Annotated in this window: 87 protein-coding genes; 62 read left to right on the top strand and 25 right to left on the bottom strand. The window is 64.4% G+C overall.

All coding sequences use genetic code 11. The features are described from left to right. The 6 genes from AOP73_RS00625 to lysA form a co-directional block, all read left to right on the top strand. The coding region (locus AOP73_RS00625; RefSeq protein WP_061962732.1) for a sulfatase family protein at window positions 1-1436 on the top strand (1436 nt) is incomplete at its 5' end. Beyond that, window positions 1433-1804 carry a YidH family protein gene (locus AOP73_RS00620; protein WP_061962731.1) on the top strand — a complete coding sequence of 124 codons (372 nt, stop codon included), beginning with the start codon at window positions 1433-1435 and terminating at the stop codon, window positions 1802-1804. The genes AOP73_RS00625 and AOP73_RS00620, both read left to right, overlap by 4 nt. Before the next feature lie 42 nt (window positions 1805-1846). Beyond that, the gene (locus AOP73_RS00615; protein WP_061962730.1) at window positions 1847-2197 is read left to right on the top strand and encodes a YidH family protein; all 351 of its coding nucleotides are present in this window, start codon (window positions 1847-1849) and stop codon (window positions 2195-2197) included. Window positions 2198-2236: 39 nt separating this feature from the next. Then, entirely contained in the window at window positions 2237-3001 is a 765-nt protein-coding gene (locus AOP73_RS00610; protein ID WP_084626456.1) for an MBL fold metallo-hydrolase, read from the top strand. Between the two features lie 75 nt (window positions 3002-3076). Next, window positions 3077-4750 (top strand): arginine--tRNA ligase, encoded by a 1674-nt coding sequence (gene argS, locus AOP73_RS00605; protein WP_061962729.1) that lies wholly within the window; start codon window positions 3077-3079, stop codon window positions 4748-4750. A gap of 2 nt (window positions 4751-4752) precedes the next feature. Further along, a complete protein-coding gene (gene lysA / locus AOP73_RS00600) occupies window positions 4753-6090 on the top strand; it encodes a diaminopimelate decarboxylase (RefSeq protein WP_061962728.1) in 1338 nt (445 codons plus the stop codon). 53 nt (window positions 6091-6143) lie between these two features. On the opposite strand, the gene AOP73_RS00595 is transcribed toward lysA, so the two are convergent. Continuing rightward, on the bottom strand, window positions 6144-6695 hold the full coding sequence (locus tag AOP73_RS00595) for an arsenate-mycothiol transferase ArsC (RefSeq protein ID WP_160295410.1): 552 nt from the start codon (window positions 6693-6695) through the stop codon (window positions 6144-6146). 125 nt (window positions 6696-6820) lie between these two features. On the opposite strand from AOP73_RS00595, the gene AOP73_RS00590 reads away from it, so the two are divergent. The 5 genes from AOP73_RS00590 to thrB all read left to right on the top strand — a co-directional run bounded on the left by AOP73_RS00590 (window position 6821) and on the right by thrB (window position 10769). After that, a complete protein-coding gene (locus AOP73_RS00590) occupies window positions 6821-7015 on the top strand; it encodes a hypothetical protein (RefSeq protein ID WP_061962726.1) in 195 nt (64 codons plus the stop codon). A 91-nt stretch (window positions 7016-7106) separates the two neighbouring features. Further along, on the top strand, window positions 7107-7328 hold the full coding sequence (locus tag AOP73_RS00585) for a hypothetical protein (RefSeq protein ID WP_061962725.1): 222 nt from the start codon (window positions 7107-7109) through the stop codon (window positions 7326-7328). A 161-nt stretch (window positions 7329-7489) separates the two neighbouring features. Further along, window positions 7490-8782 (top strand): homoserine dehydrogenase, encoded by a 1293-nt coding sequence (locus AOP73_RS00580; protein WP_084626455.1) that lies wholly within the window; start codon window positions 7490-7492, stop codon window positions 8780-8782. Beyond that, window positions 8782-9840: a threonine synthase gene (gene thrC / locus AOP73_RS00575; protein WP_061962724.1), complete on the top strand. Its 1059-nt coding sequence runs from the start codon at window positions 8782-8784 to the stop codon at window positions 9838-9840. Before AOP73_RS00580 ends, thrC begins: the two co-directional genes overlap by 1 nt. Before the next feature lie 29 nt (window positions 9841-9869). Next, window positions 9870-10769, top strand: coding sequence for a homoserine kinase (thrB, locus tag AOP73_RS00570; protein WP_369345506.1), 900 nt, complete (start codon window positions 9870-9872; stop codon window positions 10767-10769). Window positions 10770-10892: 123 nt separating this feature from the next. Here thrB and AOP73_RS00565 read toward each other — a convergent pair whose 3' ends face one another. Then, complete coding sequence (locus AOP73_RS00565) at window positions 10893-11810, bottom strand: DUF559 domain-containing protein (protein ID WP_061962722.1); 918 nt, start codon at window positions 11808-11810, stop codon at window positions 10893-10895. 218 nt (window positions 11811-12028) lie between these two features. Between AOP73_RS00565 and AOP73_RS00560 the strand changes: the two genes are divergently transcribed. The 4 genes from AOP73_RS00560 to AOP73_RS00545 are packed head-to-tail and all read left to right on the top strand — an operon-like array spanning window position 12029 to window position 16983. Then, window positions 12029-12622, top strand: a complete 594-nt coding sequence (locus AOP73_RS00560) for a GNAT family N-acetyltransferase (RefSeq protein ID WP_061962721.1) — start codon at window positions 12029-12031, stop codon at window positions 12620-12622. Window positions 12623-12646: 24 nt separating this feature from the next. Further along, window positions 12647-13246: a TetR/AcrR family transcriptional regulator gene (locus AOP73_RS00555; protein WP_061962720.1), complete on the top strand. Its 600-nt coding sequence runs from the start codon at window positions 12647-12649 to the stop codon at window positions 13244-13246. 3 nt (window positions 13247-13249) lie between these two features. After that, window positions 13250-14983: an ABC transporter ATP-binding protein gene (locus AOP73_RS00550; RefSeq protein WP_061962719.1), complete on the top strand. Its 1734-nt coding sequence runs from the start codon at window positions 13250-13252 to the stop codon at window positions 14981-14983. Further along, window positions 14980-16983 carry an ABC transporter ATP-binding protein gene (locus AOP73_RS00545; RefSeq protein ID WP_084626454.1) on the top strand — a complete coding sequence of 668 codons (2004 nt, stop codon included), beginning with the start codon at window positions 14980-14982 and terminating at the stop codon, window positions 16981-16983. Before AOP73_RS00550 ends, AOP73_RS00545 begins: the two co-directional genes overlap by 4 nt. Before the next feature lie 171 nt (window positions 16984-17154). On the opposite strand, the gene AOP73_RS00540 is transcribed toward AOP73_RS00545, so the two are convergent. Both AOP73_RS00540 and AOP73_RS00535 read right to left on the bottom strand, forming a co-directional pair. After that, on the bottom strand, window positions 17155-18213 hold the full coding sequence (locus AOP73_RS00540; protein WP_061962718.1) for an ABC transporter permease: 1059 nt from the start codon (window positions 18211-18213) through the stop codon (window positions 17155-17157). Next, entirely contained in the window at window positions 18210-19730 is a 1521-nt protein-coding gene (locus AOP73_RS00535; protein WP_201774480.1) for a sugar ABC transporter ATP-binding protein, read from the bottom strand. Before AOP73_RS00535 ends, AOP73_RS00540 begins: the two co-directional genes overlap by 4 nt. Before the next feature lie 305 nt (window positions 19731-20035). Between AOP73_RS00535 and AOP73_RS00530 the strand changes: the two genes are divergently transcribed. The 3 genes from AOP73_RS00530 (at window position 20036) to AOP73_RS00520 (ending at window position 23407) form a co-directional block, all read left to right on the top strand. Beyond that, a complete protein-coding gene (locus tag AOP73_RS00530) occupies window positions 20036-21103 on the top strand; it encodes a substrate-binding domain-containing protein (protein ID WP_061962717.1) in 1068 nt (355 codons plus the stop codon). 82 nt (window positions 21104-21185) lie between these two features. Beyond that, window positions 21186-22355: a Gfo/Idh/MocA family protein gene (locus AOP73_RS00525; protein ID WP_236683469.1), complete on the top strand. Its 1170-nt coding sequence runs from the start codon at window positions 21186-21188 to the stop codon at window positions 22353-22355. Window positions 22356-22402: 47 nt separating this feature from the next. Continuing rightward, window positions 22403-23407 (top strand): sugar phosphate isomerase/epimerase family protein, encoded by a 1005-nt coding sequence (locus tag AOP73_RS00520; RefSeq protein WP_061962716.1) that lies wholly within the window; start codon window positions 22403-22405, stop codon window positions 23405-23407. A gap of 139 nt (window positions 23408-23546) precedes the next feature. Here the strand turns inward: AOP73_RS00520 and AOP73_RS12125 are convergent, their stop codons facing one another. Continuing rightward, complete coding sequence (locus AOP73_RS12125) at window positions 23547-25034, bottom strand: cellulase family glycosylhydrolase (protein WP_084626453.1); 1488 nt, start codon at window positions 25032-25034, stop codon at window positions 23547-23549. Between the two features lie 381 nt (window positions 25035-25415). Here AOP73_RS12125 and AOP73_RS00510 point away from each other — a divergent pair, with 381 nt between their 5' ends. Beyond that, window positions 25416-26108, top strand: a complete 693-nt coding sequence (locus AOP73_RS00510) for a ThuA domain-containing protein (RefSeq protein WP_061962715.1) — start codon at window positions 25416-25418, stop codon at window positions 26106-26108. A gap of 23 nt (window positions 26109-26131) precedes the next feature. Here AOP73_RS00510 and AOP73_RS00505 read toward each other — a convergent pair whose 3' ends face one another. The 5 genes from AOP73_RS00505 to AOP73_RS00485 all read right to left on the bottom strand — a co-directional run bounded on the left by AOP73_RS00505 (window position 26132) and on the right by AOP73_RS00485 (window position 30165). Continuing rightward, the gene (locus AOP73_RS00505) at window positions 26132-27322 is read right to left on the bottom strand and encodes an ROK family transcriptional regulator (RefSeq protein ID WP_061962714.1); all 1191 of its coding nucleotides are present in this window, start codon (window positions 27320-27322) and stop codon (window positions 26132-26134) included. Between the two features lie 174 nt (window positions 27323-27496). Beyond that, window positions 27497-28258, bottom strand: coding sequence for a trimeric intracellular cation channel family protein (locus AOP73_RS00500; protein WP_061962713.1), 762 nt, complete (start codon window positions 28256-28258; stop codon window positions 27497-27499). A 49-nt stretch (window positions 28259-28307) separates the two neighbouring features. Then, window positions 28308-29351 (bottom strand): TIGR00341 family protein, encoded by a 1044-nt coding sequence (locus AOP73_RS00495; protein ID WP_061962712.1) that lies wholly within the window; start codon window positions 29349-29351, stop codon window positions 28308-28310. Further along, entirely contained in the window at window positions 29348-29719 is a 372-nt protein-coding gene (locus tag AOP73_RS00490) for an SHOCT domain-containing protein (protein WP_061962711.1), read from the bottom strand. Before AOP73_RS00490 ends, AOP73_RS00495 begins: the two co-directional genes overlap by 4 nt. 2 nt (window positions 29720-29721) lie before the next feature. After that, a complete protein-coding gene (locus tag AOP73_RS00485) occupies window positions 29722-30165 on the bottom strand; it encodes a DUF6325 family protein (protein WP_061962710.1) in 444 nt (147 codons plus the stop codon). Between the two features lie 322 nt (window positions 30166-30487). On the opposite strand from AOP73_RS00485, the gene rho reads away from it, so the two are divergent. Next, the gene (gene rho, locus AOP73_RS00480) at window positions 30488-32428 is read left to right on the top strand and encodes a transcription termination factor Rho (RefSeq protein WP_201774479.1); all 1941 of its coding nucleotides are present in this window, start codon (window positions 30488-30490) and stop codon (window positions 32426-32428) included. A gap of 135 nt (window positions 32429-32563) precedes the next feature. On the opposite strand, the gene AOP73_RS11960 is transcribed toward rho, so the two are convergent. Next, entirely contained in the window at window positions 32564-32926 is a 363-nt protein-coding gene (locus tag AOP73_RS11960; RefSeq protein WP_061962709.1) for an endonuclease domain-containing protein, read from the bottom strand. A 921-nt stretch (window positions 32927-33847) separates the two neighbouring features. Between AOP73_RS11960 and rpmE the strand changes: the two genes are divergently transcribed. From rpmE to AOP73_RS00385, 19 genes are all read left to right on the top strand, one after another. Further along, a complete protein-coding gene (rpmE, locus tag AOP73_RS00470) occupies window positions 33848-34054 on the top strand; it encodes a 50S ribosomal protein L31 (protein ID WP_061962708.1) in 207 nt (68 codons plus the stop codon). A gap of 18 nt (window positions 34055-34072) precedes the next feature. Next, entirely contained in the window at window positions 34073-35158 is a 1086-nt protein-coding gene (gene prfA / locus AOP73_RS00465; RefSeq protein ID WP_061962707.1) for a peptide chain release factor 1, read from the top strand. Between the two features lie 4 nt (window positions 35159-35162). Continuing rightward, a complete protein-coding gene (gene prmC / locus AOP73_RS00460) occupies window positions 35163-36053 on the top strand; it encodes a peptide chain release factor N(5)-glutamine methyltransferase (RefSeq protein ID WP_236683468.1) in 891 nt (296 codons plus the stop codon). Window positions 36054-36068: 15 nt separating this feature from the next. After that, window positions 36069-36752, top strand: a complete 684-nt coding sequence (locus tag AOP73_RS00455; RefSeq protein ID WP_084626685.1) for an L-threonylcarbamoyladenylate synthase — start codon at window positions 36069-36071, stop codon at window positions 36750-36752. After that, window positions 36749-37966 (top strand): MraY family glycosyltransferase, encoded by a 1218-nt coding sequence (locus AOP73_RS00450; protein ID WP_084626450.1) that lies wholly within the window; start codon window positions 36749-36751, stop codon window positions 37964-37966. The genes AOP73_RS00455 and AOP73_RS00450 overlap by 4 nt, the downstream gene beginning before the upstream one ends. Then, on the top strand, window positions 37963-38430 hold the full coding sequence (locus AOP73_RS00445) for a Cg1360 family ATP-synthase-associated protein (protein WP_061962704.1): 468 nt from the start codon (window positions 37963-37965) through the stop codon (window positions 38428-38430). The genes AOP73_RS00450 and AOP73_RS00445 overlap by 4 nt, the downstream gene beginning before the upstream one ends. An 89-nt stretch (window positions 38431-38519) precedes the next feature. Then, window positions 38520-39392, top strand: coding sequence for a F0F1 ATP synthase subunit A (atpB, locus tag AOP73_RS00440; RefSeq protein WP_439645222.1), 873 nt, complete (start codon window positions 38520-38522; stop codon window positions 39390-39392). A 50-nt stretch (window positions 39393-39442) separates the two neighbouring features. Beyond that, the gene (locus AOP73_RS00435) at window positions 39443-39673 is read left to right on the top strand and encodes an ATP synthase F0 subunit C (RefSeq protein ID WP_061962703.1); all 231 of its coding nucleotides are present in this window, start codon (window positions 39443-39445) and stop codon (window positions 39671-39673) included. After that, entirely contained in the window at window positions 39673-40230 is a 558-nt protein-coding gene (locus AOP73_RS00430; protein ID WP_061962702.1) for a F0F1 ATP synthase subunit B, read from the top strand. Before AOP73_RS00435 ends, AOP73_RS00430 begins: the two co-directional genes overlap by 1 nt. Window positions 40231-40235: 5 nt before the next feature. Further along, complete coding sequence (locus AOP73_RS00425) at window positions 40236-41048, top strand: F0F1 ATP synthase subunit delta (RefSeq protein WP_061962701.1); 813 nt, start codon at window positions 40236-40238, stop codon at window positions 41046-41048. A 45-nt stretch (window positions 41049-41093) separates the two neighbouring features. Continuing rightward, complete coding sequence (gene atpA / locus AOP73_RS00420) at window positions 41094-42725, top strand: F0F1 ATP synthase subunit alpha (RefSeq protein WP_061962700.1); 1632 nt, start codon at window positions 41094-41096, stop codon at window positions 42723-42725. Between the two features lie 3 nt (window positions 42726-42728). Then, on the top strand, window positions 42729-43622 hold the full coding sequence (locus AOP73_RS00415; protein ID WP_061962699.1) for a F0F1 ATP synthase subunit gamma: 894 nt from the start codon (window positions 42729-42731) through the stop codon (window positions 43620-43622). A gap of 17 nt (window positions 43623-43639) precedes the next feature. Continuing rightward, window positions 43640-45190, top strand: a complete 1551-nt coding sequence (gene atpD / locus AOP73_RS00410) for a F0F1 ATP synthase subunit beta (RefSeq protein WP_084626449.1) — start codon at window positions 43640-43642, stop codon at window positions 45188-45190. A 3-nt stretch (window positions 45191-45193) separates the two neighbouring features. Next, window positions 45194-45463, top strand: a complete 270-nt coding sequence (locus AOP73_RS00405) for a F0F1 ATP synthase subunit epsilon (RefSeq protein WP_061962698.1) — start codon at window positions 45194-45196, stop codon at window positions 45461-45463. Window positions 45464-45466: 3 nt separating this feature from the next. Beyond that, window positions 45467-46162 (top strand): endonuclease NucS, encoded by a 696-nt coding sequence (gene nucS, locus AOP73_RS00400; RefSeq protein ID WP_061962697.1) that lies wholly within the window; start codon window positions 45467-45469, stop codon window positions 46160-46162. 66 nt (window positions 46163-46228) lie between these two features. After that, the gene (locus AOP73_RS00395; RefSeq protein ID WP_061962696.1) at window positions 46229-47695 is read left to right on the top strand and encodes a glycoside hydrolase family 1 protein; all 1467 of its coding nucleotides are present in this window, start codon (window positions 46229-46231) and stop codon (window positions 47693-47695) included. Between the two features lie 78 nt (window positions 47696-47773). After that, on the top strand, window positions 47774-48082 hold the full coding sequence (locus AOP73_RS11665; RefSeq protein ID WP_084626448.1) for an Rv1322 family protein: 309 nt from the start codon (window positions 47774-47776) through the stop codon (window positions 48080-48082). A gap of 28 nt (window positions 48083-48110) precedes the next feature. Next, on the top strand, window positions 48111-48818 hold the full coding sequence (locus AOP73_RS00390) for an alpha/beta hydrolase (protein ID WP_061964691.1): 708 nt from the start codon (window positions 48111-48113) through the stop codon (window positions 48816-48818). Further along, window positions 48815-49570 (top strand): alpha/beta fold hydrolase, encoded by a 756-nt coding sequence (locus AOP73_RS00385; RefSeq protein WP_061962695.1) that lies wholly within the window; start codon window positions 48815-48817, stop codon window positions 49568-49570. Before AOP73_RS00390 ends, AOP73_RS00385 begins: the two co-directional genes overlap by 4 nt. A gap of 37 nt (window positions 49571-49607) precedes the next feature. Here AOP73_RS00385 and AOP73_RS00380 read toward each other — a convergent pair whose 3' ends face one another. Together AOP73_RS00380 and AOP73_RS00375 are read right to left on the bottom strand one after the other, a co-directional pair. Beyond that, on the bottom strand, window positions 49608-50030 hold the full coding sequence (locus AOP73_RS00380; protein ID WP_061962694.1) for a hypothetical protein: 423 nt from the start codon (window positions 50028-50030) through the stop codon (window positions 49608-49610). A 7-nt stretch (window positions 50031-50037) separates the two neighbouring features. Further along, window positions 50038-52773 (bottom strand): apolipoprotein A-IV repeat region-like domain-containing protein, encoded by a 2736-nt coding sequence (locus tag AOP73_RS00375; RefSeq protein WP_061962693.1) that lies wholly within the window; start codon window positions 52771-52773, stop codon window positions 50038-50040. A 128-nt stretch (window positions 52774-52901) separates the two neighbouring features. Between AOP73_RS00375 and AOP73_RS00370 the strand changes: the two genes are divergently transcribed. Genes AOP73_RS00370 through AOP73_RS00360 form a run of 3 tightly spaced genes read left to right on the top strand, consistent with a single transcriptional unit; the run spans window position 52902 to window position 55980 of the window. Continuing rightward, complete coding sequence (locus tag AOP73_RS00370; RefSeq protein ID WP_152650489.1) at window positions 52902-54077, top strand: hypothetical protein; 1176 nt, start codon at window positions 52902-52904, stop codon at window positions 54075-54077. Beyond that, window positions 54074-55063 carry a DUF8094 domain-containing protein gene (locus AOP73_RS00365; RefSeq protein WP_152650488.1) on the top strand — a complete coding sequence of 330 codons (990 nt, stop codon included), beginning with the start codon at window positions 54074-54076 and terminating at the stop codon, window positions 55061-55063. Before AOP73_RS00370 ends, AOP73_RS00365 begins: the two co-directional genes overlap by 4 nt. Next, window positions 55063-55980, top strand: a complete 918-nt coding sequence (locus tag AOP73_RS00360; protein ID WP_061962690.1) for a tetratricopeptide repeat protein — start codon at window positions 55063-55065, stop codon at window positions 55978-55980. The genes AOP73_RS00365 and AOP73_RS00360 overlap by 1 nt, the downstream gene beginning before the upstream one ends. A gap of 121 nt (window positions 55981-56101) precedes the next feature. Here AOP73_RS00360 and glgB read toward each other — a convergent pair whose 3' ends face one another. From glgB to AOP73_RS00340, 4 genes are all read right to left on the bottom strand, one after another. Beyond that, on the bottom strand, window positions 56102-58270 hold the full coding sequence (gene glgB, locus AOP73_RS00355) for a 1,4-alpha-glucan branching protein GlgB (protein WP_061962689.1): 2169 nt from the start codon (window positions 58268-58270) through the stop codon (window positions 56102-56104). Further along, window positions 58263-59948, bottom strand: a complete 1686-nt coding sequence (gene treS / locus AOP73_RS00350; protein WP_061962688.1) for a maltose alpha-D-glucosyltransferase — start codon at window positions 59946-59948, stop codon at window positions 58263-58265. The genes glgB and treS overlap by 8 nt, the downstream gene beginning before the upstream one ends. Window positions 59949-59951: 3 nt before the next feature. Beyond that, on the bottom strand, window positions 59952-61946 hold the full coding sequence (locus AOP73_RS00345; RefSeq protein WP_152650487.1) for an alpha-1,4-glucan--maltose-1-phosphate maltosyltransferase: 1995 nt from the start codon (window positions 61944-61946) through the stop codon (window positions 59952-59954). Window positions 61947-62013: 67 nt separating this feature from the next. Beyond that, complete coding sequence (locus tag AOP73_RS00340) at window positions 62014-63030, bottom strand: LacI family DNA-binding transcriptional regulator (RefSeq protein ID WP_061962686.1); 1017 nt, start codon at window positions 63028-63030, stop codon at window positions 62014-62016. Window positions 63031-63230: 200 nt separating this feature from the next. On the opposite strand from AOP73_RS00340, the gene AOP73_RS00335 reads away from it, so the two are divergent. From AOP73_RS00335 to AOP73_RS11660, 6 genes are all read left to right on the top strand, one after another. After that, on the top strand, window positions 63231-65264 hold the full coding sequence (locus AOP73_RS00335) for a beta-galactosidase (protein WP_061962685.1): 2034 nt from the start codon (window positions 63231-63233) through the stop codon (window positions 65262-65264). Between the two features lie 153 nt (window positions 65265-65417). Then, window positions 65418-66692, top strand: a complete 1275-nt coding sequence (locus AOP73_RS00330; protein ID WP_061962684.1) for a sugar ABC transporter substrate-binding protein — start codon at window positions 65418-65420, stop codon at window positions 66690-66692. 95 nt (window positions 66693-66787) lie between these two features. Then, a complete protein-coding gene (locus AOP73_RS00325) occupies window positions 66788-68401 on the top strand; it encodes an ABC transporter permease subunit (RefSeq protein ID WP_061962683.1) in 1614 nt (537 codons plus the stop codon). A 2-nt stretch (window positions 68402-68403) separates the two neighbouring features. After that, on the top strand, window positions 68404-69291 hold the full coding sequence (locus AOP73_RS00320; RefSeq protein ID WP_061962682.1) for a sugar ABC transporter permease: 888 nt from the start codon (window positions 68404-68406) through the stop codon (window positions 69289-69291). A 50-nt stretch (window positions 69292-69341) separates the two neighbouring features. Then, window positions 69342-71249, top strand: coding sequence for a glycosyl hydrolase 53 family protein (locus AOP73_RS00315; RefSeq protein ID WP_236683467.1), 1908 nt, complete (start codon window positions 69342-69344; stop codon window positions 71247-71249). 109 nt (window positions 71250-71358) lie between these two features. Then, window positions 71359-75051 carry a glycosyl hydrolase 53 family protein gene (locus tag AOP73_RS11660; protein WP_152650486.1) on the top strand — a complete coding sequence of 1231 codons (3693 nt, stop codon included), beginning with the start codon at window positions 71359-71361 and terminating at the stop codon, window positions 75049-75051. 50 nt (window positions 75052-75101) lie between these two features. On the opposite strand, the gene glgX is transcribed toward AOP73_RS11660, so the two are convergent. Beyond that, window positions 75102-77243 carry a glycogen debranching protein GlgX gene (gene glgX / locus AOP73_RS00305; RefSeq protein ID WP_061962680.1) on the bottom strand — a complete coding sequence of 714 codons (2142 nt, stop codon included), beginning with the start codon at window positions 77241-77243 and terminating at the stop codon, window positions 75102-75104. Window positions 77244-77335: 92 nt separating this feature from the next. Between glgX and AOP73_RS00300 the strand changes: the two genes are divergently transcribed. Beyond that, window positions 77336-77989 (top strand): hypothetical protein, encoded by a 654-nt coding sequence (locus AOP73_RS00300; protein ID WP_236683466.1) that lies wholly within the window; start codon window positions 77336-77338, stop codon window positions 77987-77989. Here the strand turns inward: AOP73_RS00300 and gad are convergent. Both gad and AOP73_RS00290 read right to left on the bottom strand, forming a co-directional pair. Further along, window positions 77979-79376, bottom strand: coding sequence for a glutamate decarboxylase (gad, locus tag AOP73_RS00295; RefSeq protein ID WP_061962679.1), 1398 nt, complete (start codon window positions 79374-79376; stop codon window positions 77979-77981). The genes AOP73_RS00300 and gad overlap by 11 nt on opposite strands. A 126-nt stretch (window positions 79377-79502) precedes the next feature. Beyond that, window positions 79503-80189, bottom strand: coding sequence for a DUF5701 family protein (locus AOP73_RS00290; RefSeq protein ID WP_061962678.1), 687 nt, complete (start codon window positions 80187-80189; stop codon window positions 79503-79505). A 117-nt stretch (window positions 80190-80306) separates the two neighbouring features. Between AOP73_RS00290 and AOP73_RS00285 the strand changes: the two genes are divergently transcribed. Beyond that, complete coding sequence (locus AOP73_RS00285) at window positions 80307-81095, top strand: electron transfer flavoprotein subunit beta/FixA family protein (protein ID WP_061962677.1); 789 nt, start codon at window positions 80307-80309, stop codon at window positions 81093-81095. Further along, on the top strand, window positions 81092-82054 hold the full coding sequence (locus AOP73_RS00280; RefSeq protein WP_061962676.1) for an electron transfer flavoprotein subunit alpha/FixB family protein: 963 nt from the start codon (window positions 81092-81094) through the stop codon (window positions 82052-82054). The genes AOP73_RS00285 and AOP73_RS00280 overlap by 4 nt, the downstream gene beginning before the upstream one ends. Window positions 82055-82084: 30 nt before the next feature. Here the strand turns inward: AOP73_RS00280 and AOP73_RS00275 are convergent, their stop codons facing one another. Beyond that, a complete protein-coding gene (locus tag AOP73_RS00275; protein WP_061962675.1) occupies window positions 82085-82975 on the bottom strand; it encodes a bile acid:sodium symporter family protein in 891 nt (296 codons plus the stop codon). Between the two features lie 85 nt (window positions 82976-83060). Between AOP73_RS00275 and AOP73_RS00270 the strand changes: the two genes are divergently transcribed. From AOP73_RS00270 to mnmA, 6 genes are all read left to right on the top strand, one after another. After that, entirely contained in the window at window positions 83061-84419 is a 1359-nt protein-coding gene (locus AOP73_RS00270; RefSeq protein WP_061962674.1) for a sulfatase-like hydrolase/transferase, read from the top strand. 172 nt (window positions 84420-84591) lie between these two features. Further along, window positions 84592-87375, top strand: a complete 2784-nt coding sequence (locus AOP73_RS00265; RefSeq protein WP_084626443.1) for an ExeM/NucH family extracellular endonuclease — start codon at window positions 84592-84594, stop codon at window positions 87373-87375. Between the two features lie 89 nt (window positions 87376-87464). Next, window positions 87465-88661, top strand: coding sequence for a cysteine desulfurase family protein (locus AOP73_RS00260; RefSeq protein WP_061962673.1), 1197 nt, complete (start codon window positions 87465-87467; stop codon window positions 88659-88661). Window positions 88662-88665: 4 nt separating this feature from the next. Further along, window positions 88666-89250: an NAD(P)H-binding protein gene (locus AOP73_RS00255; protein WP_061962672.1), complete on the top strand. Its 585-nt coding sequence runs from the start codon at window positions 88666-88668 to the stop codon at window positions 89248-89250. A 40-nt stretch (window positions 89251-89290) separates the two neighbouring features. Then, window positions 89291-90019, top strand: a complete 729-nt coding sequence (locus tag AOP73_RS00250; RefSeq protein ID WP_061962671.1) for a tyrosine-protein phosphatase — start codon at window positions 89291-89293, stop codon at window positions 90017-90019. 146 nt (window positions 90020-90165) lie between these two features. Further along, window positions 90166-91266 (top strand): tRNA 2-thiouridine(34) synthase MnmA, encoded by a 1101-nt coding sequence (gene mnmA, locus AOP73_RS00245; RefSeq protein ID WP_061964688.1) that lies wholly within the window; start codon window positions 90166-90168, stop codon window positions 91264-91266. On the opposite strand, the gene AOP73_RS00240 is transcribed toward mnmA, so the two are convergent. The 3 genes from AOP73_RS00240 to AOP73_RS00230 are packed head-to-tail and all read right to left on the bottom strand — an operon-like array spanning window position 91263 to window position 93117. Continuing rightward, window positions 91263-92018, bottom strand: coding sequence for a hypothetical protein (locus AOP73_RS00240; protein WP_061962670.1), 756 nt, complete (start codon window positions 92016-92018; stop codon window positions 91263-91265). The genes mnmA and AOP73_RS00240 overlap by 4 nt on opposite strands. Next, window positions 92015-92893, bottom strand: coding sequence for an ABC transporter ATP-binding protein (locus tag AOP73_RS00235; protein WP_061962669.1), 879 nt, complete (start codon window positions 92891-92893; stop codon window positions 92015-92017). Before AOP73_RS00235 ends, AOP73_RS00240 begins: the two co-directional genes overlap by 4 nt. After that, window positions 92890-93117 (bottom strand): PLDc N-terminal domain-containing protein, encoded by a 228-nt coding sequence (locus AOP73_RS00230; RefSeq protein WP_201774478.1) that lies wholly within the window; start codon window positions 93115-93117, stop codon window positions 92890-92892. The genes AOP73_RS00235 and AOP73_RS00230 overlap by 4 nt, the downstream gene beginning before the upstream one ends. A 116-nt stretch (window positions 93118-93233) precedes the next feature. Here AOP73_RS00230 and mgrA point away from each other — a divergent pair, with 116 nt between their 5' ends. From mgrA to AOP73_RS00205, 5 genes are all read left to right on the top strand, one after another. Then, window positions 93234-94274, top strand: coding sequence for an L-glyceraldehyde 3-phosphate reductase (gene mgrA / locus AOP73_RS00225; protein ID WP_061962667.1), 1041 nt, complete (start codon window positions 93234-93236; stop codon window positions 94272-94274). A gap of 358 nt (window positions 94275-94632) precedes the next feature. After that, window positions 94633-95985 (top strand): ABC transporter substrate-binding protein, encoded by a 1353-nt coding sequence (locus AOP73_RS00220; protein ID WP_236683465.1) that lies wholly within the window; start codon window positions 94633-94635, stop codon window positions 95983-95985. A gap of 86 nt (window positions 95986-96071) precedes the next feature. Beyond that, window positions 96072-97031, top strand: coding sequence for a carbohydrate ABC transporter permease (locus tag AOP73_RS00215; RefSeq protein WP_061962665.1), 960 nt, complete (start codon window positions 96072-96074; stop codon window positions 97029-97031). Continuing rightward, window positions 97031-97882, top strand: coding sequence for a carbohydrate ABC transporter permease (locus tag AOP73_RS00210; protein WP_061962664.1), 852 nt, complete (start codon window positions 97031-97033; stop codon window positions 97880-97882). Before AOP73_RS00215 ends, AOP73_RS00210 begins: the two co-directional genes overlap by 1 nt. Before the next feature lie 156 nt (window positions 97883-98038). Continuing rightward, window positions 98039-99016: a LacI family DNA-binding transcriptional regulator gene (locus AOP73_RS00205; protein WP_061964686.1), complete on the top strand. Its 978-nt coding sequence runs from the start codon at window positions 98039-98041 to the stop codon at window positions 99014-99016. 132 nt (window positions 99017-99148) lie between these two features. Here AOP73_RS00205 and AOP73_RS12255 read toward each other — a convergent pair whose 3' ends face one another. Then, entirely contained in the window at window positions 99149-99301 is a 153-nt protein-coding gene (locus AOP73_RS12255) for an LPXTG cell wall anchor domain-containing protein (RefSeq protein ID WP_369345521.1), read from the bottom strand. Window positions 99302-99321: the final 20 nt, after the last annotated feature.

The raw sequence follows: 99321 nt of genomic DNA, 5'->3' as shown, positions 1-99321 counted from the left end.
CCATGCACATGCGCACGCGTGCGGTCCCGCCGGACGAGGTGGGCCTGCTCGCGCAGTACTTCCGCGAGGCCGGCTATTACACCGCCAACTCTTTCTTCACGGACTTCCAGATGGAGATCCCACCCACGGCCTACGACGACCTGTCTGGGGGTGCCCACTGGCGCAACCGCCCAGACAAGGATCAGCCGTTCTTCATGGCGCACCATGGATTCGTCACGCACGAGTCGCAGATCTACCTCGACGACGAGGCGTTCTTCAAGGCAACGTCGCACGTGGCGGACGAGGACCGGCACGACCCGGACTCGATCACGCTTCCTCCCTATTACCCGGACACCGAGGTATTCCGAAAGTCCTGGGCACGCTACCTCGACCTCATTACTGAGATGGACCATGAGGTAGGCACCTTCCTCGAGCAGCTCGAAGAGGACGGTCTCGCCGACAACACCATCGTGGTGTTCTGGTCAGATCATGGCCTCGGCATGCCGCGCGCCAAGCGTTGGGCCACGGAATCTGGCCTGCGCGAGCCGCTCATCATGCGCTGGCCAGGCAAGCTTGAGGCCGGTACCTCGCGTCCCGAGGTCATGCAGATGATCGACCTCGCACCCACCATGCTGCGTGCCGCGGGAATTGAGATCCCCGCGCACATGCACGGCACGCCGCTCTTTGACGACGAGGGCACCGATCTTCCGGCAGCTCGCTACGCCTTTGGTGGCCGTGACCGCATGGACGAGCAACTCGACACCGTCCGCACCGTGCGCGACGAGCAGTTCCGCTATGTGCGCCACCTGCACCCCGACCGTCCACATATGACGCACTGCGATTACCCGGACAAGCTGGCGACCTGGGGTGAAATGCGCCGCCTCACGTTCGAGGAAGCGGGGCAGTTGGGCGAGGGCGAAGTGCCCGACAAACTTACGCCGTTGCAGCGCTCCTACGTCAGCTCGGCCAAGGAGCCCGAGGAGCTGTACAACATCCGCAACGACCCGCACGAGACCGTCAACCTGGCCACCGATCCCGCGCACGCAGAGACACTCGACCGCCTGCGCGGCGCCCTTGACGAGTGGAGCGCCACCTATCCCGATCTGGGCCTCATGCCCGAGGACGAGCTGATCGAGATGTGGCGCCCGGGGGGCAAGCGCCAACTCACCGCAGAGCCGGTCGTGTCCGTCGAAGACGGTGTGCTCACGGCGACGTGCGAGACGCCCGGCGCGACAGTTGGCTGGACCACGGAGCCGCCACGCGAGCCACTGCCCAAGCCCACCAACTTCATGGAGATGATGGCCCAGGCTCAGATCAAGGGGCGCGCGTGGAACCTGTTGACGGCGCCAGTCGAGCTGGAGGGCCGTGGCCAGGTCTACGTCGGTGCCTTCCGCATCGGCTTCGAGCCAAGCCCAGAGGTGACGTTGGGCGCAGACCAGGGCACACTGGTCTCATGAGCGACGAGCAAGGGCGGAAGCGGTTCCCACCACGGGTGTATTCGATGGGCGACGAGCCGGACCCCCGGTTCAGCCTCGCCAACGAACGTACCTTCCTGGCGTGGACCCGCACCGCCCTTGCTCTGTTCGCCACCGGCGTGGCGCTGGAGGCACTGGCCGTGCCGATCAACCCGGTGCTGCGGCTGGTCGCCGCCAGCCTGTTCGTAGGTCTCGGCCTCCTCGCCACCGCTCAGGCCTGGTTCGGTTGGGCGCGCACCGAGCAGTCACTGCGTCAGGGCCGGGCCCTGCCGGGACCGATGACTGGCCCAGTGCTCTCCGTTGGAATCGCGATCGGTGTCGTACTGATCGGTGCCGGGCTGCTGTGGTGACGTGCGACGTCCAGAGACTGCCGTGCGCATAGTGGTGCCGGCATGACCGAGGGATACGTCGACAAGCCCTTCGACGAGGGGCTGCAGCCTGAGCGCACGCTACTGGCGTGGCGGCGCACCGCACTGTCCTTTGGGCTCGCCTGCGCCGCATCCATCAAGGTGCTTGCCGGGAACGGCGGCGTCGTTGTTCTCGCCCTGGGCGTGATCGGCATGGCGCTCGCCGTCGCGACCTACGTGACGTCCGCGCGGAGGTACCGCCGCGCACACGCGGAACTCGTCGCGACGGGAACACTGCAACCGTCGGGCCCGCCGGCGGCGGTACTCACGCTCTCCGTCCTCGCGCTCGGCATCGCCTGCGTGATCTACCTCGTGACGGACGCGCTCGCACGCTAGCGGTATCGCCGGGCGAGATGAGCGCGCAACAATGGCTTCATGAGTCACCCCATTTCCTTCACCCTTATCGGTGGTCCCACCGTCGTATTCGACTATGCGGGGCTGCGCTTTCTCACCGACCCCACGTTCGATGCGCCCGGCCCGAGCGGAAACCTCACCAAGTTAACCGGTCCCGCCGTCCCCAGCGACAGCATCGGCCGGGTGGACGTCGTGCTGCTTTCTCATGACGAACACGAGGACAACCTGGATGTGTCCGGCCGCGCGATGCTTTCCGACGCTGGCTTGGTCCTCACGACGCCCGAGGGCGGCGAGCGGCTTGATCTCGCGCACGGCATGGCTCGGTGGGATTCGCTCTCCGTCGAGGGAGCCGATGCCACGGTCACCATCACCGCCGTCGCGGCACGGCACGGCACGAGTGCCGTCAAGCACCTGGCGGGACAGGTCACCGGTTTTGTGTTGGAAGCCGATGGCTGGCCCACCGTCTACGTCTCGGGCGACAATGCGTCGGTGGCGAAGGCCCGACAGGTCTCCGAACGCTTTCCCGACGTCGCCGTCGCCGTACTGTTCGCCGGGGGAGCGAAGGCTGCCAGCATCGGCGACGTGCTGTTGACGCTCGATGCGGAGCGCGCTGCCCAGGTGGCCGGAATGTGGCCCGCGGCCAGCATCGTCCCCGTGCACATCGACGACTGGGCGCACTTCACCGAGCCGCGCGAGGTGTTCCTCGACAACTTCGCACGGTTCGGAGACGGTGCCCGCCTGGCGGTCATCGAGCGCGGCGTACCCCGCGAGGTTGTGCCCCAGTAGCAAGCCGGATGCTCGCACGCGAGCTCGAACCGAGGGCGCACACGCGGGCGCGAGTGACGCGGATAGACTGACCGGGTGACTCCAGAAGAACTCTCCGAGACCATCCGTGCCGCCATTCTCAGCGGAATTGACGACAGCGACTTCCAACTGTCGCCCTTTGACGTACCCGAGGTGCGTGTGGACCGCCCGCGCCAGCGCGAGCACGGTGACTGGGCCACGAACATCGCGATGCAGCTCGCCAAGCAGGCGGGCACCAACCCGCGTGAGTTTGCTGAGACCCTGTGCGAGCGTCTCGCAGACGCGGATGGCATCGATTCGGCTGAGGTCGCGGGCCCCGGCTTCATCAACATTCGCCTGGGCGCTGGAGCTGCAGGAGAGTTGGCCAAGGGCATCGTCGACTACGGCGAGGGTTACGGAAGCGGCGAGTCGCTGACCGGCAAGACCGTCAACATCGAGTTCGTGTCAGCGAACCCCACGGGCCCCATCCACCTAGGTGGAACGCGCTGGGCGGCCGTAGGAGACTCGATCGCTCGCCTGCTCGAGTTCCACGGTGCCGACGTGGTGCGTGAGTACTACTTCAACGACCACGGCGGTCAGATCGACAACTTCGCCAAGTCGTTGCTCGCAGTCGTGCTGGGGGAGGACACCCCGGAGAACGGCTATGCCGGTCAGTACATCCAAGACATCGCGAACGAGGTCATGCTCGAGGCCGCCGCGGCTGGCGACGACGACCCCATTGAGTTGCCGCGCGACGAGGCTCAGGAGTTTTTCCGCGACCGGGGCGTGCGCCTCATGTTCGCGCAGATCAAGCAGTCACTGCATGACTTTGGCGTGGACTTCGATGTCTACTTCCACGAGGATTCTCTGCACAAGTCTGGCGCCGTGACCAAGGCGTTGGATCACCTGAAGACCACCGGATCGCTTTATGAGGCGGATGGCGCGTGGTGGTTACGCTCCACCGACTATGGCGACGACAAGGACCGCGTGGTCATCAAGTCCGACGGCAAGCCCGCCTACATCGCCGGCGACCTCGCGTACTTCAGCGACAAGCGCCACCGCGGTGCCGACCTCTGCATCTACCTGCTAGGCGCGGATCACCACGGCTACATCGCGCGCCTGAAGGCCGCGGCCGCTGCGTTCGGAGACGATGCCGAGACCGTCGAGGTCATCATCGGCCAGATGGTCAACCTCGTGAAGGACGGCGCCCCCGTGCGCATGTCCAAGCGCGCCGGCACGGTGGTGACCATGGAGGACCTGGTCGACGTGGTCGGAGTAGACGCGGCGCGCTACGCGCTCGCCCGCTCGAGCGCCGACTCGACCATCGACATCGACCTGGACCTGCTCGCATCCAAGTCCAACGCAAACCCCATCTTCTACGTCCAGTACGCCCACGCTCGTACGGCTGGCGTGGCTCGCAACGCCGCCGAGTACGGCATCTCGCGGGACAAGGCGTTCGACCCGAGCCTGCTGACGCACGAGGCCGAGGCAAAACTGTTGGGCATCTTGGGCGAGTTCCCCCGCATCGTGGCGCAGGCCGTCGAGTTCCGTGAGCAGCACCGGGTGGCCCGCTACCTCGAGGACGTCGCCTCGGCGTTCCACGGTTGGTACGACCGCACCCGCGTGACTCCGCTGGGCGACGAGGAGGTCACCGACCTCAACCACACGCGCCTATGGCTGAACGACGCGACCGGTGTTGTGCTGCGCAATGGCCTGAAACTGCTGGGTGTGAGCGCCCCGGAGAGGATGTAGCGATGGCTTCCGTCTGGTCCTCGTCCGTCAAGCGCACGTCCGACGGCGCGATCTCCGTGGGCGGCGTTGACGTACGCGAGCTCGCTGCCGAGCACGGCACGCCGCTCTATGTCGTAGATGAGGCTGACATGCGTGCCCGTGCCGCGGCCTTTCGCGACCACTTCGCGGCCGCGTTTGGGCGCAAGGGAGCCGAGGTGGACGTGTACTACGCGAGCAAGGCGTTCCTGTGCTCACAGGTCGCCCGGTGGATGCGCGAGGAGGATCTGTGCGTCGATGTCGCGTCTCTGGGGGAGCTCGAGATTGCGCTCCGCGGGGGCGTTGCGCCGCAGCACATTGGCTTGCACGGCAACAACAAGTCCGATGCGGAGTTGCGCCGCGCGCTCGAGGTGGGCGTGGGGCGCATCATCGTCGACTCGTTCACTGAGATCGAGGTGCTGGAGGCTCTCGCCGCCGAACTGTCCGTCGTAGCGCCCGTCATGGTGCGCGTGACCACCGGCGTACACGCGGGTGGACACGAGTACATCGCCACGAGCCACGAGGACCAGAAGTTTGGCTTGTCACTCGCGAGCGGTGCCGCGTACGAGGCGCTTGTCGCGTGTCACGACGCCGCAAACCTCAACCTCCTTGGCATACACACGCACATTGGCAGCCAGATCCTGTCGCTTGCAGCGTTCCAGGAGAGCGCGGAGCGCATGCTCGGCCTCCGTGGTGCCTTCACCGCCGATACCGGTGCCGAACTTCCCGAGGTGGACCTAGGCGGCGGCTACGCGATCGCGTACACCGAGACCGGCGAGGCCCTCGAGACCCGTGACGCGGCTTACGGCATCGCCGATGCAGTGGAGGCCGCCGTCGCCAAGGTGGGCGGCACGTGGCCTCGCTTCAGCATCGAGCCCGGCCGGGCGATCGCCGGCCCAGCCGGTATGACGCTATACACGGTCGGGGTCGTGAAGCAGGTGCAGCTCGAGGACGGCGGTGGACGACAGTATGTCGCGGTCGATGGCGGAATGAGCGACAACATGCGCACCATTACCTACCAGGCTGAGTACACGGCCACAGTGGCCTCGCGGCTCTCGGATGCCGAGTCGGCGCTGAGCCGTGTGGTCGGCAAACACTGCGAGTCCGGCGACGTGGTGGTGCGGGATGTCCAGTTGCCTCACGACGTTGCGCGCGGAGACCTGCTGGCGGTTCCGGCCACCGGTGCGTACGGCCGCTCGATGGCCAACAATTACAACGCCGCATTGCGTCCGGCCGTGGTTTCCGTACGGGACGGTCAGTCAACGGTGCTGATCCGCCGCGATACCCTCGACGACCTCCTGCGCTGGGACGTCGCGGCCGAGTAACCCGGTCCGCCTTCGCTCGTCATGCCCAGCGCGTGGCGTTCGCCACGGGGCGCCTAGTCGGACAGCCGCGCCCAAGTAGCGATCTCGGCCAGGGCATCGGCGATCTCGCCGTAGACCCGGTCGTATGTGACCTGGTCTCGCGACCACGGATCGTCCAGGCTGCGCAGGGGCGCGCCCTCGCGGTCGTGCTCGGCGCGTAGGACGGCTGCGGCGTTCGTCAGCCGCGCTCCCGCTGTCTCGCCGTCGGGTGCCGGCGCTCGCGATGCGAGTTCGGCGACCTGCTTGAGTCCGAACACGTGGTCCGGAACGGTGCCGAGTTCATCCTCGATCCAGCGGCGGTGAGATTCGGTGGCCACGAGAACCAGATTGGCGCGTGCAATGAGGCCCTCGTCGAGCTGCGTAGGCCGGTGGCGAGGAATGGTGAGCCCGGCGGCGGAAGCGGACCTTCGCATCGGCGGCGGGACGTCCATACCAATTTCCGCGTACGTTCCAGCGGAGCTGACCTGGGCCGCCTCGCCCCAGTCGCGCGCGGCGAGGTAGTGCATGGCGGGGGAGCGGCAGATGTTGCCGGTACAGACCATCAGAACGCGCGCGGGGGTTGTCATCAGCCCACCGTAGATGACGAGTCGTCCCCAATGTGACTTCTCAGCCGACGCGCGGCCGTGCACAAAGTTATATTGAGAGAGCGTCATGGCGGCGCGGCTCAAGGCGAGTGAGAGGCAGGCGACACGTGTCTATCTTCAAACATCATGACAAGGACGAGCCCAACAACGACGAGGCCGACAAGCCGCGCCGGAATGCGGACAACGATGCCGCCCTCGAGGAGTACTTTGACGGCACCGAGGATCCCATCCAGCGTGAGCATGATGAGGCAGAGGCCGCCGAAGCACGCGCCGAGATTCCGCCCAAGCCCCCGGGAATCTAAGAAATTCTGAGAAGGGCGGAATACTTCCGTGACCTATTCGTTACCAATAGTGAAGGCCCGCACAACGACGTCGTGAAAAGGAGTGGTTCCAATGACTGGTTCAGAGAACGTCCCCGCAACTGAGCATGAGAAGACTGCAGCCCTGCACGAGATCGCTGAAGAGGTAGTGAAGGAGCGCGAGGAGCGCGGCCATTCAGTACTTGACGGCGAGAAGGTCGTGAGCAATGAGTCCGACTACTCGGAGGGCAATGAGGACGCCACGCTCGCGGAAGACGTCCAGAGCATCCCGCCTGCCCGTCCTGGCGGCAACTGACAAGTTTGTGAGGTCACCGCCTTCCATGGCTCGACCTCACGCATGACCCCCACGGCCCCGGTGTATCCCTCAGCACGCCGGGGTCGTGGGCCTCTCTATGTGTGGACGAGGGTGAGGCGGGCGACTCCCACCCTGCCCCGTACAACCGCTAAGGTGTAGCCGTGCCTCAACAGACTGCTGACCCCGTGAAAATCGCCATCCTTGGATGCGGAACCGTGGGCACCCAGGTGATCCGGCTGCTCACCGAGCAGGCCGAGGACATGGCCGCCCGAGTGGGCGCACCTGTTCAGATCAGTGGTGTGTATGTCCGCGACACCTCGGTCGAGCGCGACCCAGTGGTGCCGCGTGACCTGCTCACCTCGGACCTCGCCGCGCTCATCGCTTCGTCCGACATCGTGGTCGAGTTGATGGGCGGTATCGAACCCGCGCGAACCGCGATCATGGACGCACTGGGCGCCGGCAAGGCCGTCGTCACCGCGAACAAGGCTTTGCTCGCCCAGAAGGGTGCCGAGCTTTACGAGGCCGCCGATGCGGCTAACACGGACCTGTATTTCGAGGCCGCCGTCGCGGGTGCCATCCCGTTGGTGCGTCCCGTACGTGAGTCTCTCGCGGGTGACCGCGTGCAACGCATCCTCGGCATCGTGAATGGCACCACGAACTACGTGCTCGACGAGATGACGACCAAGGGTCTTCCGTACGACGAGGTCGTCGCGGAGGCGCAGCGGCTGGGCTACGCCGAGGCGGACCCCACGGCAGACGTCGAGGGCCACGATGCCGCGGCCAAGGCCGCGATCCTCGCGTCTCTCGCATTCCACCAGCGGGTATCGCTCGACGACGTGTTCTGCGAGGGCATCAGTTCTGTGACGGCGGCGGATGTGGCCGCGGCCACCGAGTCAGGCCACGTCATCAAGCTGCTCGCGATCGCCGAGAGCGCTGACGATGGTGTGACGGTTCGCGTGCACCCAGCACTGGTCCCGCTGACTCACCCACTCGCCGGCGTGCGCGGCGCGTTCAACGCTGTGTTCATCGAGGCGGAGTCAGCCGGCGAACTCATGTTTTACGGACAGGGAGCGGGAGGGGCGCCCACGGCATCGGCCGTAATGGGCGACGTAGTCTCCGTGGCGCGCCACATCGCTGGTGGCGGCAAGGGCCCCCGCGAGTCGAACTACGCGGATTTGCCCGTGCTGCCAATCTCGGCCGCACTCACCCGTTTCCAGCTGCGACTCAATGTTGCGGACCGGCCCGGCGTGCTCGCCGCCGTGTCCGCGATTCTCGCAGGCAAGGGCATCTCAATCGAGACAGTCCGCCAGAGCGCGGGGGCCGAGGGCACCGCCGAACTAGTGATTTCGACGCATCGCGCGCCAGAGAAGGACCTTGACCAGATGGTCTCGGACCTGCGCGCCAACGACGCGGTCAACGCAGTACTGTCTGTGCTGCGAATTGAGGGAGAGTAATGGCGCACGTTTGGAACGGAATTATCCGTGAGTACATGGACCGGATGCCGTTTGATGAGGGCGACCGCGTCATCTCGCTTGGCGAGGGTGGCACGCCGCTCATCCATGCGTCGACCATCTCCTCGATGGTGGGCGCCGAGGTCTACGTCAAGTACGAGGGCATGAACCCCACCGGCTCCTTCAAGGACCGCGGCATGACGTCCGCCATCACGCAGGTCGTCAAGGACGGCGACCACACGGTGGTGTGCGCGTCGACCGGTAACACCAGTGCTTCGGCCGCGGCCTATGCAGCCCACGCAGGTCTTCAGTGCGTAGTGATGATTCCGCAGGGCAAGATCGCTGCCGGCAAGATGGCTCAGGCGATCGTCCACGGCGCGAAGCTGGTCCAGGTGGACGGCAACTTTGACGAGTGCCTCGACATCGTGCGCGCCCTCAGCGAGGACTATCCCGTAGCGCTGGTGAACTCCGTGAACCCGTACCGCCTCCAGGGTCAGAAGACGGCGGCCTTCGAGATCGTTGATCAACTGGGCGACGCTCCTGACATCCACATGCTTCCCGTCGGCAACGCCGGCAACATCTCCGCCTACTGGATGGGCTTCAACGAGTACGCCGACGCGGGTATCGCGACCAAGCGCCCCAAGATCTGGGGACTCCAGGCCGAGGGCTCCGCGCCCTTCGTCGCCGGGCACCCCATCAAGGACCCCGAGACCGTCGCCACCGCGATCCGCATCGGCAAGCCCGCCTCGTGGGACCTGGCGATTTCCGCTCGCGACGAGTCCGGCGGCTGGATCCGTGCAGTTTCCGACGACGCGATCCTGCGGGCCCAAGCCATGCTCGCGGCGGACGTGGGCGTCTTTGTCGAGCCGGCATCGGCCGCGCCCATCGCCGGACTGCTCGCAGCATCGGCCGCGGGAGAAGTGCCCGAGGGCGCGACCATTACGTGCACCGTGACGGGCAACGGCTTGAAGGACACCGCGACCGCGCTCAAGGGGCGCGAGGTCGAGCCTGAGGTGATCCCCGTCGACGTCGCGGCTGCGGCACACGCGCTGGGGCTCTAACGATGCGACTGGGTGCTGACCACGTTCGAGTGACCGTTCCGGCGACCGCTGGAAACCTCGGTCCCGGTTTCGACGCTCTTGGCATGGCGCTAGGAGTGGCGGACGAGGTCGAGGTACGCGCGCTCGGCAGTAGCCAGGTGACAATCGAGATTGAGGGCGAAGGCGCCGACACCTTGCCTCGCGACGAGTCGCATCTGCTCGTGCAGGCGCTGCGTGCGGCCATCGATCACGTGAATGCCCCGCAGATGGGCCTGCACATCAAAGCAACAAATCGGATCCCACACGGGCGGGGCCTCGGGTCCTCCGCGGCCGCTGTCGTGGCTGGAATCTCCGCCGCACGTGGACTGATTGCGGAGCCAGAGGCGCTGTCCGCTGAGATCGCGCTGGACTTGGCAACCAAGTTTGAGGGCCACCCCGACAACGCCGCGCCGGCAATCTACGGCGGCGCGACCGTGGCGTGGTTGGACGAGGTGGGTGCTCACGCATCCCCGCTCGCGATTGCTCCCGAGATCGAGACCGCGGTGCTGATCCCCGGTTCGGTGCTGCCGACCAAGCAGGCACGTTCCGTGCTGCCCGCGCAGGTGCCCCATACGCACGCGGCATTCAACCTGGGGCGCGCTGCGTTGCTCGTCAACGCGTTGGCTGGCCGTCCCGAGGACCTGCTCGCCGCGACTGAGGACAAACTGCACCAGCACTACCGTGCTGACATCATGGCGTCTGCCATGGAAATGATGCGTTACCTGCGTGACCAAGGGCTGGCTGCCGTGATTTCGGGAGCTGGCCCTTCTGTTTTGGTGATGGGAGAGTCGCTCGCGGACTCGTTCCTGACCACCGGCGACGCGAAGTGGGCCAAGGGCTTGGGCGGTGACGACTGGCGCGTGATTCACACGGTCGAGCGTGTGCCGGGAGCGACGGCCCTGCGCATCTAGCGCGGTTCCGAGGCCTCCGCTCGCACCCCCCACCCGTCGCCTCCTCCGCTCGCATCACCCCACCCGTCGCCTCCTCCAGCGTTCAGGAAATGGTTGAACTCCGAGACTCCGGAACTCCTATGTTCATCCCATGGTTGATTTGCGATGACGCAACACCTCAATCAGCCTGGCGCGACACCAATCTGGACGTTGCATGACGTCCGAGTAGCCAAATCTCACCGTCAAGACCCCGATAGACGCGAGATCGGAGTCGCGTCGAATGTCCCGTTCGTGAGCGTCCTTGTCACTATGAAAGGCAGCGCCATCGAGCTCAACCGCGGTGCGCGTAGCGGCGTCATAAAAGTCACATCGATACCTCCTCGTGCCAACTCGCATCCAATGTTGCTGGATCAGATGCGATAACTCGGGGCAGTTGAAGACAAACCTGACGCCCTGGTATTCAAGGAAACTCTCCGAGCCCCGGGCCGCAGCATCGGCCGCCTGTCGGAGTGCTTGCCGCGCCCGGATGCGAGGAATGGTGCGCAGCGCATCGACGAGGTCGGGAAGGTAGAGCAACCGCAGCGCTACTGCGCGGAGGAGCACAGTGTCGCGAGTGTGACGAGCCATGTAGCCGTATGCCTGAGTCAGCGCGACTTCTGGCGTGATGATCGCCAAACCTTGCCATTCGGCGGTGCGGATGGGGTAGGTGATTCGCGTCATCTTTACCCACGACGGTGTGGTGCGACCGTTGCTGTGGGGGACGATGATCTGAATGACTGGGGGTGGAGTGTCGATCATTCCCCATAAAAACAGCGCGGACTCGCCGCCCAGCGCCGCACGAGGGCCCGCCCACCTCACGACAGCGTGGGCGCGCGCGGCGAACGAATCCTGATGCTCGTTTGCGATGAACACGCCGGCGAAGACCCGGACAAGTTCACCGTTGTTGACCGCGGTGCGAAGAGTCTGGCGACTCGTCACGGATTCCAGTTCGGCGCGGGAAAAGGACCTCACGTCGCGTGAGACGTAGTCGCGAATGCGTTGCAAGCCGGAGTGTTTTGCCATGCTTCGTTGCTACCGAAAATACGCGGGTGGTCGCCTCGCACGTGAGACATCTGTGGATGGGATCAACCAACAGGTGAACATGGGGACACGAGTCGTGCGGATTTCAACCATTTCCTGAACGCTCCGTTTGGGTTTCGGTTTCGGTTGCGGGCTCGGTTTGGGTTTGAGTTTGGGGACCGGGGCGAGCCGGATGCGGGGTGGGGCGTTAGCGTGGGAGCATGACCATTCGGAGCGCAGTCCCCGCAGACCGCCTCGCGATCGCACGCATTTGCCTCCGTACCGGAGCGGCTGGGGGCGACGCCACCGGGGAGCACAGCGATCAGACGATGCTGTCTGACGTCTACTCCACGCCCTACCTTGACGGCCCGGGAGGGTTCGCGCTTGTGTGGGACGAGGGGGAGGGCCCGCTGGGCTACATCCTCGGCACCAGCGATACGGAGACCTTTCAAGAGTGGTTCACTCGCGAGTGGTGGCCCTCGGTCGGCGCATCGCATCGTGAGACCAACGATGCGGACCGCAAGCTACTCGCCTCGGCCACCAACCCGAGGCGCATGCTGAACAGCGAACTCGGCAACTACCCTGCGCATCTTCATATCGATCTGCTTCCCGAGGCTCAGGGGAGGGGAGCGGGCCGGGCCCTTATTGAGGCGGCGTGCACGCTCCTCGCGGACCGCGGCGTCCCTGGCGTGCACCTCGAGGTCGACCCAGCCAACGCAGGAGCACTCGCGTTCTACCCCCGTGTCGGGTTCCACTCAGCCGCAGAAGGTGATGGCGGCCCCGTCTTCTACCGTCGGCTCGCACTTGCGGAGTGAGTGCTCACTCACTAAGGTCGTGGGGTGACCACCAAGACTTCCCGCGCCCGGCCGATGTCCGTGCAAGACCGTCGCGAATCAATTCTTGGTGCGGCGCTTCCCCTCCTGCGCGAGCGGGGTGCCGACGTCACCACGCGCGAGATCGCGGATGCCGCCGGCATTGCGGAGGGCACCATCTTTCGTGCCTTCACGGACAAGCAGGAGATCATCGACACCGTGGTGGCGCGCGCGATCGACCCGGAGCCTACCTACGAGAAGCTGCGCAAGATTGACCCGGACCTGTCTCTCGAGGAGACCATCGCGAGCATGGTGAGCATCCTGCGTGAGCGGTTCGCGGGGATAGTGGGGCTCATGTCAATCCTCGGCGGGCGCGAACACCCGCACGGTGAGCACGCCCACGGCAAACACCCCCACGATCACCCCGAATCTGCTGGCGCAATCATCATGGCTTCCTTTCTGGAACGTCACCGTGATCGCATGCGGCTTGAGCCTGCGTCCGCGGCCCACGTCATGAGAGTCCTGGTGTTCGGCGTCTCGATGCCGCTGTTTGGCACTGATTCGGAACTTACGACAGACGACATCGTCGATTTTGTCCTTCGCGGAATCGTCAAGGAAGGGGCCTAGCCCATGCTCTGGAAACTCCTGGTCACATCCGTCAAGCCCTATTGGCAGTTGCTCGTCGGCGTGGTGGTCTTCCAACTCGCGCAGTCCATCGCCAATCTTTTCCTCCCAAGCCTCAACGCCGACATCATCGACAACGGTGTGGCGGTAGGAAACATCGACCACATCTGGCAAGTCGGCGGCATCATGCTCGGCCTGTCGTTCGTGCAGGTCATCTGCTCGATCGTGGCGGTCTTCTTTGGTGCGATGCTCGCCATGCGGGTGGGCCGCGACCTGCGCGCGCAGATCTTCGGACAGGTCGGCACGTTCTCGGAGAACGAGGTGCAACACTTTGGCGCGCCGTCGCTGATCACGCGCTCGACCAATGATGTCCAGCAGGTACAGATGCTCGTGTTGATGAGCTCAACCTTGCTGGTCACCGCGCCGTTCATGGCAATCGGTGGCGTAATCATGGCGATGCAGCAGGACGTGACGCTGTCGTGGATCTTCGTCATCGCCATCCCGGTGCTGCTGATCGCGGTCTCGCTGATCATCGTGCGTATGGTGCCGCATTTCCGTCGCATGCAAAAGCGCATCGATGCCATCAACCGGGTCATGCGCGAGCAACTGACGGGCATCCGGGTGATCCGCGCTTTTGTGCGAGAGCCCGAGGAGAGGGCACGATTCGGCAAGGCTAACGAGGAGGTCACCGACTCCGCGCTGCGTGCCGGCCGACTCATGGCGGCGATGTTCCCGGTCGTCACCCTGGTCCTCAACGTTTCCTCGGTCGCGGTGCTGTGGTTTGGGGCGGATCTGGTCGACTCTGGGGAGATGCAGGTGGGAGCGCTTACGGCATTCCTCACGTACCTGATCCAGATATTGATGGCCGTCATGATGGCCACTTTCCTGTTCGTCATGGTTCCCCGCGCGACCGTCTCCGCGGACCGCATCGGCGAGGTGCTGGGAACCGACTCGACGGTCATCCCTCCCCTCAATCCCGTGACCGAACTGCACGAGCCCGGAGCCGTCGAACTCAAGAACGTCACTTTCCAGTACCCGGGAGCGGAGCAACCGGTGCTCTCGCACATCACGTTCTCTGCCAAGCGCGGCACGACCACGGCCATCGTCGGCTCGACGGGCGCGGGCAAGACGACGCTCCTCAACCTGTTGCCGCGACTCTACGATGCGACCGAGGGGCAGGTCAGCATCGCTGGCGTCGACGTGGCGGATGCTGACCTCGACGAGTTGTGGAAGCGCATCGGCATCGTCCCGCAGCGGCCATACCTCTTCAGCGGCACCGTCGCCTCCAATCTTCGATACGGCAACCCCGATGCGACCGACGACGAACTGTGGGAGGCGCTGAGCACCGCGCAGGCCAGGGACTTTGTCGAGGCAATGCCTGGCCGGCTCGAGGCGCCTATCGCGCAGGGAGGAACGACGGTCTCCGGCGGTCAGCGCCAGCGGCTCTCGATCGCGCGTGCGCTGGTGCGTAAGCCGGACATCTTCCTGTTTGACGACTCCTTCTCCGCGCTGGATACCGCGACCGATGCGCGCCTGCGCACGGCGCTCAAGGCGTCGGTGGTCAACGCCACCATGATCGTCGTCGCGCAGCGCGTGTCGTCAATCGTGGACGCCGACCAAATCCTGGTCCTCGACGACGGCGTGATTGTCGACCGCGGCACCCACGACCAGTTGCTCAAGACATCTCAGACCTATCAGGAGATTGTCAGTACCCAGCTCCGAGCGGAGGACGCGGCATGAGCGACTCCACGCGCACCGAGGTCCCGGAACAGGATCCACAGCACGAGGACAAGATTCCGGATCGCCCACGCGGCGGTGGCCACAGTCACTTTGGTGGCGCCCAATTGCCTGCCGAGAAGGCCATGAACTTTAAAGGCTCCGCGAAGCGTCTGATCGGACATCTGCGCCCCGAGCGCACGCTGGTCTTTGCCGTGATCTTGTTGGGCGCGGTGTCGGTCACTCTGTCCGTCATCGGCCCCAAGATCCTTGGTGAGGCCACCACCGTCATCTACGAGGGTTTCATCACTCAGACGCCCATCGACTTTGGCCGCCTGCACACGATCCTGCTGTGGGTCGTAGTGATTTACGTCGCCTCGTCGCTCCTCGCACTCGCGCAGGGCTACATCCTCAATGGCGTCACGCAGCGCACGGTGTTCCGCCTGCGCGAGCAGGTCGAGGCCAAGATTCACGACCTACCGCTCAGCTACTTCGACCGCCACCAGCGGGGTGATCTGCTCAGCCGGGTGACCAACGACATCGACAACGTGTCTCAGACTCTCCAACAGACGCTGAGTCAGCTGTTTACGTCGGTGCTGACCATCATCGGCGTCGTCGTCATGATGTTCGTTATCTCGCCTCAGCTAGCCCTGATCGCGCTGGTGTCCATCCCGCTGACACTCGTCATCGTTGCCGTCGTGGCGAAGCGCTCGCAGAAGATGTTCGTGGACCAGTGGAAGCACACGGGAACCCTGAACGCTCAGATCGAGGAGACCTACACGGGACACGCGCTGGTCAAGGTATTTGGCCGCCGCCGCGAGGTGGAAAGCCGTTTTGAAGACAAGAACGAGGAACTCTACAAGGCCAGTTTTGGCGCCCAGTTCGTCAGCGGCATCATCATGCCGGCGACGCAATTTGTGGGCAACCTCGTCTACGTCGCGATCGCAGTGGTGGGGGGAGTGATGGTCGCCAACGGAGCCCTTCCGCTCGGTGATATCCAGGCCTTCATCCAGTACTCGCGCCAGTTCTCACAGCCGCTGTCGCAACTCGGCTCGATGGCAAACCTGTTGCAGTCCGGCATTGCCAGCGCGGAACGCGTCTTCGAGTTGCTCGATGCCGACGAGCAGAGCGAGGACGTGGACCCGCCGCAGACTCCCGGCGCGCTCAACGGCCGCCTGGTGTTTGAGGATGTCAACTTCAGCTATTCCAAGGACACGCCGCTCATCGAGGACCTGTCGCTCGTAGCGGAGCCCGGCAAGACGGTCGCGATCGTGGGACCGACGGGAGCGGGCAAGACCACGCTCGTGAACCTCATCATGCGCTTCTACGAGCTCGACAAGGGCCGCATCACGCTCGATGGCGTGGACATCGCAGCAATGACGCGCGACGACCTGCGCTCGCGGACCGGCATGGTGCTGCAGGACGCGTGGACGTTCGAGGGCACCATCCGCGAGAACATTGCCTACGGGCGTCCCGACGCGACGGACGAGGAGATCCAGGCCGCCGCCGAGGCGAGCTATGTGGACCGCTTTGTGCACTCCCTGCCCGATGGCTACGACACGATCTTGGACGACGAGGCGGGTAACATCAGCGCCGGTCAGAAGCAACTGCTCACGATCGCTCGCGCATTCCTCGCGAGGCCGTCGGTGCTGATCCTGGACGAGGCCACCAGCTCTGTCGACACGCGCACCGAACTGCTGGTTCAGCACGCCATGAGCGAGCTGCGGCGCGACCGCACCAGCTTTGTGATCGCCCACCGTCTATCGACGATTCGTGACGCGGACCTGATTCTCGTGATGGAGAGTGGTCACATCATGGAGCAGGGCACGCACGCCGAGCTCCTCGCGGCGGATGGCGCCTACTCGCGACTGTACGAGGCGCAGTTTGCGGCGCCCATCGATGAGGTGGACGCCCCCATCGATGACGTCAACCCGCCCAGCATGGAGACGCCGGTGGCATTCGAGCACCCGGACGTGCCGCACCCGGACTCTCCACCGCACGCCGGCGAGGATACGAGCGCATAAGCCAAGCCCTACGGCGGCCGATGCTGGGAACGGAAAGGCCACCACAGCATCGGCCGATGCCGGGGCTGGCTTGGTTGCCACGGTGGAAACATTGAAGGCCGCCACCCCTGTCGCAGGGTGACGGCCTTCAATGAGGAGGTACGTCGACTATGACCGACGCGGTGGTGAGCGCTAGGTATTGCTGCTCTCACGGTTCGCGAAGCGCTGCTGCAGGAGCACCGCGACGACAATGATGATGCCCTTGGCGACCAACTGAACCGAGGTCGACAGGTTGTTCTGGGTGAATACGTTGGTCAGCGTGGCGAACAGCAGCACACCCAGGACGGTGCCGCCGATGGTGCCGCGGCCGCCAATGAGTAGCGTGCCACCCACGACGACGGCGGCAATAGCGTCGAGCTCATAGAGCTGACCGTGGGTCGAGGTGCCAGCCGTGGTGCGTGACAGCAGCATCGTTGCCGCGACACCCGCGGTGGCTCCACAGAGCATGTACAGGTACACGGTGTGGCGGCGGACCTTCACACCGGCGAGGCGTGCGGCCGTGGAGTTGCCACCGATGGCGACCGTACGGCGACCGAAGGTGGTGCGGTTGAGCAATAGCCATCCGAGCACGGCGACGAGCGCGAAGATCCACACGACCCAGGAGATGCCCAGGAAGTCGCTACGGAAGAAGTTGAGGAATCCGGTGTTGTCCACCACCTGCGTCTGACGCTGCGAGATGAGCTCGGCGAGTCCACGCGCCGCGACCAGCATGGCCAGTGTCGCCATGAAGGCGACCACTTTCCCGTACGCGATGATCAGCCCGTTGAGGAGCCCCGCGATCACACCCACGGCAATGGCGACAAAAACCATCAGGGGCCAGAAACCCGATGCCGCAGTCTGGATGGCGCCGAGGCTAGCGACGACCGACGCGAGCCCAAGCACTGAACCGACGGAGAGGTCGATGCCTCCTGCAGTAATGACGAACGTCATACCGATCGAGACGACGCCGATCACGGAGGCGTAGCGCAAGATCACCAGAAGGTTGTCCGTGTTCATGAAGTTCTCGCCAGCCGTGACGGCACCGACGATCACGAGGACGACCAGCGCCAGGATAAGGCCGATGCTCCGGCCGAATCCGCTTGCGAAGAAGCGCTTGGAGTTGCTTGGTTGGCTTGCCGACTGATCGACGTCGGCCTCTGCGACCGCTTCAATCTCGTCGTTGGGGGTGGGGGTGGTGGTCGGCTCGCTCACGCGGCACTTCCCTTCATGACCAAGTCGAGCACTCCGTGCTCGGTGATTTCGGTTGCTGGTTTCTCGGCAATGACGCGTCCGTCTGCGATGACGAGCACGCGGTCGGCCAGGCCGAGTACTTCTTCAATCTCACTCGATACCACGACGATGGCCGTGCCGGCCGCCGCGAGCTTACGAATGAGGGCATAGATCTCCATGCGGGCGCCCACGTCGACGCCACGGGTGGGCTCATCGAGCAGCAGCACCTTGGTCCCGTGAATAAGCCAGCGCGCGAGCATGATCTTCTGCTGGTTTCCCCCGGACAGCGTGCGGGTGATGCGGTTAGGCTCTGCGGGCCGCAGTTCGAGCGCCTTCATCTGCTCTTCTGTCGCTGCACGCTCGGCCTGCTCGTCCAGGAACGGTCCCTTAGCAAAGCGAGTGAAGGTCGACAGCGTGGCATTGCGGTAGATGGGCTCTTCGAGCATGAGTCCTTGGCTCTTGCGCTCCTCGGGGGAGAGGCCCATATCTGCGTCGACTGCGGCGCTTACCGATCCGAGTTTGAGCGCCTCGCCACCGATCTTGACGGTTCCGGACGAGGGCTTGCGCTCACCATAGATGGCCTCGAGGATCTCTGAGCGTCCCGACCCCACCAGGCCCGCGAGGCCGATGATCTCGCCAGCGCGCAGGTCAAAGTTGACGTCGCTGAACGTGCCGTGTGCGCTGAGGTCAGAGACCTCGAGCACGACGGGCGCATTCGGCGCGAGGGGAACGGGGGGTGGGAACACGTGGTCCAGGTCGGTGCCGGTCATGAGCGAGATGAGCTTCTTGGTGGAGGTTCCCTCGACCGGCAACCCGGAAGCGGTGCTGGCTCCATCCTTGATGACGCTGATGCGGTCACCGATTCGCGTGATCTCCTCAAGGCGGTGGGAGATGTATACGATCGCGATGCCTTGGGACTTCAGTTCCTCAACAACGCGGAAGAGGTTGTTAACTTCCTCGGAGTCCAGGACTGCGCTGGGCTCGTCCATGATCATGAGCTTGACGTCGTGAGAGAGTGCACGCGCCATCGCCACGATCTGCTTGTTGGCGGCAGAGAGCGTGCCCACCTCTCTGTTAGGGGAGAGGTCCGCGTGTCCGAGCCGCTTCATGAGGTCGCGAGTCGCCTGAGCGGTCTCGCGCCTGTTGGTGAATCCGCCGCGAGCCTTCTCGTGTCCCAGGAAGATGTTCTCGGCGATCGTGAGCCCATCCACGACGTCGAGTTCCTGGTACATGGTCGCGATTCCGAGCTCAATGGCGGCGATGGGATCGGAAATGGTGACAACGTCACCGTTCCACTGGATCTCGCCGCTATCGGGCTGGTGGGCACCTGCGAGCACCTTGATAAGAGTGGATTTCCCGGCACCGTTCTGCCCGAGCACGCAGTGCACTTCACCCGCACGCACGTCAAAATCGACGCCCTTGAGGGCTCGAGCGCTGCCGAAACTCTTGGTGAGTGCGGTGACTTCGAGTAATGACTTTTGTTGGTCGTCTTTGATCACGCGAGAAACATAACACAAGCCGATTGGTCACGGGAAGAGATGGAACTCCTCACGGAATTCGCGAAGATGGCGCCATTTACCGCATGATTACGCACGAAACGGCGCCCCCATTGCCGAAGGGGATCAGATTTTCCGTTGCCAAATAGTTATGATTCGGTGCAGGCAAAAGTTGCGCAACCTACTCTTGCTTCTGCTAAGTTGACGATGTCAGTGTGGACAACGCACATGGAAGCGAGAGGTTCGTGGACGTGAGCAACTCGCTCCTTATTTCTGGCAACGACGACAGTAATCAAACAGGAGGAAACATGAACGCATCACGTACCAAGCGCATGCGCATTTTGGCAGCAGGTGGCGCAATCGCAGCACTCGCCCTGGTGGCCGGTTGCAGCTCTGACGCAGATGAGACCGAGTCATCCGCACCGGAGGCCAGCGGCTCGATGGACGCCGGTACCGACGCTGGAACGGACACGGGTGGCGGCGAAACGGTCGTCATCGGCTTCTCCGGCCCCGCAGCAGACCACGGCTGGTTGGGTGCCATTAACTCAGCAGCCATCGAAGAAGGTAAGAAGTACGACGACGTCGAGCTCAAGGTTTCCGAGGGCACGAACGACGCAAACCTTCAGATCAGCCAGGTGGAGACGTTCATCAACGAGGGCGTTGACGCAATCGTGTTGCTCCCCACGGATGGTGCAGCACTGACCGAGGCCGCAACCAAGGCCATGGCCGCGGGCATCCCCGTCATCAATGTTGACCGCGAGTTCTCCTCGACGGACGCATCGCGCGTCACGATCCTCGGCGACAACTACGGCATGGGTGTGAGCGCCGGTAACTACATCTGTGAGCAGCTCGACGGCAACACTGATGCCGTCGTCGCGGAAATCGCTGGAATCGACTCGCTGCCGCTGACGCAGGACCGTACGGCAGGCTTCAACGACGCACTCGCCGAGTGTGGCCTGAGCGTCGACGCACGCGTCGCCGCTGACTTCACCATTGCTGGTGGCCAGGAAGTGACCGAGCAGCTGCTGTCGGCAAACCCCCAGATCGACGCGATCTGGAACCACGATGACGACCAGGGAATCGGCGTCCTCGCGGCAATCGATGAGGCTGGCCGTGACGAGTTCTTCATGGTCGGTGGCGCTGGTTCACTCAATGCCATGAACGACATCAAGGCTGACAACACGGTTCTCAAGGCGACGGTCATCTACCCGTCGACGCAGGCTGCGGACGGCATCGCGCTCGCCCGCCTCGTGGCTCAGGGTGGCAACATGCCCGGCCTCGCCTCGCCCGGTGTCCCGGTGCGCATCGTCCTCGATGCTCCCGTGGTGACCGCGGACAACGTCGACGAGTACATGGAAATCGGCTTCAAGTCCTAGTAGGAAGCGGGGCGCTCACCTCCTGGGAGGTGAGCGCCCTTTTCCGCCCCTCAACAACCAAAATCTTTGAAAGTAGGACAGTATGTCAGCGTCGCTTCGCGTCGGAATGATCGGCAACGGCTTCATGGGTGCCGCACACTCGCAAGGGTGGCGCGTGGCGCCCCGGTTCTTTGACTTGCCTGCGACGCCGGAGATGACCGTCATGGTCGGTCGGGACGCTGCCAAGAACGAGCAGCTCGCGCAGAAGTGGGGCTGGGCTGAGACCGCGCAGGACTACCGTGAGGTTCTTGAGCGCGACGACATTGACATTGTCGACATCGTGACCCCGGGCGACACCCACGCGGAGATCGCGATCGCGGCGCTCGAGGCGGGCAAGCACGTTCTATGCGAGAAGCCCCTCGCCAACAGCGTCGACGAGGCCCGCCGTATGGCTCAGGCCGCCGATGCTGCACGGGCCAATGGTGTTTTCGCGATGGTGGGCTTTACCTACCGCCGAGTGCCGGCAGCAACCTTTGCGCGTGACCTCGTCGCGCGCGGCGCAGTGGGCAACATTCGCCAGATTCGCGCCCAGTATCTTCAGGATTGGCTCATTGACCCTGAAGCGCCTCTCACGTGGCGGATGAAGAAGGACCAGGCCGGTTCCGGCGCGCTTGGCGACATTGGAGCGCACGCCGTGGACATGGCGCAGTTCATCTCTGGGCTGTCGCTCACCTCGGTTTCCGGAATTCTCGAGACCTTCGTCAAGGAACGTCCCATCATGGGCGAGGGCATCGGACTATCCGGCACTGCCGGCGAGGGCCGTGGAGACGTCACCGTTGATGACTTCGCCTCCTTCACCGGGCGGTTCGACACTGGCGCGCTCGGCACGTTCGAGGCGACGCGCTTCGCGACGGGCCGGAAGAACGCGTTGCGCGTGGAGATCTCGGGCGACAAGGGCGCGATTCTCTTCGACATGGAAGACATGAACGCCATCCAGTACTACGACGCGACAGCACCGGGCACGGAGTTGGGCTTCAAGCGCATCTTCGTCACCGAGGCGGACCACCCGTACGGGGGCGCCTGGTGGCCCACGGGGCACATGCTCGGCTACGAGCACGGGTTCTCGCACCAGGCCAAGGACCTGGTGGAAGCCATCTCCGCCGGCACCCAGCCCACGCCGTCATTTGACGATGGCTACCAGATTCAGCGTGTACTCGACTCCGTGGAGCGCAGCTCCGAGAACGGTAGCGCGTGGACCTCGACGGCCGTCTAGGCCACCCAGACCGCACAAGCATCAGTAGACAAGAAAGGTAGAAAGCAATGGCGCGACCAATCACTCTGTTTACCGGCCAGTGGGCCGACCTTCCCCTCGAAGAGGTGGCCAGGCTCGCATCCGAGTGGGGCTACGACGGCCTCGAGCTCGCCTGCTGGGGAGACCACCTCGACCCTTGGCGTTGGGATGAGCCCGGCTACGTCGAGGGCAAGCTCGCGTTGCTCGAGAAGTACAACCTTAAGTGCTGGGCAATCTCAAACCACCTCAAGGGTCAGGCGGTCTGCGACGATCCCATCGATCAGCGTCACCAGGACATCGTCGGTGCTCACGTGTGGGGCGACGGCGACCCTGAGGGAGTGCGACAGCGCGCTGCTGAGGAGATGAAGAACACGGCGCGCCTTGCTGCCGCCATGGGTGTCAAAGTCGTCATCGGCTTCACCGGCTCCTCCATCTGGAAGTACGTTGCGATGTTCCCGCCTGTCTCGCAGGAGGCCATCGACGCCGGCTACCAGGACTTTGCCGATCGCTGGAACCCCATCCTCGACGTTTTTGACGAGGTCGGCGTGAAGTTTGCTCACGAGGTTCACCCGAGCGAGATCGCCTATGACTACTGGACCACTGTTCGCACGCTTGAGGCTATTGGTCACCGCGAGGCCTTCGGCCTGAACTGGGACCCCAGCCACATGGTGTGGCAGGACATCGACTCGGTAGGCTTCCTGCTCGACTTCAAAGATCGCATCTACCACGTGGACTGCAAGGACACTCGCAAGCGCATGAACAACGGCCGCAACGGCCGCCTGGGTTCGCATTTGCAGTGGGCCGATGCTCGCCGCGGTTGGGACTTCATCTCCACCGGCCACGGCGACGTGCCGTGGGAGGACGCGTTCCGCATGCTGAACCACATTGGCTATGAAGGCCCTATCTCAATTGAGTGGGAGGACGCCGGTATGGACCGACTCGTCGGTGCGCCCGAGGGGCTCGAGTTCGCCCGCCGACTGGCATTCGATGCCCCCGAGGGTGCGTTCGACGCAGCGTTCTCAACCAAGGACTAAAGAGTCGCCTTAGACGGGCCCGCCTCACCTCAGGGTGGGGCGGGCCTTTCTGTGGTGGGCGCGGTGCGCACGGAATAGGTTGAGACGCCTCGGGGCCGTGCGCCAAGCGCCCGACCCCGAGGCGTAACGTCAGACGTGCCTAGTGGTCTGCCGCGGAACCGCGTACGACGCACGAGGCGCTGTTCTCCCATCCCCATCCGTCGCCATCTGGATCAGCAGATGGACTAGAGCAGTAGCGGTAGCCATTGGGCGCCGTCGTGCTTTGCCCAGATCCGTTGCCACTATCGGCAGCAGTTCCGCGTACGACGCAGGAGGCGCTGTTCTCCCATCCCCATCCGTCGCCATCGGGGTCTGATGCAGCGCTCGAGCAGTATGGATAGCCATTGGGTGCGGTGCCGCCGGTGTCGCCACCACCGGTGTCTCCTCCACCGGTGTCTCCTCCGCCGGTGTCGCCACCGCTAGTGTCCGCCGCTGAGCCATGTACGACGCAGGAGGCGCTGTTCTCCCATCCCCATCCGTCGCCATCGGGGTCTGACGCGGCGGTCGAGCAGTATGGATAGCCATTGGGTGCGGTGCCGCCGGTGTCGCCACCACCGGTGTCTCCTCCGCCAGTGTCTCCTCCGCCAGTGTCACCGCCACCGGTGCCTGAGAATACGGAAGCCACAGGGGAGTTGCGCTCGGCGAGCCCATTGGATCCGTTGAGGAATCGCTGACCCCATGGCGTCAGCGAATTTGCTGAGAAGTTGTTCACCATATCGAGGTATTCGACGCCGCTGCCATTGCCGGACCACGACCAGCCCAGCATTCCAATTCCCTGAGATCGGGTGTAACTCATGATCGCGTCTTCGTCAGGATTGCCGTCCGAGTGATGGTCGCCAAACTCACCTACCATGATGGCGAGATTGCGGCTCGTAAATGAATCAAGGTAGGCCCGTACCTCAGCGCCGGTGTCGAAGACCCCGTACATGTGAATGCTGAAGACGACGTTGTCATCGCTTTGGGCGACGGTTGCCGCATTGTCGCGCATCGTGAACGACCAGTCCTGCCCCCAGTTCGGGGCATCGGCTACCAGCGTGTGGTTGAGTCCGGCAGCCCTGAGTGTGGAGATGGCAGAAATCGTGTCACTGGCCCAGTTTTGGAAGCCAGCATTGCCAAACGGCTCGTTGCCGAGATTGATCATCACGTAGTCTTCCTGGCCCTTGAGTACCGGTGCCAGACTCGTCCAGTACTGAGCCGCGCTCGCGAGTGAAGTTGCTCCCGAGGCTTCGCCGTAGCCAGTAGTGTCATGGTCCTCGAGAATGCACACGAGTTCATTGTTCTTACAATCATCAATAATGCTCGCCACTTCGGTCGCAGAGTTCGTGCCCCAACGTCCCCCTGAGAGTACGACGCGGACGGCATTGGCTCCTGTTGACCGAATATCACTTAGTGCGACGCCGGTGGTGTCTGGGTACCACGTGTGGGCGTGATTGATGCCGACGGGGACAAACTCATTCCCGTTCGCATCAAAGATCTTTCCCCCGCTCACGGAAAAGCCGTCCCCTGCCGCGGCATGCGCGGCGGGTGCGGCCACCATCCCGCCCAGTAGTAACGCAGCGCCCATCGCTGCGGTAAGCAATCGTTTCATCGGTCGCTTCCTCCTGATGTGGGCTCCATTGCCCACGTAGGTCGGCGTACATCGTTGTCGAATCGCGATGCGATTCCCCGTTCAGTGCTGATGCTGAACGACCGCCTCGTTTACTTAATCGATTAAGTAAACGGTTTGTACGATACGTCAGTTTTGCTTGGTGCGCTACTGGACCGAGGGTTCCGGGTCGCTGCCAGCAACGACGAGTGCTGACACGATCACATGGCACGGTTCGACGTGAACATTCTCGCCTTCGGGGGAAATTCCTACTTCAGCAATATTGTGGCCGCAGATCGCACCTGATCGATGCCAGGTGGGGCGGGCTTTCTCGTTCCCGATGCGGTTATGCTGGGCTCAGGTATTTCTGTGAAGGGGCAGGGAATGAGCAAAAAAGTCTTAATCGTGCGTGGCGGCTGGGAAGGTCACGACCCCATTGGGGCCACGGACGTCTTTATTCCTACTCTCGAGTCCGCAGGCTTCGCCGTCGACATCGAGGATACTCCCGAGGTCTACGCGGATGCCTCGACCATGAACGGATATGACCTGGTAGTTCAGTGTCTGTCGATGACGAGCGCCACAGTCGACGAGGTCGACGGACTGCGCCGGGCGGTAGCCGCCGGCACGGGCCTCGCGGGCTGGCACGGGGGCATCATCGACTCGTTCCGGGCCTCAACCGACTACCTCCAGCTCGTAGGCGCCCAGTTCGCCGCGCACCCGCACGCCGCGGCGGATCGCGGTCGCACCGATGTCGAGCCCTACCGCGAGTACACCGTGCGTTTCACTGAGGCAGGCTCAGCGCACCCCGTGACCGCAGGCATGGAAGATTTTGACGTCCTGACAGAGCAGTACTGGGTGCTGGCGGACGGACTCAACGAGGTGCTCGCCGACTGCTCCCTCGTCCCAGGCGACGGCGACGAGTGGCCCGAGGCGGTGACAATGCCGGTGGCCTGGACGCGCAGGTGGGGCTCCGGCCGCATCTTCGCAACGTCGCTGGGTCACACGGTGGACGTGTTGACCGATCCCGCCGTGAAGCCGCTCGTCGAACGCGGAATGATGTGGGCCGCACGCCAGTAGACGCGCCGTGGCGTTGAGGTGCGTTAGGCGTCCACTCGGATGAGAGCCTCAACCGATTCGACGGAGAGAACCTGCTGAATGGCCATGGCCGAGGCGCCTGATACGGCTGCGTCCTGGCTTCCGCGCGAGCGGACGATCTGCAGGTTGCCGGCCGCCAAGGGCGTCGCGCGCGTGTAGATCACTTCGCGGGCACCCGCGAGCAAGTGATCGCCGGCGTTGGCGATGGGGCCACCGAGGGCGATGACCGCGGGGTTGATGAGGCTGACGCACGTGGTCAATACTCGCCCGATGATTCGACCCGCTTCGCGAACCTCGCGGATGGCGTCAACGTCGCCGCTCCGCACCGCGGCAATGATGTCCGCGGTCGTGTGAACGTCAACGCCCCGCGCTCGCAAATTGGCGGCAATGGCGGGGCCAGCAGCAACGGCCTCAAGACACCCCTGCGAGCCGCACCGGCACTGCATGCCTTCCGCCTCGGGCACCCAGATGTGTCCGATGTCGCCGGCAAGTCCCTGCGCACCGCGGTGCACACTGCCACCAATGATGACGCCCGCACCAACGCCAGTGGCGACCTTGATGAACAACAGGTCGGCCACATCTGACCAGTGATCGTGGTGCTCGCCCAATGCCATGACGTTGACGTCGTTGTCGACGTAAGTCGGCACGCCGAGTCCTTCGGTGAGTACTCCGGGAACGTCGAAACGGGCCCATCCGGGCATGATTGGCGGGTCAACGGGTCGCCCGGTGGAGTGTTCCACAGGCCCTGGTAGACCCACACCGATGGCCTGCAGCGTCTTCTGATCGCGATACGGCTCCATCAGGCGGTTGCCATTCTCAATCACCCAACTGAGAATAATGTCAGGCCCCTCGGCGACGGCGAGGTCGTCATAGACCTCAGCAACAGTCGTGCCGTTCAAATCCTTGATGGCCAGATGCACGTGCGTAGCACCGATGTCCACGCCGAGCACCACGTGCTGGGTGCCGTCAAAGGCGAACTGACGTGAGGGCCGTCCTCCGGTGGAAGCGGCATCGGCAACGGGGGCGATGAGCTTGACGCGAAGCAGGGCATCGACGCGCGCGGCGACCGTGGATCGTGCGAGTCCAGTCAGGGTGGCGAGCTCCGAGCGCGTGCGCGGCTTGCCGTCCCGCAGAATCTGAAAGATCTCGGCTTGCGCGGCGCCGGTGAGGGCCTCTTGGCCGCGGGCATCGATCATGCGTAGATCCTATCGCGCAAGGTCCCCGACCGGGTGCCGGGGGCGACCATTAACTTCAACTTTTGCCTGACTATCGTCAAAAGTATATTGCCGTGGCCGTCGCCACCAAAATTGATAGGCACGGTTGCTCCGAAAGTTAACGCGGTACAGCATCGGGCGCGCAGCGTTGAGGTGCTAGGGCGACTCGTCGGACGACTGCGAACCTTGCAGGCGGGTGAGGCGGCGGGCGCGGCGCCGAGCGGTGGGAGTGGTGCGGTGTGGCCGGTCGTTGGGGCGTTGGGCGCGGCGGAGTCTCAGTTCGTATGCGCGGCGCCGAGGCTGGGGAATGGTCCAATGGAAGAAACGGCCAGTGACCCGCATCGCGACGGTGGCGACGATCGCGAGCACCAGGGCGAGCACGGCGAGGTCGAGCGAGTAGAACACCGAGTACACCAATGCGCCGGCGAATCCCGCGACGGCGTTTGGAGGTCCCACATACATGATTGACGACGGGCGCCCCTGCAACATGTCGGCCAGGATGAGACCGCCCACGGAGGCGCACGTGCCAATCAAGATTGCGGGTAGCAACTGTAGCCCTGCGATAAGTGCCGCGTTCGCGCCCACGCAAGCGAATAGCCCAATGGCCAAGGAGTCGAGAACCCAGAGCGCCCGCTCAACACGCCTCAAGTAGACGAGCGCAACCCCTGCGACGAGCGTCGCGGCGGCCGCCGTGATGAGGTAGGAAGGGTCGCGAAAGGCAGCCGGTGGGAGGTTGCCAAGGAGGACATCGCGCACGAGTCCGCCACCGAAACCCATGGCGGCCGCAAGCGTGAACATCCCGACGAGATCGACATGTTCTTCCTCTCCGGCGCGCAGCGTACCCACGAGCGCGCCGACGAACACTGCGGCGAGGTTGATCGCGAGTGGAATCTCAAGCGCGACGGAGTCGAGGGGCACGGCCCAAGCCTAGGGCCCGCCCGGCCTCCGCCGCGCCTCGCTGATTCTGCTACTGGGCGGCGACGATGGGGCCGGTCGAGTCGAACGAGTACGAAGGAATGAACTCGAGCGTGATCTCGTCGACGTTCAGGCCCGATTCGCGCATCTTGGCATACACCTGCTCAACGTCGGGCAGGGGCGGTTCGCCCTTGACGATCACGTGGATGCGTTCTCCCTCGAGCGGCGTGATCGACACGATTGTCCACTTGGTTCCGTCGGTGACTTGCTCAACATACTCCTGCACCCGTGAGACCCGATCCCGGTTCTGGATGACTTGGGTCGTGGAGTAGGTGAGTGGGCCCGCGACTAACAGCACCATCACGGCGGTGGTGATGTACGCCTTGACGCGACGACGGCGCTCGGCCTCGAGGTCCTCGACCTCCAGCAAGCGGAGCTTGGAGAACCCATAAATGGCCATAATGATCGAACCCGTTGCCAGAATCGCGGCGACGTTGGTGACGAACAGCAAGATGGCGCCCAGTGCCTGGCCGTAGGCGCCCGACTCCATCGCAAGACCGGCCACACACAGCGGCGGGACGAGCGAAATGGCGATCGCGACACCCGGCAAGGTATCTGAGATATCGGACCGGATCAGCGCAATGGAGCCGACGATTCCAGTGGCGAGAGCCGCAAAAAGATCGATGAGTCCAGGGGAGACGCGGGCGGCCACCTGAGGATTCGTGGCTGCGGTGACATCCTGGACGACGATCAGTCCAAGGAGGAACCCCACCAGCACCGCTGCCGTCGCACCCGCCACCATGATGATGATGGACTTGGTCAGATTGCGTCGGTCGCCCAAGACGGTTGCCAGCATCGTGCCCTGAATGGGGCGCATCAGCGGAGCCACAATCATCGCGCCGATCACGGTGGCGGTTGAATCCGCGACGATTCCCGCCGTGGCGATGCTGGACGCGAGGATCAGCAACAGCCAGAACCGCGTCTGTTGCGAACGGACGGTGGGTCCCTCGAAGAACACCGCCTCACGCATGTAGTCGACGGTGTTGAGTTTGGCTCCCCAGCGCGTCTCACGCACCAGGGAGCCCCAACTGGTCATGCCGAGAGAAGCTTTGCCTTGGCAGCGGCGAACTCCGCGTCGCTGAGGATTCCTGCGTTCTTGAGGGCGGCGAGCTCCTTGAGCTGCGACATCAGGTCGTCGCCACCACCGGCTGCGGGGGCGGCCGCGGCCTGCTGCTGAGCGTTGAGCTGAGCCTGCATCGAGGCGATCTGTGCCTGCGATTCCTGGAGCGCTTGATCCTGCTGGATCTCGCCATACTGAGCTTCCTGCACCTGCTGCTGTTGAGCCTGCGCCTTGCCCTGCTGGCGGCGTGCAACGTTGCCGGAAACGGCGGTTGCGGTACCTGAGATGACGGCCGTGCGAGCCATCGTTCCAATGAGTCCGGGACGTCCCACTCTGCGGCGCATGTCTACTTCTCCTCTTCTTCGATTTCCGCGACGGTGTCGAGGATTTCCTGTACGACCATGCCGGGGACCCGGATGGTGTCGACGACCTCTCCTCCAGCGTTGACGACGGCGTCACGCAGTGGCTTGATCCAGGTGTGCTCAAAGACGAGCACGGCGGCAGCGGAGCCGACTGGGAGCGATTCGGTCAGGGTGTCAATGTCCTCGTCGGAGACGAGGCCCTCGACGCGGTCCATGATGCTCGCAACCTTCGCGACATCGCTGTCTGCGTCCACCTGATCGAGCTCGACGAACTCCGTGGCGTCCTCGGCGACCTTGTTGACAAACAGGCCGTCGATGATGCTGATGGTGCCGGCGTTCACGAGCGTCTCGAGCTCCGCCACGATCTCACCCTGAAAGTTCCCGGATTCAAATCCAAGAACCACGATTTCAATTGGCCCAAGCGTCATGAAAGCAGCCTCCTATTGGCGCATCGCGCGCAGCGGTTGCGCGCCCTAGTTTGCAGGCTAGTGCCATGCCAGGGCGACCGACAACAGGACACTCGTGAATCACGGTCCAAATGGTCGACGGGCCCAGCGTCGTTGACGTGTATCAGGCATGGCATCGGGCGGTGCTATCCTGGAGAAGCTTCCCCCGGAAGGCACCTAGCCCCGTCGGACAGCAATCCCAAGCATTAAGCGTCAGTGGACGACGACGTACGCGCACACGCGAAACTTGGGAATAACCGCACTACTTGAGAGCCACCCGGGCTCGTGCGATGGAAGGACAAGTGTGACCAACACATCCGTAGGCGCAGATCAGACTGCGACCCTCAGTGCCATGAAGATCCCCCAGTTGCAGGCGCTCGCCTCCGAGCTGGGTGTATCCGGCACCACCAAAATGCGTAAGAGCGACCTCGTCGACGCCATCAAGAATGGCGGCGTGGTCAAGCCCAAGGCGGAGACCGCACCCAAGGCAACTGAGTCGGGAGACGGCGAGACCACTAAGCCGGCTCGCGGCCGTGGCCGTGCCCCTAAGAAGGATGCGGCCGATGCAGTGGCGAAGCAGGCGGCTGACGCTGGTCAGGCTGACAAGTCTCCCGCCACGTCAGAGAAGTCGAGCGACGCCGACGAGCGCGCCCGCCGTGCTGCTGAGGCAGTTTCACTTGCAGCTGCTGGCGATGCTGGACGCAACGAGTCAGGCAAGAGGGACTCGTCCAAGAACAACTCTGAGGGCGACGGGCAGCGTGGCCGCGGGCGCAACAGCGACCGCAACAGCAACAGCGACCGCAACGGCAACAGCGACCGTAACAACAACGACCGCGATACTCCCGACCGCAATAGCAATGACCGAGACGACGACTCGCGTGGCGACGGCGGGCGTCGCGACCGCGGCAACAACAATGACCGCGCCCAGGGCGGCAACAACCGCAACGGCGCCGAGCGCGGCAATAACGATTCGACCGATGACGAGCGCGGACGGCGTCGCCGTGGCCGTGGACGTGGGCGTGGACGCGATGGCGGCAATGACCGCGTCAACAACAACGGTCCGCGCGACTCGTACGAGGACGACGATGTACGCGAGGATGAGGAACTCTCTCCCGTCGGTGGCATTGTCGACATCAACGACAGCTATGCCTTTATCCGTACCACCGGCTACCTGCCAGGGAAGTCGGATGTCTATGTGTCGATGAACCAGGTCCGCAAGTACGGACTGCGCAAGGGTGATGCGATTTCCGGCACAGTACGCCCTCCCCGTCCGGGCGAGCGCGGACAGCGCCAGAAGTTCAATGCGCTCGCGACCGTCGAGAAGGTCAATGGCCTTGATCCAGAGGCTGCCAAGGACCGTCCCGTCTTTGGCGATCTGACGCCGCTCTACCCTCAGACACGTCTGCACCTTGAGACCGAGCCGCGCAACATGACCAACCGCGTGATCGACTTGGTGGCCCCCATCGGTAAGGGCCAGCGCGGCCTGATCGTCTCGCCGCCCAAGGCCGGCAAGACCCTGGTGCTGCAGTCACTCGCCAACGCGATCACCACCAACAACCCCGAGGTTCACCTCATGGTTGTGCTGGTCGATGAGCGTCCGGAAGAAGTCACCGACATGCAGCGCACGGTGAAGGGTGAGGTCATCGCCTCGACCTTCGACCGTCCCGCGGACGACCACACCACGGTTGCGGAGCTCGCCATCGAGCGTGCCAAGCGCCTGGTGGAAATGGGTCAGGACGTTGTCGTTCTGCTCGACTCGATCACCCGCCTGGGCCGTGCGTACAACATCTCAGCCCCGGCATCGGGCCGCATCTTGTCGGGCGGCGTGGACTCGTCGGCGCTGTATCCGCCCAAGCGCTTCTTTGGAGCCGCCCGCAACATCGAGCACGGTGGATCACTCACCATCCTCGCAACCGCGCTGGTCGAGACTGGATCGAAGGCCGACGAGGTCATCTTCGAGGAGTTTAAGGGCACCGGCAACATGGAGCTCAAGCTCTCCCGCACCCTGGCCGATCGCCGCATCTTCCCGGCGGTGGACGTCAACGCGTCCGGCACCCGTCGCGAGGAGATCCTGATGAGCCCGGAAGAGCTCAAGGTGATGTGGAAGCTGCGTCGCGTGCTCACCGCGCTCGAGCAGCAGCAAGCTATAGAGCTGCTCCTGGGCAAGCTCAAGGAGAACCAGTCCAACGCCGAGTTCCTGATGCAGGTCGCCAAGACCACGCCCGGGGTCGACGAGGAAAAGTAAGTCTGCACGCGTCAAGGGCCGGGATCACCGCAAGGTGGCCCCGGCCCTTCGCCTTTCCACCCCCGCAGTGCGCCAGCGGTGCTACCCCCGCGCTCTGGCAGTCACTGAGTGCGGATATCGTGCCAATCTCGGCACTCACTGACTGCGGGCGCGCGAGAGCCGATGAAGAATCGCATTGTTTACCTGATCCCGGCACCATTGCGGGTGGTCAACAATGTCGTGCCAACCGAACCGCAAAACCGTGAAGCCGGAGGCGACCAACGCGTTTTGTCGATCGCGGTCCGCCTCACGGTCGGTGCGTGTTGAGTGGTACGCATCGCCATCGAGCTCGATGACGAGTTGTGCTTTGCGATGCAACATGTCCACGCGTACCTTCCTCCGTACGAGAGGTATCTCCGCCTGCCACTCAAAATCTTTGAACCTGGTCCCGACGAAAGTCTCGTGTTTGGCACGGACCTCGAGTGCGGAGGTTGCTCCTTCGGTGAACCATGCCAGCATTCGATCAAGGTCGCGACGTCCTGCTATCCGTGGCCACCGCATCATCTCCGTAGAGAGTTGACGCGATGTGCATGCACGAATCCAGAGCGCGTTCCAGAAAATGTTGGGACGCTCGAATGCCTTGCCGTAGCGCCAGGCGTCGAGTAGTGCTCGAGCGGGTAGCGTGCACGGCACGCCACATGGGGTGCCGTATTCAGGTGGACGTCCAGTCTGATGCACCCGGACCCAATGTGGAGGATGCAGGTTGTCACCATTCGTGGTCGCAAGATCCACGTATCCCGGGCTCGGTAGAGATTTGTTGTAGAGGTGTAGCGCAAGTGATCCTGTGACGAGTGCTCGAGGCGCCCACAACGTCGCTGCTTCCGCCATCACCTGGGGTCGCCGCAGATGCTGTGGAGATGCGTAGACACCTGAGAGGATTCGAGACTGCGGAGCATCGGCAAGCGTGAAGTCAAGGTGGTGGCGCGACCAAGTTGATAGCAGTTCAGCGCGGGTGAAGGCGTGCGGGTAGGCGTCGAGGAATGCACCCAGCGGACCGTCTGGTTCGCGAGGTACGCCGGGGAGTGGCCGCATGGTGCAAGGTCACCATGCTGGGGGAGTGACAGATACGCCGGCTCACTGAATCTGTGGATGACTTTGTATTTTCGACCGGCTGGGGATATCGAAGCGAGCGTTGCTGGGTCACAGCAGTCGTTTGGTGCCGAAAGTTAGGCGATTTCGGCACTCAGTGACTGCTAGTGCAAGGTCGGAAGCGGCGTGCGCGAGGTTAGCCGCAAGTACCCGCGAGGCCCGAGCCCACGCCCGCGCACGGAATAGGCGTTGGCGGCAGGGCGTTTGCTCTGGCACAATGGAACGCTGGCCGTCCGGTTCACCGCACGCGAAGTACGCGTATGGACCCGGAGGCATCTCTAAGGGAGATTCATGAAGAAGGATATTCACCCCGAGTACGTGACTACCACGGTCACGTGCACCTGCGGCAACACTTTCGAGACCCGCAGCACCGTTACGTCCGGCACGATGAGCGCCGACGTCTGCTCCGAATGCCACCCGTTCTACACGGGTAAGCAGAAGATCATGGACACCGGTGGTCGCGTCGCGCGCTTCGAAAAGCGCTACGGCAACAAGTAACCACCCCTGTAATACGACGTGGCCGAAGCCTTCGCTGCCGTCCAGCCTTTGCTGGACGAGTACGCCGACATTGAGAAGCAGTTGTCCGACCCGGCTGTCCATGGGGACGCCGGGCGAGCGCGCACGCTCGGACGGCGATTTGCGGAGCTCGGCCGCGTCGTAGCAGCCCACCACGCATGGGAGGCGGCCCAGGGAGACCTGGAGGCCGCTCAGGAGATGGCGGAGGCGGACCCCGAGTTCGCCGACGAAATCCCTGCGCTCGAGCAGCAGGCAGAGGAAGCAACTGAGACGTTGCGCCGTATCCTCATCCCGCGTGACCCCGACGACGCCCGTGACGTGATCCTCGAGATCAAGTCGGGAGAGGGTGGCGAGGAGTCGGCCCTATTTGCCGGCGACCTGCTCAAGATGTACCTCAAGTTTGCTGAGAACAAGGGCTGGAAGGCCGAGGTCCTTGAGGCCAGCGAAACCGACATGGGTGGCTACAAGGACATCTCCGTGGCCATGAAGTACAAGGGCAACCCCCAGCCTGAAGACGGCGTGTGGGCGCAGCTCAAGTACGAGGGCGGCGTCCACCGCGTCCAGCGCGTGCCCGCGACCGAGTCTCAGGGGCGCATTCACACCTCCGCGGCTGGCGTGCTCGTCTACCCCGAGGCTGAAGAGGTCGAAGAGGTCGACTTGGACATGAACGAGGTGCGCGTCGACGTGTACCGCTCGTCGGGTCCCGGCGGCCAGTCCGTCAACACCACCGACTCCGCCGTTCGCCTCACGCACATCCCCACCGGAATCGTCGTGAGCTGCCAGAACGAGAAGAGTCAGCTCCAGAACAAGGAGTCGGCGCTGCGCATTTTGCGCGCTCGCCTGCTCGCCGCGCAGAAGGAAGCGGCCGATGCCGAGGCATCCGACCTGCGGAAGTCACAGATTCGCACGGTTGACCGCTCGGAGCGCATCCGTACCTACAACTTCCCCGAGAACCGCATCGCGGACCACCGCACGGGCTACAAGGCCTACAACCTTGATCACGTGTTGAGCGGTGACCTGCAGCCGGTCATTCAGTCGGCCATCGATGCAGATGAGGCGTCTCGCCTCGAGGCACACGAGGACTAGCCCCGTGGAGATCGCCGCGCTCGTGCGCGACACCACGCAACGACTGAGCAGGGCCGGCGTGCCCTCCCCGGACGTCGACTCGATCGCGCTCGTGGCACACCTGCTCGGCACTTCCGCCAGCGAGATCCGCACCGCCGCCGCGCGCGGAGATAGCGTGCCCCAGGACGCGGACCTCGACACCTTCGCCACCCGCGTGCTACGCCGCAGCGATCGCGAGCCGCTCCAGCACATCACGGGCGTCTCCCATTTCCGCGGCATCGACCTGGAGGTCGGGCCGGGAGTCTTCATCCCGCGGCCGGAGACCGAGATGGTTGCCCAAGCCGCCATCGACGCAGCCCGCCGTTTGGGACCAGGCAAGGACGGCATCGTCCGAGTGACGGATCTGTGTGCCGGCTCGGGTGCGATTGGCCTGGCCGTCGCCACCGAAGTTCCCGAGGCGCACGTGAACCTGCTCGAGGCGAGCGACGAGGCAGGCGTCTACCTGCGCCTCAACGCGCGCCGCCAACCCTCGGCGGTGCACTCACGGGTGCGGACCATGACCGGAGACGCGCGCCGATGCTTCCACCAGTTCGACACCTGTGCGGACGTCGTGGTCTCGAACCCTCCCTACATCCCGCCAGACGCAGTGCCACGCGACCCCGAGGTGGCGGAATACGACCCACCGCAGGCGCTGTATGGCCTGGGTGACGACGGCCTTGAACTTCCTCGCGACATCGTCAATGAGGCAGCTCGGCTGCTGCGGGTGGGAGGCGTGCTGATCATGGAGCACGCAGACACCCAAGGCGCCGCGCTACGCGACTATGTGGCTTCCTCGCAGTGGTGGGATGACGCACAAACGCACCAGGATCTGACCGGGCGCGACCGTTACCTCGTCGCCATACGCGTGGGCGTCTGACAGACTGAGTCCGTGATTTACCCTTGCTCCGACCCGACCACTTGGGGTCCCTCGCTCGACGCGGCCGTTCACGCGGTCCAGCGCAACGAGGTCATCGTGTTGCCGACCGATACTGTCTACGGCGTGGGCGCCGATGCCTTCTCTCCCAACGCTGTGGCGTCGCTGCTGGCGGCGAAGGGGCGGGGACGGCAGATGCCTCCGCCCGTCCTCATCCCCGATATCCGCACGGTTGACGGGCTCGCTCGCGAGGTGCCGGAACCCGCGCGGGCGCTCATGGAGCATTTCTGGCCGGGGGCCCTCACTGTCATTGTGTTTGCGCAGCCCAGCCTCGCCTGGGACCTGGGAGACACCCACGGAACAGTCGCGCTACGGGTTCCTGATCACGCGGCCGCACGAGCCCTGCTGGCCCGGACCGGGCCACTCGCCGTGACCAGCGCGAACAAGACGGGCAAGCCCGCCGCTACCACAGCGGCCGATGCTGAGGCCCAGTTGGGCACCTCCGTCGCCGTCTATCTTGACGCGGGGACGAGCCCACTCGGCCTGTCCTCGACGATCGTCGACGCGACCAACCCAGCCGGCCTGCGCATCGTCCGCGACGGGGGAGTGACGCTGGCCGACATCGTGGACGTCGTCGGCGCGGACGCACTTCTAGACCGCTCGGAGCACGACGCTGACGCTGGGGGCGAGCCCAGTAAGTGAAGGTCTACCTGATTCTGATGGCGGTGGCGGCGCTGGTCGCGTATCTCTCGACGCCTGCGATGCGTCACCTCGCTATCAGGGTAGGAGCCGTCACTGCGGTGCGTTCACGCGATGTGCACTCGACTCCCACCGCGCGGCTGGGCGGAATCGCGATCTTCGCGGGGATCTTCGCCGGCGTAGTCATCGCGAGCTCGATCCCATTCCTCGGTGGAGTATTCGAAGCATCGCACGCACCCTGGGCCGTCGTCGCAGGGGCCGGACTCGTGTGTGCGCTCGGCGCCGCTGACGATATCTGGGACCTTGATTGGATGGCCAAGCTCGCTGGCCAGGTCCTCGCCGCGTTGGTGATGGCCTGGGGCGGCGTGCAGTTGGTCACCGTACCGATTGCCGGCATCACGATCGGGTCGAGTTACATTTCGCTCATCGCCACGGTGCTGGTGGTCGTGATTGCCATGAACGCCGTGAACTTTGTGGACGGGCTCGACGGTCTCGCCGCCGGCATGATCGCCATCGGTGGTCTCGCCTTTTTGACCTATACCTACTTGCTGGCGCGCAACGCCACCCCTGGCGACTACTCGTCACTCGCGACCCTGGTGCTCGCGGTGCTGGTGGGCGCGTGCCTGGGGTTCTTGCCGCACAATATGCATCCCGCGCGCATCTTCATGGGCGACTCGGGCTCCATGGTGCTGGGTCTCGTGATCGCTGGCGCAGCCATCATCGTCACCGGGCAGATTGACCCCGAAGTGGTCTCCGAACGCGAGCGCATTCCGGCCTTCATCCCTATTGTGTTGCCGCTCATGGTGGTCGCCGTGCCGCTGATCGACATGGGACTGGCCATCATTCGCAGAACCCTGCGTGGGGAGTCGCCCTTCGCGCCCGACGCGCACCACCTCCACCACGTGTTGTTGAGGTTCGGGCACTCGCACCGCTGGGCGGTGGGCGTGCTTTACGTGTGGACCGCCGTGCTGTCCTTCGGCACCGTCTCCATCGTCTTCCTCCCGGCAGGCTGGGCAGCCGTCGTGATCGGCATCGGGATGCTGGGAGCGATTCTCATCACGGCGTCGCCCGGACTGCGCAAGCTATTCTCCCGCACCTGGCGCCGGGCGGGTCGCTCCGCGGCGCCGCTACGGAAAGTGACGCCCGAAGGTCAATCCAAGGCCGTGATTGAGTCCGACACCACTGTTCGAGAAGTACTGCCCAAGGAGAAGCGATGACGACCGAGTCGACCCCCGTGGGGGATTCTGAATCTCAGCCCGACGTCCAGGAGGAGACGGCCGAGGCGCGGGTCTACCGCACCGCGTTGCGCCGGACCGGTGTGGGTCTCGCGGCCCTGGCGGTCATCGCTGTGGTCGTCGGCGCTCTTGTGGCGGGCGGCAGGGGAGTCGTCGCGGGCCTCGTCGGCGTCGGGGTTGCCGCGCTAGCGGGTCTCACGACTCAAGCCGCGATGTCCTGGGGGCACAAGCGCTCGACGGACCAGATGACGATGGCCATTGCGGGATCATGGCTACTCAAAATGATCATTATCGTTGCCGCATTATTAATACTTCAGAATATAGAAAGTTTCCATAAGCAGCTCTTTGCTGTATTCGCCGTCAGCGGGGTTCTATTGACGCTCGCGGTCGACTTTTGGGTGTTACGTGCATCCCGAGTTCCGTACGTAGTCCCGGGTTCGAAATAGCCCCGTTCATAGGTTAGGCTTACCCCAGTTCCGGCAACTCTCCCGACCCGCTGTCGCGCGCGTTCGGGCCAAAAACCAGTGGAGTATCTGTGCGAATTCTCGCTCTCGAAGGAGCCCTACACGCGGCTGTAGCGGAAACGAGCGACGCCGCTTCCAGCGACTCGTCTGGCTTCTTTGGTTGGCTCTTTGGGTCCGACGGATTCCACGCCCCCTCCATTAGTGAGTTTTACCCGGACGCCCTAGCTTTCGCTGGCACCATCTTCGAGTTCAACCGCATCGAGTTGGTCCGCGTCATCGCCGCGTTCTTCATGATCCTCATCTTCTGGCTCGTTGCCCGCAGCGCCAAGATCGTGCCCGGCCGCGGCCAGGCCGTCGTTGAGATGGTGCTCGACTTTGTGCGCGTGCAGATCGTCGAAGAGGTCATGGGTAAGGAGCGTGCCAAGCGATTCGTACCGTTCCTCACGACGCTGTTCATCGCCATCGTGTTCTTCAACATGACCGGCGTGATTCCGTTCTTGAACATCGCAGGTACCTCACTGATCGGCTTGCCGATCATCATGGCGCTGTGGGTCTACGTGATGTACCTGTCGGTCGGAATCAAGAAGCACGGACTCGGCGGCTACCTCAAGGCCAACCTGTTCCCTCCGGGAGTGCCGAAGCCGATCTACCTGCTACTGACGCCCATTGAGTTCCTGCAGGTGTTCATCCTGCGGCCCGCGACGTTGGCGCTGCGACTCGCCGCCAACATGATCGCCGGCCACCTCCTCCTCGTGCTCTGCTTCGCCGCCACGCAGTACTTCTTCTTCGAGGCGACTGGTGCACTCAAGGCCGCGGGAGTTGTCTCTCTCGCCGCCGGATTCGGCTTTACCCTGTTCGAGATCTTTGTCGCGCTATTGCAGGCGTACGTCTTTGTCATGTTGTCGTCGGTGTACCTCAACATGGCCCTGGAAGAAGAGCACTAAAAAATAAGCTTGTGCGGCCGAGTGGCCGCACATCAATGGAAGGAAAAACAGTGGATACCACCACTCTTGCCGAGGTTTCCGGCAACGTTGCGACCATCGGATACGGCCTCGCGGCCATCGGCCCCGGCATCGGCCTGGGAATCCTGATTGGTAAGACCATCGAGGGCATGGCACGCCAGCCCGAGGTCGCCGGTCAGCTCCGTACCACGATGTTCATCGGTGTTGCCTTCGTTGAGGTGCTCGCGCTCCTCGGCCTCATCACCGGCTTCCTGTTCACGTAATGCTCAGCCTCAGCACCATCGTGTTGGCGGAGTCCGAAGGGGCCTCGCACAACCCGATCATTCCCGCGCCATACGACCTACTGTGGTCGACGGTTATTTTCGTCGTCATCGTGGTCGCATTCGTGAAGGTCATTCTGCCCAAGCTGCAGAAGGTTCTTGACGAGCGCGCCGAGCTGATCGAGGGTGGCATCTCTAAGGCCGAGAAGGCACAGGCCGAGGCCGCTGCCGCTCTCGAGGAGTACACGGCACAGTTGACCGAGGCACGCGCCGAGGCAGCACGCATCCGTGAGGACGCACGCGCCGAGGCCACTCAGATTCTGAGTGAGTCGCGTGACAAGGCATCGGTTGAGGCCGAGCGCATCGCAGCGACTGCACAGAAGCAGATCGAGGCGGAGCGTCAGCAGGCAGTCGTGTCGCTGCGCACCGAGGTGGGCTCGCTCGCCACGGAGCTCGCGTCGAAGATCGTCGGCGAGGCACTTGCCGACGATGCTCGTCAGCAGCGCATCGTGAACGGCTTCCTTGACGACCTCGAATCCACTGTGAAGGCGGAGGCGTAAGTCATATGCGCGGAACGAGTCAGGCGTCTCACGACGCAGTACTGCGGGGCTTCGAGCTCGTCCTGTCCGCATCGGGCAAGGACGGCCTGAGCATTGGCGACCAGCTCTTTGCTGTGGTCGACACGCTCGACTCCTCGGGCTCGTTGCGTCGCTCCTTGACCGACCCTGCTCGTCCGGGCGCGGACAAGGGTGCCATGGTTACCTCGCTGTTCGGCAAGTTCGACACACGCGTCCAGGATGTCCTGGTCGAGTTCGTCAACGCACGCTGGTCGGAAGAGCAGGACCTTGCCGAGTCCATCGAGGACGCTGGCGTGGCCGCAGTGCTCGCCTACGCAGAGTCCACGGGCAAGCTCGTGGACGTGGAAGACCAGCTCTTCCGTGTCGAGCGCATTCTCAGTGACGAGCGAGATCTGCTCGTCGCCATGAGCAACCGCTCGGCCACCAAGGAGGCGCGACTCGCGCTCTTCGAAGGTGTGCTTGGCGGAAAGTTGCTGCCGGTGACCCAATCGCTGCTCAACCGTGCCGTGGGCATGCCGCGTGGCCGCCGACTCGTGCCGGCCATCGAAGCCTTCATCGCATCGGCCGCGGAGCGTCGCAATCGTTCCGTTGCCCACGTGACTGCGGCTGTCGAGCTGAGTGCCGCTCAGCGCAAGCGCCTAGCCGACATCCTTACGGGTGCGTACGGCCGTGAAGTTCAGATCAATGTTGCTGTTGACCCCGAGGTCATCGGCGGAATTCGAGTCCAGGTCGGTTCGGAGGTCGTGGACGGTACCGTCCTGGCCCGACTCGATCAGGCACGACGACGACTTGTCGGCTAACACCGACGCAATCTCCGCTCGCGCGGAACTGACAGGAGAGATGTAATGGCTGAGTTGACGATCAGTCCCGACGAGATTCGGGCGGCGCTCGACAGCTACGTGAAGTCTTACGAGCCCAAGGGTGTCGTGACCGAAGAAGTCGGTCGCGTGACCAGTGCTGGTGACGGCATCGCGCAGGTCGAGGGACTCCCCGGCTGTATGGCTAACGAGCTGCTTCGTTTTGAAGACGGCACGCTCGGCCTCGCGCTTAACCTCGACGTTCGCGAGATCGGTGTCGTGGTGCTCGGTGAGTTCACCGGCATCGAGGAGGGCCAGCAGGTGCAGCGCACCGGCGAGGTTCTCTCCGTTGAGGTCGGCGACGGCTACCTCGGCCGCGTGGTAGACCCGCTCGGCGAGCCCATTGACGGTCTCGGCGAGATCGAGACCGACGGCCGCCGTGCCCTCGAGCTCCAGGCTCCCGGCGTGATGGACCGCAAGTCCGTGCACGAGCCCATGCAGACCGGTCTTAAGGCCATCGACGCCATGGTGCCGATCGGCCGTGGACAGCGTCAGCTGATCATTGGTGACCGCCAGACGGGTAAGACCGCCATCGCGATCGACACGATCATCAACCAGAAGGCCAACTGGGAAAGCGGTGACGTCAACAAGCAGGTCCGTTGCATCTACGTCGCCATCGGCCAGAAGGGTTCGACTATCGCCTCCGTGCGTGGCGCCCTCGAAGAGGCCGGCGCGCTTGAGTACACGACCATCGTCGCGGCTCCCGCATCCGACCCCGCAGGCTACAAGTACCTCGCTCCGTACACCGGCTCGGCCATCGGCCAGCACTGGATGTACCAGGGCAAGCACGTCCTCATCATCTTCGATGACCTGTCCAAGCAGGCCGAGGCATACCGTGCCGTGTCGCTGCTGCTGCGCCGCCCGCCGGGCCGCGAGGCATACCCCGGTGACGTCTTCTACTTGCACTCTCGTCTGCTCGAGCGTTGTGCCAAGCTCTCGGACGACATGGGTGCCGGGTCGATGACGGGTCTGCCGGTCATCGAGACCAAGGCAAACGACGTCTCGGCCTACATTCCGACCAACGTGATCTCGATCACCGACGGCCAGATCTTCCTGCAGTCCGACCTGTTCAACGCCAACCAGCGCCCCGCAATCGACGTCGGTATCTCCGTGTCTCGCGTGGGTGGTTCGGCGCAGATCAAGGCCATGAAGAAGGTCTCCGGAACGCTGAAGATCGACCTGGCGCAGTACCGCTCACTCGAGGCCTTCGCGATGTTCGCATCCGACCTCGACGCGGCATCGCGTCAGCAGCTCACCCGTGGTGCGCGTCTGATGGAGCTGCTCAAGCAGCCCCAGTACACGCCGTACCCCGCGGAGGAGCAGGTCGTCTCGATCTGGGCCGGAACCAAGGGCAAGCTGGACAAGATCCCGCTCGCGGACGTTCTTCGCTTTGAGCGCGAGCTCATCGACCACCTGCGTCGCAACACCTCGGTGTTGACCGACATCGCCTCGAGCGGCAAGCTCGAAGACGACACCCAGGCGGCGCTTGAAACCGCTGTCGACGACTACGTGTCGACGTTCCTCGCAACCGAGGGCACCGAGCTCTCGACCGACTCCTCGATCGCCGATGGCGAAGACGTGGCAGTCGAGCAGGAGACCATCGTCACGAAGAAGAAGTAGCTCATGGGTGGCCAGCAGCGCGTCTACCGGGGAAAGATCCGGTCGACACAGTCGCTTAAGAAAATCTTCCGTGCGATGGAGCTCATTGCAGCTTCACGCATCGGTAAGGCGCGTGACCGTGTGAAGGCGGCTTCGCCGTACTCGCAAGCGATCACGCGTGCGATTAGCGCTGTCTCTACTCACTCGACCGTTTCACACCCGCTGACCGTTCAGCGCACGGACACCACCAAGGTCGCCGTCCTGACGGTGAGTTCGGACCGCGGCATGGCGGGCGCCTACTCGGCAAACGTCATTCGCGAAGCCGAGCGTCTGCGTGAGCGGCTGACGGCCGAAGGCAAGGAAATTGTGCAGTTCGTGGCGGGCCGTCGTGCCCTCTCGTACTACAACTTCCGTCACCGCGAGATTGCCGGCGAATGGACGGGTGGCTCCGATGCACCCGACGTTCGGGTCGCCAAGGAGATTGCGACGGCACTGTTCGACGCGTTCGAAGCGAAGGCGGATCTGGGCGGTGTGGGAGAAATCCACATCGTCTATACGCACTTCAAGTCGATGGTTGCTCAGGAACCGCGTGTGATTCGACTGCTTCCCCTCGAAATCGTCGAGGGCGTCGCGGAGTCCGATGCCGAAGTTGAGCCGCTGTACGAGTTCGAGCCTTCGTCTGACGAGGTGCTGGATTCGCTCCTCCCGCGCTACATCGAGTCGCGTATCTACAGCTGCCTGCTCCAGGCGGCTGCCTCCGAACTTGCCGCGCGTCAGCGTGCCATGAACACGGCGACCACCAACGCCGAAGACATTATTCGTCAGTACACCAGGCTCGCCAACTCGGCGCGTCAGTCTGAGATCACCCAGGAAATCAGCGAGATTGTCTCGGGCGCCGACGCGCTCGCGGCCTCGTGACCGGAAGCGAGAGACACATGACTCCCACTGCGAAGCCCGCCGCCAAGAAGGCGCCGGCAAAGAAGGCTCCAGCGGCAAAGAAGCCTGCCGCCAAGAAGCCCGCGGCTGCGAAGAGCGCGCCCACGGAGGCCGTCATTGGCCGCGTGGCTCGCGTCATCGGCCCGGTCGTCGACATCGAGTTCCCCGCGGACGCGATTCCCGACATTTACAACGCGCTGAAGACGGAGATCGACCTCTCCGCTCAGGGTGAGGGCGAGGGCGACGGCATCCTCCACATGACGCTCGAGGTTGCGCAGCACCTCGGCGACAACATGGTGCGTGCCATTGCGCTGAAGCCCACCGACGGCCTGGTGCGCGGCGCCAAGGTCACGGACACTGGTGCTCCCATCTCCGTCCCTGTTGGCGACGTCACCAAGGGTCACGTCTTCAACGTGATCGGTGAGGTCCTCAACGCTGAAGAGGGCGAGACCATCGAGATCGGCGAGACCTGGCCGATCCACCGCAAGCCCCCGGCATTCGACCAGCTCGAGTCCAAGACCTCCATGTTCGAGACCGGAATCAAGGTCATTGACCTCCTGACGCCGTACGTTCAGGGTGGAAAGATCGGCCTCTTCGGTGGTGCCGGTGTTGGAAAGACCGTGCTGATCCAGGAAATGATCTACCGCGTGGCCAACAACCACAACGGTGTGTCGGTGTTCGCCGGTGTCGGTGAGCGTACCCGTGAGGGCAACGACCTCATCGAGGAGATGACCGAGTCGGGCGTTATCAAGCAGACCGCCCTAGTGTTCGGCCAGATGGACGAGCCGCCGGGAACGCGTCTTCGCGTCGCCCTGTCCGCACTGACCATGGCGGAGTACTTCCGCGATGTTCAGAAGCAGGACGTGCTGCTGTTCATTGACAACATCTTCCGCTTCACGCAGGCCGGTTCCGAGGTGTCGACCCTGCTGGGCCGCATGCCTTCCGCCGTGGGTTACCAGCCCAACCTCGCGGACGAGATGGGTCAGCTCCAGGAGCGCATTACGTCGACCCGTGGACACTCGATCACGTCACTGCAGGCCATCTACGTGCCGGCTGACGACTACACCGACCCTGCCCCGGCCACCACGTTCGCGCACCTCGACGCCACGACGGAGCTCAGCCGTGAGATCGCCTCGCGCGGTCTGTACCCGGCCGTTGATCCACTGACGTCGTCCTCGCGTATTCTCGACCCGCGCTACGTGGGCCGCGACCACTACGAGACCGCTACGGACGTCAAGACGATTCTGCAGCGCAACAAGGAACTCCAGGACATCATCGCGATTCTTGGTGTGGACGAGCTCTCGGAGGACGACAAGATCATCGTCGCCCGTGCCCGCAAGATCCAGCAGTTCCTCTCGCAGAACACGTACATGGCCGAGCAGTTCACGGGCGTGGCCGGTTCGACCGTGCCGCTGACCGAGACGATCGAGGCCTTCTCCGGCATCGTGAACGGTAAGTACGACAACATCTCTGAGCAGGCATTCTTCAACATCGGTGGTCTTGAAGACCTCGAGAAGAACTGGTCGCGCATTCAGAAGGAGATCGGCTAAATCATGGCCGATGCCCTTACTGTCGACATCGTCGGCCCGGACCGCGTGTTGTGGTCCGGGGCGGCGAAGAGCGTCTCGGTGCCCACGGTCGAGGGCGAGATTGGCCTGATGGCCGGTCACATCCCCGTGCTGTCCGTGCTGAAGCACGGCTCCGTGAAGGTCGTCGCGACCGCCGATGGTGGCCACACGCTGGACATCACCGGCGGCTTCGTATCGTTCGACCACAACGTGGTGACGATCGTTGCCGATGTGGCCGAGCCTGCCGAGAAGTAGCAGATGCGCGTAGTGATCGCGCGGTGCGCCGCACGATACAGCGGTAGGCTCAATGCCCACCTGCCACTCGCGACCCGAGTCATCATGGTCAAGGCCGATGGCTCGGTTCTGTTGCATTCTGACGGCGGCTCGTACAAGCCGCTGAATTGGATGAGCCCTCCGTGCACACTGCGCGTGGGTTCTCCAGACAAAGAGGCCGCCGATGCTGGGGTCACCGAGGTCTGGGCCGTCCAGCATGACAAGTCTGACGACCGTCTTGAAATTGAGATTCACGAGATCCTCGCCGACGCTCAGCACGACTTGGGCACTGACCCTGGCCTGATCAAGGACGGGGTCGAGGCGCACCTGCAGGAGCTCCTCGCCGAGCAGGTGGGGCTGCTGGGGATCGGCCACACGCTGGTCCGCCGCGAGTACCCGACGGCTATTGGCCCGGTGGACATCCTGGCCAAGACCAAGGCCGGCGCGACCGTGGCCATCGAGATTAAGCGCCGCGGCGACATCGACGGCGTCGAACAGCTGACGCGCTACCTCGAGCTCCTCAACCGCGACCCGCTGCTGAGTCCAGTTGAGGGCGTCTTCGCCGCGCAGGAGATCAAGCCACAAGCGCGCGTGCTTGCGGAGGACCGGGGTATTCGCTGCCTGGTGCTCGACTACGAGGCGATGCGCGGCGTCGACACCTCGTCTACGCGCCTGTTTTAGCTCTCTTCTGACATATTTCTGACCGCTTGGTAGGAAAAAATCGAATCGATTCGTTATGATGTACGCATGACGACGATGCCTTCACAGTTTCCTGCCGACTTCCTCTTTGGTGCGGCCACCGCCTCCTACCAGATTGAGGGCGGCGCCCATGAGGGTGGTCGCGGAGTGTCCATCTGGGACACCTTCTGCGCACAGCCAGGTGCGGTTGTTGCGGGCGACAACGGTGACGTGGCCTGCGACCACTTCCACCGTTGGGAGTCCGACATCGACATGATGGAGGAGTTGGGCCTGCAGGCCTACCGCTTTTCCATCGCGTGGCCGCGGGTGCAGCCGCTCGGTACGGGAGACTTCAACGACGAGGGCATCGCGTTCTACCGCGGCATCGTCGATCGCCTCAAGGACAAGGGAATCAAGCCGCTCATTACGCTGTACCACTGGGATCTGCCACAGCCGCTGGAGGACAATGGTGGCTGGCTGAGCCGCGATACCGTCGACGCCTTCGTGGTCTATGCCGAACGCATGGCCCAGGAGTTCGGCGCCGACGTCGACATGTGGACCACGTTCAACGAACCGTGGGTCTCCTCCTTTGTGGGTTACGGCGCCGGAGCGCACGCCCCCGGTCATACGAGTGACGCTGAGGCCCTGGAGGCCGCGCACCACCTCAACCTGGCTCACGCGCGGGCGTACAAGGCCATTAAGGCCGCCGCACCCAATGCGCAGGTCGGCCTGGTCAACAACTGCCACACGCCGCGCCCTTGGGACCCGTCGAGCGAGAAGGACCGCGCGGCATCGGCGCACATCGACGCTTTGGCGAACACGATGTTCCACGAGCCCTTCATCGAGGGAACCTACCCCGCCATCTTGAAGCCCAACACCGCGCACATCACCGACTGGGCCTTCGTTCACGAGGGTGACCTCGCGGAGATGAAGGGCGCTGTCGACTGGTTTGGCGTCAACTACTACGCCTCGCACCTGGTCCGCCACAACCCGCACAAGGCCGCCCAGCAGAGCGAGCTGGCGACCCTCGCGGATGGGCACAAGGCCGGCGGCAACTCCCCATGGCCCGGCGACGAGGAGATCGAGTTCATGCTGCCCCCGGGAAAGCTCACCTCGATGGGCTGGAACCTCGATCCCTCCGCACTCCACGCGCACCTGCTGAAGATCCACCGGGAGACCGGCAAGCCGATTTACGTCACGGAGAATGGTTCGGCCTGGGAGGACAAGGTCGACGAGGACGGTCGCGTGCGCGATGCCGACCGAGTCGAGTACTTCCACGGCCACATCGACGCGGTCTCCAAGGCCATCGCTGAAGGCGCCGATGTGCGCGGCTACATGGCGTGGTCGCTGATGGACAACTTCGAGTGGGCGCAGGGCTACGCCAAGCGTTTCGGCATGGTGTGGGTCGACTACACGAGCCTCGAGCGCCGCTGGAAAGACTCCGCGTACTGGTATGCGGAGACTGTACGTCGACGCGCAGTGGTACCGGTCGAGGAGACCGAGTCGCTGGTTCAGACGCCTCCACGCACTCGTTAGCACGACGCCCCGCGACGGCCGCGCCTACTACCGGCGAGGTCGACGTGGCCCGCAATAGCCACGGCGTAGACTTTCACTATGCCCTCCAAGCGCCGCTCGACCAAGCGACCGTATGGGCAGCCGCACCAGGAGTACGACGCGAATCGCGCTCACGGTGGCGGAGCACGCCAGGAAAGCGGACCCGGGGGTGAGGACTACCTCGTCGCGACCCCACGCCTGACGGACAAGACATTTGTCTGCCCCAGTTGTGGCCGGGACATCCCTCCTCAGACGGCTCACATCGTCGCCTGGGCGGCCGACGGCCTGTTCGGGGCCGAGGCCGCTGCGGCCGACCGTCGACACTGGCACACCTACTGCTGGGAAACTTTTGGGAGAACACGTGGCTGACCAGATTGAGTTCGAGGACCTGCGGTCCATGACGGTCCTGCCGGCGGACCGGGAGGAGATCACGCTCACTACCGAGGACGGGCTGACGCTGGTGGGCGAGTTGTCGTTGCCACGCTCCGGCAACGTGTCTGCGACGCTCATCACGCTTCACCCGCTGCCGACCGCGGGAGGGTTCATGGATTCGCACGTCTTCCGCAAGGCAGCCTGGCGCCTTCCATACCTGGCGGACGTCGCCGTGCTGCGATTCAACACTCGGGGCACCTCGTCTCCGCGCGGCACCTCCGACGGCGAGTTCAGCGAGGGGGTTGCCGAGGCGGCCGATGTTCGGGCTGCCGTGGACTTCGCGGTCACCAGGGGACTACCGAACCGTTGGCTGGTGGGCTGGAGTTTCGGTACAGAGCTGACGCTCATGCATGGAGCTGACCTTGAGGTGGAGGGCGCCATCCTATTGTCGCCTCCCCTGCACAGGGCGAAGCCCGAGGACATGGAGCGCTGGGCCGCCACGGGCAAGCCGGTGACCGCGCTGGTGCCCGAGTTCGATGACTTCTTGCGTCCCGACGAGGCGCGCGAACGCTTCACCTCGCTGTCCCAGCTGGAGTTGGTGCCCGTGGAGGGAGCCAAACACCTGTGGGTTGGAGAGAAGTATGTGAGAGTGGTCTTGGATGCCATCACGGCGCGGGTCGCCCCGGACCGCGCGCCGCTTCCCGACCGCGTTCCCCAGGAGGACGTCGCATGACCTCACTATTGCCGACTTCAGCGCCGCTGGTGCTGCTCAACGCATTTCCCGTCGATCGCGCCCAGTGGGAGCCACTCATCGCGCTCCTGGGCGACTTTGACGGTGACATCATCTCCTTCGACATGCCGGGAATCGGCGAGATGCCGCTGCCCGATGAGGAGCCCTCGCTCGATCTCATCGCCGATGCCGCGGTGCTCGCCATGCGCGAGGCCACCGGACACGATGCCGCGGTGTGGGTGGGGTGCTCGATGGGCGGCTACGTAGCCCTGTCCGTGGTCGAACGCTACCCCGACGCCGTCGCCGGGCTGGGTCTGTTGGACACTCGCAGCACCGCCGATGACGAGGCTGGCGTGGCCAAGAGGCTCGGCCTTGCCGACAGCCTGGAGGGTAAGGACGGCGCTGAGGATCCGCGAGCGATGGCCGAGCCGCTGGTGGGAACCCAAGGAGATGGGCGCGAGGACCTGGTCGCCGCGGTGGCCGCCAATATTGCCCGCCACTCGGGCGACGGTATCGCGTGGGGGCAGCGGGCGATGGCCGCACGGCCCACCCGCACCGAGGTTTTACGCCTGGTAGATACGCCATCTGTAGTGATTTTTGGCGAGAACGACACCGTGACAAGTGTCGAGGATGCGCGCGTCATGGCTGACGCACTGGGCGTCGAGGTCACGGTCATCGCGGGCGTTGGGCACTTGAGCGCCCTCGAGAATCCGCGGGCCGTCGCGGACGCGATCGCCCCACTGCTCGGAAACTAACGCCTCTAGTGACCAGTAGTTAGTTTACTAACTACAGCTACCAGTCATTACCGCCGGCGAGGCGCTTCGCCAGGGCAGTGGCGATGGGCATCGACTCGCCGTCGCGTCCACCCTTGCCCAGCTCCAGCGGTGGTGGCGAGGGCTCAACAGTGGTGCCGGTAAAGCGCGACATGAAACGCGGGGGAGCGGTGAGGACATAGAAAAGACCATCCGCGTCCACCGCAACCGAGTGATTTTGCTTGAGATACCAGCCGACCAGGTTGGTGCGATATCGCGAGTTGCCGTCGTACGACCGGGCCGACAGCGGCTCGGGGGAAATCCCGGCCGCCACGGCATCGGCGACGAACTGCTTAATCAACTCCGCGGCTTGACGCGACTCGCCAGCCTCGCGTCGGGCGAGAGCGTCGGCCTTGCGAAGCGCGGCGTCGCCGCGTTCGTCCGACCACACGGAGTCGGTCATGAGTGGACTACTTCGCGTCAGACGTGTCGGGCTCGGTGACCTCTGCATCGGCTGCGGGGGTCGCCTTCTCTGCTGCCTCGTGCTCGTCCTGTAGCTTCGCGGCGGCCGCGAGGTTCGACACGGGATCCGCCCCCAGGAGGCCACGCAGGTCGTCGAGGTAGCCGGTGATCGACTCGCGCTGACGGTTCAGTTCGTCCACCTCGCGCGACGCCATGGTGCGTTCGCGCTCGGCGTCGCTCACGGCCTCAGAGATGATGGTCTCGGCGTGCTCGCGGGCGTCGGAGACAATCTCGTCGGCGTTGTTGCGGGCATTGCTGAGCAGGGTCTGGGAGTGAACCTCGGCCTCGGAGCGCACGGTCTCAGCGCGCTCAAGGGCTGCGGCCAGGCGGTCCTCGGCCTCGCTGGCACGCTGCTCCGCATCCGCTACCAACGCGGCGGACTCGTTCTTGGCGTCCTCGTACCGCTGCGAAAGTTCCTGCTCGGCCTGCTCGCGACGCTGGGCAACCTCAACCTGCAGGTCCTCGCGAGTACGACGGGCATCGTCGCGTGTGGACTCCGCCTCTCGGTGCGCATCGGCGAGTTCCTGAGCAGATGCGGCAGATGCCGCTTCGGTGGCTTCCTTGGCGTTGGCCTCGGCTCGAGCGATGGTCGCCTTGGAGTCGCGTTCGGCAGCCGCACGTAGCTCCGTCGCCTGCTGACGCGCAGTTGCAAGGGTGTGCTGGGCTTCGGTCGTGAGCTGCTGAGCCTGCTCCTCGGCCTGTTCGCGTTGTGCCGTGACGTCGGCATCGGTAGTCGCGCGCAGATCGTTCGTCTCCGCCTCGGCGGTAGCCCGCAACTGCGAGACCTCCGCATCGGTGGTGCGGCGCAGCGTGGTGGTGTCGGAGTCCGCCTTGGAACGCAGCTGATCCGTCTCGCGCTTAGCCGTGGCACGGAGCTCAGCGACCTCATCGCGTGCGACAGCCCGGAGGTCAGCGACCTCGGCCTCGACCCGGGCGCGTAGCGACTGAGTCTCCTCGTCGGTCACCGCCCGCAGGTCGTCGGTCTCGCGCTTGGCCGTGGCTCGCAACTCCGCCACCTCGCGTTCCGCGGCGACGCGCTTGGCCTTGATGTCCTGATCAGCGGAGGCGCGCAGTTCCGCGACTTCCTGATCCGCGGTGACTTGAAGTTCTGTCACTTCGTCCTGGACGGCGGTGCGCAATTCGTTGGTCTCGCGATCCGCGCGGCCGCGCAGTTCAGCCGAGTATTCGTCGGCCGCGGTTCGAATCTCGTTGGTCTCGCGCTCGGCGCGGGTACGGAGTTCCGTCACTTCGTCCTGAGCGGTGGTGCGCAGTTCGTTGGTCTCGCGCTCGGCGCGAGCCTGAAGGTCGGCGACCTCATCCCGCACGTTGGTACGCAGCTCGTTGACCTCGCGGTCGGTGCGGTTGCGTAGCTCCGCGGTCTCCGCCTCGACGGTGGCGCGTAGTTCCTCGGCGTCACGCTCAGTGCGTGTGCGCAGCTCGTCTGCCTCGCGGATTGTCCGAGAGCGCAGCTCGTCTGTCATGCGCTGCGTCTGGTCGCGCAGTTCATCCATCTCGTGTTCGGTGACGGCGCGCAGCTCGCTGGTCTCGTGCTCGGTGACATTGCGAAGCTCATCGGTCTCACGCTTCGCGGCGCCTCGCAGCGCGTCGGTCTCTGCCTTGGCGGTAGCACGTAGCTTGGCCACCTCGTCGCCGGCCTCGGTACGCCAACGCGATACCTCAGCATCGGCCTCCTCGCGCAGGCGAGCGGTCTCGGCGCCAGCCTTGGTGAGTGCGGCATCGGCTTCTTCGCGAAGCGTCGCCGCGTCGTTCTCGGCGGTCGCTCGGATGTCCGATGCTTCGGCCTCGGTAATCTCGCGCAGGCGTGCAATGTCAGCGTCAGCTTCCTTGCGCAGGCGTGCGGCCTCGGCCGTTGCTGCCTCGAGGCGGCTGGCGGCCTTGGCCTTCTTGTCGGCCGACTCGGAGCGGGCGCCGTCCTTGATACGTACCGCGTCATCCTTCGCCGCGGCGAGCAGGGCGGCGGCCTCCTCACGAATGCGCGAGTCCTCGCTAGCAGCTTCGGCGGCAATCTTCTCCGCCTCTGCACGCGCGGCTTCGGTGAGTTCGCTTGCCTCGCGTTGGCTCTTCACCCGTAGCTCGGTGGTCTCGCGCTCGGCAGTGGCGCGCAGGGTGTGCACCTCGCGCTCAGCTCCGGCACGGATCTCCGCGACCTCGGCCTCAATCGATCCACGGACGCGCTCAGACTCGCGGCGCGCCTTGTCGACGAGTTCAGCGCTCTGGCGCTCGGCGGACTCGCGCACGGACGCTGCGGTGCTCTCGGCTTCCGTCTTCACGGTCTCCGCGGTGCGGCGGCTCTGCGCGAGAATCTCCGCGACCTCGTTGTCCGCACGAGCACGCAGTTGCTGTGCTGCGACCGTGGCGCGTGCCACCGCGTCCTGCGCGTGCGTGTTGGCGCGGGCCACAACATCGGACGACTGTTCCTCGGCGGAGCGGAGCAATTGCTCAACGCGTGCACCGAGGCCCTTGTACGTAGGCTGATCGTTCTCACGCAGGGTCTTCTGAGCCTCGTCGAGTGACGCCCGTGCCTGCTGTGCTTCGCTGCGCGCGGTCTCTTCAGAGCGCTTGGCGTCGCGAACCGAATCCTCGAGCCGTGCGATGTGGGCGGCGACCGCTTCACGGTCAAATCCACGCATCGTCACGGGAAACGGGAGGTTCTCTTCCGACATATCTTCTCCTTCGGCGCCTTACGCGCAGTCGTACCCAGGGTAGTGTGCCCGCTGGGGCGTGACAAAGCGACATATCGCCACCGTCGCGCGTTTACTCCTAGAGTGTTCTTGAAGGAATGGAGATTTTCTTGTCTTTACGCACAACTGGGCTGATCGCTGGTGTGATCGGCGTGATCCTACTTATCGTGGGGTTCGTCGCTGATTCAGTGCGCCCGCCAGAAGACGTCGTGGCGCACGCCGACGTGTCAACGTCCGTCGTGGTCGTCCAATCCGACTTCCTGACGATCTCTCCCGAGGGGACACTCTCAATCGAGGGCGACGGCGACATCGTCGCGTACACCGCTCGCCCCGCGGATGCGGAAGCCTGGCTCGCCGAGGTGGATTACACCGAGGTCAACAGCCTGCCTGACTGGGAGGCGCTCGGCACGCGCGATGTCGCGGTTCCCTCGCCCACCCCGTCGCCGGAACCCTCAAGCTCCGCCAGTGCATCGGCGTCCGCAGCTGCCGAGGATGACGCGAAGGAAGAGTCGCCGAGTCCTTCGCCGTCACCGGAAGAGAAAGAATCCTCAAGCGCGTCACCGAGCCCCTCGGCGAGCCCCGAGCCGGCAATCGTTCCCACGGAGGCCGACCCCTTCATCGCCACCGAGGGCCGCTCGACGGACCTGTGGCGCAACTCCTTTATCGCCACCAACCGCCTCGATATTGCCGTCGATAGCGTTCCCACCGGCCTCACTCTGGTCGTCATGACCGAGGATGGATCCGCGCTAACCGGCACCGACCTCTCGCTCACCCGCGTGGTGAACGATGACTGGATCACGCCGCTGTTGTGGTGGGGTGCTGTCCTTGTCGTGGTGGGCCTCATCGCGCTGGTCGTGCTGTTCATTGATCTGCGCCCCGCGCAGGCACGTGGCGAGTCCTGGATGGCCTCGCGCTCGGCAGACAAGAAGGGCATCGAGAAGGACGGTTCGCGTCGCTCTCGCCGGGCCGCCGGTGCCGCCATTCCCCAGGCAAGCCTGGACGATGCTCCAGCGTTGACGGCCGATGCCGCGACGCCTGTGGATGGCGCCGAGGCATCGGTCGATGCTGAGTCGAGCGCCGATGCATCGTCTGAGCCTGAGGTCGACTCCGCCGACGGCGGGCCGCAGGCGGAGTCGGACAGCGCCTCGGGCGACGAGGACCCCCACGGAAACGCCGACTCGGATTTCTCGGACAGTGTGAAGGCTGACGACGACAACGTGAACGACTCGACGGAGGGTGGACCCGACGACGGCCCGGCCCCCGACGGAACGGAGGATCGCTCATGAGGCGCATGACCGTAGTAGCGATGGCTGCCGCAGGGGCCGCGGTTCTGCTCGCCGGCTGCACGCCCGCAGTCCCTGTCGCAGGTGTCGCAGAGCCCGTCGAGGTGACGGCCGCAGTGACCGACGATCAGAGCGATCGCGTTCAGTCGCAGACGTTTGAGGAACTCGCCGTTGCCGACGAGGCCAAGTCCACCAAGACGCTCGACGTGCGCGTCGGTGGCGATGCCAAGGTAGTGCGCGGGGCTGAGTACAAGCAGCAGTCGGCGGATGACGGCCCCAAGCCTGATGTGCTGCCATCCGACATGCAGGCCGTGTACGTCACCAGCGCGGAGACGTGGCCGCGCGTGATGGTGGGGGTCTCCGACCAGCCGAGCGAGGACACAACGCCCGTGGTGTCGGTGTGGGTTCAGGACGACGTCGATACTCCCTACCAGTTCCGTAACTGGGCGCACATGGTGCCTGGCGCTACGCTGCCCGCGATGCCCGGCCCCACCGTTGGCGCGGACGAGCTAGCCATGGACTCGACCATCGGGGAGGACACACTGCAGTCGTACGTAGACAACTACCTGGAACTGCTGCGTAAGGGCGAGGACGACGACCTCAACGAGACGTTCGCGGAGGACAGCTACCGCGATCAGCTGTTCACCGCACGCGGCGTCCTCACCGCTGCGGCGAAGAAGGCCGATGGAAAGTACGTCGACACCGTGGAGCCCGAAGAAAAGTCCACGTATGCCCTCGCGACTGCGGATGGGGGAGCGCTGATCTTTGCTCCCTTGCGCATCGACTCGTCGTTCTCTGTGGAGGACGCCAAGGTGTCAGTGCCAGCGGCAGACGAGCCCCTGGTCGATGGCGACTTGGTCGACAAGGTGACGCACGAGTACCGTGACATGGTCGTCATGTACGTCCCACCGGCGGACAGCGAGGATCTTCCCGCGGTCGTGGCGGCCGACCACCACCTTGTACGAGTGAGCCCCGACGGAGCAAAGTAATGGCAGTTAGTCCCGACCCTGTCTCGATGCGTGGCGCGGTAGATCTCGCGGCGCTCGCGGCACAGCAGCAGCGTGCGGCCTCGAAGCCCGCGAATTCCACCTCGATCGAGCTGACCGAGGAAAATCTGCAGGAGGTCGCACAGCGGTCCGCGCAGGTGCCGATCGTGATCGCCTTCGTGTCTGCGACCTCTCCCGCGAGCGGCGAACTGGCGGCCCGGCTCGACGTGCTGGTGGCCGAGTACGCCGGCAAATTCCTTGCCGCGCAGTGTGACGTCGACGCTCAGCCAGGTATCGCCCAGGCCTTTCAGGTTCAGGCGGTCCCCGCGGTCATGGCGCTCATTGGGGCTCGCCCCGCGCCGCTGTTCCAGGGCAGCGCCTCCGACGAGCAAATCCGCGAGGTGCTCGACCAAGTGCTTGACGTAGCCGCGCAGGCGGGCGTCACCGGTACCGGCGCCGCCCCCGACGCGCCCGTGGAGGCTGCCTCAGAGCCTGAGGCGGAGCCTCTGCCCCCCTTGCACCAGGAGGCCTTCGACGCCATCGAGAGCGGCAACTACGAAGCCGCCGAGGCAGCGTACGACCGCGCTCTGGTGGAGAACCCCAAGGATGCCGATGCCCGCGCCGGCCGCGCCCAGGTGCGGCTCATGTCCCGCACACTGACCGCAGATCTCGGTGCGGTTCGCGCGGCGGCGGCAGAGCGCCCTGATGACCCGGCTGCTCAGATGGCGGTTGCCGACATGGATGTCGCCGGCGGCCAGGTGGAGGACGCCTTTGTGCGCCTGCTCGACACCGTGCGCGTGACGCAGGGGGACGAGCGTGAGGAGATTCGGCAGCGCCTGCTCGAACTCTTTGACGTGGTGGGCGGCGCGGACCCGCGCGTACTCAAGGCGCGCCAGGCCCTCGCCTCGGCCCTCTACTAGGACCCGTCCTCGCCACTGGCAATTGGCGCAGCCACACGCGAATCTATCGTGTGGCGCGCCACACGGACAGTGCCGCGACTATCGCCAGTGGTGCAGGTGCAGGGGTGGTCGATCCGCGAATTCAGCTCTGCCGCGGGGCGAACACCACTGCTCCGAGAGGGGGCAGACGCACCGTCGCGGAGGCGGGGAAACCGCCCGCGGACTTGCTCTTGGCCTTGATTTGGCCAAGGTTGCCCACTCCCGAGCCGCCGTAGGCTTCGGAGTCGCTGTTGAGTACCTCGTCCCACTCGCCGGCCAGCGGCAGGGGGAGTTTGTAGTTCTCGTGCGGGATGCCGGCAAAGTTGATCACGACCACCACGGGGTTGCGATCGTCGTCGTAGCGGATAAAGGACAGCACGCAGTGCTGCGAGTCGTCCGCGTCGATCCATTGGAACCCATGCGGGCTGGAGTCGTCTTGCCAGAGTGACGGGAAACGCTTGTACAGCCCGTTGAGGTCCCTGACGAGGTCCTTGATGCCCGCGTGCAGGGGGTCGTCAAGCTGCCACCAGTCCAGTGACCGGCCCTCGGACCATTCGGCTTCCTGGCCGATCTCGCAGCCCTGAAAGATGAGTTGCTTGCCGGGGTGAGTCCACTGGTAAGCGAACAGCGTGCGTGCTCCGGCGGCCTTCTGCCAGGCGTCGCCGGGCATGCGCTCCCACAGGGAGCCCTTGCCGTGAACAACCTCGTCGTGGCTGATAGGCAGCATGAACTGCTCGGAGAAGGCGTACATGAGCGAGAACGTGACCGAGTGGTGGTGGTGAGACCGGTTGACCGGGTCCTCGCCCACGTACTTGAGGGTGTCGTTCATCCACCCCATATTCCACTTGAAGCCAAAGCCCAGGCCGCCGCTGCTGGTGGCCTGCGTGACGCCAGGGAAGGCGGTGGACTCCTCGGCAATCATGACGATGCCGGGGCAGTTGCGGTAGGCCGTCGCGTTGGCCTCCTGCAGGAACGCGATCGCGTCCAGGTTTTCGCGACCACCGTGGATATTGGGTCGCCACTGGCCGGGCTGGCGCGAGTAGTCGAGGTAGAGGATCGAGGCGACGGCGTCCACGCGTAGGCCGTCGGCGTGGAACTCCTTGAGCCAATAGATGGCATTGGCCACCAGAAAGTTCCGCACCTCTGGTCGGCCGAAGTCGAAGATGTATGTTCCCCAATCGGGCTGTTCGCCGCGTAGGGGGTCCGGGTGTTCGTACAGCGGTGTGCCGTCAAAACGGCCCAGCGCCCACTCGTCCTTGGGGAAATGCCCAGGGACCCAGTCCAGCAGTACTCCGATGTCCGCCTGGTGGAGTGCGTCCACGAGAAAGCGGAACTCGTCGGGGGTGCCAAAGCGCGCGGTGGGGGCGTAATACGACGTCACCTGGTAGCCCCAGGAGCCGCCAAAGGGGTGTTCCATCACGGGCATGAACTCGACGTGTGTGAAGCCCAGTTCCTTCACGTACGCGACCAGTTCGGTCGCGAGGTCACGGTAGTTGAGTCCCTGACGCCACGAGCCCAGGTGCACCTCGTAGACGCTCATCGCCTCGCGGTGGGGCTCGCTGTGGGCGCGCTTCTCCATCCACTCGTCGTCGTTCCACGCGTATGCGGTGTCGGTGACGATGGACGCCGTCTGTGGGGGGACCTCGGTGCGCCGGGCCATGGGGTCGGCCTTCTGCTGCCAACGGCCGTCCTTGCCGAGCACCTCGTACTTGTATGGGGTGCCGTCGCCGATGCCGGGAACGAAGAGCTCCCACACCCCGGACGATCCGAGGGACCGCATGGCGTGGGTAGCGCCCTGCCACATGTTGAAACTGCCGACGATTCTCACTGCTCGCGCGTTGGGTGCCCAGACTGCGAACGCGGTGCCGTGGACCTCGCCGAGGACCGAGGGGTACGTCTTGACGTTCGCACCGAGCACGTCCCACAGGCGCTCGTGACGCCCCTCGCGGATCAGGTGCAGGTCCAGTTCGCCGGTGGACGGCAGAAAGCGGTAGGGGTCGTCAGTGACGACTGGGTCTCCGTCGTATGTCACGTGTACGCGGTAGTCGGGAGCGTCGGTGCCGGGCAGGTGAGCGACCCATACGCCCTCGTGCTCGTGCGACGCGGGGTAGGTGCCGTCGAGGGTCTCGATCTCCACGATTGAGGCCAACGGCCGGAGCACCCTGACGGCGACGCCGTCACCGCTGACGTGTGGCCCTAGGACCGCGTGAGGCTCATGGTGCGTACCAGCAGCGATGTCGTGCAGGATTGCCTTATCTACGCCGCTAGGCATGCTTTACCACCAACCAGTAGAAGGACTGCGGACCAAACGTGAGTCGGAGTTTGCCGTCATCCCCGACGTCTTGGAAGGGCGTCTTGGAGATGATGGTTTTGACTTTACCGCCGGCGTAGTCCTCGAGGGTGAGTAGCGCCGACGACTGGTGGGTGGAGAAGTTCATGGCTACCAGCACTGACTCGTCTTTGTGGGTGCGCAGGAACGAGAAGACAGCTGGGTTGTCTGAGGGGACATCCTTGTAGCCGCCGTCGGAGAACGCCGGGTGCTCGGCACGGGCCTTGAGGAACCGCCTCATCCAAAACAGCAGGGACGTGGGCTGCATGAGCGAGCGTTCAATGTTGACGCCGTTGTAGTGAAAGAGCAGCGACTGCACAGTAGGCAGATAGAGCGCGCCCGGGTCCGCGTCGGAGAATCCCGCATTGCGGTCGGGCGTCCACTGCATCGGCGTGCGTACCGAGTCGCGGTCAGGCAGCCACACGTTGTCGCCCATGGCGATCTCGTCGCCGTAATACAGGCAGGGCGTCCCCGGTAGCGACAGGATCAGCGCGTGAGCCAGTTCGAGGGCCTGCTCGGAGTTGTCCAGCAGGGGAGCCAGACGGCGGCGAATGCCCGTGTGCGCCTTCATCTGCGGATGAGGGGCGTACCAATCGAACATCTGATGACGCTCGTCCTCGCTGACCATCTCGAGCGTGAGCTCGTCGTGATTGCGCAGGAACGTCGACCACTGACCCTTGGCGGGCGGCACGGGGGTGTCGTGCAGTACCTCGCGCAAACGCGTGGCGTCCTCGGCCTTGATGGAGTGGAAGATGCGCGGCATCACGGGGAAGTGGAAGCACATGTGGCACTCCGGCTCCTCCTCGGTGCCGAAGTACTCCGCGGCCTCGTGTGGGGGCTGGTTGGCCTCCGCGAGTAGTACCGCTCCTGGGAACTCGGTGTCCACCATCTTGCGCAGGTCCCGCAGGAACTGGTGGGTGCGGGGGTCATTTTCTCCCGCGTTGTCCTCGTCCTCGAACAGGTACGGCACCGCGTCCAGTCGGAACCCGTCGATGCCCTTCTTTAGCCAAAAGCGGGCGATGTCGAACATCTCCTGCTGCACGGCGGGGTTCTCAAAGTTGAGATCCGGCTGGTGAGAGTAGAAGCGGTGCCAGTAGTACTGCTCGCGATGTGCATCCCACGCCCAGTTGGACGTCTCAACGTCGGTGAAGATGATGCGCGCGTCGGTCCACTTCTGGTCCGTGTCCGACCACACGTAGTAGTCGCCGTAGGGGCCGTCCGGGTCGGTGCGTGAGGCCTGGAACCACGGGTGCTGGTCCGAGGTGTGGTTCATCACGAGGTCGATCGTGATGCGCATGCCGCGCTTATGGACTTCGCTGATGAGCTTCTCGAAGTCTCGCATGGTGCCGTAGCGAGGGTCGATGCCGCGGTAGTCCGCCACGTCGTAGCCGCCGTCGCGCATTGGCGACGGGTAGAACGGTGGCAACCACAGCGCGTCGACACCCAGCCACGCCAGATAGTCGAGTCTCTTGATGAGTCCGCGGAGGTCGCCGATGCCGTCGCCGTCACTGTCGTGGAATGCGCGGACCATGACCTCGTAGAACACCGCGTTGCGGTACCAGAGCGGGTCGTTAGTGAGATCGCGCTCTCGCTTGGGAAGGGACTTCAGCAATTCCTTCATGAGTTATCTCACCCCTGCAACGTGCGCCGTTGTCACCGCGGGGTCAAGCCGCACGTAAAACTCGCGACCCCAGGTGTAGGTTGCGCCGGTGAGGGCGTCATCAACTGTGATGGTGTCCTCCCCGGTCAATCCAATGGCGGCCATGTCAAAGGTCACCACGGCATCGTGCACGACGTCGGTGTCGAAGCTCACGACCGTGATGACCGCATCGGCCTTTCCGGTGGGTGAATCTGCAGCCGCGACATACCGGCTGAAGCAGAGAATGTTGGGATTGCTGGTCTTGTGGACGTGCAGGCCGCGGAGGCGGCGCAGGGCGGGGTGCGCGGCACGCTGGGCGTTGAGCGTGGTGAGCAGCGTCTCGATGCCGTAGTCGTCGGCGCGGGACCAATCGCGCGGCTTGTACTCGTACTTCTCGTTGTCGATCTGCTCCTCGACGCCTGGGCGCGGGACGTTCTCGACGAACTCGTAGCCCGTGTAGATGCCGTAGGACGGCGAGGCGGTGGCTGCCAACACGGCGCGCATCTTGAACATGGGCGCGCCGCCGCGCTGCATGTCCGGCGTCAGGATGTCGTGCGTGGTGGGCCAGAAGTTGGGGCGCATGTAGAACGAGCTCTCCCCGGTCAGCTCCTCAAGGTACTCCGCCATCTCCTCGGCGTTCTGTCGCCACGTGAAGTACGTGTAGCTCTGGTGGAAGCCAATCTTGGCGAGCGTGTGCATCATGGCCGGGCGGGTAAAGGCCTCCGACAAGAAGATGACATCGGGGTGATCCTTGGCAATGTCCGCGAGCAGCCACTCCCAGAACGTCAGCGGCTTGGTGTGCGGGTTGTCCACGCGGAACAACGTCACGCCGGCGTCGATCCACACTTGCAGCACGTCGCGCACCGCCTGGGAGATTCCCTGCGGGTCGTTGTCGAAGTTCAGGGGATAGATGTCCTGATACTTCTTGGGTGGGTTTTCCGCGTACGCGATGGTCCCATCCAGCTGGGTGGTGAACCATTCAGGGTGGTCCGTGACCCAGGGGTGGTCGGGGGAGCACTGCAGCGCGAGGTCCAGAGCGACCTCGAGGTTGTTCTCGCGCGCCTTCTTGACGAAGTTCTTGAAGGTGCGCATGGTGCCCAGGTCTGGGTGGATCGCGTCGTGTCCGCCCTCGGCAGCACCGATCGCGTACGGGCTTCCTGGGTCGCCGGGCTCGCATGTCAGCGAGTTGTTGCGACCCTTGCGGTGCGTAGTGCCGATGGGGTGAATCGGGGTCAGATAGACCACGTCGAATCCCATGGCGGCGATGCCGGGAAGGCGCTTGGAGGCGGTGGTGAAGGTGCCCGATGCCCAGGCGCCGGTGCGCTTGTTCTGTCGCGCCCCCTCGGAGCGGGGAAAGATCTCGTACCAGGCCGATGCCAGGGCGCGTTCGCGCTCGACGAGCAGTGGGTACGTGTTCGAGGTTGTGACCCAATCGCGCAGCGGTGCCGCAGTCAGCACGTCCTTGACCGCATCGGACACCGCCGGGGCGAGTCGAGCATCGGGCGCGAGTTTGGGGTCGGAGAGAGCGGAGACCGCTGACTTCAAGAGCTTCTGACTGGCGGCAGGACGCTTGACCTCGGCGATGGCGCGCGTGAGCACCTCGACGCCCTCGTCCAGCATCAGCTGCACGTCCACTCCGGCGGTCACCTTGAGCTCGGCGGCGTGTGCCCAGGTGGCATACGGGTTGGACCACGCCTCCACACGGAACAGATGCGGGCCCTCGTGCTGAGGGACGAATGACGCCTGGTATCGGCTATTGCCGAAGTCGTCGAGGGGCATCGGTATGATCTGCTCGACGCCGCCGGGCACGGTCACCACGACCGTGGCTCCTTCGGCGTCGTGACCCTCGCGGAAGATGGTCGCCGTAATGGGGACGGCCTCGCCGACGACGGCCTTGGCGGGCCAACGTCCTTCCTCGAGCGAAGGCTGGACGCCTACGATCGGGATGCGTCCAACGGACATGTCGCTTGAGTGCTCCATGCACCGAACCTACCGGTGTTTGGGCCTGCTGGGTAGCCACACGGCGGGCCTGAGCACAGAGGATTGCTCACGTGCTGTCGCGGACCACCAGGCTGGTGGGCAGCGTGACGGACTTGCTGGTACCGCCTTCGATCACGTGGAGCAACAGGCCGACCATTTCCGCGCTGATCTGCTCGAACGGCTGGCGCATGGTGGTCAAGGGTGGCTCGACGGTCAGGGCGAGACCGGAGTCGTCGAATCCGATCACCGAGACATCCTCGGGGATGCGCTTCCCGGCCTTGCGCAGGACACCTACGGCGCCCGCGGCCATGGAGTCAGACGCGGCAAAGACGGCGTCGATGTCCGGGGCACGTTCGAGGAGCGCCGCCATCGCGGAGGCGCCTGAGGCCATGGAGTAATCGCCGGGCTCTACGAGGTTCGGATCAAAACTGTCGCCGAGCTCGTCGCGGAAACCCACCAGCCGATAGCGGCCGCCGGGGGTGTCGGCTGGCCCCGTGATCATGCCGATGCGTTGGTTGCCACGCTCCACCAGGTGGCGGGTGGCGGTACGCGCCGAGGCGATCTCATCGACCGACACCGTGGGGATATCGCTGGCATGCCCGAGCGGGATCCCACAGGCGACGGTGGGCACGCCGGTAGACAGCAGCGACTCAAGCAAAGGGTCGGACTCATGCGAGGAGATCAGCAGTACGCCGTCGACGTGCCCTGCGCCCAGGTACTGAGCCACGTTGATGTGCTCCTCGGGCGTGCCGGCGACGAGGAGGACCAGCGTCATGTGGCGCTGCGCAAGCTCCTGTGCGGCGCCGCGCAGGAGCAGCGAAAAGGTGGGGTCGGCGAACAGCAGGTGCTGTGGCTCAGTCAGCAGAAAAGCGACCGAATTGGAGCGCCCGGTAGCGAGGCTGCGGGCGGCCGCGTTGGCGTGGTAGCCCGTGGTCTTGATGGCCTGGTCGACGGCCGCCTTCGCGTCGGGCGACACCCAGTGGCCACCGTTGATGACGCGAGAGACTGTCCCGCGAGAGACGCCGGCAGCCGCTGCGACGTCGCGGATGGTCGGCTTGCGCTTAGTTGTCGGCGTGGTTTCCACGTGGTGAGCCTAGCGGCATTTCTGGATGCTTGCATGAAAGAAGGCAACGAGGCGCTGGGAACGGTCACAGTTGTGTAACGAGGCGGCATTCGACTTGCAACTCGGGCGCAATCTGGGATAGAACTGTGACCGGTCACAGTTTTGACACAGCGTCGGCACAGTGACGAATCCGATAGCTCGATTCAACACAAGGGAGTGGCATGACAACGCAAGGCAGTTGGCCAAGCGTTCCAGGCATCGCCTACGGCGGGGACTACAACCCCGAGCAGTGGCCGCGAGCGACCTGGGACGAGGACGTCGCGCTGATGCGCGAGGCCGGGGTCAACCTCGTGAGCGTTGGCATCTTCTCGTGGGGTCTGATCGAGATCAGCGAGGGTGTGTTCGACTTCGGTTGGCTCGACGAGGTCATCGACCTCCTCCACACCAACGGCATCTCGGTTGACCTGGGCACGCCCACCGCCTCGGCCCCCGCCTGGATGTTCGCGAACTACCCCGAAGCGCGCGCCGTGCGTGCGGACGGCGTTGCCTTGGGTTTCGGCTCGCGGGGCATGATGTCGCACTCGCACCCGGCGTACCGCACCGCGGTGGCTCGCATCGCCGGCGCACTAGCCGAGCGCTACGCAGCCCACCCGGGCGTCGTCATGTGGCACGTGCACAACGAATACGGCGTGCCCGTGGGCGAGGACTTCTCTCCCGCATCGGTCGCTGCGTGGCGGGAATGGCTGGCCGACCGCTATGGCTCGCTCGACGGCCTCAATGCAGCATGGGGCACCGCCTTCTGGGGCCAGCACTATGACCAGTGGGAGCACGTGATCGCCCCAGCGGTTACCGCCTCGACCCCCAACCCCGCGATGAAGCTCGACTGGGCACGGTTTACCGACGACCAACTGCGTGCCTGCTACCGCGCCGAGCGGGACGCGATCCGTGCCTTTAGTGACAAGCCCGTCACCACCAACTTCATGGCACACCAGTCGTGGAACCTCGACCTGTGGAAGTGGGCTCGCGAGGTCGACATCGTCGCCAACGACCACTACCTTTGGGCCCAGGACCCCGAGTCCCACGTGGGCCTTGCGCTCGCGGCGGACCTCACACGCTCGGTCGCGGGCGGAGCGCCATGGATTCTGATGGAGCACTCCACCTCCGCCGTGAACTGGCAGGGCCGCAACATCGCCAAATCTGCGGGCGAGATGTGCCGCAACTCGCTTTCCCACTTTGCGCGCGGCGCTGATGCGATCCTGTTCTTCCAGTGGCGGGCCTCGCGTTCCGGCGCGGAGAAGTTCCACTCGGCGATGCTGCCGCACGCCGGCGCAGACTCCCGCGTGTTCCGCGAGGTCGTGGACCTTGGCGGACGGCTTGGAGCGCTCGAGGAGGCGAAGGGATCGCGCGTCGACGCCGATGTCGCGGTGTTGTACGACTGGGAGTCGCTCTGGGCGCAGGATCTCGAGTGGCGTCCGTCCGACGACGCGCAGTTCCGCGAGCGCATGCGCACCTATTACGAGCGGCTGTGGCGTGACGGGGTGACGGTGGACTTCGCGCACCCCACTCAGGACCTCGGCAAGTACAAGATGGTGGTGGCTCCTGCCTCCTACCTCCTGACGGCCGATGCTGGCGAAAACCTTGCGCGGTATGTCGAGGCAGGTGGCACGCTGGTGGTGTCGTACTTCTCCGGAGTCGTCGACGAGCATGAGTCTGTCCACGAGGGCGGCTACGGCGCACCCCTCAAAGCTGCGCTCGGGGTGACCGTCGCCGAATACCTGCCGATGCGTGAGAGCGAGACCGCAAAGATCGCCTGGACCCACGGAGATGGACTTACGCTTGCGGCCGACACCTGGCAGGAGGACCTCGTGCTCGATGGCGCAGAAGTCATCGGCACGTACGTCGACGGACCCGCCGCCGGATCGCCCGCTATCACGCGCAATTCGCGCGGTGCCGGCCATGGGTGGTACGTCAGCACCCATCTGAGCGTCGACGAACTCGGACCCTTGATGGCGGCGGCCTACGCCGACGCCGGGATGGTCCTCGCAGGCAATCCCGAGGGACTCGAGGTCGTGACCCGCCAGAGCGCTGAGGCCGATTACCTGGTGGCCATCAACCACTGTGACGCCCCTGTCACGGTGGCAGCCTCAGGCACCGAAATGTTCACCGGGCGCAGCGTTGCCCGGGAGCTCACCATCGTCGCCGGCGGCTGCGCCGTCGTGCGCACCACGAAGTCACACGAAGGCGGTGAGCGCTGACCTGACTTCTTTGGCACCGTTGTTGTAAGCATCGGCGCTTTCACACGCTCCACCCGCGGCTGGGTCGCCCGACCCGTCGCTCGTAGTAATAAGTCGCAGTGTCGCGATCTCGCCAGAGACGCACAGTGCGACCTCACTCTGGAAGGAAAATCCATGCGTAACAAGTTTGGAATTGGCGTCGCATTCGTCGCGACCGCCGCCCTCATCGCCGGGTGCAGTTCTGACCCGGAGCCCGCAGCGTCGGCATCGACCGCGCCTGCAGCATCGACTTCACCGTCCGACGCGCCCGCAATCGACGGCACCGGTGCCGAGCTGGTTGTCTGGACCGACGCGGAGCGCGAAGGTGCGCTCAAGGCTGCTGCAGAACAGTTCGAGACCGACACGGGTGCCACCGTCACCCTGGTGCAGAAGAACTTCGAGGACCTGCGCAACGACTTCGTGGCTCAGGTGCCCACGGGTGAAGGCCCCGACATCACCGTTGGCGCACACGACTGGTTGGGTGCGCTTGTCACGGCTGGTGTAGTCGACACCATCGACCTTGGCGACAAGGCCGGCGAGTTCCAGGAAGTGGCACTCGATGCCATGACCTACGACGGTCAGCTTTATGGCCTGCCGTACTCGACCGAGGCAATTGCTCTCATCCAGAACGCTGACCTGGTGGGCGACACCGCCCCCACGACGTGGGACGAGATGATCACCATGGCCAACGATGCTGGCTTCGAGGACCGACCCTTCATTCTGTTCACCAACGGCGCCTCGGGCGACGGTTACAGCGCCTACCCGCTGCAGACCTCGTTCGGAGCTCCCGTGTTCGTCCAGGACGAGTCGGGCTCGTACACCAGCGAGGTCGGCATGGGCGGCGAGAACGGTGAAGCCTTCGCGCAGTTCCTCTACGACAACGGCGCCAAGGGCACTGGCATCTTCTCCGACACGATTGACTACGACACCTCGAACCAGTTGTTCGCCGATGGCGAGTCGCCGTTCATCATGCAGGGTCCGTGGATGCCGTTCTTCGACGACAGCGACATGAACCTCGTAGTTTCGCCGATGGTCTCCGCCGGTGGAGAGACTGCCGCGCCGTTCGTGGGTGTGCAGGGCTTCTACCTCAGCTCGCAGAGCAACAACGCGCTGCTCGCCAACGACTTCCTGGTGAACTACATGGCCACCGAGGACGCTCAGCGCACGCTGTACGAGGCAGACCCCCGTCTGCCCGCGCTGTCAGCACTCGCCGATGAGGTCTCGTCCGACCCCATCACCGCAGGATTCGTCGCATCGGCCTCCGCCGGTGTCCCGATGCCCTCCATCCCTGAGATGGGCAACGTGTGGGACCTGTGGAACGCCGCAGAAATCCAGATCATCACCGGCGCAGAGCCCGTGTCGACCTGGGACAACATGGTGACCGAACTCGAGAAGTCGCTCGAGGGTTAGGCCACTGAGGTGGGGTGGGACGCTCCGGCGTCCCGCCCCACACTCCGCCCCCGGGACTGATCCCGGCAATACTTATTGACAACCCAGGAGACACAATGTCGAAAGACACGGCAGTTGCGGTGAAGCAGCCCGGCCAACACCCCGAGCCTCGGGTGTCCCACGCGCGCAACGTGCGCGGCATGGGCTGGGGCTTCGTCGTGAAGCTGCTGGTGATGGCCGTGATCAACGCCCTCGGCATCAGCATCATCATGTCGGCCTTTAACGTCGAGGCGTGGGTCATCCTGGGTGCCTCCGTCGTGCTCCTGGTCGTCGCCGATGTGGTCTATTTCACCAAGCGCGCGATGCCGCTGAAATACATGTTGCCCGGCCTCGTCTTCCTCTTTGTCTTTCAAATCTTCACGCTCGGCTACACCGGCTACGTGGCCTTCACGAACTACGGCACGGGCCACGCCGGAAGCGAGCAGCAGGCGGTCGACGCCGCGCTCATCCAGGCGGAACATCGGGTGCCAGACTCGGTGTCCTACCCCCTCGCTGTGGTACGGGATGGCGACACCATCGGCTTCGCGATCAACGACGACGGGTTCGTCGAGGTCGGCACGGCGGACGAGCCCCTTGCGCCGGTCAATGGCGCAGCCGTGGACGCCAACGAAACCCCGACGGAAGTTCCTGGTTGGGAGATCGTGCCGCGCGGTGACCTCTTCACCGATCAGGATCTGCAGAACACCGTGGTCAACCTACGCGTGCCCGTCTCGGACGATGCCGAGGACGGCTCGATCCGTACTCGTGAGGGGCAGACAGGGGCGATCTACAAGTCGACGATGGACTGGAACCCCGAGGCGCAAACTCTGACCGACACGGAGACCGGCACGGTGTACGAGGCCTCGGCGAGCGGCAACTTTGTGGCCGAGGACGGCACGATGCTGCCGACGGGCTGGGTCGTCACCGTTGGCTTTGACAACTTCCAGCGCGCCGTGACCGACACTGCGCTTGCGGGGCCGCTGCTCAAGGTGACGCTGTGGACCTTCGCGTTCGCCATCCTGACGGTGCTCACGAGCTTTGGCCTCGGGCTCTTGTTCGCGATGATTTACAACGACCAGCGGGTCAAGGGACGCAGGTTTATCCGCACCCTGTTCATCCTCCCGTACGCGTTCCCGGCATTCATGTCGGCACTCCTGTGGCGGGGCATGCTGAACAAGGAGTTCGGGGTCATCAACGACCTGTTCTTCTTTGGTGCAGATATCAACTGGCTGGGCGACGAGTGGCTCGCGCGGTTCGCGATCCTGTGGGTCAACCTATGGCTGAGCTATCCGTATTGGTTCCTCGTCTGTACTGGCGCCTTGCAAGCGCTCTCCGGGGAAACGATGGAGGCCGCGAAGATCGACGGTGCCGGGCGCTGGCGCCAGTTCCGCTCCATCACGCTGCCGCTGCTCATGGTGTCGACTGCACCCCTGGCCATTGCCTCATTCGCGTTCAACTTCAACAACTTCACGATTATCTACATGCTCACCGAGGGAGGCCCCGCCTTCCCAGGCACTAGTGGCCTCGGCGCCACCGACATCCTGATCTCCGCGATCTACAAGATCTCCGGCGTCTCGGGTGGTGTGGCCGACTACGGCCTGGCATCGGCGCTGTCGATCATCGTCTTCGTGATTGTGGGAATCATCTCCGCAGTCGCGTTCCGTCAGACCCGCAAGCTCGAGGAGATCTAGAGATGTCCGAGCAAACCCTCAAAGTAGCCCGTCGCTCACCCACGCGCCGCAGTCGCTGGTGGGCCGAGGTGGGGTGGAAGTATCCGCTCGCCGCCGTCATCGCGTTTTACGCGATCTTCCCGCTGATCTACGTGCTGTCGGCGTCGCTGTCCGATTCGGGGACCCTCACGGGGTCGAGCAACCTATTTAGCGACATCTCGTTCGCCAACTATCAGGCACTGGGCGAGACCACATTCTGGACGTGGGTGGGGAACACGCTGATCGTCGGCGGCGCCACCGCCGTAGGTGCCGTCTTGATGGGGGCTGCGGCGGCATATGCCTTCTCGCGGTTCCGCTTCAAGGGGCGCCGCCCCGGCTTGACCACGCTGCTGATCGTTCAGATGTTCCCGCAGACCGTCGCGTTCGTGTCCGTGTTCCTGCTGCTGACGGCACTCGGCAACGTGGCTCCTGCCCTAGGTATCAACTCCAAGATCGCCCTCATCTGTGTGTACCTGGGCGGCGCACTAGGCGCGAACACGTTCCTGATGTACGGCTTCTTCAACTCGATTCCCAAGGAAATGGACGAGGCCGCGAAGATCGATGGGGCCACGCATGCGCAGATCTACTGGCGCCTGATCATGCCGCTCGTGACTCCCATCCTCGCGGTGGTGGCGTTGCTGGCGTTCATCTCCGCCTTTGGTGACTTCATCCTCGCCAAGATCGTGCTCGTGTCGCCGGACCAGTGGACGCTCGCGGTGGGCATGTACCAGTGGGTCTCCAACCAGCTGACCAGCAACTGGGGGCTCTTCGCCGCCGGCGCCGTGGTCGCATCGTTGCCGGTGCTGGCGCTCTTCCTTGCCTTGCAGAAGTACATCGTGGGTGGTCTTACCGCCGGCTCCGTCAAGGGCTAGCGGGCGCAATACTGATGAGACATCGAGGTCTGTGGATTGGAGGCGCCGTCGTGGCTATAGCCGCCATGGGAGCGGGCGCGGGTCTACTCGCGACGACCGGCACCGATTCCGGAGTGATAGACGCCGGAATCGTTGTCGACAAGGTCGACGGCCTCCGCACGGACTTCATCAACGGCGTCGATGTGTCCTCAGTGCTTGCGCTCGAAGCCAGTGGCGTCATCTTTCGCGACGACGCCGGCACGCCCGCGGATCTCTTCGCCGTGCTCGCCGAGCACGGCGTGACCGACGTGCGCGTGCGCGTGTGGAACGACCCGCACGATTCCGATGGCCGGAGCTACGGCGGCGGCACCACCGACGCCGCTCACGCCACCGAGATCGGCAAGCGCGCGACCGACGCTGGCCTGCGGGTACTGGTGGACTTCCACTACTCGGATTTCTGGGCAGATCCGGCCAAGCAGCGCGCGCCCAAGGCGTGGGAAGACATGTCGAATGACGAGCGTGCCTCGGCCGCGGGGGAGTACACCCGGCAGACCCTGACCATCATGAGGGACGCGGGTGTGGATGTGCGCATGGTGCAGGTGGGCAACGAGACGAACAACGGCGTCGCGGGAGTCACCGCGTGGGACGGCATGGCGGCGATCTTCTCCGCGGGCAGTGCGGCGGTCCGCGACGTATATCCCGACGCCCTCGTGGCCGTGCACTTCGCCAACCCCGAGCAGGAAGGCACCTACGCCAGATACGCCTCCATTCTCGACAACTTTGACGTCGACTACGACGTCTTCGCCAGTTCGTACTACCCGTTCTGGCACGGCACCACGGAGAACCTCACCGCGGTGCTCAGCGACATCGCACGCTCCTACGACAAGCAGGTCATAGTCGCCGAGACCTCCTGGGTGCGGACCCTGAACGACGGTGACGGGTCGCCAAACGTCGTCGGCACCGCTGATCTGGCGACGGCCTACCCGGTGAGCGTGCAGGGGCAGGCAACCGCGGTGCGCGACGTCATTCAGGCGGTGGTCGATGTCGGCGATGCGGGCATCGGCGTCTACTACTGGGAGCCCGCGTGGCTGCCGGTGGGAACGGCTGACGACCTTGCCGCGAACACAGTGCTGTGGGAGCGCGACGGCTCCGGATGGGCAACCAGCTTCGCGGGTGAATACGACCCCGACGCCGCGAACGAATGGGGCGGCTCGGGCTGGGACAATCAGTCGTTGTTCGCCGCCGACGGCACGCCCCTCGAGTCCCTGAACATCTTCGAGTATGCGCGCCGGGGGGCCACCGCTCCGCTGGCGGTGACCACGATCGACGCTCCCGTGCTGGATATTCAGCAGGGCGAGTCCATCGAACTGCCCGCCACGGTGACCGTCCACTACAACGACGGCACGACGGCCGATGCCGCGGTGACCTGGGAGGGTGGCGCGCCGACGTCCGACGCGTTGGGTGAGTACACCGTCGCCGGAACCGTGGGAGACGGCGCGGGCGTCAACGCGACGATTACCGTCCGCGCGCCCAACGACCTGCTCAACGCCGGCTTTGAGGAGGACGACCTGTCAATGTGGTCGTTCGAATCGGACGCCGCCACCTTCTCCGTAGTCGACGACAACGTACCGGCGGCCATCGGCGAGCGGGTCTTCAACTTCTGGGACTCGGCCGACTACTCGATCAGCGTCGCGCAGACCGTCGAGGGGCTCGCGCCGGGCACCTATGTGGCATCGGTCAGCGTGCATGGCGGCCCGGCCGACACTCCAACCGCGAAGATCCAACTTGTGGCGACCACAGCAGCGGGCGAGTGGTCGGCTCCGCTGGCCCTCAACGGGTGGCAGGAGTGGGACAAGGTTTCCGTGCCGGGAATCCTCGTGGGTGAGGATGGTGTCGCAACCATCGCGGTCACCGGCACGTTCGGTGGCGAGGACTGGGGCTTCATCGATGGATTTGAGCTTCACCCGGAGGATGGGTGATCGCGGCGTCGCCGCGAGTCCGAGCTAGGACCCCGCGGGTCACCTAGTAGCAGTAGCCGGCCGTCAATCGACGCGCCGAGTCAGGTCAAAGAAGATCAAGGGAGATGCAATGCGTAGCAGACTGGGAGCGGTCACAGCCGCCAGTGCCATAGCGATGGGGATGGTTGCGGTCGCGCCCGTCGCCGTCGCAGCGGACGATGATCCCATCGAGGCCGGGATCACCGTCCCCAAGGTTGAGGGCATGGGCGACAACTTCATCAACGGGGCGGACTTTTCGTCAGTCTTGTCGCTCGAGGAGTCGGGAGTGGTATTCCGCGACGACTCCGGCGCGGAGGCGGACCTCTTCGAGGTGCTCGCGGACCATGGCGTGAACTATGCGCGCATTCGCGTGTGGAACAACCCGTTTGACGACGACGGAAACGGATATGGGGCCGGCAACGTTGACGCTGCACGAGCCACCGAGATCGGCAAGCGCGCGACGGCTGCGGGCATGAAGGTGCTCGTCGACTTTCACTATTCCGACTTCTGGGCACACCCGGGCCAGCAGGTCGCGCCGCGCGACTGGGCGGGGCAGACACTCGATGACCGCGTCGGTGCCCTCTACGACTACACGGCACAAACGCTGCAGGCCATGGACGATGCAGGGGTGGATGTCGGCATGGTTCAGATTGGCAACGAGACCACCGGCGGGCAGATTGCGGGCACCAGCGGTTGGGACAATACCGCGCAGCTCTTCCAGGCGGGCTCGGAGGCCGTGCGAGACACCCTTGGAGACGACGTCAAGGTCGCGGTGCACTTCACCAATCCGGAGCGCGCGGGTCAGTACGCATCCGTCGCGAAGGCGCTCGACGACCGCAGCGTGGACTATGACGTCTTCGCGAGTTCGTACTACCCGTTCTGGCACGGCACGCTCGACAACTTGACCTCGGTGCTGGACCAGATCGCGACGACTTACGACAAGGAGGTCATGGTCGCCGAGACGTCCTGGAACTACACGCTCGAGGATGGCGATGGCACCACCAACGTCATCAAGGCCTCGAACGCGAGTAGCGCCTATTCCTCCTCGGTTCAAGGACAAGCGCTCGCCGTCCGGGACGTCATGCAGGCGGTGGCGAACGTGTCCGATGGTAAGGGAATTGGCACTTTCTACTGGGAGCCCGCGTGGCTTCCCGTGGGGCCGCCCAGCGAGTACGACACGAATTGGGACAAGTGGCAGGAGTTTGGGTCCGGCTGGGCGACGAGCTACGCCGAGCACTTCTACGACCCGAATGACGAGGTCGAGGGCCCCGCGGACGCGTACGGCGGGTCCGGCTGGGACAACCAGGCGCTCTTCGATTTCAATGGCTACCCGCTGGAGTCGCTCAATGTCTACGAGTACGCGCGCACCGGTTCCGTCGGTCCGCGCGAGTTCGACTCCGTGGTGGCGCCGTCCATCACCGTCACCGATGGCGCCACCGTCACCCTGCCGTCCGCGGTCGACGTCCGCTATACGGACGGAGTGACGGAATCTCAGGACGTGACCTGGTCAGCGTCCCCGTCGTGGATCACGGGACCCGGCGTCTACGCCATCCAGGGCAAGACAACCGCCGATGTTGCGGTCACCGCGAGCATTACCGTGCTCGAGGCTGGTAATTCCGGTGAGAACTTCGTCGTCAACCCCGGCTTTGAAGGCGGCGTCGCGCCGTGGACAGGGACAGGCTCGGGATTCACGATCAGCGCCACCGACGACCCGTTCGAAGGGTCAAAGTCGACGCATTTCTACTCCTTGAATCCATTCAGTTTTGGGCTTCAGCAAGAGATTACGGGCGTTCCGGCGGGCACCTATCGCTTGTCGGCCACGATGCAGGGTGACGGTGGGACGACCGGCATCATCAGCATCGCGGCGGCGTCGGGGATCTCGACCGTCAACGCTCCGGCAACGCTCGACGGGTACCTGAACTGGCAGACTCCCACCACGGAACTGCTCACCGTTGGCGCCGATGGAGTCGTCACGATCTCCGCGAGCTTCAACCTGCCAGCAGCCTCCTGGGGCACAATCGACAACTTCGCACTCATCGGAGAATCGGAGATTGTGGCAGCCGACACCGCTGCGCTCGCGGCCGTGCTGGCCGAAGCCGACGCGATCGACCGGGCTGGCTACACGGCGACCTCCGTCGCCGCGCTCGACAAGGGTGTACGCCGAGCCCAATTCGTGCTCGATTCGCCCGCCCCGAGCCAGGCGGCCGCCGACGCCGCCTCGACACAGTTGCGAGGTGCGATCGACGGGCTGACCACGGGGGAGGCCACCGTGCCTGACCCCACCGTTCACCCCGTCGAGGTGGCGTCGGTTGAGGGAGACGAGATCGAGTTGCCGACGACCGTAACCGTCGAGGCCTTTGACGAGTCCACCACCACGGAGTCGGTGATCTGGAACGACGTGCTGGACCTCATCACGTCGCCGGGCACCTACGTCGTCCATGGTGTGTCCCAAAACGGCTGGGCAGCGACCGCCACCGTGACCGTGACGGCTCGCAACTGGGTGCTCAACGGCGGCTTCGAGACCGGCGTCGACGATGTGACTCCGTGGCAAATCATCGCCGACCCCTGGCCCGCCAACGCGGATACCGGGACACTTTGGGTAATGGAGACCGGCGACGCGTTTGGGTCCTTCGCCCTCAACATGTGGTCCGACGCGGCGACAGGGGCGCCTTTCGAGTTCAGCGCCACTCAGGAAGTCAACGGGCTCGCACCCGGCGTGTACCGCCTGAGTGCGGGATTGATGGGCGCTGACGAAGGTGAGGCGAGTGCCGCAGTCGAGCTCGTCGCCAACCCGGGGGACGCCGAAGTATCGGTGCCGATGGAATTGCTGGGCTGGGGCAACTGGTCCACACCGACCATCGACGCAGTGGTCGGCGACGATGGCATCCTCACCGTGCAGGTGAGGGGCGACTGGGGAGTCGGTGACTGGGGCTGGGTTGACCAAGTTTCACTGGTACGCGTGGCTGACGCCTCCGGTGTCGATACGGCAACGCTCGAGGACGCGATCTCGACTGCGGGTGCCGTGGACAGGGAAGCATTCACGGCGGAGTCCATGGCCGCCCTCGACGTGGCCGTGAATCGCGGCCAGATTGTGCTCGCGGCGTCGGGACGGACTCAGCAGCAGGTGGACGACGCCACAGTCGCGATCACCGCGGCGCTTGGGGCGTTGGTCGAGGCCACCGACCCGGAGGACGGTACGGATCCTGACGACGGCACCGGGACAGACCCGGACGACGGCACTGACGGGGGAACCGGCACGGACCCGGACGACGGCTCCGGCACCGGCGGCGACTCAGGTACGGACGGGGACGCCGGCGCGGGTGGGGGTGCAGACTCCGGAACCGATGAGGACTCGGACTCGACCCCGTCGGCCGGAGCAACGTTCCACGTGCCGTTTACCTCGGTGGTCCCGGGCCAGACATTCGACCTCACGCTCACCGGACTCGCCGGTGATGAGGTCGAGGTCGGCATCGCGAGCACCTACCAGCAGCTCGCGACGGCCCAGGTGATTAACGGTGAGGCGACCGTCACTGTCACGATCCCAATGAATCTCGAACCTGGCGTGCACCACCTCCAGGCCTACGACGACGCGAATAGCCTCATCGCCGAGTACGAGATCACGGTGGTCGCGGCCGCAGACGACACCGCGGACGCACCTGTCTCCACGGACGACGATGAGTTGTCGACCACGGGAACCGACGCAGCGGTACTGGGCGCAATCGCGCTGGCGCTGCTCGCTGCCGGTCTGCTCCTCACTCGCCACTCCAGGCGCCGCACGATCTAGACCAGAGCCGTGGTGGCCGGGCGCACTCCTCCGCGCCCGGCCACCACGCCCTACCAGCTCAGATACAGTCGTACGCTCGCGGCGGCGAGCTCCTGCGACTGCCCGGGCTCCACGAGCTCGTCCGTCGCCTCCGAGGGCGACTCCCACGCGCTGTCCCACACCAGCTTCCATAGCGGTCCGTTGTCCGCGGGAATGGTGACCGAGGCTCCCTCGCGGGACCCGTTGATGACCACCAGCGCATCGGCCTCGCCGTCCAGAACGGTGGAGCGCATGAACTGCAAGGTCCGGGTCGCGGCGTCATCCCACCAGCCCTCGTCCTCGTGTGAGCCGTCAGCCTTAAACCAAGCGGAGTCCGCGCGGTACTTGTTGTCCGTGGGATCCTCGTCTACACCGTCGTAGAACTTGGACGGTCGCAGCACGGCGTTGTCGCGACGCAGGTGAATGAGGTAGGCGATGGAGTCGTGCAGGTCATTCTGCCAATCGGCGAGCTCCCAGTTGACCCACGAGATCTCGTTGTCCTGGCAGTACGCGTTGTTATTGCCGCCTTGGGTGCGGCCAATCTCGTCGCCCCCCAGCAGCATCGGCGTGCCAGCGGCGAGCAACGTGGTGCCGAGCAAATTGCGAAGCGACTTGCGTCGCGCGGCAAGAATGTCGGCATCGTCCGTCGGGCCCTCAACGCCGTGGTTGTAGGAGCGGTTGTTGTCCGTCCCGTCGCGGTTATCCTCGCCGTTGGCCTCGTTGTGCTTTCCGTTGTAGGCCGTGAGGTCGTAGCCGGTGAAGCCGTCATGCGCCGTCACAAAGTTGACGGAGGCCACTGGGCCACGCATGCCCCACGGCTCGGAGTGGCCGAACAGATCTGACGAGCCGGCCAGGCGCGTGGCGAGCTCTGGGACGGTGGGGTGATTGCGGGCGCCGGTCTGCAACCACCATGTGCGTGCGTAGTCGCGGAAGCGGTCGTTCCATTCGGACATGGGCTGAGGGAAGTTACCTACTTGCCAGCCGCCTAGGCCAACATCCCACGGCTCAGCGATCAGTTTGACGCCGCTCAATACGGGATCGGTGGTGAGAGCGACCAGGAAGGGGTGATTGGCCGAGTAGCCCTGCCCCGTGCGGCCCAGCGTCGCCGCGAGGTCGAACCGGAAGCCATCAACGCCCATTTCCTTGACCCAGTGGCGCAGCGAGTCGAGCGCCATCTGGGTCACACGGGGGTGGCTGAAGTCGAGCGTGTTGCCGGTGCCAGTGGTGTCGTCGTAGTGCGCGGGTGCATGAGTCTGGTTGCGGTAATAGCTGAGGTTGTCGAGGCCCTTCCAGCTGAGCACGCGGTCGGTCGAGGAACCCTCGCACGTGTGGTTGTAGACCACATCGAGGATGACCTCGAGTCCCGCCTGGTGCAGCAGTTCGACCATTCCGGCGAACTCCTCCTGTACCGCTTGGGCACCCGCCTCACGCGCCTCGGCTGTCGCGTAGGCCGCGTGTGGGGCAAAGAACCCGAGGGTCGAATAGCCCCAATAGTTGGTCAGGCCGGAGTGTTCGAGGTGCGGCTCGTTCGCGAACGCTTGGATGGGCAGCAGCTCCACGGCCGTGACACCCAAGTTCACCAAGTACTCGACGGAGGCGGGGTGGGCCAGGCCGGCGTACGTGCCGCGCAGGTGTTCGGGAACGCCCGGCATGAGCTGCGTAAAGCCCTTGACGTGGATCTCATAGACCACGGAGTCCACCCAGGGCACGCGCGGCTTGGGGTGTTTCCAGTCGTGGCCGGTCTTGGTGGTGATGACGGAACGCGGCATCTCAGGCGCCGAGTCCGCGGGTTCGCGGTTGCTCAGGAGGACCTTTGCCGCGGGGTCGCTCATGTTGGTCATCTGGCCGTCGATGCCGCGGCCGTACGGGTCGAGCAGTAGCTTGGCGGGGTTGTAGCGGTGGCCGTGCTTGGGCCGCCAGGGCCCGTGCGCGCGCAAACCGTAGCGCTGTCCGGCCTCAAGACCAGGAATGAATGCGTGCCAGTTTCCGGTGTCCGGACCCACCAGGTCGATTCGCGACTCATTGCCGTCCTCGTCGAACAGGCAGAGTTCCACGCGAGTCGCGTGCGCGGCGTAGACGCCTACGGTGACGCCGCCGTCGACCAGGTGTACTCCCAGGAGGTGTGGGGTGGGGGAGGGCTGCGTGGTGTGCGCGTTCGCACGCTTGATTGTCATGTCCTCTATTGTGCAGGACTACCGTGACAGTGAAGTGAACGGCGCGTATCGCGCACTGACCGTGCGTCTGTGCCGTGCCCTAGCCTGGGGTCATGCATAGCGCGCGGTTCATACGAATGCGTCGTGAGGCGATCGGCTTCGCGATCGGATCGTTGTTCTTTTTCATCGGCCCGTGGCCCTGGTACGCCGATGCCGTAGGTGCGGTCACCGCGAATCTCACCTTCTTCATCGGCTCGTTGTTTTTTACGACCGCCGCGACGTTGCAGTTGCTTCTCGAAGGGCGGCGCCCACCGTGGAGGTCCTCGACCACGGGCGATGCTTTCGACTGGTGGGCCGCGGCCATTCAGTTGGTTGGAACGCTGCTCTTTAATGTCAGCACCTTTCAGGCGTGGCGGGCTGCCGTCACGACGCCCGATGCGGTGGGCATCGGCTGGAGTGCGGACCTGTGGGGCTCGGTGGCGTTCCTTATTTCCTCGGCGTTTGCGCTTGCGGCATTGCGGCGACAGCACGAACTCTGGGACTTCTTCGCGCGCACACCGGGGGCGGTGTGGACAGGCTTCGCTGGATGCGTCGCGTTCGCCGGCTCCGCGGCGGGCGCCTATGTACTTCCGGACTCGAATGAGGTCCTGAATCTGGCATGGGCGAATATTGGCACCATCGTCGGTGCGGCATGCTTCTTCGCAGCGGCCGTAGCCACCCGCCCGGCGGTGACCGAGCGAGAGACCGCGCCAGCCGCTAGTGAGTAAACCCAGGCTCGACGTGCTCGGAAGGAATCGGGCCGTCCAGGCCATCCAGCCACGCGACGCATTCATCGATGTCGGCAAGAAGATCACGCGCGAGGTTGTACCCCAGCCCGTTGCGGACCACGATGCGCTGAACGACGACCTCCTCGAGGTCCTCCGGTAGCGGGTACGCCGGGATCAGCCAGCCCTTGCCACGCAGACGGTCGGACAGGTTGTAGAGGTTCCAGTTGTCCGTGTACCCCTCCTTGAGCTTCCACGCGAAGACAGGGATGTCGGAGCCATCGCTGACCAGCTCAAATGCTGGCATCTTGCCGATGTGCTCGGACAGGTGCATCGCGACGTTGCGGGTCGCGTTCTGCACGGCCGTGTAACCCTCGCGGCCCAGGCGCATGAACAGGTAGTACTGCAGCAGGACCTGAGCGCCGGGGCGCGAGAAGTTGAGTGCGAGCGTGGGCATGTTGCCGCCCAGGTAACTGACACGGAAGATCATGTCTTCGGGCAGGTACTCCTCGCTTCGCCAGATTGCCCAGCCCAGCCCGGGGTAGACCAGGCCGTACTTGTGGCCCGAGGTGTTGATCGAGACCACGCGGGGAAGGCGGAAGTCCCACACCAGGTCGGGCTGCACGAACGGGGCGATCATGCCGCCCGATGCGCCGTCAACGTGCACGGGTACGTCCAGCCCGGTGCGTTCCTGCAGGCCGTCGAGGGCGGCGCAAATCTCCTCGACCGGCTCGTACACGCCGGTGTAGGTCACGCCCATGATCGCGACCACGCCAATGGTGTTCTCGTCGACGAAGGGAAGCATGGACTCGCCATCCATCGCGGGGTGCGCGGTAGAGACGGGAACCAGGCGCATCTCGATGTCCCAGTAGTTGCAGAACTTCTCCCAGCACACCTGCACGCCCGCACTCATGACCAGGTTGGGTCGATCGAAGGCTTCGCCCGCCTCGCGTCGCTTGTTGCGCCAGCGGCGCATCATGGCGAGCCCCGCAAGCATGGCGGCTTCGGACGAGCCGACGGTGGAGGTCCCAATGGAGCGTTCGGGATCGGGGGCGTTCCACAGGCCCGCAAGAATCCGCCAGCAACGGGTCTCGATCTCTGCCGTCTTGGGATACTCGTCCTTGTCGATCATGTTCTTGTCGACGGTCTCCGCGTACAGCTTCTGTGCGGCGCTGTCCATCCACGTGGTGACAAAGGTGGCGAGGTTGAGGCGCGCATTTCCATCGAGCATGGCTTCGTCGTGCACCAGCTGGTAGGCGATGTCCTTGTCGAGTTGGCCTTCCGGTAGCTCGAACAGTGGAATGTCGTGGGTCTCGCCGTCGGAGGCGAAGATGGCGTTGATATCGACGTGGCGGGGCTCGCGGCCCTCGGGAGCGGGTGCGCTACTCATGTCTGGGTTCCCTCGGTTGAGCGCGCCCGCGTGCCTCGCGAGACGCTTGTGGTCCCAACCTAGCGCCTATCTGGAACGCGTGCGCCGGGACAACGAGCGTCCGTGTCTCAGCGCGTTTCCTCCCTCCTAGATCGCACGTCCCGCGGCCGATGCGATGCCCAGCCACGTGTGTTCCACGCCCTGGAAGCACCACCCCAGCTTGGGGGCGCCGGCGGAGATCCAGATGGCGGGCACGCGGCGATTTCCCTCGTGCGAGCCGGCAAGCATAAAGCAGTGATTCTTGATGAGCTTGTCCGGGAACGCCGCGTTGAAAGACAGCCCCTCCGCAATGGTCAGTACGGTGCGACCGCGCTCGGCGATGACGGGCGTGGCGTTCATGGGCTTGACGTTCTTGAATTCGTCCCCGCGCTCCACGTCGAGCAGCAGGTACACGGGGGCATCGGGCACGTCGAGGCCGTCCATCGCGCGGTACGGCGCGAGGCCGTTCTCACCGTAGTTGCGGTCCAAGATGCCCTCCTTCTTGCCGCGCCCGGCACGGAGCAAAGGTACCCGCGGCTCAGGCGACATGACCGCATCGGTCACCACCGCGACAAACGGGACGCGACTGTCGCTGACGGCGAGGTCTAAGCCGGCGGCAACTGCATCGGCGAGAGGCTGGGCTAGCGGCTCGAAGAGTGCGCGAAAGGCCGCCTCGTCTACGCCCGCAAGCTCGGGATAGCCCATGGCCACGTAGGCATCGACCTGACGGTTCAACTCGGCGGTGGGGTCCAGTTGCTGGAGGGAATCGGCGGTGGAGGTGGCGGCGGTAGGCATGGGCGCTCCTTGCGATTGGGGGGTGAGAGGTGAACGCCTGCCACGCCTGCGGCGTTCCCGCCTGATGACGTGAGGCAGCCTGGTGACGTCGCCCGCGCGCGCCGCTAGTCTGTACCCATGCGAATTCTGGTCACAGTCAAGTTCACTCCCGACCTTCAGTCACAGCGCTCGTTCACTGACGGCACCGTGACCCGTACGGCGGACGATGGCTCAATGAACGAGCTCGACGAGAACGCGGTCGAGGCGGCCTTGCAGTTGGTCGAGGCCGCGGGCGAGGGCGAGGTCTATGCACTCACCGTCGGCGGCGCCGATGCCGTGGCCGCCGTGCGCAAGGCGCTTCAGCTGGGCGCCAATCACGCGATTCACGTCAACGACGATGCCGTGGCCGGCTCCGACGTCTTCGGCACCGCCGCGGTCCTCGCCGCAGCGATCCGCAAGGTTCACGATGAGAACCCACTCGACCTGGTCATCACCGGCATGGCCGCCCTTGACGGGCTGACATCGATGTTGCCTACCGCGCTCGCGGCCGAACTGGACTGGTCGCAGCTCACCCTCGCATCGTCATTGGAGGTTGGCGACGGCAGTGCCACCATCGTGCGCCACCTGCCCGACGCCCATGAGACCGTCACCGCGCCGCTACCCGCGGTCGTGTCCGTGACCGACGAGTTGAATAAGCCGCGCTATCCCAACTTCAAGCTGATCATGGCGGCGCGCAAGGCCGAGGTGGTGCAGTGGTCGCTCGCGGACCTCGGCGTGGACGCCGCGACCGTCGGCGCGGGTGCGTCCCGCACCACGGTGGTGGACGCCTCGCCGCGCCCACCGCGGGCGGATCAGCAGATCGTGACCGACACGGGGGAGGGCGGAAACGCCTTGGCCGCGTTCCTCATTGAGAAGGGACTCGCATGAGCACCGCAGACAACCCCATTGCCGTCCTGGTCGAGTTGCGTGACGGTGCGGTCGCCCGCCCCACGCTCGAGGCCCTGACGCTCGCACGTTCGCTCGGGACACCCGTGGCCGTGTGGCTGGGCACAGAGCCCGATGCCGATGCTGTGGCCCAGTTGGGTGAGTTCGGCGCGGCAGAGGTTCGCGTCGCCGCCATTGGTGCTGAGGCCCGCTACCCCGCGAAGGCCGCTGCGGCCATTGCCGCCGCGACCGAGGACTCGTCGCTGCTGCTGGTTGTCTCCACCTTCCTCAACAAGGAGATCGTGACGCGGCTTGCCGTGACTACCGGTGCAGGCGTCGTCGTAGATGCTGCTGGCGTCGAGTTTGTCGACGGTGAGGTCGAGGCCTTCCAGACCGTCTTCGCCGCGACCTGGAACGTGCGCACCCGCATCGCCGGCAAGGCGATCGTGGGCGTGCGACCCAACACCACCACAGCATCGGCCGCCGAGGTGCCCGGTGCCGCGAGCATCGTGCCGATTTCCGTCCAGCTTCCCGCGACACGCGAGACCATCACCGCGGTCGAGCCCGTCGCCCCGATTGAGGGAGTGCCGCTGGCCGAAGCGCCCGTGGTCGTCTCGGGCGGTCGCGGCACTGGCGGCGACTACGCGCTGGTGACTGAGCTGGCAGAACTCCTGGGCGGCGCCGTGGGCGCAAGTCGCGACGCCACCGACGAGGGCTGGATCAGCCACGAACACATGGTCGGCCAGACCGGTACGACCGTGACCCCGGCGCTCTACGTCGCATGCGGAATCTCCGGAGCGGTCCACCATCGTGGCGGCATGCAGGCCTCCGGCACCATCGTGGCCATCAACATGGACCCGGACGCGCCCATCTTTGAGATCTGTGACTTCGGCGTGGTCGGCTCGCTGTTCGACGTGCTGCCTCAGGCCATCGAGGCAGTGAAGGCGCACCGCGCGAACTGATGGGCGCCGTGACGGTCGTCACGGCATCTCTCACGCGGTGACGGGCTCCTCAGCGGGCGCATCTTTCCGTGACGCTCGGGCGGCAACCACCAGTCCCACGACGATCTGGAACAAGAGGATGCCCGTGATGGCTCCCAAGATCTCCGGATCGTTGTCGAACGCGAGCGCGACAGCCGCGAACGCCGGGCCCGAGTTGGTGCACGGCTGAATGAGTGCGGTCGCCTTGCGCTGTTGACGGCCCCCGGAGGAGATGAACCAGCCGGCGGCGATCATGAGGGCGGAGGCGACGATGGCCGCGAGGATGACGCGAGAGCCGATGAGGTCCGAGAGGGTCTCCCAGCTGCCGAGCAGCGCTCCAGCGAGCACTGCGTAGAACGTGATCCCAGCAGTCTTGCCGATGGGCACGTTCCACTTCTTGGCACGCTTGGGAGTCCAGTGGCGGATGAAAAGCCCGAGTGCGAAGGGCACCAGTTGCAGGACCGCCACGGTCTTGATGAGTTCCCCCACGGGAAGCGAGACGTCGGCGCCCAGGTCTGCAGCGCCGATGATGGCGTTGGCGGTGGGCGCAAAGGTGATGGAACCCAGCGACGCCATGACGACCTGGAGAACGGCGCCCGTCTGCACGTCACCCTTGGATGCCACGACAAGCTTGGTGCCGAATGGCGCGCCTGGGCACGCCCACAGCAGGGCCATGGCGATGAAAGCAGGGACAGCTAGCGAGAAGATCTCTGCGACGCCCCAACCAACGAGGGGGCGAACCACAAAACCGGTGAGGAGCACGGCAATGACCAGGCCCCAGCGCGAAAAGACGGCGCGGATCTGACCGAGGGTGGTCGACAGTCCTGCGGACAACATCGTGGCGACGATGAACACCATGAGTACGGCGTTGAAGATTTCGGCCATCAGATTCGCGACTCCCATGTCGTGGCAACGCTTGCAGTCGCGCTACTCCTGGTTCCTTTGTAGCATCGAACCAGGCGAAATGCCGCTACTCCTAGGAGAAAACATGACCCGCAAGCCCAATGTCCTGTACTTCCACGTCGACAACATCAGCACGGGTGACTTTGGGTGCTACGGAGGTGCATTTCCCCTCGGCGCACGAACGCCGCACACCGACGCCTTCGCCGACGCGGGCCTGAAGCTCACCAACTACAACGTCGAGGCGCAGTGCACGCCTACGCGTTCGGCGCTCATGACCGGACGCCACTCGGTGCGGACCGGCTGCACCACGGTGATGCCGGGCGCAGGCCTCGTCGCGTGGGAGGTCACGATGGCCGACGTGCTGAAGGACCAGGGATACCGCAATGCGATCCTCGGCAAGTGGCACTGCGGCGACGAAGAGGGGCGCTACCCCACCGATCACGGTTTTGACTACTGGTACGGCATCGGTGGCACGTGGGACGAGTGCATGTGGCCCGACGACAAGTGGTTCCAGTCGGATGACGTGGAGCCGTCGTACGTGCTCGAATCGACGGGTCAGGGTCACCTGGAGAGGGTCAAGGTGCTCGACCGCGATGTGCGTCGCAACATCGACCTCGATTTCCTTAGCAAGGCAGAGGACTGGATGACGGACTCAGTTGAGGCCGACGAGCCGTTCTTCCTGTACTTCAATCACTCGAACATTCACTTTCCCACGCTTGCCCGTGAGGAGTACGAAGACTCATCGGACGGCGGTCCGCTCGCCGACTGCCTGCAGATGCTCGACGGCGACTTTCAGCGTCTGCTCGACAAGCTTGATGAACTAGGAATCCGTGAGGACACGATCGTGGTGTTCGCGGGCGACAACGGTCGCGATACGACGTTCCATGGCCCCGACAACCGTGGATCCGAGGGCAACTTCCGCGGCGGCTATTTCTCCACCTACGAGGGCAACAATCGCACGGTATGCCTGGTGAACTGGCCCAATCAGATCCCCAGCGGCACCTCCGACGAGATGATGCACGTGGTGGACTGGTTCCCCACCCTGATGAACCTCATGGACATGAGCGACCTGGTCCCCACCGATCGAGTCCTGGACGGGGTGGATCAGTCGAAGTTCCTCAGGCGCGAGCAGGAGGAGTCGAATCGCAACGACTTCCCCATGTTCTTTGGTCAACTTCAGGTGGGCATGCGCTACCGCAACTTCAAGGTGCTGACGCACAAGGTCGAGGACGGAACCGCTCCCATCCTTCAACTCGCCACACCACACGTGTACAACCTCACCGTCGATCCGGGGGAGAGTACGCCGTACAACTACGATCAGATCCACTCCTGGGTGCTCTACAAGGTGTTCATGCCTAAGGTCCAGGCATTCAACGAATCGCTCAAGAACGATGCGGTGCCCTTTGGGTCGCCGCTCGACTTCAACCCAAAGGTCGACGCCTAGCCCATTCGCTTCGCGTGCAGAGCGGACCCGCCTTGGCGGGTCCGTTTTTGCGTCCACGCCAAGTATTCACTGGATGTTTACCAGGTATTTGTCTCTCGAAACTGGTCCCAACCTGCGGAAGTCGGTGCCTCCGGTTAACGTGGCACATACCGGACAAAAGGGAGAGCCAGGAATGCAACGACGCACCATCGCCACGACCGTTCTATTCGCGCTGGGGGTGACCGTCGCATCGGCCGTACCCTCGGGCGCGGAGACCTCACCTCAGTCCCAAGCGGCAGACGTGTTCTTCTCCGAGTACGTCGAGGGAAGCTCAAATAACAAGGCGCTAGAGATCTTCAACGGCACCGGCGCTGACGTCGATCTGGCGGACTACTCCATCGCGCAATATTCGAATGGGTCGGCGGATGCTGGCTCCACCTTTGCACTGAGCGGCACCATTGCCGCCGGAGACGTGTTTGTCTTCGCCCACAGTTCGTCCAACCCCGCAATCCTTGCGGAGGCGGACCAGACCACCGGGTCCGGACTCTTCAATGGCGACGACGCACTCGCACTCATCCACGGCGCCGACACTCTCGACGTGATCGGCCAGATTGGCTTTGACCCCGGCTCGCAATGGGGAGAGGGACTCACCAGTACCGCTGACAACACGCTACGGCGCAACGAGGACGTGTGTGCGGGCGACGCGGACGGCGCCGACGCGTTCGACCCGGCCGCTGAGTGGCAGGGTTTCGCGTCCGATTCGTTTGATGGGCTGGGCGCTCACGCTGCGACCTGTGATGGCACGGATCCCGGCGATGGTGATGGCGATGGTGACGGTGATGGTGACGGCGGTGGGGAAACCGCGACACCGGCCCTGATCAGCGCGATCCAGGGAGTGGGCGAGACCTCGCCCATGCTCGACCAACTCGTGACCATCGACGGCATCGTGGTGGGTGACTTCGAGGGCCCGCAGCCAGCGCTGCGCGGCTTCTACGTGCAGGAGCAGGACGCGGACGCCGACGGTGATCCAGCGACGTCGGAAGGCATCTTTGTCTTCAACAACGGCGCGGACCAGGTCAGCCTGGGGGATCAGGTGAGCGTCACGGGCACCGTGGGGGAGTTCCAGGGGCAGACTCAGCTCTCCTCCGTCACTGAGGTTACTGTCGAGGCATCGGATCAGGTGGTGACGCCGGGGACGGTGTCACTGCCGTTCGCCTCGGCCGAGTCCGTTGAGGCCTACGAAGGCATGCTGGTCACCGTTCCGCAGACGCTCTATGTCACGGAGATGTACCTGCTCGGTCGCTTTGGAGAACTGACCTTGTCCGGCGACGGCAAGCTGGATCAGCCCACTGCCGTGGCTGATCCGGGCGCAGCCGCGAATGCGATCCAGGCTGCCAACGATGTGAACCGCATCAAGATTGACGATGCCTCGCAGGCTCAGAACCCGGACCCCATCGTCTTCGGCGGCGGTGGCGCCCCGTTAAGCGCGACCAACCCACTGCGCGGAGGCGACACCATAGACGGCCTGACCGGAGTGATGACGTATTCATGGGCTGGCAACTCGGCATCGGGGAACGCGTACCGCATCCGCCCCATAGGTGACCTGAGCGACACCGGGCTGGTGCCGGGCGGCGTCGTTCCGGTTTTTGAGTCCGCTAACCCCCGCCCTGCCGCTGCACCCGAGGTTGGCGGATCGTTGACGTTCTCCAGCTTCAACGTGCTCAACTACTTCCTGACTCTCGACGCTAGCGGAAGCCAGTGCGGGCCCGACGGACACCAGCAGGGTTGCCGCGGCGCCAACACCACCGAAGAACTCGACCGCCAGCGCGCCAAACTCGTCTCGGCCTTGGGCCAGATTGACGCGGATGTCATGGGCCTCATGGAGCTAGAGAACACCACGGGGGTGGAGCCCCTCGCGGATCTGACCTCGGCCCTGAACGACTCCATCGGCGAGGATGCCTATTCCTACGTGGATACCGGCGTGATCGGTACCGACACCATTCGGGTGGGAATGATCTACGACACCCGCTCCGTCGCACCGGTGGGAGATTTCTCAGTCCTCGACTCTTCGGTGGATCCACGGTTTGATGACAGCCGCAACCGACCGTCGCTCGCCCAGTCCTTCGAGCAACTCAGTGACGGCGAATCGTTCACCGTGGTCGCCAACCACTGGAAGTCCAAGGGCAGTTGCCCGGATTCGGGCGCGGACGCCGATCAGGGCGACGGGGCAGGATGCTGGAACGCGACCCGCACCGAGGCCGCCAACGCGGTGGTCGACTGGATTGCCTCAGATCCCACGGGAATTGACGACCCCGACGTCCTACTCGTGGGAGACCTCAATTCCTACGCCATGGAGGACCCCATCCAGGTGCTCCGCGACGCTAGTCTCACCGACCTAGGTGCCGGCGACTACTCCTACGTCTTTGATGGCCAATGGGGAACCCTCGACTACACGTTCGCATCCGCGAGCATTGTCGACCAGATCACTCAGGCAGCCGAGTATCACGTGAACTCCGACGAGTCGTCCGCGCTGGACTACAACACGGACTTCAAAACGCTTGCCCAGGTGGCCAACCTGTACGCGCCCCACGAGTTCCGAACGTCTGATCACGACCCCGTGGTGGTGGGGCTCAATCTCGCGAGCGAGGAACCCGTTCCCACCTGTGAAGTGGACTACACCGTGCACGGTCGATGGCCCGGTGGCTTTATCAGCCAGGTCTGGATCACCAACCTGTCCGATGAGCCCATCAACGGTTGGGATTTGGCCTGGAGCTTCGGCAGCGGCGAGAAGATCACGCAACTGTGGTCGGGACAGGTGAACCAGAGCGGTGCGGACGTGACGGTGAGCAACCTGTCCTGGAACTCCACCATCAAGCCCGGGCAGCGCATCACCTTTGGGTTCCTCGGATCTCAGACCGCCGGCATCGGCGAGTTGTCCAACGTTGAGCTCAACGGTGCGGCCTGCGCCGTTGACTGACTGCCATCCGGCGTCCACCTGCCCGCCCAGCGTCAAGCAAGGTGGGCGCCGGGTAGTGTGGTCCGACGACCTGCCCTAAAATCGTGAAGATGACCACTCATTACCTCGACCACGCTGCGACGACTCCCATGGTGGAGCCGGCGCGCATGGCGTACTTCGAGGAGTTGGCGCGGGTGGGGAACCCGTCTGCGTTGCACAAGTCAGGCCGGCTCGCGCGCTCCGTGGTGGAAGACGCCCGTGAGCGGATGGCCCGGGCACTAGGCGCGCACCCCACGGAAATTATTTGGACATCGGGCGGCACCGAGGCGGACAACATTGCCATCAAAGGCCTGTTCTGGGCTCGCCACACGGCGGATCCTCGTCGCACGCGCATCGTGACGACCGCTATCGAGCACCACGCGGGCATTGATCCGGCGACCTGGCTCGAGAACGAGCACGGTGCGACGGCCGTCATCCTGCCCGTGGGTCGTGACGGCATCGTCGACCTCGCCGCACTCAGAGCCGAGGTAGCCGCGCACTTCGACGAGATCGCCCTGATCTCGGTGATGTGGGCTAACAACGAGATGGGTGCGATCCAGCCCATCCAAGAGATCGTAAACATCGCGACCGAGCATTCCATCCCCGTGCATTCCGACGCCGTCCAGGCTCTGGGTCACGTGCCGGTGGACTTCCGTGCCTCTGGGCTCGCGAGCATGGCGGTCAGTGCCCACAAGCTCGGAGGCCCCGTGGGCGTGGGCGTCCTCGTGGCGCGCAGAGAGCTGACCATCACGCCACTGACGCACGGCGGGGGACAAGAGCGCAAGGTTCGCTCCGGAACTCTCAACGCCGCGGGGTTCCACGCCGCGTCGATCGCCGCGGAGACGGCCGTCGCCGAACTCGACTCAGAGTCTGCACGCCTCGGTGCGCTGCAACGAGACATGATCGCGCGCATCCGCGAGGCCATTCCCGACGCCGTCCTGTCCGGCCCTGAGCCTGGATCTCAGCGTCTTCCGGGCAATGTCCACTTCGTCTTCCCTGGCTGCGCGGCTGAGGCCATGATGTTCGTGCTGGATTCGCACGGCGTCGAGGCTTCAAACGGTTCCGCCTGTACGGCGGGTATCGCCCAGCCGTCGCACGTGCTGATGGCGATGGGACGCACCCAGAATGAGGCGGCCTCGACCATGCGCTTCTCCCTGGGCCACACGTCTACTCAGGCCGACATCGACGCACTTATCGAGGTGCTGCCCGATGCGGTGGCGAGGGCACGCAAGGTGGCCGGGAACTTCCACACCGAGGTCTTCGGTTAGGCCGTTGAAAGTATTCGTCGCTGGGGCCACGGGCGTCATCGGCATGCGCGTACTGCCGCTGCTGGTCGCCGCCGGCCACGACGTGGTCGGCATGACGCGATCGGCCTCAAAGGTCGCACAGATCGCGGCGGCGGGGGCCACGGCGGCCACCTGCGACGTGTTTGACGCGGCTGCCCTCAATGCTGCCGTTGCCTCAGCCTCTCCAGACGTCGTCGTGCACCAGGTGACCGACTTGCCCGACTCGCACGCGATGCTCGCACTCAAGGTGCCCGGCTTGAACCGCGTGCGTCGCACCGGCACCGACCACTTGGTGGCGGCAGCCCAAGCCGCCAATGTCCCGCACTTCGTGGCGCAGAGTGTCGCGTTCCGCTTGCCCGGCCTCGCCCAGCGCGCGGTAGACCACCTGGAGGAGGCGACCCTCGGCATCGGCGGCGTGGTGGCACGTTACGGACTGTTCTATGGGCCGGGTACCTGGTACGACAAGGCGCCCAAGGGTGACAAGGTCGTACACATTGACGAGGCCGCGCGGCGCACTGTTGATCTGCTTGACGCCCCGTCGGGCATAGTTGAAGTGCTCGACCCCGCGTAGCCCCATCCGCCCATCTCACCGAACGAAAGCGACCGATGCCGTGAACGGACTTCCAGAAGCTGCACCTCACCTTGCGAATGCTCGCGACCTCGCCGATGCTGCGCCGGGTTTGCGTCACGGTGTCGCGTTCCGATCGGACGCCCCGCAGGAAGGTGATGAGCCGCCTGCCGGGCTGTCGCCGTGGCCTCCCGCGACGGTTCTGGACTTGCGCGGTGCGGACGAGAAGGGGCGGCCCAACTCGCTCGCGGCCACGTCCCGCATCGTTGACCTCGACATTTTTGCCGATGCCAATCTCGCGGGCGAAGCCGCGCAGGCGTCGCTCTCATCGCTGGGTGCGCTCTACGCGACCATGATCCAGGGGGTGCCCGCGCGCGGGCTCACCCGTGTGGTGGCCGAGGTCGCGCGTGACGAGAGTCCGGTGCTCTATCACTGCTCGGCCGGCAAGGACCGGACGGGAGTTTCGTCGGCCCTCATCCTGCGCCTGCTCGGCTACGACCGCGACGTGGTGGTCGCCGATTACACAGCGACTGCGGCGAACATGATGGGCGTGATCGCCCGCATCGTGCGCGGGCTTCCCGAGGCGCTGACGGCTGCCGGCGGATCCCCGCTGGCGGCAGTGCCTCGCGAGATCCTCGACGCGCCGGCGTCTGCCATCGAATCGGTGCTCGACGCGTGGGACGAACACGAAGGCGGCACACTCGGCTGGTACCTCGCCAATGGTGGTGACGAGCAGACGCTGGTCGCCTTGCGCGAGCGCCTAGTCGCCTAGCCCGCGTCACTGGTGGTCCGTGCGGCATCGCACTCTTCTCGCACGATGCGCCGGGGATGCGGTGGATGCTTGAGGTGACCACCGCATCGGCCGCCAGTTTGCACCCCTCGCTTACACTTGATGGGTTCATCAATCTGGAGGTTCCCTTGCGCGTTTTGGCCGCACTTTCTGGCGGAGTCGATTCTGCAGTCGCCGCTGCGCGCGCTGTCGACGCCGGGCACGACGTGGTGGGCGTGCACATGGCGCTGTCGCGCAACCGGGACGAGTACCGCTCGGGCTCGCGCGGGTGCTGCTCGATCGAGGACAGCAACGACGCGCGCCGCGCCGCGGACATCCTGGGCATCCCGTATTACGTGTGGGACCTGAGCGGCGAGTTCCACGACTTGGTGGTTAAGGACTTCCTGAGTGAGTACTCGCAGGGTCGCACTCCCAACCCTTGTGTGCGATGCAACGAGCACATCAAGTTCGACACGTTGCTGGAGCGCGCCTCCGCTCTGGGTTTCGATGCGGTTGCGACCGGGCACTACGCACGGATCGACATCCGCGAGGACGGGATTCGCGAGTTGCACCGTGCCGCGGACATGGCCAAGGACCAGTCCTACGTTCTGGCCGTGATGGGGCCGCAGAAGCTGGCGAAGGCGATGTTCCCGCTGGGCGAGATTGCGACCAAGTCGGAAGTACGTGCCGAGGCTGCGGCACGGGGACTCGGGGTCTCCAACAAGCCCGACTCCTACGACATCTGCTTTGTGGCCGACGGCGACACCAAGGGTTTCCTCGAGCGCGCGCTCGGTCAGGAGGACGGCGAGATCGTTGACGAGACGGGTGCCAAGGTGGGCGAGCACACGGGCGCCTATGCTTACACAGTGGGTCAGCGCAAGGGGCTCGGCATTGGCCGCCCCGCTGCAGATGGCAAGCCGCGCTACGTCACCGACGTCAACACGACCACCAACACGATCGTGGTCGGGCCCGAGACGCTGCTAAGCGTCTACGAACTCACCGGCGAGGACGTGGTCTGGCTCGCCCCCGACGTGCCCGCGACGGAGTCCACCGAGTGCACCGCGCAGGTGCGCGCCCACGGCGATGCTGTGCCCGCGACGGTGCAGCGGGTGGTGGACGACGAGGGCCGCGACCGCATGATCGTCAGCCTCATCGAGCCGATGCGCGGCGTGGCGGCGGGGCAGTCGCTGGTGGTCTACCAGGGCACTCGGGTGATTGCGCAGGCCACGGTCGCCAAGCGCGTTCGCTAGAGCTCGCGGCGGTCGGCCCAGCGGAACGCGAGCCACAGGAGGGCAGCGGTCAGCACCACCGTGGTTCCTAGCGCTGGCCAGTAGTTGCCGGCGCCATGGGGGCTGGCGAGCTCGGCCAACGCCGAGGACAGCGTGCTTGGCAGCCATCGCGATACATCTGGGATCAGGCCAATCACGGGCATCGCGATCAGGATCACGAGCGAGGCAATGACCGTGCTTAGCACCGAGCGGAGCCGCTGAGCCACCGCTGCCACGAGCGCGACGGCGAACACCAGATAGACCACGCCGAGCCCGATCCCAGTCAGAGTCCTGGCGAACGGTAGCCCGCCGAGCAGCGCCCATGTCTCGTACCAGGCGGCCAGCGCTCCCACCACGTACGCGAGCGAGGCGGCCGTCGCCATGACGGCGATGCGCGGGACCAGAATCCGCCATGTGGGCTGAACGCGGGTGCGCAGGAACACCCCCATCTCGGAGATCGCGTCAAAGCACAACGCGCTCGCCGCGAGGATCACCACCACCAGCGTGCCGAGTTGTGACGCGTTGGAGACGTACTGCGCCATGCCGTCCGACGGAAGTGGGTCGGGAAGTTGGATCACCGCGCCGTCCAGGTCGCCACCTGCGGCGGACAGAATCTGCGGCAGGTAGCGAGCGGTGACGGGGCCTAGCAGGCCAAACACTAAGTAGACGGCGGTGAGCGCGATCCATCGGTGAGTGCGCGTGAGGCGCAGCACCTCGAGCCGCCAGAGCGTCATGAGGTGAGCTCCAGGAACGCGCGCTCGAGACTCATTTCTTCGGGGCCGAGCGACACGACAATCGCACTCGCTTTGGCGAGCGCCGCAGGAAGGTGTTGCTGAGCATCGGCCGTCGTGGTGACCTCGAGGGTGACGCGGCCGTCCCCCTCCGCCGATGCCGTGCGTACCCAGTCCTCGCGGTCGAGTTCGCGGGCAATCGCCGCTGCGCCGCCGCTGACCTTGACCAGATAGCGGGGAACAGCGTTGCCAACGAGCAATTCGTCGAGCGGCCCCTGGAACAGCAGCGACCCGTGGTGCAGGATGCCTACCGTGTCGCAGACCTCCTGCACGTCGCCCAGAATGTGGCTAGAAAACAGCACGGTGGCCTGACCGCGCAGATCGGCGATGAGGTTGAGGATTTCGCGGCGTCCCTGGGGGTCGAGCGCTGATGCGGGTTCGTCTAGCAGGATCAGGCTTGGGCCTGCGACCAAGGTGGAGGCAATGCCGAGCCGCTGAAGCATGCCGCGTGAGTATCCGGCGCACCTCCGCGATGCCGCATCGGAGAGTCCCGTCTGGCCGAGGACCTCGTCGACTCTGTCGTAATTCGTTGCACCTGTGGCGAGCGAGAGAGCGAGCGTCACGACTTCGCGACCGGTGAGCCACGGCTCGAATCGAGGGGTGTCCGACAGGACCGCGATCTGGTCGCTTGAGGTCTGGACGTCGACGTCGCCGGAGGTGGCGGCCCGGAGCCCCGCAACGATGTTGATGAGCGTGGTCTTGCCCGCGCCGTTGGGGCCGGCGAGGCCGTAGACGGAGCCTTGGGGGACTGCGAGGTCAACCCCATCGAGCACGAGCGCGGAGCCGTAACTCTTGGATAGCCCCCGAGTAGTGATCATTGGCGGTTGGAATCGCGCCCGACGATCAGGTAGACGATACCCCCGAGTGGTATCGAGATCGCGACGATGATCGCCCATGCCCACTTGGGCAAGTGCTTAACGGCGTGACGGGAGATGTCGACCCAGCAGAACACCACAAAGGCCAGCAGAATCACGAGGATTGGTACTAGTGCCGCCCACGGAACATCGGTCGTCTCCACCTTGCTCCCCAATCTGACTGTCACGAACAAAACCAGCCTAGACGATGCTGCCCGGCGACTGGCGCGGCCGCCGTTGGGCATAGTTTGAGGTAGCAAGACGTTGGCACCACCGGACCCTATTCACCACGAGAGGCTCACTGATGACCTACCTTGCACACGAGAACCGCTACGACGGCCCCATGACCTACCGCCGCACGGGCCGCTCGGGGCTGGACCTGCCGCTACTGTCGCTTGGACTTTGGCACAACTTTGGAGGAGACCGTCCCTACGAGACGCAACGCGAGATCTTGACGCGAGCCTTCGACCTTGGCATCACTCACTTCGACTTGGCCAACAACTACGGACCGCCGTATGGCTCTGCCGAGGAGAACTTTGGCCGCATGATGGCCACCGACTTCAAGCCGTACCGCGACGAGCTGGTGATCTCTACCAAGGCGGGCTGGGACATGTGGCCGGGGCCGTACGGACAGGGCGGGGGAGGGCGCAAGTACGTCACCGCGAGCCTGGACCAGTCGCTGACTCGCATGGGTCTCGACTACGTCGACATCTTCTATAGCCACCGCTTTGACGCGGCGACCCCACTCGAGGAGACCGCCGGCGCACTCGACGCAGCCGTGCGCGCGGGCAAGGCCCTCTACGTGGGTATCTCCTCCTACGACGCGGATCACACGCGCCAGATGGCTGAGATTCTGCGCGAGTTCGGGACGCCTCTGCTCATCCACCAGCCCTCGTACTCGATGCTGAACCGCTGGATCGAAACTGAGGGACTGCTCGACGCGACTGACGAGGTCGGTGCTGGTGTCATCGGATTTTCGCCGCTCGCCCAGGGGATGCTGACCCCGCGCTACCTCGACGGGATTCCCGCGGACTCGCGGGCGGCCGAGGGGTCATCGCTGGACAAGGACTGGATCAACGACGACATGATCGAGCGCCTGCGATCGCTCAATGCGATCGCGGAGAAGCGCGGCCAGACACTTGCGCAGCTTGCACTCGCTTGGGCATTGCGGGACGAGCGAGTGACGTCCTTGGTGATCGGGGCAAGCTCCGTCAAGCAGCTCGAGCAGAACGTGGGTGCACTCGACAATCTCGAATTCACATCCGCGGAACTCGCTGAGATTGACGAGTACGCGACCGACGCCGGGATTGACCTGTGGGCGGGGGCGCGCAAGGGCGAGATCTAGAGCGCCCCGCTGGGCTCATCTCATTGACGTGACCATCACCATGACCCACGGGGATGTGACAGCAGAGTAATGGGAGTCCAAAGGCTTGGATGATGCATTGTGTGTGACGACGATGCAACTTTCCTGAAGCGTAGTGCTCACGATAATGGCCCAAAACGGCACAGATCGGACGCGACCGTAACGTTTCGACTCTCATTCGTAACGATTCGGTGACGAAACGATACGAATGGGCCTTTTTCGATTGACACCCCTTGCGGGGCAGGCATACCGTGAACTCGATTCGTGGGAGCGCTCTCACGCACAATGAGAGCGCTCTCCTCGAGTCTGGACATCAACCCTTACTCACAAAGGAGTGAACGTGACCTTCTCACGTCGTAAGACTGCACTTGGCCTCTCGGCCGGCGTAGCAATTCTCGCTCTCACGGTCGCAGGCTGCTCCAGCAGCGACGACCCTGAGCCCAGCACGTCCGCGACCGGTGGCGCCATGGAGTCCACCTCGCCCGATGCGAACGCTGAGCCCGTTACGCTCACGCTCGCCACGTTCAACACCCCTGGTTATAACTCGATTGAGCAGCCTGACGCCAACTACGAGTACGACCTCATCCAGGAGTACATGGATGCCAACCCGAACGTCACCATCACGTACGACCGCAAGGCCGAGTCCGGTGACGCACGCACCAACTTCTTCGCCAAGCTCGGCCCGGGTGGCCTCGCAGACGTCGAGATGGTTGAAGTCGACTGGATGCCCGAGGTCATGCAGTACTCGGACCTCCTTGCAGACCTGACGGACCCGTCGCTTGACGGCCGCTGGCTCGACTCCAAGGTTGCCGACGCTACCGACCAGGACGGTCGCCTCATCGGTGCCGGAACCGACGTTGGTCCGCAGGCTGTCTGCTACCGCTCCTCGCTGTTCGAGGAGGCCGGCCTGGCTTCCGACCCCGACGGTGTCGCTGACCTTCTCGATGGCGACTGGGCGAACTTCTTCGACGTCGGCCAGAAGTACTTCGACGCCACGGGCAAGGCATTCTTCGACTCCACGGGCGGCATCTGGCAGGGCATGATCAACCAGATCGACCCCGCATACGAAGACGCCGACTCTGGCGACATCATTGCTCTCGACAACCCCGAGGTTAAGGCTGCATACGACCAGCTCACTGTTGCGTCGAAGGACCAGTCCACTCACCTCGGTCAGTGGAGCGAAGACTGGTTCGCCGGCATGCAGAACGACGCATTCGCCGTCATGCTGTGCCCGCCGTGGATGCTCGGTGTGATCTCCGGTTCGGCTGCTGACGCAACCGACTGGAACATCGCAAACGTCTACCCCAACGGTGGCGGTAACTGGGGTGGCTCATGGCTCACCGTGCCTGCGAACGGCGCAAACGTCGACGAGGCTAAGAAGCTCGCTGACTGGCTGACCGCTCCCGAGCAGCAGGCCAAGGCATTCGCTAACGCTGGTACGTACCCCAGCCAGCCTGCCGCATACGAGGACCCGCTGGTGGCTTCGGCCTCCAACGCGTTCTTCAACGACGCAGCCACCGGCACGATCTTCGCAGACCGCGCTCAGGCAGTTCTCCCGTCGCCGTATAAGGGCACGTACTACTTCCAGGTCAACACCGCCATTACTGACGCGCTGACCCGCGTTGACGATGGTACGGACGCTCCCGATGCATCATGGGACAAGGCAGTCACGGACATTAACAACATCGGTTAATTCCGTTTCACCAGTCAGGGTCGCCTCCCCTCCAGGGGGCGGCCCTGACTCTCCCCTTGAAACCGTCCTTGACCTGAAAGAAGCTCATGTCTACCACTGACTTGGACACCAAAACCGAGACGTCGCGTGACCTTTGGCGTCAGCGCCTCGGCAGGTGGGACCTCAAGGCGTCCCCCTATCTCTATATAGCTCCGTTCTTCATCGTGTTTGCCCTCTTCGGCATCTTCCCCATCATCTACACGGCTGTCATCTCGATGATGGACTGGGACACGATCCGCAACTCCGGTGAATTCATCGGGTTCGGCAATTTCGACTTTGTGTTGCACGACCGCAAGTTCTGGCTTGCGCTCCGCAACACCTTCTCAATCTTCCTGCTGTCATCCATCCCGCAGCTCCTCATGTCCACGTTCATCGCGGCGATGCTCGACCATCACCTCCGCGCGCGCACCTTCTGGCGTATGGGCGTCCTGGTCCCCTACGTCGTTATGCCCGTCGCCGTCGGCATCATCTTCTCGAAGCTGTTTGCAGACGAGAGCGGTGTCTTCAACCAGTGGCTCGGAATGATCGGCATCGACCCGATCGGCTGGCATAAAGAGGTGCTTCCCAGCCACTTTGCTATCGCCACCATGGTGAACTTCCGGTGGACTGGTTACAACGCCTTGATCTTGTTGGCCGCCATGCAGGCAATTCCGCGTGACCTCTACGAGGCAGCAGCGATCGATGGTGCTGGCCGATTGCGGAGATTCATCTCCGTGACGATTCCGCAGATTCGCCCCACCATGATCTTTGTGATTATCACGGCGACCATCGGTGGCCTGCAGATCTTCGACGAGCCCCGCATGTTCGACAACACCGGTAGTGGTGGTGCTGACCAGCAGTGGTTGACCATCACGATGTACATGTACAACACCGGCTGGGGCCAACTCAACTTTGGTAGGGCGTCTGCGATCGCGTGGCTCCTCTTCCTCATCATCGTAATCTTCAGTCTGATCAATCTCTGGATCACCCGAAGATTCATCAAGACCGATAAGACAGGAGGCATCTAATGGCGCTCCGCCGAACTAGCGTTATTTCGCTCAGCAGGCCCACGTGGTTCGTGTATGCCGCGCTTGGGGTAGTCCTGATTGCCTCTCTGTTCCCGCTGTACTACACATTCCTCATTGGATCTGGCGACGCCTCTACGGTGACCGATCAGAACTTGTCGTGGATACCCGCAGGGAACTTCTTGTCGAATGCTGCCTCAGTCATCAGCAACCCGGCGGTGAACTTCTGGAAGGCTCTGGGCAACTCGATCATCGTCTCGACGACAGTCGGCCTCTCCACAGTCATTCTTTCCACCATTGCAGGATTCGCCTTCGCAAAGCTGAACTTCAAGGGCAACAAGGTTCTCCTCACGTCAGTGATTGCAACCATGGTTGTCCCCGTGCAGCTCGGTGTGGTGCCGCTGTACATCCTGATGAACGAATTTGGTTGGACGGGTTCGCTCGGTGCAGTCATCGTGCCGGCGCTTGTCACCGCGTTCGGTGTGTTTTGGATGACGCAGTATTTGCAGCAGTCCCTCCCTACGGAGTTGATCGAGGCCGCCCGCGTCGATGGATGCAACATGCTTCGCACCTTCTGGCACGTGGGCGTTCCCGCCGCACGCCCGGCAGCCGCGATGCTGTTCCTCTTCACGTTCGTGACGGCATGGAACAACTTCATGTGGCCGCTGATCATCCTTGATCAGTCCAACCCGACGTTGCCGCTGGCGCTGTCGCTGCTCCAGGCGAACTTCTTCGTGGACTACTCGCTGGTGCTTGCTGGCGTCATGCTCGCGACGATTCCTCTGCTCCTTCTGTTCATCTTCGCCGGTCGTCAGCTCGTGTCCGGGATTATGGCGGGGGCCGTCAAGGGCTAACGCTCGCGACGAATCCCGATTGGAGTCGACAGTGAAGTCGTCCAACTGCTTGAGTCCTCATCGTGGTGGTGCCCGCAATGCTTGTGCGGGCACCCCGCGAGGGGTGGTTGGGATGTCTCAGTGAATGGAATTCGCACCGCCGCACCCACGCTCGAGATGGTGGCCGAACGTGCTGGTGTCTCTCGCGCCACGGTTTCTCGTGTGGTCAACGGTTCTCCCAAGGTTCACCCCTCCAGCGCCGATGCCGTGCGAACCGCCATTGCGGAGCTTGGCTACGTTCCCAATCGCGCCGCACGCTCGCTCGCGAGCCAGCAGTCGCACGCCATTGCACTGGTCGCACCGGAGGACGTGACGCGTTTCTTTGGTGACGTGTACTTCGCCTCGATCGTGGCTGGCATCCACAGCAGACTCGACCAGAGTGATTACGTCCTGAACCTCATGGTCGCCAGCCCTGATCCCAGCGCCAAAATGATGCGGTACCTCGCCGGCGGGGCCGTTGACGGGGTAGCCGTTGTGTCTCATCACACCAGTGACCACTCGCTCGAACAGATCAGTGGAATCCTGCCTATCGTCTTTGGTGGGCGCCCTGCGGTGACCGGCGTCGACGCGTACGTGGTCGATGTCGACAATGTGGCCGGCGCTGCGACTGCCACCCAGCGTCTGGTAGAGCGAGGATGTCGGCGCATTGCCACTATCACTGGGCCAGATTCGATGCAGAGCGCTCTCGACCGTATTCAGGGGTGGCGCGGAGTGCTTGACGCCAATGGGCTTGAGCCGGGGCCCCGTGTCGACGGCGATTACACCGTGCTCGGAGCCCAGCGTGCGATGCGCGAGATTCTCGATCGTGACCCCAGCATTGACGGGGTGTTCATCGCCTCGGACCTGATGACCACCGGTGCCATGCCAGTCCTGACGGACCGTGGCTACGCGATCCCGGGCGACGTGGCAGTGGTCGGATACGACGACAGCCCAGCGGCGGACGCCTGCGAGGTGCCACTGACCACCGTGCGTCAGCCATCGGTAGACATGGGCCGCACGATGGCTGACATTTTGATTGATGTGCTTGCTGGCAATGTGGACCGACCGCGCACCACGATCATGCCTACGGAGCTCGTGGTGAGGCAGTCCGCCTAGGATACGACGACGATCTTGCCTTGCTACATCCAGAGCGAGCGAGGCGACGCCGAGCCTTGATCGCGGTGCTCGCCGCTTCGAGAAGGTGAAAACCGTGCCAGGGCTTTGTCGCCCTGGCACGGTCTGGGGCTGCTACCTGGTGGCGGTCCTGCGGCGCTTGGCGACCATGACTAGCACTCCGCCGATGAGCGCTGTGCCGAGTCCGGCGAGGCCCATCCAGATGGTGCTCTCCTCGACTCCCGTGCCAGACAGGTGACTGGGCAGACCAGGAGGCGTTGCGCTCACCACGTGATGGGCGGGGGTCG

The organism is Demequina aurantiaca, assembly GCF_000975135.1.
Taxonomy (GTDB): Bacteria; Actinomycetota; Actinomycetes; order Actinomycetales; family Demequinaceae; genus Demequina; species Demequina aurantiaca.
This window is presented reverse-complemented; position numbering and strand designations above follow the sequence as displayed.

What these genes read in the sequence shown, in the direction of transcription:
- AOP73_RS00520 (WP_061962716.1), top strand. Translation starts at nt 22,403, where the DNA reads ATGGCGCGACCAATCACTCTGTTTACCGGCCAGTGGGCCGACCTTCCC.
- AOP73_RS00560 (WP_061962721.1), top strand. Translation starts at nt 12,029, where the DNA reads ATGACCATTCGGAGCGCAGTCCCCGCAGACCGCCTCGCGATCGCACGC.
- AOP73_RS00610 (WP_084626456.1), top strand. Translation starts at nt 2,237, where the DNA reads ATGAGTCACCCCATTTCCTTCACCCTTATCGGTGGTCCCACCGTCGTA.
- nucS (WP_061962697.1), top strand. Translation starts at nt 45,467, where the DNA reads ATGCGCGTAGTGATCGCGCGGTGCGCCGCACGATACAGCGGTAGGCTC.
- gad (WP_061962679.1), bottom strand. Translation starts at nt 79,376, where the DNA reads ATGAGTAGCGCACCCGCTCCCGAGGGCCGCGAGCCCCGCCACGTCGAT.
- AOP73_RS00265 (WP_084626443.1), top strand. Translation starts at nt 84,592, where the DNA reads ATGCAACGACGCACCATCGCCACGACCGTTCTATTCGCGCTGGGGGTG.
- AOP73_RS00595 (WP_160295410.1), bottom strand. Translation starts at nt 6,695, where the DNA reads ATGACAACCCCCGCGCGCGTTCTGATGGTCTGTACCGGCAACATCTGC.
- AOP73_RS00405 (WP_061962698.1), top strand. Translation starts at nt 45,194, where the DNA reads ATGGCCGATGCCCTTACTGTCGACATCGTCGGCCCGGACCGCGTGTTG.
- AOP73_RS11960 (WP_061962709.1), bottom strand. Translation starts at nt 32,926, where the DNA reads ATGCTGGCATGGTTCACCGAAGGAGCAACCTCCGCACTCGAGGTCCGT.
- AOP73_RS00210 (WP_061962664.1), top strand. Translation starts at nt 97,031, where the DNA reads ATGGCGCTCCGCCGAACTAGCGTTATTTCGCTCAGCAGGCCCACGTGG.
- AOP73_RS00565 (WP_061962722.1), bottom strand. Translation starts at nt 11,810, where the DNA reads ATGGCAAAACACTCCGGCTTGCAACGCATTCGCGACTACGTCTCACGC.
- AOP73_RS00545 (WP_084626454.1), top strand. Translation starts at nt 14,980, where the DNA reads ATGAGCGACTCCACGCGCACCGAGGTCCCGGAACAGGATCCACAGCAC.
- atpA (WP_061962700.1), top strand. Translation starts at nt 41,094, where the DNA reads ATGGCTGAGTTGACGATCAGTCCCGACGAGATTCGGGCGGCGCTCGAC.
- AOP73_RS00270 (WP_061962674.1), top strand. Translation starts at nt 83,061, where the DNA reads ATGACCCGCAAGCCCAATGTCCTGTACTTCCACGTCGACAACATCAGC.
- AOP73_RS00325 (WP_061962683.1), top strand. Translation starts at nt 66,788, where the DNA reads ATGTCGAAAGACACGGCAGTTGCGGTGAAGCAGCCCGGCCAACACCCC.
- AOP73_RS00235 (WP_061962669.1), bottom strand. Translation starts at nt 92,893, where the DNA reads ATGATCACTACTCGGGGGCTATCCAAGAGTTACGGCTCCGCGCTCGTG.
- AOP73_RS00620 (WP_061962731.1), top strand. Translation starts at nt 1,433, where the DNA reads ATGAGCGACGAGCAAGGGCGGAAGCGGTTCCCACCACGGGTGTATTCG.
- AOP73_RS00215 (WP_061962665.1), top strand. Translation starts at nt 96,072, where the DNA reads ATGTCTACCACTGACTTGGACACCAAAACCGAGACGTCGCGTGACCTT.
- glgX (WP_061962680.1), bottom strand. Translation starts at nt 77,243, where the DNA reads ATGACAATCAAGCGTGCGAACGCGCACACCACGCAGCCCTCCCCCACC.
- thrC (WP_061962724.1), top strand. Translation starts at nt 8,782, where the DNA reads ATGGCGCACGTTTGGAACGGAATTATCCGTGAGTACATGGACCGGATG.
- AOP73_RS11665 (WP_084626448.1), top strand. Translation starts at nt 47,774, where the DNA reads ATGCCCTCCAAGCGCCGCTCGACCAAGCGACCGTATGGGCAGCCGCAC.
- AOP73_RS00330 (WP_061962684.1), top strand. Translation starts at nt 65,418, where the DNA reads ATGCGTAACAAGTTTGGAATTGGCGTCGCATTCGTCGCGACCGCCGCC.
- AOP73_RS00490 (WP_061962711.1), bottom strand. Translation starts at nt 29,719, where the DNA reads ATGCGCCGCAGAGTGGGACGTCCCGGACTCATTGGAACGATGGCTCGC.
- AOP73_RS00385 (WP_061962695.1), top strand. Translation starts at nt 48,815, where the DNA reads ATGACCTCACTATTGCCGACTTCAGCGCCGCTGGTGCTGCTCAACGCA.
- AOP73_RS00360 (WP_061962690.1), top strand. Translation starts at nt 55,063, where the DNA reads ATGGCAGTTAGTCCCGACCCTGTCTCGATGCGTGGCGCGGTAGATCTC.
- AOP73_RS00240 (WP_061962670.1), bottom strand. Translation starts at nt 92,018, where the DNA reads ATGACGCTCTGGCGGCTCGAGGTGCTGCGCCTCACGCGCACTCACCGA.
- AOP73_RS00550 (WP_061962719.1), top strand. Translation starts at nt 13,250, where the DNA reads ATGCTCTGGAAACTCCTGGTCACATCCGTCAAGCCCTATTGGCAGTTG.
- AOP73_RS00280 (WP_061962676.1), top strand. Translation starts at nt 81,092, where the DNA reads ATGAGCACCGCAGACAACCCCATTGCCGTCCTGGTCGAGTTGCGTGAC.
- AOP73_RS00275 (WP_061962675.1), bottom strand. Translation starts at nt 82,975, where the DNA reads ATGGGAGTCGCGAATCTGATGGCCGAAATCTTCAACGCCGTACTCATG.
- glgB (WP_061962689.1), bottom strand. Translation starts at nt 58,270, where the DNA reads ATGCCTAGCGGCGTAGATAAGGCAATCCTGCACGACATCGCTGCTGGT.
- AOP73_RS12125 (WP_084626453.1), bottom strand. Translation starts at nt 25,034, where the DNA reads ATGAAACGATTGCTTACCGCAGCGATGGGCGCTGCGTTACTACTGGGC.
- AOP73_RS00430 (WP_061962702.1), top strand. Translation starts at nt 39,673, where the DNA reads ATGCTCAGCCTCAGCACCATCGTGTTGGCGGAGTCCGAAGGGGCCTCG.
- AOP73_RS00290 (WP_061962678.1), bottom strand. Translation starts at nt 80,189, where the DNA reads ATGCCTACCGCCGCCACCTCCACCGCCGATTCCCTCCAGCAACTGGAC.
- AOP73_RS00525 (WP_236683469.1), top strand. Translation starts at nt 21,186, where the DNA reads ATGTCAGCGTCGCTTCGCGTCGGAATGATCGGCAACGGCTTCATGGGT.
- AOP73_RS00445 (WP_061962704.1), top strand. Translation starts at nt 37,963, where the DNA reads ATGACGACCGAGTCGACCCCCGTGGGGGATTCTGAATCTCAGCCCGAC.
- rpmE (WP_061962708.1), top strand. Translation starts at nt 33,848, where the DNA reads ATGAAGAAGGATATTCACCCCGAGTACGTGACTACCACGGTCACGTGC.
- AOP73_RS00425 (WP_061962701.1), top strand. Translation starts at nt 40,236, where the DNA reads ATGCGCGGAACGAGTCAGGCGTCTCACGACGCAGTACTGCGGGGCTTC.
- AOP73_RS00415 (WP_061962699.1), top strand. Translation starts at nt 42,729, where the DNA reads ATGGGTGGCCAGCAGCGCGTCTACCGGGGAAAGATCCGGTCGACACAG.
- AOP73_RS00505 (WP_061962714.1), bottom strand. Translation starts at nt 27,322, where the DNA reads ATGATCGATGCCCGCGGCCAAGAGGCCCTCACCGGCGCCGCGCAAGCC.
- AOP73_RS00365 (WP_152650488.1), top strand. Translation starts at nt 54,074, where the DNA reads ATGAGGCGCATGACCGTAGTAGCGATGGCTGCCGCAGGGGCCGCGGTT.
- AOP73_RS00530 (WP_061962717.1), top strand. Translation starts at nt 20,036, where the DNA reads ATGAACGCATCACGTACCAAGCGCATGCGCATTTTGGCAGCAGGTGGC.
- AOP73_RS11660 (WP_152650486.1), top strand. Translation starts at nt 71,359, where the DNA reads ATGCGTAGCAGACTGGGAGCGGTCACAGCCGCCAGTGCCATAGCGATG.
- AOP73_RS00395 (WP_061962696.1), top strand. Translation starts at nt 46,229, where the DNA reads ATGACGACGATGCCTTCACAGTTTCCTGCCGACTTCCTCTTTGGTGCG.
- lysA (WP_061962728.1), top strand. Translation starts at nt 4,753, where the DNA reads ATGGCTTCCGTCTGGTCCTCGTCCGTCAAGCGCACGTCCGACGGCGCG.
- AOP73_RS00375 (WP_061962693.1), bottom strand. Translation starts at nt 52,773, where the DNA reads ATGTCGGAAGAGAACCTCCCGTTTCCCGTGACGATGCGTGGATTTGAC.
- AOP73_RS00300 (WP_236683466.1), top strand. Translation starts at nt 77,336, where the DNA reads ATGCATAGCGCGCGGTTCATACGAATGCGTCGTGAGGCGATCGGCTTC.
- AOP73_RS00320 (WP_061962682.1), top strand. Translation starts at nt 68,404, where the DNA reads ATGTCCGAGCAAACCCTCAAAGTAGCCCGTCGCTCACCCACGCGCCGC.
- AOP73_RS00205 (WP_061964686.1), top strand. Translation starts at nt 98,039, where the DNA reads ATGGTGGCCGAACGTGCTGGTGTCTCTCGCGCCACGGTTTCTCGTGTG.
- AOP73_RS00495 (WP_061962712.1), bottom strand. Translation starts at nt 29,351, where the DNA reads ATGACCAGTTGGGGCTCCCTGGTGCGTGAGACGCGCTGGGGAGCCAAA.
- AOP73_RS00615 (WP_061962730.1), top strand. Translation starts at nt 1,847, where the DNA reads ATGACCGAGGGATACGTCGACAAGCCCTTCGACGAGGGGCTGCAGCCT.
- AOP73_RS00345 (WP_152650487.1), bottom strand. Translation starts at nt 61,946, where the DNA reads ATGGAGCACTCAAGCGACATGTCCGTTGGACGCATCCCGATCGTAGGC.
- AOP73_RS00260 (WP_061962673.1), top strand. Translation starts at nt 87,465, where the DNA reads ATGACCACTCATTACCTCGACCACGCTGCGACGACTCCCATGGTGGAG.
- AOP73_RS00335 (WP_061962685.1), top strand. Translation starts at nt 63,231, where the DNA reads ATGACAACGCAAGGCAGTTGGCCAAGCGTTCCAGGCATCGCCTACGGC.
- AOP73_RS00585 (WP_061962725.1), top strand. Translation starts at nt 7,107, where the DNA reads ATGACTGGTTCAGAGAACGTCCCCGCAACTGAGCATGAGAAGACTGCA.
- AOP73_RS00510 (WP_061962715.1), top strand. Translation starts at nt 25,416, where the DNA reads ATGAGCAAAAAAGTCTTAATCGTGCGTGGCGGCTGGGAAGGTCACGAC.
- mgrA (WP_061962667.1), top strand. Translation starts at nt 93,234, where the DNA reads ATGACCTACCTTGCACACGAGAACCGCTACGACGGCCCCATGACCTAC.
- AOP73_RS00285 (WP_061962677.1), top strand. Translation starts at nt 80,307, where the DNA reads ATGCGAATTCTGGTCACAGTCAAGTTCACTCCCGACCTTCAGTCACAG.
- AOP73_RS00390 (WP_061964691.1), top strand. Translation starts at nt 48,111, where the DNA reads ATGACGGTCCTGCCGGCGGACCGGGAGGAGATCACGCTCACTACCGAG.
- AOP73_RS00485 (WP_061962710.1), bottom strand. Translation starts at nt 30,165, where the DNA reads ATGACGCTTGGGCCAATTGAAATCGTGGTTCTTGGATTTGAATCCGGG.
- AOP73_RS00380 (WP_061962694.1), bottom strand. Translation starts at nt 50,030, where the DNA reads ATGACCGACTCCGTGTGGTCGGACGAACGCGGCGACGCCGCGCTTCGC.
- atpD (WP_084626449.1), top strand. Translation starts at nt 43,640, where the DNA reads ATGACTCCCACTGCGAAGCCCGCCGCCAAGAAGGCGCCGGCAAAGAAG.
- treS (WP_061962688.1), bottom strand. Translation starts at nt 59,948, where the DNA reads ATGAAGGAATTGCTGAAGTCCCTTCCCAAGCGAGAGCGCGATCTCACT.